Source organism: Nocardiopsis sp. NPDC055551, from assembly GCF_053619415.1.
The window spans coordinates 1-115,343 of sequence record NZ_JBSHJJ010000009.1 but is presented as its reverse complement, the minus strand read 5'-3'; the positions used below and the strand labels follow the sequence as shown (position 1 = coordinate 115,343).

Here is a 115,343-nt window from a genome sequence, read left to right as displayed (position 1 = left end):
CTTCGGTGTTCACGTTCGCCTACTCCTTCCGGTTCGTCTACCGCACCTTCTTCGGTGCTTCCCGAAGCGAAGAGGGAACCAGGGAGGCCACGGCCGGTGAGGCCCGGATCGGCTTTTGGACCCCCGCCATCATCGCCGCGTTCGGCGGCGTGCTGCTGGGTCTGACCGTCCCGGTCCTGGACCCACTGGTCAACACGGTGGCGGCCGACACCACACACACGGTGGTCGACACCCACCTGGTGCTGTGGCACGGCTTCAACGCCGCACTGTTCATGTCGATGGCGGCGGTCGGCCTGGGCGCCTTGGTGGCCTGGAGGTCCCGTGCCGGTGACGCCATGGCCGGACGCGACCTCGTTCCGTTCACCGGGGTAGGGATCTTCGAAGCCCTCTACGGTGGAATCATCCGCGCGGGAAGGCGAGTGGGCGATCTGACACGGTCCGACTCCCCCGCCTTCCACCTGGGCACACCGATGATCGTCATCATCGGGCTGACCTGCGTGATTTCCGTGGTGGGCCTGGAGCTCCCCCCGGTGGCCGGGCAGACCGCGCTCGGTCTCGACTGGTTGTTGGTGGGCCTGATGGCCGTCGCCGTCGGCTCCGCCGTCGTCACCCGGTCCCGAATGGCGGGCCTGGCGCTGGTGGGTGTCGCCGGTTTCACCACCGCCCTGTGGCTGTTCTTCCTCGGCGCCTTCGACGTCGCCCTCACCCAGTTGCTGGTGGAGATCCTGACGGTGGTCGTGGCGGTCCTGGTCCTGCGCCGGCTGCCCCGTCGCTTCCACTCGGTGAAGCGTCGCCGAACCGTACTGACCGCGGCCATCGCGATCGGCGCCGGCCTGTGCGCCGGAGTGGCCGCCTTCGCGCTCACCGGACGCCGTGAACTGTCCCCGGCCGCCGATTACTTCCTCGGCAACGCGCCCGAGGACACCGGCGGCACGAACGTGGTCAACACCATCCTCGTGGACTACCGGGCCCTGGACACCCTCGGCGAACTCACCGTCCTGGGTGTGGCCGGGCTGGTCATCATCGCGGTGCTGCGCTCCAGCGACCTGCTGCCCACCCACGGCTCGCGTCAAATCATCGTCGGCGCGACCAACGCGGCCTACGATCCGGCCGACAACACGGTGCTCATGCGCACTGTCGGTAGATTCCTCATGCCGTTGTTGGTCCTGTGGTCCCTTTACCTGCTGTTCCGTGGCCACAACGAACCGGGCGGTGGTTTCATCGCCGGTCTGGTCGGTGGCGCCGGGTTCGCCCTCGCCTACCTGGCCGCACCCAGCGACCGGGACGCGCGCATCCGTCTGGCCTATCCCGCGATCATCGGGGTCGGTGTCCTGGTCGCGGCGCTCTCGGGTGTCCTGGGCTTCGTGGACGGTTCCTTCCTCAAGCCACTGCACGCGGACATCCCGCTGGCCTGGGGCGGTCACTTCCACTTCACGACGGCGTTCGTCTTCGACATCGGTGTCTACCTGGCCGTCGTGGGGGTTCTGCTCACCGCCCTCAACGAACTCGGCCTGGAGCGGGGGTCCGACACGAGCGAGAGTCAGGAAGACCCTCCGACATCACAGGAGGGCGAGAAGCCGGTGAACGACACGAACGGCGCCTCCACCATGGACGGCGCCACCACCGGAGGTAAGCGATGACCCTCGCCATCACCATAGCCATCATGGTCGCCGGCGGTGTCTACCTGATGCTTCAGCGCGGCATGGTGCGCATCGTCCTCGGCCTGATCCTGGTCGGGCACGCGGTCAACCTGCTGATCATGTCGGCGGGCGGGGTGTTCCGCAGGGACCTGCCCCTGTTGCAGTTCGGCACCGCCCTCACGGCGGCCGACCCACTCCCCCAGGCGTTCGTGTTGACCGCGATCGTCATCGCCTTCTCCATCGCGATCTACATGCTCACCCTCGCCGCCTCCGGTAGCGACGACGACACGGAGGGGAACTCATGATCCCTGTGTTGCTTCCCCTCTTCGTAGCGGTCCCGCTGATCGGGGCGGGACTGCTCATCGTGGTACGCGGTCCGCTCTGGTTGCGTCGCGTCCTGCTGCTGGCTCCGAGCACCGCGGGAACGCTGGGCGGCGGTGGGCTGATCTGGCTCACCCGAGACGGCACGGTGTTCGCGCACAACGTGGGTCTGTGGCAGGACGGGATCGCCATCCCGTTCGTCGCCGACGTGTTCAGCGCACTGATGTTGTGGACGACGTCCTTGCTGGCGCTGGTGTGCTCCATGTTCGCGGTGGCCACCGGGGACGACCGGCAGTCCTTCTTCTCCCCGCTGGTGCTGGTGCTCACCGCCGGCGTGTCCGGCGCACTGCTCACCGGCGACATCTTCAACATGTTCGTGTTCATCGAGGTCATGTTGCTGCCCTCGTACGGGCTGTTGGCGATGCTGGGGGCCTTGGGCAGGCTGAAGGCCGGACGCATCTACGTCACCGTCAACCTATTGACGTCCACGATTTTCCTGGCCGGCGTGGCCCTGGTCTACGCCGTCGCCGGAACCGTACACCTGGGCGAGCTCGCCGGAGCGGCCAAGGAGTCGCCGTTGGTGGCGGTCGGCATGGGTGTGGTCATCCTCGCACTGGCGATCAAGGCCGCGGTCGTCCCCGTGCACGGCTGGTTGGCCCGTACCTATCCGGCGGCCTCCCCCGCGATCACGGCCCTGTTCTCCGGGCTGCACACAAAGGTCGCCATCTACGCGATCTACCGTCTGTACGCGGTGGTCTTCGACGGCGACTCCCGGTTCCTGTGGATCGGGGTGGTGGCCTTCACCCTCACCATGGTCATCGGTGTCATGGGAGCGGTCGGTGAGAACACCACCCGCTCCATCCTGGTCTTCCACATGATCAGTCAGATCGGGTACATCCTGCTGGGCGTGGCCCTGTTCACCGAGCTGGGCCTGATGGCGGGCATCTTCTACCTGATCCACCACATGATCGTGAAGGCGTCCCTGTTCCTGTCCACGGGGGCCATCGAGCACACTCACGGAACCGGCGCGTTGGACCGACTCGGCGGCGTCGCCAGACGCCAACCCCTCATCGGATTGGTGTTCATGGGAGCGGCCTTGTCCTTGGCGGGCCTCCCACCGTTCTCGGGGTTCGTCGCCAAGCTTTCCCTGATCCTGGCCGCCGTCGAGGATCAGCAGTGGACCGTGACGGCCGTGATGATCGCGGTCAGCCTCATCACGTTGATGTCCATGCTCAAGATCTGGGGTGGTGTGTTCTGGGGCAAGGAACCCTCCTCCTCGGAGGAAGACGTTCCGATGACCGCCGGGGCCAACGGGGGTTCCGTCCAGACGGTGACGAGGCCGAAGATCCGAATGACACTGATCCTTCCCGGCCTGGTGCTGACCGCGACCACCCTGTGTATCGGACTCGGCGCCGAGTTCCTGCTCGACCTGAGCGCGCAGGCCGCCGCGAACCTCTTGGACACGTCCACCTACGTCGAGGCGGTGCTGGGACGATGAACCACCTGAAGTGGGCGCTTCGGCTGCTCTGGTTCCCTTTCTACGCCGGGGGTGAGATCACCAAGACCTCCTTCCAGGTCATGTGGGACATCGTCACTCCTGGCAGTGCGTCGACACCCGCCTTCGTGGAGGTCCCGATCCGTGGCCGAACCGACTTCGAGGTGACGATGTTGGCCAATCTGATCTCCCTGACCCCGGGCACCGTCACGGTGGCCGTACGACACGAACCCTCCACCCTGTGGGTGCACGGGTTGTACGTGCAGGACCGCGAGTCCTTCCGCGAGGACATCCGTGCCATGGAGGACAGAATCCTCGCGGTCACCCGACCGCCCCGGTCCGCGGAATCGATCACCGCCGAGGGAGGAACCCGCTGATGCACGTCATCGACATCGGTCTGGCCGCGATCGTGGTGGCGATGGTCATCGCCACCTACCGCATTCTCACCGGTCCCTCCGCGGCCGACCGTGGCGCCGCCACCGACGTCATCTTCTTCGGGTTCGTCGGTCTGGTGGCCATGTTGGGCTTTCGCCTGGACACCGCACTGGTCGTGGACATCGTGCTGGTCTGCTCACTGGTCGGGTTCTTGGCCGCACTCTCCATGGCCCGACTGATCACCGGAGGCAAGCGATGAACGTGCTGTACCCGCTCGGAGTCGTCTGCATGATCGCGGGAGCCGTGGTGTTCCTGGTCGGTGCGGTCGGCCTGCTCCGACTCCGGGACTTCTACGCGCGGCTGAGCGGTGTCACCATCGCCGGGGCCCTGGGCACGGCGCTCCTGCTGCTCGGGCTCCTCTTGCACTACCCGACCGTGGAGAACACCATCAAGATCGGCCTCGCCCTGTTGATCCAGCTGTCGACCGCAGCGGTGGGCGGCAACGCCATCGCGCGTGCCGGCTACCTGACCGGGGTGGCACCGGTTGAGGACACGAAGTTCGACGACCTGTCCACAGCGACCACCGAAGGCCGAGACGAGGGCGCACCCTAGCCGGTCTCGGCAACACCGGAGCGAGCGGGTCCCGTCCTTGAGGGGAAGGCGGGGCCCGGCCGTATGAGCGCACGCAGACCCCCCGGCCAACAACGCCTTCACCCGATCCGATACCAGGGTTTTCGATGCGTTACAACACATCGGATCTTTCGGCCCCCCGCACAAACCGTGTGCTAGGTTGATCGAAGTTGCAGTAGTGACCCCGCATAAAGCTCCATCTTTTTCGGGCGCTCACCGCGGTGACGGGAAAATCGTCAAATCGCGGTTTTCTTCATGCTCCCGAACGAGAGGCACAATCTATGGCCACCGGTACCGTCAAGTGGTTCAACGGCGAAAAGGGCTTCGGCTTCATCGAGCAGGACGGCGGCGGCCCCGACGTCTTCGCCCACTACTCCGCCATCCAGGCCAACGGCTACCGCGAGCTCGCGGAAGGCCAGGCCGTCCAGTTCGACGTCACCCAGGGTGCCAAGGGCCTGCAGGCCGACAACATCACCCTGGTCTGAGAGAGCTGAGGCTCTTTCCATAGCAGGGGCCCGCCCTCAGGGCGCTGGGCCTCTGCCTTTCTTCTTTTCGGACCGGTTTTCTCGCCGTCGCGTCTCGACCGGCACCGGCCATCAACCACGCCCCGGATTCTCCGTGTGGGCAGTGGATCTCGCAGTATTATCCCGGCGCCGCCGGTGCTCAGCGTCGAGGTCGCAGCGACCTCCACGCCCGGCACGGGTCGTCGGTGGAAGGTTTACCTTGAACCACACGTCCCGTACCAACACCCGACGCCCCCGTCCCTCCGGGGAGTACGGCCGCAGGCGCCCTCGTAGCTCCTTCGGTGGCGGCCCCCGTCAGGGCGGCAACCGAGAAGGCGGCCGAGGCCGTTTCGACGGCGGACGCTCCTCCGGTGAGTTCGCCCTCCCCACCACGGTCACTCCCGGGCTCGACCCGGTAGAGGCCTTCCAGGACCTGGACATGCCCGACCCGCTGAAGTCGATGCTGACGCGCCAGGGCCTGACCACTCCGTCGGCGATCCAGGCGGCCACCCTGCCGAACTCGCTGGCGGGCCGCGACGTCTTGGGCCGCAGCCAGACCGGGTCGGGCAAGACGCTGGCCTTCGGGCTGTCCCTGCTCGCCCGTCTCGACGGTCGCAAGGCCGAGTCGCGGCACCCCCTCGCGGTGGTGCTCGCCCCGACCCGTGAGCTCGCCCAGCAGGTCACCGACTCGCTCACCCCGTACGCCCGTTCGGTGCGGGTGCGCATGGCCACCGTGGTGGGCGGCATGCCCATCCACCGCCAGGCGCGCTCCCTGCACCAGGGCGTGGAACTCGTCGTCGCCACCCCGGGTCGTCTGCGCGACCTGATGGAGCGCGGCGACTGCGTCTTGGACCAGGTGGAGGCCACCGTCCTGGACGAGGCCGACCAGATGACCGACATGGGCTTCATGCCGCAGGTCACCGCGATCCTCGAAGAGGCCCCCGCCGGCGGTCAGTGCCTGCTGTTCTCGGCGACCCTGGACCGCAACGTGGACCGTCTGGTCCGCCGCTTCCTCAACGACCCGGTGGTGCACTCGGTCGACCCCTCCGAGGGCACCGTCACCACGATGGAGCACCACCTCCTGCACGTGTCCCCCGCGGACAAGCAGGCCACGGCGACCCGCATCGCCGCCCGTGACGGACGGGTCATCATGTTCCTGGACACCAAGCACGCCGTGGACCGGATGGCCCAGTACCTGCTGGACAACGGCGTCCGGGCCGCGCCCCTGCACGGCGGCCGTTCCCAGCCCCAGCGCACCCGCACCCTCAAGCAGTTCAAGGAGGGCACGGTCACCGCGCTGATCGCCACCAACGTCGCCGCGCGCGGCATCCACGTGGACGACCTCGACCTGGTGGTCAACGTGGACCCGCCCACCGACCACAAGGACTACCTGCACCGTGGCGGCCGTACCGCCCGTGCCGGCGAGTCCGGCAACGTGGTCACCCTGGTGCTGCCGAGCCAGCGTCGCGGCATGGCCCGCATGATGTACCAGGCGCGTGTCGACGCCCAGGTCTCGCAGGTGCACCCCGAGGACCCGGAGCTCGCCCGCATCACCGGTGCCCGTGAGCCCTCCGGTGAGCCGGTGACCCTGCCCCGTGGCCGCGAGGACAACCCTCGTCGTGGCCCGCGCGGTGGGGGCTACGGCGGCGGTGGCTACAACGGTGGGCGCAACCGTCGCCCGCGTCGCCCCTCGGCGAGCCGCGGCCGGGACTGACGTACCGGCCCGCGTACGCGAACACATGAGGACCCCGTCCCGTCCAGGTCACCCGACCCGGACGGGGCGGGGTTCTTCGTCATGGTCCCTTCCCGGTCGGGAGCGTAGGCGCTAGCCTGCCCTGGACGTCGTCATCCGCTCATCGGATGCCTCAACCCGCACCCCCAGCGAGGCTCCATGCACTCCAGCACCACCGCCCGCACCGGAGCCCAGGGCGCGCTGGTCCTCGCAGCCCTCTTCCTCGTCGCCGCCTGTCTGCGCCCGGCCCTGACCTCGGTCGGTTCGGTCCTGGGGCAGATCGGCGACACCACGGGGTTGTCCGGCTCCGCGTTGGGGCTGTTGGGAGCGCTTCCGCTCCTCGGCTTCGCCGTCGTCTCACCCTTGGTCCACGGGCCGGCGTCCCGCTGGGGCGTGGACCGGGTGGTGCTGGTGGCGATGGTGGTGCTGTGCGCGGGGATCGTCCTGCGTTCCCTGCCGCCGCTGCCCGCCCTGTGGATCGGCACCGCGTTGATCGGCGCCTCGGTGGCGGTCGGCAACGTGCTGGTACCCGCCATCATCCGGCGGGACCAACCCTCCCGGATCTCCCTGTTGACCGGGGTCAACACCTCCGTGATGAACGCGTCGGCCGCCCTGGCCGCCGGCCTCGCCGTGCCGTTGTCGCTGCTGTTGGGGAGCTGGCGACCGGCGCTGGGCCTGTGGGCGGGCCTGGCGGCGGTGGCCGTCCTGGTGTGGGCGGTGCGGATGCGCCGGGTACCCGGGCCCGAAGTGGTCGGGGCCGTCGGCACCACCCACGGGGAAGCCGAACGGTCGGTGTGGACCTCCGCCAAGGCCTGGCAGGTCACCGTCTTCATGGGGTTGCAGTCCACCACCTACTTCACCCTCATGAACTGGCTGCCCACCGTGGAGGCCTCTCGGGGCGTCGCTCCCACCACTGCCGGCTGGCACCTGTTCGGCTTCCAACTGGCGGGCATCGTGGCGGGCCTGGCCATCACCACGCTGATGGGGCGTCGGGCCGAGCAGCGTCCGGCCTGCCTGGTGGTGAGCGTGGCCATGGTGGTGGCCATGGCCGGACTGGTGTGGGCGCCCGGGTGGGGGCTGCTGTGGGTCCTGCTGGCGGGGGCGAGCACGGGTGGCGCTATCGTGGTGGCGCTGGCGCTCATCGCGCTCCGTGGAGGCACGCACGGAAGGACCATCCGCCTGTCCGGGATGGCGCAGTCCATGGGCTACCTGTTGGCCGCCGGCGGCCCCGTGGCCGCGGGCACGCTCGGACAGGCCATGGGCGTATGGGAACCGGTGCTGTTGCTGGTGGGCGCCCTCGCACTGGCGCAGGTGGGCGTTTCCCTGTTGGCCGGTCGCCCCGAGCGAAGCCCTCGGGCACGGGAACACACCGACCGCTGAGGGCACGGAGAGCCGAGGGCATGGGGAAGGGCGCCCCCGCCGGTCCCCGTCGAACGGTGACGGTACCGGTGGGGGCGCCCCTGGGAGTGCCGGGTGGTGTCCGGGAGAGGAGGAAACACCACCCGGGGAAGGACCGCCCGCTCTCTGCTTCGAACGATCCGTGGTCGACGGCTACAGCGAGATGCCCAGTGCCCAGGTCATCAGGCCGTACATGGTGCCGAGGATGAGGAACAGGGCCACGAGGTTGAGCCAGACGCCGCCCTTGATCATCTCGCCGATCTTGACGTAGCCCGAACCGAAGGCGATCGCGTTCGGCGGGGTCGCCACCGGGAGCATGAAGGCCATGGTGGCGGCGAGCGCGACCGGGACCACCAGGGCGAGGACGTCGATGTCCATACCCATGGCCACGCCGCCCATGATCGGCAGGAACGTCGCCGCCGTCGCGGTGTTACTGGTGAGCTCGGTGAGGAACAGGACCAGCGCGCTGACCGCCAGGATCAGCACCCAGGTGGGCACCCCGGACAGGAAGGAGACCTGGGCTCCGACCCAGGCGCTCAACCCGGAGTCGGTGAACTGGGCGGAGATCGCCAGCCCGCCACCGAAGAGGAGCAGCACGCCCCAGGGCAGCTTGACCGCCGTCTCCCAGTCCATCAGCGGGGTCTTGCGGTCCACGGGGATCAGGAAGAGCAGGACCGCGACGGTCATCGCGACGCCCGCGTCCGTGACGTTACCGAGCCAGGGAGCCACGGCGGCGACCGGACCCAGGTCGGCGATCATCGGGACGAAGATCCAGGACAGGGCCGCGAAGGCGAACACCGCCAGGACGAGCTTCTCACCACGGGACATGGCGCCCATCTTGGTGAGTTCCTCGCGGATCATCTCCTGGGCTCCCTCGACCTTCTTCACCCCCGGCTTGAAGAGGCGGGTCAGGACGAACCAGGCGATCAGCATGAAGACCGCGGCCAGTGGCACACCGGCCATCATCCACTGGCCGAAGCCGATGTTGATGTCGTGAGCGTCGGCGAGGTAGCCGACCATCAGGACGTTGGGCGGGGTGCCGATCAGGGTGGCGACCGAGCCGATGGACGAGGAGTAGGCGATACCCAGCATCAGGGCGGTGGCGAAGTTCGCGTCCGTACGTCCACCACGGAACTGGGCGATCAGTGCGATGACGGAGAGGCCGACCGGAAGCATCATCACGGCGGTGGCGGTGTTGGACACCCACATGGTGATGAAACCGGTGGCGATCATGAAGCCGCCGACCAGGCCGACCGTGTTGGAGCCGACCTTGGAGACGATCGTCAGGGCGATGCGCTTGTGCAGGTTCCACTTCTGCATCGCCAGGGCCAGCATGAAGCCGCCCATGAACAGGAAGATCGTGTCGGAGCCGTACGCGGAGGCCACGTCCCCGACCTCCGCGCCCTCCACCATCAGCGGGAAGAGCACCAAGGGCAGCAGGGAGGTCACCGGGATCGGCAGGGCCTCGGTGGCCCACCAGATGGCGATCCAGACGGTGACTGCGGCGACGACCGAACCGTTGACGGACATGACCTCTTCGGTCTCGCCGTCACCCAGCGGCAGTGGCATCTCCGGCATCACGAGGAAAACCAGGAGACCGAGCAGGGGACCGAGAACGAGTCCGATGACACGACCGCGGGTCATCCCCTGCGAGGATTTCTCCTCGGGTTTGACCGGCGTTGTGTCGGGGGTATCGACGCCCTTCTGGGTCGCCATGGGTTCCTCCTCCATTGAGCGCCGGATGTGTACGGCACCCTTCTTCGGAGGGCTGCTCGCGGGTTGCCGCGAGTTTGCCTCCGGGTTACGTCTTGACTCAATAGATAGTCAGTTCACAAAGGGGTGTGTGCAACGCAACTCACTATTTCTTTGGATTCCTCTGACATTGGGCGACGTTGGGTATAAACCGTGGGACACGGAGTGAGGTGGGGTGACCCCCTGACCCCACACTCGACCCCGTCTAAGCTGCGGGTATGCGATCGTCCGGACCGACCAGACGGGCCGCCCTGTTGGGCGGTCTCGGTGCCCTCTCCATCGCGGCCGTGAGCGGCTGCGCGAGCGACCCCGCACCGGAACTCGGTCGGATCGTCGTCGCGACCGGCCCCCCTGGAGCCGTCTACCGCGAGATCGGCGCCGCCCTCGCGCGACTGTTGGACGAACACCTGCCCGACCAAGAGCTCGTCACCGTCGAGACGGGCGCCTCCCACGACAACCTGCGCATGTTGGCCGAGGACGAGGCCCACCTCGGCCTCGCCAACCTCGACTCGGTGCTCGCCACCGACATCACCACGGAAGGATCCGCGATCAGCGCGGTGGGCAGGCTCTTCGACAGCTTCGTCCACCTGGCCGTGCGCGAGGACTCCCCCGTGCGGTCGCTCTCCGACATCGAGGGGATGCGGGTCTCCCTGGGCACCGTCAACTCCGGCACCGAGTTCACCGCCGCGCAGATCCTGGAGGTCACCGGGGTGCGGCCCGAGGAGGTACGACTCGACCAGGCCGAATCCGCCGCGGCCCTCGACGCCGGGGACATCGACGCGATGTTCTCCCTGACGGGACTCCCCACCCCCGCGATCGCCGACCTCGCCGAGGAACGAGCCCTGCGGCTGGTCGATCTGGCCGACACCGCCGACGCGATGGTCGGCGTGTACCCGGAGTCGTACTTTTCCGCGACCATCCCCGCCACCACCTACAGCGGCATCCCCGCCTGCCCCACCATGTCCATCCCCAACCTGCTGCTGTGCCGCCGGGACCTGCCGGACGAACTCGTTCGACGGATCACCGAAACCGTGTACACCGGCGCCGCACGCCTGGCCGAACAGCGCCCGGAAGCCGCACAGATCAACGTGCGCACCGGGATCTCCACCGGCATCGTGCCCCTGCACCCCGGGGCCGAGCAGTGGTACCGGGAGAACAAGCCCGCGTAGTACCGGGCCCCACCTCAGGGCCGGGGAGGCTCATCGTCATCGGATTCCTTCGGGGGGTCGGCCGGTGGCAGGACGATGACCACCCCGAGCCCATGGCGCCCGTCCTCGGCCAGTCCGTCACCCAGGACGAGCCGTCCACCGGACTCCCGAACCAGGTCGGCGACGATCGCCAGCCCCAACCCCGTCCCCTCGATGTTCTGGTGGCTGGGAGAGCGCCAGAACCGGCCGAGGGCGGCCTCACGCTCCTCCTCCGGCAACCCCGTGCCGTTGTCGAACACCCCGATCCGTACCTCCTCGCCGTCGTCGGCACGGATCTCGATCCGGTCGCCGCCGGAGAGCCGCATGGCGTTGCTGAACAGCTCGTCGAGGATGCTGCCCAGGCCGCCCGCAGGAGCCTGCGCCCACACCTGTTCGGGCAGGTCGGTGACGACCTCGATCCCGCGCGACTCCCCCAGGGCGCGCCACCTGGGGACCCGGGTCTCGACCAGGGCCGTCAACTCCACCGCCTCGCTGCCGGTGACGCTCTCCAACCGGGTGGCGGCCAGCAGCGAATTGAGCATCCGATGCATCATCGTGGTCTCGTCGATCGCCACGGCGTGCGCCTCCGCCGCGTCCTCCCCCTTCAGGTAGGGCGCCAGGTTCTCCACCGACAACCGCAGACTCGCCAGAGGGTTGCGCAGCTGGTGGGAGGCCTCCGAGACGAACGCGCGCTGCCGTTCCAGGGCCCGACGCACCACGTCGACCATGGTGTTGAAGGAATCGGTGAGCCTGCGCAGCTCGGGTGGGCCGCGTTCGGCGTCCACGTGCACGTCCAGGTCGCCCGCGGTCACCGCGGTGGTGGCCTCGTCCAGCCGATGGACGGGTTGCAGCACCCACCAGGACAGCGGCAACGAGGCCGCCACCAACAGGGCCAGCGGAATCAGGCTGAGCAGGGTCATCCACCCCCACGCGGTGAGGATGTCGGCACCCAGGCCATCGGTGGAGGAGACCAGCACCACGGCACCGGCGACCTCGCTGTCACGACCGATCGGTTCGGCCACCACCAGCGGATCGGAACTCCACGGCCATACCGTGGTCGGTGGCTCCGGACGTTCTCCGGCCAGGGCCGCGGTGATCCCCGCCCCCATGTCCACGTCCGCGACCAGGGCTCGCATCCGCTCACGGTCTCCGGACCCGGTCACGACCTCCCCGTCGGGGGCGACCACGACCGTCGGGATCCCGTAGAGCTGCTCGTATCGGGACATCTCCTGGGCCAGGGCGTTGTCCCGGTCGGTCTCCAGCGCGGTGCGCGCGAGCGCCGCGAAACGACCGGCGTCCCCCAGCCGGTCGACGTACACCTCCTGGGTCTGCTGTTGGGCGATCACCGCACCCAGAGGCGCGACAACGGCTCCGACCAGTACGAACGCCACCGGCAACAGGATCGTCAGCAGACGCCTGAGCATGGGTCAGCCCCCGTCGAGCACGTAGCCGACCCCGCGCACCGTACGGATGTGCACGGCGTCCCCCACCTTGTTTCGCAACGAAGCGATGTGGGTGTCCAGGGTTCGAGAGGAGGCCTCCCAAGCTGCGCCCCACACCTGGTCCAGGATCTGGTCCCGGGCCACCACGTTCGGCGCACGGGCGACCAGCAGGCGTAGGAGATCGAACTCCTTACGCGTCAGTTGCAGGGGTTCGCCGCCGAGTTCGGCCTCCCTGGAGTCGACATCGATGACCAGGTCACCGACCCGCAGCGGCGGGTTCTCGGGCTCGGGTTCGGCCCGCGCCGACCGGGTGCGTCGTAGTACCGCGTCGATGCGCGCGAGGAGTTCGGCCACCCCGAAGGGTTTCACCACGTAGTCGTCGGCCCCGGCTCGCAGGCCCCGCACCCGGTCACGTTCCTCGCTGCGCGCGGTCACCGCGATGATCGCGGTCTGGGGGCGCCGGCGCAGGCGGCGCAGGAGGTCGATCCCGTCGGCGTCGGGAAGTCCGAGGTCGAGCAGGACGACGTCCGCGGCCGGCGCCGTGAGCGCCCGCTCCGCGGTGGCCACCCGTTGGACGTCGAAGGAGGCGGAGCGCAGCGCGGTCACCAGCCCGCGTGCCACCCGGTCATCGTCCTCGACCACGAGAATACGCATGGCTAGCCATAGTAGGCAGTGTTCACGACGGGCGGCCCCACTCCACGCCCTCACCCCCACCGAGGTTCCCGCAGCGGGATGTACGGAGCGGCCTCCCGCACCCTCCGCCCGACACCGGGAACCTCGTATCCCGGCCCCCGAAACCACTCCGCGGTCTGCTCCAAAGAAGCATCGACTCTCCACCCACCGATCAGCGGGGTACCGCACGAGGCTAGAAGAGAAAGCCCTTCGGGAGAATGGATCCGAGGAAACAACAACGGCCGCCCAGCATCGTTGGTGGGCGGCCGTGTCGAAAGGAGGATCAGGCGGCGTGCACCGCGGACCTGTCCTCCGAGCGGACACGGCGGCGACCCCACGGCATCACGCTGTCGACGGCGAAGCGGCCACCGGCGAAGCCCAGGGCCAGCGCGGCGGCGGCCATGACGAGAGGCAATTCGAAGCCGCCGACCAGCGGGTCTCCGACGTGGGCGAAGAAGTAGGCGCCGCCCATCATGAGGGCGAGCAGCACCCCGGCGACGGGCAGGGCGAACCCGACGATGAGCGCCACCCCGGCGCCGACCTCGATGCCCACGCCCAGCAGGGCGGCGAACTGCGGGAAGGGGATGCCCATCGCCTCGAAACCGCCGGCGGTGCCCTGGAGGTCGGTGGCCTTGGGCAGCCCGTGGGCGATGAAGACGACACCGACGACGACGCGAGCGATCAGGGCGGTCAGGTCGCTGATCATGGTTTTGGGTGTCTGTTCGGTCATGGTGCGTTCCTGTTCTGTGAGCGGGTGTCCCGGTGGTCGGGGTCGGCGTCCGGTTCCAACACTTGAGACCACAACCTTTTTCCGGGAAACAACAGGATAATGCGTATCCGCTCGCGTACATAGCGTGCCGGGCGGAGAAGTTACGATCCCCACACGACCGCCCTGCTCAGGATGGATAACAGAATCCGGCTCAGTTCCGGACTCCAGGCCCCTTCGGGTCCGGGTACCGCGGCTGCTCGTCGTGGGGGTCCAACGAACCCAACATCGCCTCGGAGATCTCGCGCAGCTGTCCGACCTGCTCCCGGGTGAGCGTGTCGAACACCAGGCGTCGCACCTCTTGGACGTGCCCGGCGGCCGCCTCGCGCAGCGTCTCCATCCCCTTGTCGGTGAGTTCGACGAGGGTCGTGCGCCGGTCCCCCGGACGCTTGAAGCGGCGGATCATCTCCTCCGCCTCCAGGCGCGCCGCCGCATGCGACAACCTGCTGGGCGAGGAGCGCAGCAGGCGGGCCAGACGCGTCATCGTCAGTTCCCGCTTCGGGGCCTCGGAGAGCATCGCCAGGATCTGGTAGTAGGCGTGCGGCATCCCGGAATCATGCCTGAGCTGACGATCCAGGGCCCCGTCCAGCAGGTGCACGGCCATGAGGAAGATGCGCCAGGTCCGCTGCTCGTCATCATCGAGCCACCGTGTCTCGGTCATCGGACCCGAACCCTCCGAACCACTCGAACACTCGATCACGTCGCCGGCCGCCGACCGAGCCCACTGGTCTGGTCCGAATCGAGGCGATCCCCATCGTCCCGGCACATGGGGGGACGCTCCTCTCGACCTCGGATCCGCGGCCGCTCACACCCCGCCGACCTATGGTTTCGGGGCTTTCCGCAACGCTACTACGCCGTAACGTACGCCGGCCCGAGCACGCGCGAACCCGTCCCGCTCGTACGGGAACCAGTGACCGGTACAGGTGCCTCGGCCCGCCGACGGCCGCGCACTCTCGGGTTTCGGCACAAGTCCGCCGAGTGGCCGATTCGCCCCCGATCGGATGGGCGTCTTCCCAGCGCACAAAGCCATCAAACACACGAAAAGGTCTACCGACCTCGGCCCGGTTCTGCGAGACTCCCCAACATGACGGGCACACACAACCCTGCCGACGCGAGGACCGTGGAGGATCTGCTCCGCATCGACGGACGGATCAAGTACGTGCACTTCTGGGGCCATGAGCCATCACCGGATGGGCTCACGGCCACCTGCCTCTCCCAATGGTGGCCGGCCGACTTCACCGTCGACGGCGTCACCTACCGCACCGCCGAGCACTTCATGATGGCCGAGAAGGCGCGACTCTTCGGTGACACCGAGGCCGCCGAACGGATCGTCGCCGCCGAACACCCCAAGCGGGCCAAGGAGATCGGACGCGAGGTCGGGGACTTCGACGAGGAGACCTGGGAGCGCGAACGCTTCGGGATCGTCGTCCGAGGCAACCTCGCCAAGTTCGGTCAGAACGAGGACCTGCTGGAGTATCTCCTGGGCACGAAGGAACGGGTCCTGGTCGAGGCCAGCCCCCGCGACCGCGTGTGGGGGATCGGGATGGGACGGGAGAACGAGAACGCCGAACGTCCCAAGTACTGGCGCGGACGCAACCTGCTGGGCTTCGCGCTGATGGAGACCCGTGCCCGACTGACCGCCGAACAAGCCGCCTGACCCATCGCCATTCGCCCACGCGGGGCCCGGAGGGACCACCTCCGGGCCCGTTTCGTCCCTTAGGCCCCATCCCGATCGGCTGTTCTCCCCGATTTCACCCCGGGTCCGGCCGATCACCCTCCTCGGCCCTGTCCACCGGCGTAGAGTCCGCACACGCGAACATCACGGTGCCCCGGCACCACGGCGTGTCGACCGTCCCCGGGCCACCGTCCTCGCCTCGTCCAGGACCACACCCAGGGGATTCCCATGGCCTATTACCGAATCCAACTCAACGACGGCACCAGTCACACCCTCCAGGCGGTACGCATGCGAACCGACGCCGGCAGCTTCTACTTGGAGGAGCGCGAGGCGGGCGACTGGCGCGAGGTCTTCAGCAACCCCATCACCGAGGTCGAGCGCGTCCAGCGCCGGTTCACCGAGAACGACGGCACCTGGACCTGGCTCCAGGAACGGCTGCCCGCCCCCGTGGGCGGCGTGCGCGCCTGGTGATCCCACGGCGGCCCGGTACCGAATCAGCGCACCTTGAAGGCGAGACGGTGCGCGATGGCGCGACTGGAGGAGCCCACCGCCAGGTGATAGACCCCCTCCGGGGTGCGCCGTGCGTGCTCGACGGGGTCCCAGATCGCGAGGGCGCGCGGTGGGACGTCGAGGTCGACCGTGACGGTCCGGCCCGGCGCGACGCGCACCGAGGCGAAGGCCGCCAGGGAACGTAGAGGGCGCGGGATTCCGGCCTCGGTGGGCGGTTCCAGGTAGACCTGCACGACGTGGTGTCCGGGACGCCGACCCGTGTTGGTGAGGGTGACGGTGACCGTGGGCGCATCGGTGACCAGGCCGTCGTTACCCGGGGTGGTCCCCGGCGTGGACAGTGCCGCGTCGTCGATCCGCCAGGTGGTGTAGCCCAGACCGAACCCGAACGGGCGGTGCGGTTCGATCCCGTCCCGGTCGTAGGCGCGGTGACCGACGAAGACCCCCTCGGCGTAGTCGTGGATCCCGTCGACGGGACGGGTGTCCAGGATGGGCACGTCGTCGTGGTCGCGCGGCAGGGTCCAGGGCAGCCGGCCGGTGGGTTCGGCACGGCCGGTGAGGGTGTCGGCGAGGGCGTGGCCGTACTCCTGGCCCCCGAACCAGGACCACAGGACGGCGGGCACCTGGTCGAGCCAGGGCAGGAGGACGGGCGCGCCGGCGTTGACCACCACCACGGTGTTCGGGTTGGCGGCGTAGACCCGTCGGACGAGTTCGTCCTGGCCGCCCGGCAGGTCGAGGGTGGGGCGGTCGTAGCCCTCGGACTCGACCTCGTCGTTGGTGCCGACCACGACGATGGCGACGTCGGCCGTTTCCGCGACGCGGACGGCCTCCTGAATCTCCTCCTCCACGGTGGGGCCGGGCGACGCGTGGCGAACCTGGACGATGACACCACGGCCGAACCCGCCGAAGTCCCCGACCTCCATGTCGACGTCGATCGACACGGTGCGGGGCTCGGACCCTTCGGGGACCTCGATCTCCACCCTGGGCCCATCGGGGTGGGCGTGCCGCGATTGGAGGATGTCGTCGACGGAGGCGCGTCGGTCGCTCTCGGAGACGGTCTCGTCGTCGACGCGGATGGTGTGCGCGCCCACGGCCGCGACCTCGATCCGGTGGGTCCCGGGCTCGGCGAGGGTGAGGGTGGCGAGGAACCCGGCCCGTTCCGCGCTCTCCTGAACGTGGATGTGGAATGCGCCGCCCGGCACCTCGGGGGCGTCGATGGCCTCGCCGTGTCCGTCGTAGAGGGTGAGGTCGGCCTCGGTCAGGTGTTCGGTGGCGACGATCGGAAGGAGACGTCGGGGATCGCCGCCGCGGACGAGAGTGACCTCGACGTGTTCGGGCAGCACCTCCCGTAGCCCTTCCGCCGGGTCGACCAGGTACCCGGTGTTGACGTGGGCGCTACCGCCGCCCTGGGTGTGTGCGTCCACGGCGTTGGGCCCGATGAGGGCCACCGTCCGCACGGAGTCCGGCAGGGGAAGGACGTCGCCCTCGTTACGGAGCAGGACGTGGCCGCGTGAGCCGACCTCCCGCAGGATGACGCGTTCGTCCTCGCCCGGCCACGGCCGAGGTGGTGTCCCGATCGAGTCTGCCGACCCGTTCGGCCAGGCGGAGCAGTCGGACCACCTTGTCGTCGACGACGGACTCCTCGACCTCACCGGCACGGACCGCGTCCACCAGCGCTCGGCCCCAGGGGCCGTCGGGGCCCGGCATGACGATGTCGAGTCCGGCGTCGGCGGAGCGGGCGCCGCTCCGAGTGGCGGCCCAGTCGCTGAACACGACGCCGTCGAATCCGAGCTCGTCCTTGAGGAGGTCGGTGAGCAACCGGCGGTGCTCGGTCATGGTGGACGATTCGACCTCGTCGTCGACGCCGTTGTAGGCGGCCATGACGGTCCAGGCGCCGGCGGTGATCGCGGCTTCGAAGGGTGGAAGGTAGACCTCGCGAAGGGTCCGCTCGTCGATGCGGGAAACGTAACCGGTGCGTTCTTGTTCGGTCTCGTTGCCGATGAAGTGCTTGGGACAGGTGCCCACGCCCTGCCCCTGGACGGCGCGGACGAAGGCCGCGCCGAGTTCGGCGGTCAGGTGGGGGTCTTCGGAGAGACATTCGAAGTGGCGTCCACCCGCCGGGGATCGTTGCAGGTTGAGCACCGGGGCCAGGATCACGTCGACGTCCTTGCGGCGGGCCTCGGCGGCGAAGAAGCGGCCCACGCGTTCCATGAGTTCGGTGTCCCAGGCCGCGGCGACCGCCGTGGGACCGGGCAGGCTCGCGGAGTGCTCGTCCTGGGTCACCTCGGTCCCGCGTACCCCGGCGGGACCGTCGGAGACGGTGATCGGGAGCAGGCCGATCTCGGCGGCGGCGTGCAGGACCCAGCCGGTCCGGCCGGTGAGCAGGCGCGCCTTGTCCTCCAGGGACAGGCGGCCCACGCGCTGGTGAAGGTCTGCGGTCATGAGCCCCTAGCCCCCTGATCCACGTCTCGTAAAGCGAGACATTACTTACTTAATGTTCATTCAGCAAGAGGGGCGGGGAACATCGATAGCGTGGACGGGATCGGGCCCCCGAACCCCCCGGCCATCGGCCCGAAGTACCCCCGCGGTACGAGGAAGTGGAGAGCGGACCATGAGCGAGACGACCCCCACCGGCACGCCTTCGCCCGGGGGCGATCCGCCCTCACCGGTCCCGCGCAAACGGGTCAATCGTCGCGAGCGGATCCTGCGCACCGCGGCCGAGGTATTCGCCGCGCAGGGGTTCAACAACACGTCGCTGGCCGACATCGCGGCGACCCTCGACATCACCCCCGCGGGGGTCCTGCACCATTTCGGCTCCAAGACCGAACTGCTCACCGCGGTGCTGGAGCTGCGCGACACCAACGACCCCGCGCCCTCCGGCGCGGGCATGCTGGACCACCTGGTCACCACCGCCGAGCGCAACGCCGCGCGCCCCGGCACGACCCGGCTCTACGCGGTGCTCTCCGCCGAGAGCGCCACCGCCCGACATCCCGCCCAGGACTGGTTCCGAGACCGGTACACCGTACTGCGTCGGGAGGTGGAGGAGGCGGTCCTGGACCGGATCGGCCCGGAGCACCGCGAGATGGCGAACACCCCCGGACCCGATGGTCACACCCCCGCCCACTCCGCGGCCACCGCGATCCTGGCCGCGATGGACGGCCTTCAGGTGCAGTGGTTGCTGGACCCGGAGTCGGTGGACATGGCCACGGTCACCGAGCTGGTGATCGATGCCCTGGTCGCCCGGTTGCGCACGACGGAGGGCGGGGGGCCTTCGGGGCCCGTCCAGACCTGAACGCACTCGACGGCCTCGCGAGCGGGCAGACGAAGGGGCGCCCGCGGTGCCGTGCACCGCGAACGCCCCTCGTGGTCCTGTCCCGCCCCTGGGGCGGTGATGACCGCGCTTCCTACAGGTCCTCACCGTGGACGGAACCCGGGGTCCCGTCGGTGGTCATCTGTGCCTCGTCGGTCTCGCTGCCCTCAAGCCACTCGTCCCAGGACTTCTGCCAGTAACCCCAGCCGTTGTCCCACTCGAACTCACGGTCGGTGCCGGTGGTGTCGAGGATGTCGCCCATCAGGGTGTTCTCGTAGAACCACACCGCGTCGTCCATGCGCAGGTTGGTGCAGCCGTTGGAGGTGTTGGCCGAACCGATCGCGCCATTGCTGGACATCTCGTGCACGAACTCGCCGCTGTTGGAGGTGCGGACCGCGTAGTTCACGTCCACGCGGTAGGAACCCGGGGAGTCCTCGGGGATGCCCACGGTGCTGGAGTCCATGGTGATGGTGTCGTAGCGCTCCATGAGCACGTGCACGCCGGTGGTCGTGGTGTCGAACCGACGGTTGGCCGCACCGTTGCTCACGTCGATGGTGCGCTCGTGCTCGCCATCGATCTCGATCTTCATCTCGTGGTCGGGCACGTGCATCGTGGCGATGAGCTCGCGGCCGATCTCGAAGTCGATCTGGTAGTCACGCACACCGTAGACACCCTCGGAGGCCTCGACCCCGGACAGGTTCAGGTCGACGGTGACGTTCTGGTGCGGCTCCCAGTACTCCTCGGGCCGGAAGACCGCCATCTGGTCGGTCACCCAGTTCCAGGCGCCGGCGATCTCCTGCTCGGCGACCACGTTCATGGAGTTCTCGACCTGGCCCTTGTTGCTGACCGGCATGTCGAAGTTGATCACGACGGGCATGCCGACACCGACGGTGTCGCCGGAGCTCGGGAAGTTGGAGGCCAACTCCAGGCGCTGCCCGGCGACCGCCTCCAGGGTGCTGAACTCGCTGGTGGCCTCGGTCTCCTCACCGGCCTCGTTCTCCGCGGTCGCGGTGACCACGATCTCCGAGCCCGGACGCAGGTTCCAGTCACTGATCCACTCGGTGCCGTCCTCGTTGAGGGTGCCGGTCATCTCGTACAGCTCGGCCTCGTCGTCCTCACCCTCGGCCTCGCCGCCGTCGGGGACGGCCGCTTCGCTGACCACGGTCTGGTCGATCTGGACGTCACTGATGGTTCCGTGCTCGGCGGTGACCCGGACCGGGGTGTTGGGTGCGATCTCCTCGCCGCCCTCTTCCGGGGTGATGCTCAGCTCGGCCGGTTCCGCGTCCGCGGCGGGGTCGGAGTTACTCTGCGTCTCGGCGTCGCCTGAACTGCACGCGGTCGCGACGAGCGCGAGCGCCACGAGTCCGATGCCGAACCGGCGCTTCACCGCCGACTGGGTCTTGCCCGTCACGTCTGGACCTCCATAGAACATCTCGATAACCGGCCTACGTAGTAGGACGCTCCGATCCGGAAAAGGTTCTGAACTCCCGCGTATCGGTATGGAGCGGTTATCTGATGGTGTCCGACCCACCTCGTCCGGAATCGCCGAGAATACACCCAGGGGGTACGTGGCCGGTCCGCCAGGGGGTGGGTTTCCGGCCGATCCGAATCACGCCCACCTTGTCCCCCCATCATGCACCGCGTAGAATCTTGTTCATTCGCCCAGGTTCTTTGGCGAACGAAAACTGAGCATTCGAGCAGGTTTCCCCTGGGAGGCCGAAGGACACGAAGGAGCCGTGCCATGCCGTGGATGTGGTTGGCCGGAGCGATCGTCCTGGAGGTGATCGCGACCACCTCACTGAAGTTCTCCGAGGGATTCACCCGTCTGTTCCCCTCCATCGTCGTGGTCATCGGCTACGGCGGCGCGTTCTACGCGCTCTCCCAAGCGCTCGCCAGAGGCCTGCCGCTCGGTGTCGCCTACGGGGCCTGGGCCGCCATCGGGGTCGCCCTGGTCGCCATCATCGGAGCGGTCCTGCTGGGAGAATCCCTCACCTGGACGCAGATCGGCGGCATCGCCCTGGTCATGGCCGGGGTCATGGCCCTGGAGATGGGCGGACGGCATTGAACACGTGCGCACCGACCGGCCATCGAACGGGAGGAACACCATGAGTACCGCGAAGACCACCGAGGACCCGGACAACATCAGCGACGGCCGCCGCCGCAAGGGCGAACAGCGACGCCGGCTCCTACTGGACGCCACCATGGCGGTCATCGCCCGGGAGGGTGTCACCGCGGTCAGCCAGCGTCGTGTGGCGACCGAGGCAGCGGTCCCGCCCAGCACCGTCACCTACTACTACGCGACCATCGACGACCTCCTCGTCGACACGCTCACCCGGGCCAACGACGCCTACGTGGCGGTGGCGGAGGCCCTCCCCGACGACCCGGACGGCGCGCTGCGCGGGTTCGCGGCGCTCATCGCCGAGGGCACCGGGCACGACCGAGCCCACGCTCTGGCGGAGATGGAACTGTTCCTCATCGCCGCCCGACGCCCCAGCCTGCGGGATCAGGTCACGCGTTGGCACGACGCGGTGGACGCCTTCCTCTCCCCCTACCTGCCGGACCCCGAGGCCCGCGCCGGGGTGGCCGCCGCCTGCGACGGCTATTTCCTGCGCTGCTGTGTCCTGGAACCACCGCCCTCGGCGGACCAGGTGTACCGGTCCCTGCGCCGTCTGATCGACCAGGCCGGCTGACCGTTCACTCCGCTTGGCGGACCAGGCCACCCGACCGACCTCGAACGGTCGGCGCCGGTCCCCCTCAACCCCGTTCGCCCTTCGACCCGTCCCGGACCATGTCCACCAGCAATCGCAGGACGAACATCACGGTGGCCGCCAGCAGGACCCACGCCAACAGGTTGAGCGCTTGGGTGTGCGTGGCCAGGTCCGACCAGGCCACCCCGGGCTGTTCGGTCACGTTGAACAGTCCCACCGACATGAACCCGGTGACCACCGCCAGGACGGTCATGACCGCGCGGCGGACCACCGAGCGCAGGAGTCTTCGGTCCTGCGGGTGGGCGAAGAGCCGCGCCTGCACCGTGAACCGGCCCTTGTGGAGCTGGTCGGTGATCCGGTCGAGCCGACGTGGCAGTCGGCGCAGGGTCGGCAGCAGGGCCAACAGCTCTCCGGTCGCCAGCTCTCGCAGGTTTCCGCCGTCCAACCGCTCCGACATCCGCGCCCCCGCGTACCGCTTGGCCTCGGACACCGTGTCGAACCCCGGGGCGAGGAACATCAACGTTCCCTCCAGGGTGGCCAGCGCCCGGAACACCGCCGCCAGTTCGGCCGGCAGGACCAGCCCGAACCGGGTGACCAGCATGAGCAGCTCGGTGAACATCCGCATACTGGCCGTGGCCCCACCATGCAGGTAGCGCGCCATGAACCGACCGAGCGACCGGCGCAGCCGCTCCGGGTCGATCTCCCCCGGATCGTCCACCACGTCCAAAAGCGTGTCGGTGAGCAGGACCGCGTCACCCCGGTCGATGGCCAGCAGCATCATCTGCAACGCCTCACGGGTCCGGGCGTCCAATCGGCCCACCGACCCGTAGTCGAGCAGACCCACCCCTCCGTCGTCGAGCAGCAGGATGTTGCCCGGGTGCGGGTCGGCGTGGAAGATCCCGCCGACGAGCACCTGCTCCAGCAAGCAGTCCAGCAGGGTCTTGGCGATCTCCTCCCCACGCCGCTCCGGCAGCTCGGTCCCGCCGATCTGGTGCCCGTGCAGTCGTTCCATCACCAGCACCCGACGGCTGGTGTAGGCCTCGTGGACCCGCGGGATGCGCACCGGCGAGTCGACGGACGCCTCCGCGACGGCGGCGATGTTGGCCGCCTCCACCTCGAAGTCCAACTCCTCCAGAAGGGCGTCGGCGAACCTCTCGGCGAGGCCGCGCACCCCGATCGCGGGCCCCCACTCGGTGTGCTCGTCCACCCGCTTGGCGAGGCGTCTGATGATGTCGAGGTCGCGTCGGACCACCGGACCGATTCCCGGTCGTTGCACCTTGACCACGACCTCCTCACCACCGAGCAGCCGCGCCGGATGCGCCTGGGCGATGGACGCGGCGGCCAGGGGTTCGGGGGTGAAGTCGGCGAACACCTCGTCGACCCCGCGTCCCAGTTCGGCGGCCACGCAGTCGCGGATGTCGTCGTAGGGGACCCGGGCCACCTCACTGTGCAGTCGGCCCAGTTCCTCGACGAACACCGGTGGCAGCAGGTCGCGGCGGGTGGCCAACACCTGGCCGAGCTTGACGAACACCACCCCCGCCTCTTCCATGGACCGGGCCAGGGAGCGGGCGAGCCTGCGCTGTACCGAGGTGTCGTCCACCCCCTCCCGTCGACCTATGACGTATCCGCCCAGGCCGTGCCGGACCAGGATCCACAGGATCCCGCGGTACCGGCCCAGTCTTCCGAACAGGTCGGTGGTCTCGCGGAGCAGGGCGACCGGACGGACCCCGGTACCTCGCGGCATGAGGAGTTCGAGGGCGACGAACGCGAGCATCGAGCCCACCGCCATCGCGAACAACATCAACGCCAAGAAGCCCGGTTGGTCCATCCGGGCCGGCTCCGCGGTGTTCAACGCGTCGAAGGAGCCGTAGTGGGCCAGGACCGCACCCACCGATCCGATCGGTGCGCCGAACATCGCGGCCAGCGCCAGACGTGGCAGGTTGAAGGGCACGTCCATGAGCCGGCTGGCGAGTTTGCCCAGGCCCAACAGGACCAGGATCATCACGACCAGGGAGAAGACCTGACCGATGATCATGCCCAGCACAGATGTGACGGTCAGCGATTCCACACGGAAGGCCCTTCTACGGCACGGCGCGGCGGGGAGCCGCGCTGTGGGAGGAACGGGGTGGCGGGAGAACCCCGCCGTGTTCAACATTGCCGGCTTCGGCCGACCCGCGACAGCCCACGTCCTCGGACTGTGGACAACCCCATCGAACCGCGCCGACCTCCTCGAACACGGACGAGGGCCCGCCGATCCCTCGACAGGCCCTCGTCACCGCCCGTGCCACGCCCTTTCAGGACGACGGCATCGGCGCTATCGGTCTCAGCAGGTCAGCTCCCAGGAGCATTCCAGCTCCCCGCTCACCGCGGGCTCACTGCGCAGGGACACGGTCCCCTCCGGCGCCTGGTTGCCCAGGTACTCGGCGAGCCGGACCACGATGGCGTCCTGCACGTGCAGGGGCGCCGCACCGGCGTGGTCGTTGTTGACGACGCTGAAGTGGACCTCCGAGCCGTCCGGCCCCTGTACGTAGCCGGACAGGGCGCTCACCCCGGACATGGTGCCGGTCTTGGCCTGCGCGACGCCGTCGGCCGCCGTGCCGTCCATGCGCGAGGCCAGGGTGCCGCCGACGAACGGGTCGCTGTCGCCGGCCACCGGCAGGGAGTCGTGCCAGACCTCGTACCAGGGGGCGTCCTGCACCCGGGTCAGCAGGTCGATCATGCTGTTCGCGGTGATCCGGTCGGTCCGGGAGAGCCCCGAACCGTCGTTGAGGACCAGGTCGGAGGTGTCCACACCGAGTTCCTGGAGAGCCTCCTCCACCCCGGCCAGGCCGGCTTCCCACGAGCCCTCGCCCGCGGTCTCCTGGCCGACGCTCTTGACCAGCATCTCCGTGTGACCGTTGTTGCTGAACTTCATCAGCGGAACGAGGATCTCCTCCAAGGTCATGGAGGTGTTCTCGGCGACGGCATGGGGCTCCGCCCAGTCCTCGGGGACCTCGCCCTGAGCGATGTCCCCCTCGACCTCGACCCCGTTCTCCTCCAGGGCCCGGGCGAACACGTGCCCGGCCATCCCGGCGGGCTCGTCGACCGTGCGCAGCTGTACCGACGGCTCGGCGTCGGCGGGCAGGCTCCCGGTCACCTCGATGGTGTTGGTGCCGACCGGACGGTCGACCACCAGGGTGTTCTCGCCCTCGGCCGGTCCGGTGACGGCCTGGTTGTCGACCTCCACGTGGCCCTCGGCGGCGCCGGGGTCCACGCTCACCGCCTCACCGTCGTCGGTGGCGGTGACGGTCACCTCCGTCACTCCGGTGTCGTAGCGGTCTCCGTGGGCCACGGTGAGCGCCGAGATCTGCGCGGAGTAGGCGTAGGGCTCGTCCTCGGGCCACCAGTCGTCCACCAGGCGCTGATCGTCGAACCAGGTGTCGTCGGCGTACACCTCGCCCACCGAGGTGATCCCGGCGGCGGCCACGTCCGCGGCCATGGCGTCGATGTCGTCCGCGCTCAGCGTCGGGTCGCCGCCGCCGACCAGGTACAGCCCGGGCACCTCTCCTGCGGCGGTGTCGTCCTCGACGACGGCCCGCGTGGTGAAGGTGTGGTCGGGGCCGAGCGTCTGCAGGGCCGCCGCCGTGGCGAAGTTCTTCATGTTGGAGGCGGGCAGCAGCGAGGTGTCACCGTGCGCCGAGTAGAGCTCCTCGCCGCTGTCGGCGTCGGTGACCACCACACCGGAGGTCGCGCCCTCCAGCGCGGGGTCCTCCAGGATCGCGTCGATGTCGGACCGCAGCTCGTCCGCCCGCTCATCGGGATCCGCGGTGTCGGCCAGCGCCGGTGTGGTCGCCAACGCGAGGGAGAGGGTGAGAAGGGTGGCGGCCGACCACCCTCCGTGTCGTCGGAACGGCGTGGGCCGTCGGGGGGTGGCGGGAGTCAAGGATTCTCCTTCGGGGGAAACCGGTCAGAGACAACGTGAACGTCGAAACTAGCGGAGCCCCGCACCCGAAACCAGGCACTTTCGTCATCTCGCGTGTCGTCGAAGGTGGTGAAGGAACCCGGAACGAGGAACCGGCGCCGCGGAGGGGACATTCTCCACGGCGCCGGTCAGATCCCATCGCTACCGACGGCGCACCGCCGGACCACCTCAGATGAGCTCCACCACCTGGGAGTAGTGGCAGGCGTCCCGGTGTCCGCTGCCGCGGTCCAGCAGCTCCGGCGGTTCCTCGACGCACTTGGTCCGTTCGGCGTCGGAGAGTTCGTTCGCGAACTTCGGGCACCGGGTGCGGAAACGGCACCCCGAGGGCGGGTTCGCCGGGCTCGGGATGTCGCCCGTGACCATGATCCGTTCCCTGGTCCGCTCCTTGATCGGGTCGGGCAGCGGGATCGCGGAGATCAACGCCTGGGTGTACGGGTGCGAGGGAGAGCTGAACAGCTGCTCCGTCGTGGCCGTCTCCACCATCTTGCCGAGGTACATCACGGCCACCCGGTCGGCGATGTGCTTGACCACCGACAGGTCGTGCGAGACGAACAGGTACGACAGCCCCAGCTCGTCCTGGAGGTCCTCCAGCAGGTTGATCACACCCGCCTGGATGGACACGTCCAGGGCCGAGACCGGCTCGTCCAGGACCAGCACCCGGGGGTTGAGCGACAGGGCTCGGGCCACGCCGATGCGCTGTCGCTGGCCACCCGAGAACTCGTGCGGGTACCGCGAACCGTGCTCGGGGTTGAGCCCCACCAGCTCCAGGAGCTCCTTGACCCGCTTGCGCGCGTCGCGGTGTCCGTCCCCGTGGATGCGCATGGGTTCGCCGATGATGTCCGAGACCGTCATGCGCGGGTCCAGGGACGCGAAGGGGTCCTGGAAGACCAATTGCAGGTCCTTGCGGAGTGGACGCATCCGGCGGTCGGAGAGCCCTTGCAGGGGTTGCCCCATGTACGTCACCTCGCCCGAGGTGAGCCGGATGAGGTTGAGCAGCAACCGCGCCGTGGTGGACTTGCCACAGCCCGACTCCCCCACCAGCGCGAGCGTCTCCTTCTCCCGCAGGTCCAGCGAGATACCCGAGACCGCCTGCACCTCTCCGACCTTGCGGCGCAGGATGCCCTTGGAGCGGATCGGGAAGTGCTTGACCAGGTCGGTGGCGCTGAGCAGCACCTCTGGTTCCACGGGGTTCCCCGGTTCGGCTTCGTCCCCGCTCTCCTGCGAGTCCTCGTCACCGGGCCGGAACAGGTCGGCCGCCCCCACTCCCACCAGTTCGTCGCTGAAGTGGCAGGCCGCCGTGTGGACGGCGGGGTCGCCCGTCTCGGAGGGCTCCCGGCCGGTGTCACCGTTGGTGAGCAGCAGCCGCGGCTCTTCCTGGTGGCACCGTTCGCGCGCCATCGGGCAGCGCGGCGCGAACCCGCAGCCCGGGGGCAGATCCCGCAGGGAGGGCGGGCTTCCGAGGATGGGTGTGAGCCGGTCGGAGCGGTCACCGTCCAGTCGGGGCAGCGAGCCGAGCAGCCCCAACGCGTAGGGCATGCGCGGCCGGTAGAAGACCTCCTCCACCGGACCCATCTCCACGATGCGGCCCGCGTACATCACCCCGACCCGGTCGACCTGACCGGCGACGACACCGAGGTCGTGGGTGATGAGCACCAGGGCGGCGCCGGTCTCCCGACGGGCCCGCTGGAGCGCGTCCAGGACCTGCGCCTGGACGGTCACGTCGAGCGCCGTGGTGGGTTCGTCGGCGATGATCACGTCCGGCTCGTTGGCCATGGCGATCGCGATGACCACGCGCTGGCGCATACCGCCGGAGAGCTCGTGCGGGTACTGCCTGAGCCGCTGCTCGGGCGACGGGATGCCCACGATCTCCAGCAGTTCCAGCGCCCGCTCCATGGCGGTCTGCTTGCTCACCTTCCGGTGCGCGAGCACCGCCTCGGCGATCTGGTAGCCGATCGTGTAGACGGGGTTGAGCGAGGTCAGCGGGTCCTGGAAGATCATCGCGATCTTCTTCCCGCGGACCTTGCTGATCGCCTTGTCGTTGAGCCCGATGACCTCCTGGCCGAGGACCCTGGCGGAACCCTCCACCTGTGCGTTCTTGGGCAGCAGGCCCATGATCGCCATGGAGGTCACGGACTTGCCCGACCCCGACTCCCCCACGATGCCCAGGGCCTCGCCCCGGCGCAGCACGTAGGAGACCTCGCGGACCGCGGGAAGCGGGCCGTCGTCGGAGGGGAAGGTGACGCTCAGATCGGATACCTCTAGCACCACGTCGTCACCGGTCTCGGCGGTGGCGTGTTCTTCGTTCATGTACTCAGTCGTCATCGCCGCACCCTGGTCTGTCGTGGGTCGAGGGCGTCCCGGAGGCCGTCACCGATGAAGTTGATCGTCAGACAGATCAGCACCAGCAGCACACCCGGCGGATAGAACAGCCAGGGACGCGTGGTCACCGCCGTGCGCGCGCTGCCGATCATCTGGCCGAGCGAGATGTCCGGGAGCTGGATGCCGAGCCCCAGGAAGGACATGCCCGCCTCGGCGAGGATCGCCACGGCCACCAACAGGGTGGCGGCGACGATGATCGGTCCGGCCGCGTTGGGCAACAGGTGCCGGACGATGATCCACGGCGCGGAGGCCCCCGATGCCCGGGCCGCCTCCACGAACTCCTGTTCCCGAAGGGACAGGACGACGCCGCGGACCACACGCGCGATGGTCGCCCACGAGAAGATCGCGATGATCAGGGCGATGGCGGACCAGGAGGCCCCCGCACCGGTGTTGCCCGCGATCGCCGCGGCCGCGACCAGCAGCGGGACGATGAGGAAGATGTCGACGATCCGCATCATCAACGCGTCGACACGACCACCGTAGTACCCCGCCGTGGCGCCCCACATGGAGCCGACGACGGTGGAGACCAGCGAGACGGTGAAGGCGACCTTCAGGGTCTGCTGGGCCCCGCGCATGAGCTGGGCGAGGACGTCGTTTCCGGCGGCCGAGCTTCCCAGGGGGTGTTCGCCGCCCGGCGGCAGGTTGCTGGGGATCTCCTTGTAGACGGTGTGGTCCCACACCCAGAAGAAGGGCCCCACGAACGCGAACAGGATGATCAGGATCAACATGACCAGGCTGATCATCGCGGGACGGTGCCGCGTGAACCGGATCAGGATCGTCTGCAGCTGGGTCCGGTCGGCACTGTCCTTCTTCTTCGCCCCCTTGCGGGCGCTCCCGAACATGCCGTTCTCACTCATAGCGGATCCTTGGGTCGAGCACGGCGTACAGGAGGTCGGCCACGAGGTTGGCCACGATCACGATGACGCCGCTGAGAAGCAGCCAGCCCATCAGCGCGTAGGAATCGTTGTTGTCGACCGCCGTGATGAAGAAGTCGCCGAGACCGCGCCATTGGAAGACCACCTCGGTCAGGATGGCCCCGTCGATCACGCCCGCGACGCTGATGGCGACGACGGTCGTCAGCGGGATCAACGCGGTACGCAGGGCGTGGCGTCGGATGACCACGTGATGGCGCAACCCCTTGGCCCGGGCCAGACGCACGTAGTCGCTGTTCATCACCTCCAACATGGAGGTGCGTTGGTAGCGACTCCACGAGGCGAAGCTGATCAGCATGAGCACGAGTGTCGGCAATGCCATGTGGGCGAAGGCGTTGAGGAATTGGTCTCCCAACGGTTCGCCCTGGGCTCGGAAGCGTCCGTCACCGATGGTGGCGAAGACCTGTTCATCCACCAACTGGTTGAACTTGACCCCGGCCGCCTGCATGATGCCCGCGAGCCAGAAGGTCGGCATCGCCAAGGCCAGGAAGCCGACGAAGGTGAGCGTGTAGTCGAGTTTGGAGTACTGGCGCAGAGCGCTGATGACACCGGTGATGATCGCCAGGCCCAACGCGAAGACCATGGCGGCGCCCACCAGGCGCAGGGTGGTCCATAGACGTTCGGCGATGGCGGGGCCGATCTCGTACTGCGGCCCCTGGGTGGACGGGCCGAACTCACCTTGGAGCAGGCCGATGTCGCCGTTGCCACCGATTCCGGTCATCCACAGCCAGTACCGCTCAGGCATGGAGCGGTCCAGGTAGAGGCGCGCCTCCGCCTGCTGGATGACTTCCTCCGTGGGCGGTGGCTGTTGCATCCGGATGTCGGCCAGGGGGTCACCGGAGACGTCGATCATCACGAAGGTGAGGATGGATGCGAGGACCAGGACGGGTATCGCACCCAGAACGCGTCGCATCGTGTAAACGAGCATGGAAGTGATCCTTCAGGGATGGGCGAGGATCGGCCCGGCCCCGGGAGGGTGTCCCGGAGCCGGGCCTGGGCACTCGGTCCGCCCTAGTCGGCGATGGTCCATTCACCGACGTTGTGGGTGGAGCGGTAGCTGGACTGGAGGTTGTCCTCGACTCCCGCGAGCCGGTCACTGTTCACGAAGGAGTAGTTCGGCTCGTGCATGATCGGGAGGACGTAGGCCTCCGGGACCAGGATCTCCATGGCCTCGTTCAGGTGACCGGCGGCGGTGTCGAGGTCGGGGGCGTTGGCCGCCTCGTCGACCAACTCGTCGACTTCCTCGTTGTCGAAGCCACCGAAGTTGCTGTCACTGTCGCTGCGCCAGTACTGGGCACCCGACGTCACGAAGTACGGCGTGCCCTGCCAACCGAACTGCATGATGTCGTAGTCGTTCTCGGCGAGCGTGCCGCCCAGGTCGTCGGTCACCTCGATGTTGGCGGTGACGCCGATCTCGGCCAGTTGCGCCTGGATGAGCTGGAGCGAGGTGTTGCGCACGACGGAGTCGGTGCTGCGCAGACGGAAGGGACCGACCTCCTCACCGTCGAGGGTGAGGGTGTCGCCGACCTCGTAGCCGGCCTCCTCAAGGATCTCGGTGGCGGCGTCGATGTCGCCGGTGCCCTGCGTCTCGCCCTCGTAGTGGTCGACGAAGTAGGGGCTGTCGTTGCCGAAGATGTGGTTGTTCTTCAGCTGGTACTCGGGGTAGCCGGCTTCGTAGTTGCGCGAGGCGATCTCGTCACGGTCGATGGCGGTGAAGATGGCGCGTCGCAGCTCGACGTCCTGGAGGAACTCGTTGTTGAGGTTGATGTCCACGTGCTCCCAGGACGCGCCCTCACCGATCGAGGTCTTGGCGTTGGGCAGATCCTGAAGCTGGGTGTAGACGTCCTCGTTGTAGGAGAAGGGGTTTCCGCCGTGGATCTCATCGTTGCTGAAGGCGTTGACGAAGGTGCCCTCGTCGGTGTTGAACATGAAGGTGACGCGGTCCAGGCCGGGCTCGTCGCCGAACCATTCGGGGTTCGGTTCCTTGACGACCTCGTTCTCCAGGTCTCCCTCGACGATCTGGAACGGGCCGCCGGACCACTCGGGGCGCTCGGCGTGCAGCCAGGCGAAGAACTCGCCCAACTGGTCCGGATCGTCGACGTCCCAGCCGTTCTCCTCGGCCAGGTGGGAGGGGAGGAAACCACCGGCGACGCTGTGCGAGTCGAACAGGCCCATCCACTCGGCGTTGGCCTGGCCCTCCTTCAGAGTGACCGTGGCGGTCTTGCCGTCGACCTCGATGGCCTCGACCTGGTCGGGGTTGGTGCTGGAACGGGAGTCACAACCGTTGCAGTGCCCCTCCTCCGGCCCGGCGGACATCATCCAGGTGACCCGCAGGTCCTCGCCGGTCATCGGCTCGCCGTCGCTCCACACGGCGTCGTCGGCGAGCGTGAAGCTGAACTCGAAGGGTCCCTCGTCGGGGTCGTCGTTGATCAGGGTGGGCTCTTCGGCGAGGACGTCCATGTCGTACTCGTAGGTCTCGGCGTCGGCCAGCCACCCGCCGGTGCTCGGAAGGATGCCGGAGAGCATCTGGATGACGTAGACGCTGCCACCGGCCGCGCTGATGGACTGCCATGCGCCGGGAAGGGTCTCGATGACCCAGGTGGCTTCCCTGACGCCATCGTCCTCCTCTCCGCCACCGCTACAACCACTGGCCACCAACATTGCTGACGACGCCGCCGCGGCGAGCGCCAGCGTCTTTCGACGCTTGAACATAGTCACACCCTTGATCACTGAAGCGACAGGACACGGGGGAGATGCCCCAAGGGCACGCCCCGACAAAACTAGGCGATTAGTCGATCAGAAGACCATTTAGCGAAAAATCTGTATAGCCCCAATGCCGGATTCGTGACCCATCCGCAACCGGTTCGCGCCCATCGGACCAAGCCCTGGTCATGTTTTCTCAATACCCCGACAACGCACCGTGTCACTTCACATCTCCGCAGGCCAGAGGACCCACGGGAAAACCCGCCAATCACCGGGGATTCGGACGACCGACTAAAGGTTTGCGGTTAATCGGTTAGCTCGAACAGCCTCGACACATAAGTCAACAATGTTTAACTACGGCGAGGACCCGAATCACTACCAAGAGAGAAGTGGACACAGAGAACCATTCACCTCAAGTCGCACCAAAATAGGACAGTTCACCGAGGCGATTTCTATCCTAGAAAACATAGGATGAACCAATCATCGACTCTTGTATCCGCACGACACTCGAAAATGGACACGAATATGTCCTGAACCCCGCCACCTAAATGTCCGAAACCGAGGACCCCTCGCACACGAAGCGGATAAGGTTCCGTGTGACGACCTCCGTCATCCTCAGCGCCCCGCCCAGCGAGAGAGGCATCCGCCGTGTCCGAATCGGTCCGCCTGGTCTGCCCTGTAGGTCGTAAGTACGTAGAGACGTGGGCCGGTTACGTTCTGGTGATCCTGGGCTTGATCACGGCACTGATCGGCTCCGGCCACTGGGCCGGCGTCACCCTCGGGGTCCTGCTCGTACTCGGCGGCGCGGCCTGCGCCGTCCACGGCCACCTGATCAGGAAGCCCGTGCTGGAGATCTCCAAGGACGAGTTCCGCTACGAGCGCGGGTCCTACGTCGTGAGCGTCCCCTTCGAGGAGATCGGCTCCTACCACCTGCTGCCCGGGCGCATCCGTTCCCTGGGCCTGTACGACACCACCGGGCGAGCCAAGCGCTTCCCGTCCCTGTCCGGTCGCCGCACCGCGCGCAGCCACCTGCCGTTGACCGGGATGATCCAGCCCGCCAGGGTCGAGGCCTTCATGGCCGTCGCCGGCATCCCGCCCCGCAAGCGCTCCCTGACCTCCTGACCGGGGCACCATACCGGCCCCGCCTCGGACCGAGCCGCACCGTTCCACCCCGAGGATCAGTCAGACATTCCTCTCTATTCATCACACACACCGCGACGGACATACCGCCACAAGGCCTGTTCCTTTACGCTCAAAGTGTGAAGCAGTCCAGAATCACCGCCATCCTGACCGTAGCGGGGATGCTCGCGGCCATGTGGGTGTTCGAGATCGTCGACACCGTCCCCGGCATGCGGCTCGACCAAGAGTTCGGGCTGCGTGCCTGGGACACGAGCGCCCCCTGGACGATATTGACCGCCCCGTTCATGCACGCCAACTTCCCCCACCTGATCGGTAACTCGCTGCCGTTCCTGGTGTTGGGGTCCCTGGTCGCCTTCAGCGGCCAAGGCCGCTTCCTGCTCACCACCCTGATCGTGGCCGTGGTGAGCGGTGTGGGCGTGTGGCTGTTCTCCGTCCCGGGCGTCCCCACGGTGGGCGCCAGCGGACTCGTGTTCGGCTACTTCGGCTACACCGTCCTACGCGGCATCATCGAGCGCAAGACCGTCGACATCGTCATCATGATCTGCGTGGTCATCTTCTACGGGACCATGATCTGGGGGGTTCTGCCCCAACACCCCGGCGTCTCGTGGCAAGCGCACCTGTTCGGTTTCATCGGTGGGCTACTCGCCGCCTACATGTTGCCCAAGCGTGAGGCCGATCGTCGGATCAGCCCCGGCGGCGGTGCGCAGGGCGGCTACTACGCCCCCTGAACCGCGGGACCGGAGCAACGCGAACGAACACACGGCGGGGGCCGTCCTCCCAGATGGGATGACGGCCCCCGCTTCTCGTGCTCCCCCTCGGCGCGAGGGGTCGCCACCCGTTCGTGCGCACGGTCACATGGGTCAGAACTCCAGGCCCTGCGCCGCTTCACCCATGGTGCGCTCCAGGAACATGGGGTTCTTCGACAGCCACTCGCGGGCCCCCGCGGTGGCGTCCTCCACGCCGGGGGCCACCGTGAGCACCTCCAGTTCCGCCAGTTCGTCGTCGTTCATGGTCCAGTTCTGGATCCACTCGGTCAGTTCCGGGTAGTCCTCGCCGAAGCCGTCTCGACCAACGGAGTGGATGTTCTCGGCCTCGCCCATCAACCCCTGCGGGTCCTCAAGGTCCTTGAGGCCGTACTGGGCGTAGGCCGGGTGCGGACGCCACAGCGTCACGACGATGGGTTCCCGCACCTCGTACGCCTCACCCAACTCGGCCATCATCGAGGCACCCGACGACGTCTCCAGCTCGAAATCCTCGTCGAGCAGGTAGCCGGGCATCGCCTGGTCCCGGGTGACCCTGGTCAGACCCGCGTCCGGTTCGATACCGACGATCTTCCCGCCCAGGGCGTCGGAATGTCGAGGCAGGTCGTCGATCGAGACCAGGTCCTCCATGTACTCGGGAACCGTCAGGGTGAGGGAGGCGTTGTCGTACCAGGAACCCAGGGTCTCGACCCGACCCCTGTGCTCGTCCATGTACTCGTGGTGCGTGACCGGGAGCCACATGTCCAGGTACAGGTCGAGATCGCCGGCGGCCACCCCCTCGAAGGCGGACGTCAGATCGGTCTCGGTGACCGTGACGTCGTAGCCCTTCTCCTCCAGGATCACCTCCCACAGGTGGGTGACCGCGATCGCCTCCTCCCAGCCGATCAGCGCGATCTCGACGTCCTTGAGGTCCTCGCCACCCTCTTCGGCCGCGCATCCGGTCAGCAGGAGTGCCCCGCCCATCCCGCCCGCGACCAGACTCTTCAGGCCCTTGTGGCTGTACATCCTTGGGGTCTCCCGCCCTCGAAGTCCTTCTGTGCGCCCGCACGCCGTGGAGGGTCGACCATCGACGCGGGCTCTGTGACGACACACGGAAACGGCCGTCCCCAGCATGGGAACGACCGTCTCAAATGTACTTGAACCACCAGTTTACGTGTGAGAACGACCGCTGAAACTCCGGCCCGCCGTGGTCGGTTCCGTGACCGGCCACGGATCATCGCCACGGCTCCGGAGAACCCCGTTCACGACGAAGGGCCGCCCCACCGGTGGCTCGGGTCCTGGCGGTGGAACGGCCCCCATGAGCGTGTACCCGTCGAACGGGTCCGCGTGGAGGTCCTTAGAACTCCAGGCCCTCGGCGTCCTCGCCCAGGGTGCGCTCCAGGAACTCGGGGTTCTCCGACAGCCAGACGCGAGCGCCCTCCTGCGGCTCGTCCTCGTACTCGTCGAGCGTGAGAACCTCCAGCGTGGACAGCTCGTCGTCGTCCATCGTCCAGCCCTCGATCCAGCCGGCGACCTCCGAGAAGTCCTCTCCGAAGCCCTCGCGACCGATGGCGTGGATGGACTCCGCCTCGCCCATCAGGCCCTCGGGGTCCTCAAGGTCCTTGAGGTCGTGCTCGGCGTAGGCCGGGTGCGGACGCCACAGCGTCACGACGATGGGCTCCTCCTCGGCGATCGCGGAGTCCAGCTCGGCGAGCATGGCCGCGCCCGAGGAGGTCACGAGCTCGAACTCGTCGTCCAGGCCGTAGCCGGGCATCGCGCTGTTCTGCGTGGTGTCGGTCAGGCCGGCGCCCGGGTCGATACCGACGATGCGGTTGTCCAACTCGTCCGCGTGGTCGAGCAGGTCCGGGATGCTGTTCACGTCCTCCATGTACGTGGGAACCGTGAGGGTCAGGATGGCGTTGTCGTACCAGGAACCGAGGTCCTCGATCTGGTCGCCGTAGTCGTTCCAGTACTGCTCGTGCGTGGCCGGGAGCCAGGTGTCCAGGTACAGGTCCACGTCGCCGTTGGCAACGCCCTGGAAGGCCGGAGCGACGTCGACGTCGGTGACCTCGACGTTGTAGCCCTTCTCCTGCAGGATGACCTCCCACATGGCGGTGGTGGCGATGGCCTCCTCCCAGGCGATCAGCGCGATGCTGATGTCCTGACCGCCCTCTTCGGAGTCCGAACCACCGGTCAGGTCCTCGCCGCCGTTCCCACAGGCGGACAGCAGGAGCACTCCGCTCATACCGGCGGCGGCCAGACCCGTCATGCGCTTACGGCTGTACATCTTCGGGATTCCCTTCCCTAGTGACTTGCGTGGACCGGCCGATGTCAGGAAGCGACACGGGCCTGCGGGCTGTTCTTGGTGACGGCGGCGGTGAGGCGGTCCAGGAAGATCGCCAGGATCACCACGGCGATACCGGCCTCGAAACCGAGCGCACCGTCGTTACGGGTGATGCCCTGGTAGACCTGGCTGCCCAGACCACCGGCACCGACCATGCCGGCGATGACGACCATGGAAAGGCCCAGCATGATGACCTGGTTGACACCGGCCATGATCGTGGGCAGGGCGAGGGGAAGCTGGATACCGGTGAGGATCTTGCTCCGGGGAGCACCGAAGGCCTCACCCGCCTCCACGAGTTCCTTGTCGATGCCGCGGATGCCGAGTTCGGTCAGGCGTACGCCGGGCGGCATCGCGAACACGATGGTCGCGACCACACCGGGTACGGCGCCGATCGAGAAGAAGAAGATCGCCGGGATCAGGTAGACGAACGCGGGCAGCGTCTGCATCAGGTCCAGGATCGGCTTGACGATCTTGCTGAGCGTGTCGTTGTAGGCGGCCAGGATGCCGATCGGAATCGCGATGACCACGGCCACGAGACTGGCCACCAGGACCAGACCGAGCGTGTCCATGGCGTTGGTCCACTGTCCGACGGAGGCCACGATGGTCAGGGCGATCAGCGCGAACAGCCCCATGCGCCAACCGGCCACCGAGAGCGCGAGCAGGCTCAGCAGCAGGATCATCATCAGCGCCATCGGCCGGGTGACGAACATCGGCAGCAACAGCCAGCCGAGCAGCACCACGAGCAACCAGCCGCCGGCGACGACCCCGGCGCGGAACCGGGTCCGCTTCTCGACGAGTCCCAGCGCGGTGACCGCGATCAGGAACACGAGGGAGACCACGAAGTAGGGCTCCACGACCGTGTCGAACAGGTTCATCGCCCAGATGAAGAGCCCCGGGACGGCGTTGACGATGGCCGTCACGACACCGAACAGTGCTTCGAGGACGTACAGCAACGAGACGCCGATGACGATGCCGAGCAGCGGAAGCCGACGCCAACGCACCAACGGCGCGGCGATGATCACCGCGGCGATGAAGGCCAGCTGCCCGGCCGCGGGTTCGACGAAGAACCCGGACAGGACGGCGACCGCCCAGCGGATGAACTCACCGCTCAGGTCGAAGAACCAACCGAAGTTGGCCTTCAACCAGCTGTTGAACGCCTCGAACCCCTCACCGAGAGGCAGGGAGGGCGGAAAGTCGACGGGTGTCACTTGCTCTTCTCCCCGCTCGCGTTGGTGTTGAGCGAGGCGAGCACGGACTCACGGGTAACCATGCCGAGCACCTCACCCTGGTCGGAGACCACACGCAGACGGTCCGAGGTCGACACACTTGAGAACAGGTCGGCGACGGCGGTGTCGGCGTCGACCTGAGGAACGGAGTCGTCCTTGGCCACGGAGGCGTCGATGACCGCGGACGCGGTGAGCACCCGGGAGCGGTCGACGTCCTCGATGAAACGTTCCACGTAGTCGTTGGCCGGGGAGTTGAGGATCTCGGCGGCTTCCCCGATCTGGGCGACACGACCGTCCCGGAGCACGCAGATCCGGTCACCAAGGCGCATGGCCTCGTTGAGGTCGTGCGTGATGAAGATGATCGTCTTGCCCAGGCTCGCCTGGAGCTCGATGAGCTGCGTCTGCATGTCGCGGCGGATCAGCGGGTCCAGCGCGCTGAACGCCTCGTCCATGAGGATGATGTCGGTGTCGGCGGCGAGGGCGCGGGCCAGGCCCACGCGCTGCTGCATGCCACCGGAGAGCTGCTGCGGGAGCTTGTCCTCCCATCCCTCCAGCCCGACCAGGGCGAGGGTCTCCTTGGCCTTCTCGAAGCGCTCGGCGCGCGGGATTCCGCGCAGCTCAAGGCCGTAGGCCGCGTTCTCCAGCACGGTGCGGTGCGGGAGCAGGGCGAAGTGTTGGAAGACCATGCTGATCTTCTCGCCCCGAAGCTTGAGCAGGTCCTTCTGGTTGAGGGCGGTGATGTTCACGCCGTCGACCTCGACCGACCCCGCGGTCGGGTCGAGGAGGCCGTTGAGCATCCGGATCAGCGTCGACTTACCCGAGCCGGACAGGCCCATGACGACGAAGATCTCGCCCGGTTGGACCTCGAAGGACACGTCGATGACGGCGGCGGTCACGTCGAGGTCGGCGATGGTGTCACGGTGGCTACCGTCGGACAGCCGTTCGACGGCTGCCTTCGATTGCTTACCGAACACCTTGTACAGGTGGTCTGCGCGTACTGCTGGCACGGTCTCCTCACGGGGCTGTCCCTGTCGCGAAGGCTCGCCGAGGATGTCGGTCCTCACCGCGAACCTGCGGTTTCCACAGGTGAGTGGTCCGCGCAGAGCCCCCCGTGCGCGCCCGTCAAAGGGCGAAACCATCACCTGGTCACGTCGGGGCGCCACCTTACCGAGATGTGAACGCACAGTTCAGGCGGCATGTCACTACCAGATAACATGTTTAACCGCCATAAAACACGTCCGCCGACCTGTAGCGCCGGATGCAGATCCCACAGGGCGCCCGAATGTGATCTATACCACTGCACATTTTAGGGCGACAAGGGTCACAGTTCCATGTCAGGCACATGAAACAACGGAACGTGTCAAAACATGACCGTACCGTAAGGACGATTTGAGGCTTCGAAGCGACCCCTCGCTTTAACGCTCCTCCTCCACGACCCGGGTCCGAACGAAGTTCTGGTGCGAACGCGACGGAGTCGGGCCGCGTTGTCCCTGGTAGCGCGAGCCGTAGGCGGCCGAACCGTACGGGCGCTCCGACGGTGAGGTCAGTTGGAACATGCACAGCTGCCCGATCTTCATGCCGGGGTAGAGCTTGATCGGCAGCGTCGCCACGTTGGACAACTCCAAGGTCACGTGACCGGAGAACCCCGGATCGATGAACCCGGCGGTCGAATGCGTGAGCAGACCGAGCCGACCGAGAGAGCTCTTGCCCTCCAACCGGCTCGCGACGTCGTCCGGCAGGGTCACGATCTCGTAGGTCGAAGCCAGCACGAACTCGCCGGGATGCAGGATGAAGGCCTCTTCCCCGTCGGTCTCCACCAACCGGGTCAGGTCCGGTTGTTCCACCGACGGGTCGATGTGGGGGTACTTGTGGTTCTCGAAGACCCGGAAGAAGCGGTCCAGACGCACGTCGATGCTGGACGGCTGCACGAGAGAGGGGTCGAAGGGATCGATCCGGACCCGCCCGGACTCGATCTGCTTGTTGAGGTCACGATCGGAGAGCAACACGGTGTCGAACCTACCGGTCGAACCCACCGCCTGCGAGAACAGCCCTACGGTCCTCCCGTGAGGGCGTCATCACCACGCCGACTTGCCGAACCGACCCGGAGTTGGGCTAGGATAACCACCGTTGGCAGCCGCAACCGGCGCGCTCACGCGGATGTAGTTCAATGGTAGAACTTCAGCTTCCCAAGCTGATAACGCGGGTTCGATTCCCGTCATCCGCTCCATACGTACAAACGGCCAGGTCAAACCGATCCCCCGGTGACCTGGCCTTCCGCTTTCCCAGGGCACTCGGCGCAGACCCATGGGACCGTCTCGTTCCGGCCCCTCCCCGTAGTCGACGGCCACGTCCCCCAAACGAGGACGGCGCCCTCGACGCGGAGGAGGATGAACTCCTCTCCGGCACGCATGAGGCGTTGGAACCGTCTCCAGGTCGACCGAGAAGGCGGCGTCTCACGGCGCCGGGGCCACGGGCCTCGAAGTCCTCGTGTTCCGTCCAGGTCTCTTCGCGAATCCGACCGGTGTCCACGTGCGACGCCTCACCGGGCCTGGCGGTGGGTCACCCGCGCCGCGCGGCGCGGGTCGGCCACGCCGGCACCCAGAGCCAGGCCGCACACCAGGAGCGCGGGCAGCAACAGGCCCGTGCCGACGCCCGCCTGCTCTGCGAGGGCACCGATCACGGGCGCCCCCACCAGAGGACCCAGGTAACCGATCGCCGCCACCGTCCCCAGGTTCCTTCCGACCCGGTGGGGGTCGATCTCCGACGCGGCGCTGAAGAGCTGCGGCACCGTGCACGACAGGCCCAGACCGACAAGGGCGAACCCCACCGGCAGGGCCCAGACCCAGGGCACGAGCAGGGCGATGAAGAACCCGCAGACCACGACCAGGGCACTGGACCTCAACAGTTTCACGCGGCCCAGCACCCGGGCCAGGCGGTCCCCGAACAGGCGCCCGATGGTCATGGTGATCGTGAACGTGGCGAAGACCGAGGCCGCGAACGCCCCGGAGGCGTTCACGCTCTCCTGCGCGTAGAGCGCGCTCCAGTCCTGAACGGCGCTCTCGGTGAGCATGGCCGTCAGGACCATCGCTCCCAGGAGGAGCAGATGTGGTGAGAGCACGGGCCGTCGGCCGGTCTCACGGTCTCGGCTCGGTTTCTCCACCGGCGGAGGCGCGAACCGCAACAGGGCTCCCATCGGGAGCAACGCGGCCAGGGCCAGGAGCACCCCCACCATCTGGAACGCGGCGAGCGGGCTGACGCCCGCGTAGGCGGTGACGAATCCGCACAGCGCCCCGAAGCACGACCCCAGTGAGACGAAGGCGTGGCAGGAGGACATCATCGAACGCCCCAGGGGCCTCTGGAGCAGGGCGGCGTGGGTGTTGACGCTGATGTTGAGCAAGGAGTGGGCGACGCCCAACACGAACAGGGCGATGGCCAACCGGACGGGACCCTCGGCCATGCCCGGCAGCATCAGGCAGAGGGGCGCGACCACCCCGGCCGGGACGATGACGAACCGGGGGGCGCACCGATCGAGCAGGGCTCCGCCCGTGCGCGCCGTGAGCACCGCCCCCAGGCCCATGCACAGGAGGGCGAGGCCCAGTTGGTCGGCGCCGACGCCGGCCTGTTCCTTGACCGCCGGGATGCGGGACGCCCACACCGGCAGCAATGCTCCGGTCAGGAAGAAATATCCGAGCAGGGCGGAACGGGCATACAGGAACTTCCTCTCATCGGTAGTGGCACCAGAGTTACTTTGTTCGGTGTCGGGACTCACGGACACTCTCCACGCTCTGTGGGCTGATGAAATAGATCTACGCCGACAGATTCAATACGCGGGCGACAGCGGGGTTGAAGCGGCCAGAAGATTGTTTTCGTGCGCCTGTCAGTCGACCCACGGTCGGTTGAAGAAGAGAGACTACAGCCCACCTCGACGGCAGAAAAGCAGCTCAGAGAGGCTGTCGCTCGACCCACCGCAGACCCCTGACCTCAATCTTCACCCGGAAAGAGACCAATGGACGATTTGCCCGAAAAACCCTCATTCATCGCCAGGTGAGAGTATTACACAAAAGACCTCACATGGACGACCAGGGAGAATTCTTATCCTTTCAACCGAGAACACAAGTAACATAAACGGACACAAGGAAGGCGAGTCGAGAATATTTCCCACATTTACACGGGGAGATTCGTTGGTTATTTTCATCGAGGACCGGAGAACGCCGTCGAAAGAGATGGTGAAGAACACGCCGATCCGGGCCCACCTGGAACTCCAAGTGGGACAGGGCCCTCGAACACACCATCCTCGACCTTCAACCCCCCGACGCCACGGGAACGCCCGCCACCACGGTCGACCGCCTCTTCGTCGAGGCGTCATCGGTCGAGGGGCTCACCGGACCCATCATGCGAAACGGCCGGTTCCGGACACGACATGTCTTACCGACCCAAGCTCACTTACCATCGACGAGCCGATTCCGTTGTGCGGTGAAGCCCGTCCACCGCAGGTCGACCCACGGTGGTACGCCCTTGTCCCGGGCCTCATGAGATCCGAGATCAGCCCCTCCCAGAACGGTTAGAAGTTGATAGAAGGACCGACCGAGCTCGAAGGACCGATACCCCCTGAAGCCGTGGAGCTTTATCGTTTGACCATCGAGGATCCTTCATGGACACCGGAACAGGCTCGGGAGCTTCTGGGGCTGGACGAGGACCGGCTCCTCGAACTCATCGACCTGTTGATCGGTTACCGACTGTTGCGTCCTTCCCAAGACTCCCGCTATCGGTACCAGGCCAGTGGGCCGGAGTCCGCGGCGGTCGAACTGCTGGAGGCGGACCGCAGACGTCTGCAAGACGAACAGATCCGGATGGACCGTGTCCGCGACGAGCTCCTCTCCCTCCAAGCCACCTACTTCAGTGCTCGTCAGTCCCGCCGCAACTCCGAGGCGTTCGATGTGGTGGAGGACGTCGACCTGGTCCGTCTGATCCTGTCCAACGAGGCACAAAGGGCCGAGAAGGAGTTGTGCATCGCTCACTCCGGCGGAGGCATGAGCGAGAAGGGTCTCTCGCGCAGCATCTCCTTGGACCGCCTCATGTTGGAACGTGGGGTGGTGATGCGCTCGGTCCTCCAACACGCGACCCGACACCACGCGCCCACCAGGCACTACGTCAACGAGGTCAGCAAACTGGGTGCGCAGGTCCGTACCATTCCGGTGGTCCCACGACGGATGATCGTCTTCGACCGCCGGGTGGCCTTCATCCCCATGGAGGGGGGCGAGGTCACCCAGGGCGCGGTGCTGTTGCGCGAACCATCCGTGGTGGACAACCTCTGCTCCTTCTTCGACCTCATGTGGCAGAACGGGCGTTCATTCCCCGTGGACACGTTGAACGAACAGCCCGCGGCCAAGGAGGAGATCCGCGAAGCCATCCTGGAGGGCTTGGTCACGGGGGCCAAGGACGAGATGGTCTCCCGAAAACTGGGCATCTCCGTTCGCAGCTGTCGGCGCCACATCGCCGAGATCATGACCGAACTGAAGGCGGAGAGCCGGTTTCAGGCCGGTGTCCTGGCCCACAAACGTGGGCTGGTCAACTGACCGGCCCACGCCGTTGGTCCCGGTCGGGGCCACCTCACTCGGTGACGGTGCCCGCCCCGGCCTTGCTTCGTTGCGGACGTACCCCGATCTCCCCTCTGCCCATCATCGCGGCGATCTCGGCCCGGGAGGCCACTTCCAGCTTCCCGAAGATACGACCGAGATGGGTCTCCACGGTCTTGTGGCTCATCTCCAGCCGTCGAGCGATCTGCCGGTTGGTGTGTCCCTCGCTGACCAGACCGGCGATCTCGAACTCACGTCGGCTGAGCTTGTGCCGGCTCTCCTCGACGAGTGGCGGGGCGCCCTCGAAACGCTCGATCTCGGCCCTCAGGGTCGGCACCAAGGCCGCGAGGGCGCCCGCACCGGTGCGTTCGGCGGACAGGGCCAACCGTTCCATGTGCCTGCCCGCCGAACCGGCGTCGCCCAGGGCCAGGAGGGCGCGAGCCGCCGCGGCGTGCGCCCGACCCATTTCGAACGAGCAGGTCAACGAGGACCCCCCGGCGACTATGGCGTCCAGTGCGTGGGCCAGGGCTTCGCTGGGACGCCGAGCCGCCGCGCTCAGCGCCAGATCGGCCAGGCAACGACTCTGCGCGGTTCCCAGGGCCTCCGCCGCGGTCGTAGCCCGCGCGGCCCAACTCAGGGCCTCGTCGTGATCGCCTCGGGCGGCCTCCGCCCGACAAAGCGACTCGGCGACGGCGGGACGCTCCCAGACCGGAAGCTCGGAGAGATGATCGCCGGCGCCGTCCAACAGGGCATGGACCGCCTCCGAGACGTCGCCCGCGAGCAGATGCGCCCCACCTTGGGAGATACGTGCCCGCCGCCACCAGGGGCTGTCCGGGGACACCGCGTTAATGGCGTTCTGGGCGTCCGCGAGTGCGGCGAGGACCGCGCCTTCGACGAGCCACACCTGCGCGCGGGCGTTCAAGGCCATGGCGATCAGGTCCGCCGCGCCCATCAGTTCGGCGAGTCGGACCGCCTCTTCGACCCGGGCCAGGGCCTCCACGACCCGGCCTTGGCGCAGTTGGCAGAGTCCGAGACCGACGAGCATCGGTACCACGGCCGGGGGACACCCGCCGCGCCGGACGATGGACAGGCCACGCGTGAAGTGGCGGATCGCGACATCGCACGTGTCCAGGTGGGCCTCCACCCAGGCGAGGTGGGTCAGTGCTTCGGGGCGGCGGGCGAGCTGACCGTCGGATCGCCGTTCGATCATTTTGGCGGCCTCGACGGCGCTGTGCCGCGCGACCTCGGTGTCTCCACGTGACAGACGGGTCGTGGCGTGGATCCCTAGGACGACCGCCTGGGCCACCGGGTCCTCACTGCCCATGACGGACAGAACCGCGCCATCGGACCAGTCCCATCCGGTGTCCCACAGGGACGTGGCCGCCAGTGCGGTACGCAACCGGTGCGCGTCGTGAACGCCCCTTCCGGCGATACCCGTGTGCAGGAGGGCACGAGCCTGGGTGTAGTGGCCATCGATCTGCGCCAGCCAGGCCCTGAGCTCGATCACCTCCCCGGTCTCCGGTGTGCGCGGATCGGTGTGGTCCAGGAGCGAATCGACCTCGGCCATGAGCGTGCGACCCCGGTCGATTCGTCCACTGGACACGCACACCCGGGCCAGACCGAGCATGATCTCCAGCCTTGAGCGCGGATCGTCCTCCCCCATGTGGGCGAGAACGCTCTCGTACCAGCGAACGGCCTTGACCGGGTCGGACACCTCGACGGCCTTGGCCGCTTCGATCAGTAGGGCACGGGCATCGTCCCCATCCTCCGACCGACACAGGTGATCCGCGTAGTCGGTGACCGGACGACCCTCCTCACGGAGCGTGTGCGCGGCCCGTCGATGCGCGGCGAGCCTGGTCGTGAGGGGGGCCGCGTGGTAGGCGGCCCAGCGCAGCACCTGGTGACGGTAGACGAATCCACGCCGTCCGGCGTTGGCGCGGAGTACGTCGGCGCCCACCAGCGCACCCACCGCCGTGAGCGTCTCGGCGATGTCGAGGTCGGCGACCCTGGCGAGGCGTTCGGGTGGGAAATGCCCATCGAACACCGACGCGGCGTACGCGACCGCTCGGATCGGCCCGGGCAGTGCTTCGATCTCCATGCTCAAGGGCGCCAGGGCATCAGGATCGGGGACGATGTCGGAGCCGTCCACGCAGTCGCTCCCCCCGCACAGGGCGATCAGGGCCCTCAGGTACCGGGGGTTGCCCCCGCTCTTCTCATGAATGGTGGAACGGTGGCGGACACACACCTCCTCGGCGGTGATCGACAGGCTCTCCTCCCTGTCGAGGGGCCCGACCTGGAGCCGCACGTGCCGCCATCGGCCTTGTGAACCACCGATGGCGGCGAGCAGCCGGGTCGAGCACTGGCGTGGACGATGCGCCACCACCAAGGACAACCGCCGGGCCGGCGGATGGTGCAGGATCCGAATGATCTCCGTTTCCATCTCCGGCGAGGCCAGGTGGGCGTCGTCCACCACGAGGACCAGGCCGAGACCCCCGTCCACCTCCTGGCGCGCGACCCCGGGGAGACCGGCGGGCAGAGGGGCGAACGTTCCGCACCCCTGGGTGTCGGCGGTGCCCGCGACGACGGTGTTCCGGTCTCCATCGACGCCGGCCAGGGCTTCCGTCAACAGCCGGGTCTTGCCGATACCGGGTTCACCGACGACCTCGATGAGCCGTGGTGGTCCGTCCACGGAGTCCAATTCCCGGCAAAGGGACATGAGCTCCCTGGTTCGACCGGTGAACGTCTGATGGCCGAGCTCGGTCTGGATTCTCATCTTGTCTACCCCTCAAGGGTCGGGTGGTCACTCCGGTTTCGGGCCGCGGTCGTGTGGAGGGGCCCGCGGAACCTAGGCGTCTCCCATGGCCAGGCGCAGGCTCAGGGGTCGCATGTCGGTCCAGGTCCGGTTGATGTGTGCCAGGCACTCCTCCTTGGTGCCGGTGGTGCCCTCGTGCCGCCATCCGTGCGGGAGCTTCCGGGACTCGGGCCAGACGGAGTACTGTTCCTCGTCGTTGACCACGACGCTGTAGCGGATGTTGTTCTCCGAGGTGTCCTGCATGGGTCTTCTCCTGATCGTCGGGTTGGATTCGTGCTCTTCTGACATGGATCCGGTCTGGAGGGCCAGGCCCCGGACGTTCCCGCCGGGTCCTCGGAACCGGTTCAGGAAGGGGCCGTCAGCTCGGCGATGGCGTCGAGGAGGGCGTCCCTGACGGCGGGGTCGAGTACGTGGCCGCGGCTTCCGACGGGGCGGGTGGCTTGAAGGGCGGTGTGCGTCAACTCGGCACAGCGTTGAATCTGCGCGGTCTCGAAACCCCGCATGGTCAGACTGGTCAACGAGAGGGACAGGCCGTGGTGTTCGTCGTCGCGCTCGGCGCTATGGAACCTGCTGCCGGTGGCCTCGATCCCGACCTCGGCCAGGGCCGACTCGGCCATGGTGCCGCTCAGGCCCGAACCGTCCAGGTCGATGAGGACCATGTGGGTGTCGGTACCTCCGGTCACCGGACGGTACCCGTACAGGCTGAGTTCATCGGCGAGGGTGCGGGCGTTGTCGATGGTGCGCTCGGCGACCTCGCGCCACCACGGGGTCACGGCGGCCGCCAGGGTGTGCGCCTGCGCGGCGAGAAAGGTGTCCACCCGGCCCTGGGAGTTCCGATGGCTCACCCGCCTCAGACGCTGTGCGATGCCACGCCCCCGGTATTCGGTGTTCGCGTCGCGTCCGCACAGGATCAGCCCCCCGGGCGGCCCGCCGAGCTGGCCGTGGGTACCGGCGATCACGATGTGGGCGTCGTTGATCGGGTTGGGCAGGAGACCCGCGGAGATGATTCCGGTGATCCCGGTGATGTCGGCGATGAGCAAACTGTCGGCTTCGTCGGCGACGCGCCGTAGCAGGGCGAAGTCGGTGCTGCGCAGTCGGTTGACGGCGTCATAGATGATCGCCGTGGGTCGGTGGTGCCGCACGGCCTCGATGAAACCGGCCCGGTCGAGGTCCCCGTCCGGCGGGATGTCGAGGTCCACCCGCTGGTGGAAGCCCGGGAACGTGGGTCCCAGAGGATCGATCCCGGTGGTGTGGATACGCAGCACCACGTCCTCGGGTTCGAGCAGGGCCAGGCAGACGAGTTGGAGGGCGTCGGCGGGCGAGGTGGGACGGACGTCGGCGTACTCGGCGCCGAACAGGTGCTGGGCTCGGTCGATCGTCATGTCCTCCAAGGCGCTCGGGGAACGGTCGAAGCGCACGGGCAGGTGATCGGACATGAGCGCGCGGACGGCGGGCGGAACGTACCCGTCGGAGAGCGACATCGTCAGGGTCCCGGCCCTGCGGGAGCTCTCCTGGGACACGAGGTCGCGGAGCCCCCCGTCCCAGAGAAAGTCCTGGGGAGCGACGATGGAAGAGGAGCCGCTCATTGTCCCGAGATATGGGATCGAAAAACCAGGGGTGGTCATATCTATAGTGGCCTTCCAGCGAATGGTGATGAATGCAGGATCCCTGCCCGGGATTCCGTTCGCCCTCGATGCGTTGAAGAATCGCAGAGAGCATTATTCTTTCTGAGAATCGGAGTGCCCGACACCGCGGGTCCGGTCAACGCCACTCCGGCTGCGGAAGTCTTCTTCGGACGAGACCATTCCCCGGCACCGACCGGGCGAGCTCGCTCCTGACCTGGCCAAAGGGCTTTGCGAAGCCTAAAGCCTAGTTCGGCCAGTCCGTCCCGCCATCGGTGGAGTTCGGCCAGTCCGTCCCGCCATCGGCCACCTGCGCCCCGGAGTTCGGCCAGTCCGTGCCCCCCGCGACCACCGAAACCTCGAAGGACTCGGCGCCGAGAGCGGGGACCGCAGCCAAAGCGAGACCGAACGAGAAACCGAAGGCAATAGCAATTTTCTTCATGGTGGACCCTCTCGATGAAAGCTTATGTTTTGCCGAACTCCCGGGTTTTCGCTAACTCCTTGCCCGGCACTTCATAGTCTTCACGAGAAGGCCACTCCAGACCAGATTTCACCGGGTTCATGAAGTTGCATGACAACAATCTCCCCGCCGCGCTCCCTCTCTGAGCAGGGAGGACTCCATCGGGCCGCGCCCCTCGCGTCCTTGGAGGAACGCGGAAGGGCCCGACGATGGCCGGGCCCTTCCTTGAAGTCCTCCTGCCGGAGGCGGGGATCAGGGGGTCGAGGACACGAGCTCCTCACCGACCCCGGCCCGTACCGGGAAACGCCGGCAGAGCTCGGCCACCTCGGCCCGCACCCCCTCGCGCACCGCTTCGGACAGGACGAACTCGTCATCCCCGGTGCTCCGCAGCGAACGCCACACACGATCGACCAGCGTCGCGCATTCGACCATGGCTTCGGATCCCATCCCACGCAGGGCCAGCGAGTTCGTGCCGAACCGGACCCCGCCCGAGATCCGGGCCGGGTAGCCGTCACCAGGGATCTTGTTGCGGTTGACGATGATCCCGCAGGATTCGAGGGATCGCTCGGCGTTGGCCCCGGTCAGCCCGGAGCCTCCCGTGTCCACCAGGACCATGTGGTTGTCGGTGCCGCCGGTCTGCACGCGCCAACCCAGTTCGGCCAGCGCGGACGCCAAGGCGCGGGCGTCGTCGAGGACGCGCTCCGCCAACCGGTGGAAGCCCGCCGATCCCACGATCCCCAGCGCCCGGGCCTTCGCGGCGATCCCGTTGACCCGAGGTGTTCCCTGGAAGTACGGGAAGACCCCCTGCTGGATCACGGAGGAGAGCCTGCGACCGCCCGGCCCGGGGGTGTCGGCGTCCGCGCCCATGAGGATGAGCCCACCGCGAGGTCCGTACAACTGTTTGTAGGTGCTGGTCGTGGTGAAGTGCGCGGCGTCGATCGGGCTGGGGTGCAGCCCGGCCGCGACCAACCCGGCGATGTGCGAGATGTCGGCGAGCAGGTAGGCGCCCACCTCGTCGGCGATCTCACGGAACCGGGCGAAGTCGATCTCGCGTGGATAGGAGCTGGCTCCGCACACGATCAGACGTGGCCGGTGCCTTCGAGCGAGTTCGGCGATCTCGCCATGGTCGAGCCTTCCGTCGGGGCCCACACCGTAGGAGACCGGGCGGAAGTAGCGTCCGGAGAAGGACACCGGTGCCCCGTGCGTCAGATGGCCGCCCGCGCTGAGCTCCATCCCCATGATCGTGTCCCCGGGATCCAGCAGGGAGGTCATCACCACCTGGTTGGCGGTGCTGCCCGAATGTGGTTGGACGTTGGCGTATCGAGCGCCGAACACGTCCTTGGCCCTGTCCACGGCGAGCCGCTCGATCTCGTCCACCACCACGCAGCCCGCGTGGTACCGCCGTCCGGGGTAACCCTCGGTGGTGACGTTGCCGACCGCGCTTCCCTCGCAGGCGAGCACCGAGCTGTCCGCCGCGCTGGCCGAGGCCACCATGGCCAGTGTCTCCTCCTGACGAATCTGGTCCCGTTCGAGCATCGAGAAGAGCGCCGGGTCCTGCGAGCTCAGCCGCCGCAGACCATCCGTCGCGGTGGCGGCCAGCGGTCCGTCGACCATCACATCACCGTTCATCGGACACCACCGGTCTCCTCCGCCAGCATGGCCATGACCTCTTCCTCGCTCATCTGACCGACGTCGAGCGTCAACTGCGCCGCCGCGTCGACGTCGACCCCCTGCTCACGCCCCAGGTCTCGCACGACCGTGGCCTGCCGTTCGACGGTCCTCGCGTCGAACACGGCACGCAGCGGAAGATCGATCCCGAAGACCTCCCCGGCCAGAACGGCGATGCGAGTGGCGGCCATCGAATACCCGCCGAGTTCGAAGAAGGAGTCGTGGACACCGACTCGATCGACGTCCAGGACCGACTCCCACAGTTCGACCAGGACGCTCTCCACCGGGGTGCGCGGGCCGGTGTACGCGTTGTCCAGGTTCGGCCGGGCACTCCCGGGCTCGGGGAGCGCGGCCCGATCGACCTTCCCATTGGGCGACAGCGGCAGCCGTCGCAGTTCGACGAAGGACGAGGGCACCATGTACTCGGGCAGGGTGGCGCCGATGTGCTCCCGCAAGGAAGCGATCGATGGCTCGATCCCCTCCTCAGGTACGTGGTAGGCGACCAACCGGGTCCGGCCGCCGTCTTCGCGCGCGACCACCACTCCCTCGGCCACCCCGGGGTGTGTCAGCAGGGCGGCCGTGACCTCACCCGGTTCCACGCGAAGACCACGGATCTTGGTCTGGTGATCGATACGGCCGATGAGTTCGAGGACCCCGTCGGAGCGATAGCGCACCAGGTCGCCCGTCCGATATAGGCGAGCCCCCGCGGGCACGTTGCCGTAACACCCGGCGAAGGGGTGTGGGACGAAGCGCTCCGCGGTCAGTCCGGGGCGATCCAGGTAACCGCGGGTCAACCCGACCCCGCCCAGGTACAGCTCACCGGGTATCCCGATCGGGGCGGGCCGGCCGTACTCGTCGAGCACGAGGACCTGTTGGTTCTCCATGGCGACGCCGTACGGGATGGCGGACCACTCCGGGTCCACGGTGACCACCTCGTGGATCGTGGAGTGGATGGACGCCTCGGTGGCGCCGCCCATCACCACGACTCGCGCACCTGGAGCGCACGAGCGCAACCGTTCAGGCAGGCCGAGCCCGACCCAGTCTCCCCCCAGGTACGCCAGACGTATGGAGGAAGCGCTCCCGGCGCCGCGCTCGTCGACCTCCTCGACGAACGTCTCCAGCAGCGCGGGGGCGGAGTTCCACACGGTGACCCGGTGCTCCCGGACCAGATCGGCCCAGTGCCGGGGGTCCTGGGCCCGGTGCGCTTCGGGTAGGACGACGGTCCCGCCCGCGGCGAGCATCCCCAACATGTCGTAGACGGACATGTCGAAACTGGCCGAGGACAGCGCCAACAACGTGTCCGTGGTTCCCACCCCGCCCACTCGGTTGAGGTCGAGGATGTTGTTGACCACGCCCCGGTGGGGGACCGCGATGCCCTTGGGTCGCCCGGTGGAACCAGACGTGTAGATGACGTAGGCGAGGTTGTCGGTCCGGACCCGATCGTGCTCCCGATCCGTCCTACGCGGAACCTCGACCGTCGGTAGGTCCGCGACCCCGATGACCCGGGCGGCCCCGGTGTGCTCTGGCAACCGCTCGGCCAAACCGTCCTCGGTGAGCAGTACCCGGGGACGCGCGTCCTCGATCATGAAGGCCAGGCGATCCGACGGGTATTCCGGATCCAGCGGGAGGTGGCCCCCGCCCGCCTTGAGGATGCCGAGGAAGACCGGCAACCGCACCGGCGCGGCGGCGCTCAGGAAGGAGCCGACCAGCACCTCCGGTCCCACCCCGAGGTGGGTCAGGCCGGAGGCGATCCGCTCCGCCCAGGCGTCCAGCTCGGCGTAGGTCGACGATCCGCCCGGGTACACGAGAGCGGTGGCGTTCGGGGTGAGCCGGGCCCTCTCCTCGAACAGCTCGTGCAGACAGCGATCCTGGATGTCCGAACCTGTGGAGTTCCACGTCGAGACCGCGGTCTCGACCTCGTTCGGGGAGAGCAGGGGAAGGTCGGAGAGTCTCCGTTCCGGCTTCTCCACCGCTGCGGCCAACAGCCTCTCGAACTGGGCCCATAGCCGTGCGATGGTGCCCTCGTCGAACATGTCGGTGCTGTACTCGAAGAAGCCCTCGTAGCGGTCTCCCGCGTCCCACATCTGCAGGTCCAGATCGACCTGGGTGGCGTTCCGGGGCACGTGCACCGCCGAGATCTCCAGGTTCCCCACCGCGGGGTTGGGCATCGGCGCGTTCTGCATGACGAACATGACCTGGGTCAGCGGCTGATGGCTGAGGTCCCGGTGGGGCGCGATCTCTTCGACCAGGCGGTCGAAGGGAAGATCCTGGTGTTCGAAACCCGCCAGCACGGTCCGGCGCACACGACCCACGAGCTCGGAGAAGGCGGGGTCGCCCTCCAGGGAGGTCCGGAAGAGCACGATGTTGATGAAGCAGCCGATGAGGTCCTCGGTCTCGGCGGTACGCGTGGCGACCCCGGTGCTCACCACCACGTCGCGGGTGCGCGCCCACAGACCGATCGCCGCCTGGAACGCCGCCAGGATGGTCATGTACGGGGTCGCCCCGAGTTCACCGCTCAGCTCACGGACGCGTCTGGACACCTCCGGGGACAGGCTCAAGGGCAGCATGTTCCCGTGGAAGCTCTGCGCCGGGGGACGGGGGCGGTCCGCGGGCAACTCCAAGACCGGCGGCGCGCCCCCGAGCTCACCTCGCCAGAAGCTCAGGAAGTCGCCGATCACCTCCTCGGTGAGGTTCTCACGCTGCCAGGCCGTGTAGTCCACGTACTGCACCGGGAGCTCGGGACCGCGTGGCGAACGCCCGCTGAGGAAGGCCGGGTACCCCTCGGCGATCTCCCGAACGAAGATGCCGCACGACCACATGTCCGAGACCAGGTGGTGCATGGTGACCGCGAGCACGTGTTCCTCTGGGGCCAGACGCAACAGGGTGATCCGAACGAGGCCCTCGTCGATCGCGAAAGGCGTGCGGGCGTCGGCCCCCAACCGCGCGGCGAGCAGCTCCTCGGACCCGGCCTCGGGGGTACCGGTGAGGTCCTCCTCGTGAACGTCCAGCGGGGACTCGGGCAGGACCACCTGCGCGGACTCGCCGTCGATGGTGGTGAACACCGTACGCAACGACTCGTGCCGACCCATGACATGCCCGATCGAGGCGAGCAGTGCCTCCCGATCCATCGGTCCCCGCAGTCGCAGGGCGAACGGGACGTGGTAGGCGGCCGTCCCCGGGAAGAGCTGCTCGATGATCATCAGCCGTTGCTGAGCGAACGTCACGGGGAACGCCAGGGGTTCCTCGGTGCTCTGCATGGTCCTCTCCTCCTGGTGACTCATGAGTCCATTCCTGTCTGGTCGCTCCGCGAGGCGCGGAGCCTGCGCAATACGTCGGCGCGGCCCGTTCCCGAGACTCCGGCGAAACCGCGCCGGTCCACCCGGGTGACGACCGGTGCCGGTGCCGTCGCGGTCGACTCGTCCACCAGGGCGGCGACCCCTCGCAGGGTCGGCCGCTCGAACAGACGGTGTAGTTGCAGCCGCACCCCGAAGACGTCCCGCACGCGCAGGACGAGCCTGGACAGCAGGAGCGAGTGGGCCCCCAACTCGAACCAGTTGTCGTCGCGTCCCAGCCGGGCGCCTCCGAGCAGTTCGACGACGATCCGGTGCAGCTCCCGTTCGGTGTCGGTGGCGGGAGCCTCCGAGGAGGCCACCGCCGTGACCTCCGGTTCGGGCAGCTTCCTTCGGTCGATCTTGTTGCTGGAGTTCAGGGGCAGCTCGGAGAGCCACACGAAGTGCGTGGGCACCATGTAGACGGGAAGTCGCTCGCTCAGGGCCTCACGCAGCGCGCGATCGGCGGACTGGCGGTCGAAGGCGGCCGTACCCACACGGTTTCGGGCCTCGACGTAGGCCACCAGCGTGGACACCGACGCGGTCTGGTGGACCACCACCGCGGAACGGCGCACGGTCGGGTGTCGGTCGAGCGCGCTCTCGATCTCGCCGAGTTCGATCCGATGACCGTTGAACTTGACCTGTTGGTCCGCCCGCCCCAGGAATTCCAGGCGCCCATCGGCGCCGAAGCGCGCCAGGTCACCGGTCCGATACATTCGAGCACCGGGGGTCCCCCCATGCGGATCGGGCACGAACCTGTCGGCGGTCAGTCCGGGGCGACCCAGGTAGCCGCGGGCGACCCCCGCGCCACCGATCACGACCTCGCCGATGACCCCCGCCGGTACCGGTTCCATCTCGGGGCCGAGGACGTAGAGGCTGGTCTCACCGAGCGGAGCGCCGATCGGTACGGGTCCTCGCCCGGTCTCGTCGATCCTTGCCGCCGCCGACCACACCGTGGTCTCGGTGGGCCCATAGAGGTTCCACAGCCGTTTTCCCCGGCCGATGAGCCGGTCGGCGAGAGCCTCCGACAGCGCTTCTCCCCCACTGGAGACGACCAGGTCGGGATGGCCCTCCCAGTGCGCGTCGCCCAGGAGCTGCCAAGTGGCGGGTGTGGCCATGGCGAAGGCGAACGCACCACTGTCCAGACGGGCGCGGAGCTGGGCACCGTCGGTCTTGACCGATGTGTCGGCGATGTGCACGACGCCCCCGGTGACCAGGGGCAGGAACACCTCCATGACGGAGATGTCGAAGGAGAAGCTGGCCAGTGCCAGGACACGGTCTCCGCGGCCGGGCGTGTGGGGCACGGCCATCGCGTCCATGAGGTGGGCCATGGCACGATGCGGGATCTGGACCCCCTTGGGGCGACCGGTCGATCCCGAGGTGTAGATGACGTAGGCGGTGTTGTCCGGGGTCAGTCGGCAGGGGGGCGGCCCCGGCGGCTGCTCTTCCAGGGTGCGTGCCAGGGTGTCCAGGGCCACGATCTCGACACCCTCGGCCGGAGAGGACTCGGGCGTGGTCGCGGTGACGACCGCTCGGGCCCCGGAGTCGGTGAGCATGAACTCGACCCGCTCCGCGGGCAGTTCGGAGTCGATGGGCAGGTAGGTGCCGCCCGCCTTGAGGACGGCGAGCATGGCCACGACCGCGTCCACCGACCTCGGCAGGTACAGTCCGACGACCTGTTCGGGGCCCACGCCCCGACCGACCAGATAGGTGGCCAGCCGGTCGGACCGATCGTCCAGTTCCGCGTAGCCGAGCGTGGGCACGTCCACGATGGTCGCGGGGTCGACCGGCTCGTCGATCGGCAGGTCTCGGGAGTCGAAGGCGATCGCGGGAGCGTCCGGATCGGCCGCGGCCCGTTCGGCGAACCGCTGGAAGACGTAGTCGTCCGGGCGATGGGCGAACCCGGTACCGGTCAATCGGTCGAGGACGCGGGCACGCTCGGTCTCGTCGAGCAGGGGCAGTTCCCCCACTCGCTGCTCGGGATCGGCCCCCGCTCCGGCGAGAAGTGTGCTCAGGTGCCGCACCATGCCCTCGACGGCCTCCGGGGTGAACAGGGCGGTGTCGTACTGGAGCAGTCCGCCCAATCCCTCCTCGGACTCGGCGAACGTCACCGAGAGGTCCAAGATCCCGTGCGGTGGGTCGAGCGGGAGGGGCCGCAGGTCGAGCCCGCCCAGCTCCAAACGGCCGTCCCGGTCACCGAGGATGAGCGAACTCATCCCTTGCGGCTGAGCACCGATCGGGCGCTGGAACGTGAAGAGGCTCTGCACGAGGGGCTGGCGCCCGAGGTTGCGATCCACCCTCAACCGCTCGACGAGCAGGGGCAGGGGGACGTCCTGGTGGAGTGCGGCCCGAACGCCACGGTCGACGGCACGCGTGTGGTCGGCGAAACTCAGGTCCGGTGCGATCCGGCCGCGCATCACCGCGGTGTTCACCAGGTTGCCGACGATCCCGGCCGTCTCGGCCCGCCCACGTCCGTGGACCGGGGTACCGACCAGGACATCGTCCCGCCCGGAGTAACGGGACAGGAACACCTGGTAGGCGCCGAGCAGGACCGAATAGAGGGTGGTCCCGGTCTTCGCCGCGCATTCCTTGAGGCTTCTGGTCAGCTCAGGGTCGAGTCGGAACCGGACGGTGCCGGAACGGAAGCCCTGCTCGGCGGGGCGGGGGTGGCTGGTGGGCAGTTCGAGTTCGGTGGGTGCGCCTTGGAGCTCCTCCTTCCAGAAGTCGATGAGCCGGGCACCATCGTCCTCCAACCGTGCGCTCTCGTGGCGAACCGGACGCAGGTGGCTGGGCGCGGGCCCCCAGTCGGGGAGCGGGCCCCCGGTCGTGATGGCGCGGTAGAGGCGGCCCAGTTCGTCGAGCATCACCTCCATCGACCAGAGGTCGGACACCAGGTGGTGCAGCATGAACACCAGCCTGTCGTGGTCCGGACCCAGGAGCAGGCAGACCCGGACCAACGGACCGGAGGCCACGTCGAAGGGAGCGTAGGCGAGCCGTCGGGCCTCCGCTTCGATCCGGTCACGGTCCAGGTCGCGCACGTCGCTTTCGGTGAACTCGGGTTCGAGTTCCGCGTGCACCCTCTGGACGGGCTCGCCGTCGACCACGGGGAAGGAGGTGCGCAGGGCGGTATGACGTTCCGACAGCAGGGCCAGGGCCCGGCGCATCGCGGACGCGTCCACCCGTCCGGAGACCTCGGCCGCCATGCCGATGTTGTGCGCCGAACTGGCCGGCGCGAACTGGTGCAGGAACCACATCGCTCGCTGATTGTGCGAGAGGGGGTGGTCGGTGGGTCCGTCGGTCATCACCTCCTCCGGGGGGACACGCGAAGCGGTCGAGGCCTGGAGCACGAGTTCGTCGATGGTGAGGGCGAGTACGTCCTCCGGATCCAGGTCCACCTGCAGCTGGGTCTCCACGCGGTGTCGGAGTCGGACGGTGTCCAGGGAGTCCATGCCCAGCTCCACCAGGGGGCGGTCCAGAGGGATCCGCGTCGCGGACACGTCGAGCACCGCCGCGATCGACTCGCGCAGGAAGACGGCGAGGCCATCGGCGTCGCCGTCGGACTCCTCGCCCTCGGGGAGGAGCCGTTCCCCTTCCTGGGAACGCAGTTCGGCGAGCACCGTCAACGTGCCCTCGTGCAGGGCCTTGCGACAGGCGCGCCGGGCGATCTTGCCACTGGTGGTACGCGGGATGGTCAGCGAGCGGACGAGGACCACGGAGTCCACGCGCACCTCATGCTCCTCGACGACCGCGGCACGGACGCTCCGGGTCACCTCGTCCAGGTCCACGTCCTGGCCGCTCCGGACCTCCTGCACGACGACGACCCGCTCCCGGCCGTCCTCCTCGTCCAGGGCGAAGGCCGCGCCACCGTTGGGCTGAAGCGCGGGCGAAGAGCGTTGGGCGGTGAGTTCGATGTCCTGCGGATAGTGGTTGCGTCCGCGGACGATGATCAAGTCCTTGCTGCGTCCGGTGACGTACAGCTGGCCGTCCCGAAGGAAACCCAGGTCTCCGGTGCGAAGGAAGGGAACCGTGGGTTCGTCGGCCAGGGTGAGCCCGAAGGGGTCGTCCTCGGTGTCGGGACGGTTCCAGTAGCCCTGGGCGACACTGGCCCCGTGGACCCAGATCTCCCCGACCTCGCCCTCGGGCAACGAGGTTCGTGTGGCCGGTTCGACGACCTCGACCCGATGCGCGGCGGGGACCGCGCCGCCGGCCACCACGTCGGAGGCGGCCCCGCCCCCGGCCCCTTCCATGGGCGGGGCCGAGACCCGGATACCGGAACCGTGGGGTCCGGCCGTGACCATGAGGGACGCTTCGGCCAGGCCGTAGCAGGGCAGGAGCGAGGAGGATCGGAACCCGGAGACGGCGAACTTGTCGGCGAAGGCCCGCATCGTGTCCTCGCGTACGGGCTCGGCGCCGTTGAAGGCCACCTCCCAACTGCTGAGGTCGAGCCGGGCGGCCTGCTCGTCGGTGACCTTCTCCACGCACAGGTCGTAGGCGAAGTTGGGGGCTCCGCTGACCACGGCCCTGTCTTCGCTGATGGCTTCGAGCCAGCGGTAGGGGTCGCGGATGAAGGTGACGGGTGACATCAGGGCCATGGTGCCGCCACGTCGCACGGTGCCCATGACCGAACCGATGAGTCCCATGTCGTGGTAGACGGGAAGCCAGGAGACACCGCGCATGTCGTCCCGCAGACCGAACGCCTCCTGGATCAGCGCGGTGTTCGCCAGCAGGTTGCCGTGGGTGAGCGCCACGCCTCTGGGGGTGGCGGTCGAGCCCGAGGTGTACTGGAGGAACGCCAGAGATCCCGTATCGAGTGCGGGGGCGTCCCAGCCCGTGGCTGCCGCGTCCGGCACGTCATCCGTCGCGACCAGGCGAAGCTTCTCCAGCCCGGGGACGAGACCGATGCGGCCGTCCATCCGATCGCGTCCGGCCGCCGTGGTCAGCGCGAACTCCGCACCGCTGTCCTGGACCATGCCCACCACGCGTGCGAGCGAACGCGGATTGCGGGTGGGCGGGTAGGCGGGGACCGCGACGACCCCCGCGTACAGGCAGCCGAAGAAGGCGGTGACGAACTCCAGACCAGGCGGGTAGAACAAGAGCGCGGAACGTCCGCCCAGGCCAAGGCCGAGCAGGTGCGTTCCGATCGCCCTGGCCCTCAGGTCGAGCTCCGCGTAGTCGATCCGGTCGGGCGTGGCACCCGCCTGCTCCGGACGGAAATTGAACGCGGTCCGGTCCGGCCTGTCCCCCGCGGCACCGGACAGCACGTCACGCCATGTCCTGGGCGCCCCCGTTGCGAAGTCGGTCATGCCTCACCCTTCGTTCGTCGGATCCCGGTCGTATGCGCCCCGGAACCAACCGGTCGCGACCTTTCCCCACAGTCCTCCTCGTGGCGCCGCACCGAAATCAGGGGTTTCCCGGACTCCACGGCGGCGCGGAAGCGGTGCGAACGTCCGAGGGTGCCGCTCCATGCCCGGCGTACCGAGCCGAATCCCTTCGTAGGAGGTCCTCGATGACGGCCCTTGATCCCATATCGACCACCGAATCCGGGAAGGGGGCGGCGCCGGCACGGGACTTCCGTCTTCTCTGGGGAGGCGACTTCTTCTCCCAGTTGGGTTCACAGACGACCCTGTTCCTGCTGCCCCTGCTGGCGATCTCCCTCTTGGACGCCTCCGGATTCCAGGTGGGTCTGCTCCAGGCCCTGTACATGGCACCGTTCGTGGTGCTTCCCCTGTTGGCGGGCCTGCTGCTGGAGCACCGGGCCCTCCGACCCGTGCTGATCGTGGTGGACCTGCTCAGGGCCTCGGTCGTGCTGACGATCGCCGCCTTGGCGCTGAGCGGTCAGATGACGCTCCCCCACCTCCTGGTCGCGGCACTGATCGGAGGTTGCCTGACGGTGGTCTACGACATCGCGTTGGTGTCCTACGTGCCACGCCTGGTCTCCTCCGGGTTCCTCGACACCGCGCACAGTCGGATGTCGGCGAACATCGCCGTGGGCGGCACCGCCGGACCGGGTGTGGGTGGCTGGACCGCGTCACTGCTGGGTCCCGCCTCGGCGATGGGGGCGAGCGGGCTGGCGTACCTGGGTTCGGCCCTGACCCTCTTCTTCGTCCGTCACCGGGAACGGGTCCCCACTCGTGCGGGCGACCGCGATCCACGTGCCGAACTGGCCGACGGCGTACGCGCCGTGTTCTCCAACCCCCCGGTCAGGGCCGTGTCGATCCACGCGGCGATCTACAACGCCGGAATTCCGCTGGTCACCGTGGGCGGCCTGATGTACCTGGTCGACGGGATGGGGATGAGCAGTGGTCTGTACGGCACCCTGATGCTGGTGGGAGGTCTCGGCGCGGTCACCGGCGCCCTGAGCGTCCCCCTGCTCATCAGGCGAATCGGATACGGCCCGAGCATGCTGACCGTGCTGCTGTTCTCCACCTTCCCCTATTTCCTTCTTCCCGCCTTCGGAGGGGTGGACGCGCTCGGCTTCTCCGCGGCGGGCGCGGCGTTCTTCATCGGCTCCGGTGGTGCCGCGGCCGGCAGCGTGGTTGCGACGACCATCCGGCAGAGGCTCACCCTCCCGGACCTTCGTACGCGGATGAACGCCACTTACCGTCTGGTGAGTTTCGGCGCGATTCCGATCGGTGCCCTGGGCGCCGGGTCCCTGGCCGACCTGATCGGCGCCCGCGAGACGTTGTGGCTCGCACCCGTCATCCTGCTGGTCTCCTGCCTGCCCGTGCTGCTGGGGCCGGTGCGACGACTGCGCGACGTCCCGGACCGAGCGGAACAAGGAGCACCGACGGTCTGAGTGGTCCGAGTGGCCTGAATGGCCTGAGTGGACCGAGCGACACGTGGCGGGACCGTACGGTGTCATCCGTACGGTCCCGCCACCGTCTCACGTCATCGCCGAGGTGAGCTGCCGGACGGTGTGCTCTCCGAGCACCATTTCCACCGGTAGTTCGACGCCCTTCTCCCGAGCCCGCATGACGATCCGTACCGCACGCATGGAGTCGCCGCCCAGAGCGTAGAACTCCTCGTCGACACTGACGATCTTCGTGCCGAACTCCTCGCTCCACAGGCTCAGGATCAGGTGCTCGGTCGGATTCGACGGCAGGGACCCCGCGCCGTCCAGCGCCCCGGCCGCGGGTTCGCCCTCCTCCACCGGGGTCGCCACGGCGACCTCGGAATCCCTGTCCGCCAAGGGGCAGGGAAGCTCGGACAGCCGAGCGTCGGGGTCGGTGCCCCAGGCACGCAGGACCGCCTGGATCGATTTGCTGAACAGCTCGGCGGTCTCCTGACGGAACCAATCGGCGCGCAGACCGATCGTTCCGCTCAGCGTGTCGTCGTTCTCCACCAGGTCGACCGTGGCGTCGAAGATCGCGCTGCCCTGGGACAGGTGGACCGGCTCGGCGGTCACCCCGGGAAGATCGACCCGCGCCGCGAGAGGTGTGTTGTCGACCGCGAGCATGACCTGCGCCAACGGGGGCCGTCCGGTCCGGCGTTCCGGTTTGAGTTCGTTGACCAGGACCTCGAAGGGGACATCGGCGTGGCCATAGGCACCGAAGCTGCTGTCACGCACACGTTCCAACAAGGTGAGCAGTGTGGGGTCCCCCGACAGGTCGACGCGCACCGGGAGGGTGTTGACGAAGAAGCCGACCAGGCTCTCCAGTTCCGGCTCGCCGCGCCCGGCCACCGGCAGGGCGAGCACGACGTCGTCCTGACCACTCCAACGGGCGAGGACGGCGGTGTAGGCGGCCATCACCACCATGGTGGGGGTGACGCCGGCCGGAGCGAGTCCGCGCAGATGTCGAACCGTGACCGGCGCGACGCGCAGTGGGGCGGTGACCGAAGCGTGCGGGGGCCGGCCGGTGCCCTCCGTGCCGGTGGGCAGGGCGAGCGGGCGGACGCCCTTCAGACGATCACGCCAGTAGCGGATCTGGTCGTCGAGCGAACCGCCCTCGACCTGCTCGCGCTGCCACAACGCGTAGTCCGCGTACTGCACGGGAACCTCCGCGAGTTCCCTCCCCCCGCCCTCGACCGCGGACGCGTACAGGGTCGCGATCTCGGCGAGCATCACCCCCAGGGACCATCCATCGGTGACGGTGTGGTGGGCGATGACGACGAGGACGTGATGCTCCTCGGACACCCGCAACAGGTGTCCGCGGAGCAGGGGGCCCTCGGCCAGGTCGAAGGGTTCCGCGGTCAGCTCCTCGATCCGCGCCAGGAGCGCCTCCTCGGAGTCGGCCAGGGGTTCGGTCACGAGGGTGACCGGCCGTGCTTCCCGCACGACCTGCATGACCCCTCCATCCCGCAGTCGTAGAACGGTGCGCAGCACCTCGTGCCGTTCCACCAGACCGGAGAGCGCTCCGGCCAACGCCGGTGCGTCGAGTCGTCCCCTCAGACGCAGGGCCATGGGCACGTTGTACAGCGGCATGTCCGGGGTGACCTGTTCCAGCAGCCACAGCCGTTCCTGTCCGTACGATGCCGGGAGGACGTAGAGGTCCTCCCCCGTCTTCGTGGTCATGTCGCGTCTCCATCGTCGAGAGTTGTCTTGGTGTCCGTACCGGCCCCGACCCGGTATCCGGTGCGGTCGACCCTGCGCAGCGACGGTCCCTTCGTCACGGTGCGGCGTCCGACGCGTTGGATCTCCGCGGCCATCGCGCCGACCGTCGGCATGGTGAACAGGCTCTCCATCGGCAGTTCGGTGCCCAGTTCCACTCGGATCCGGTGCGCGAGTTTGACCGCCAGGAGGGAGTTGCCCCCGAGATCGAAGAAGTCGTCCCCGACTCCGATTCCGTCCGTGTCCAGGATCTCCGCCCACAACCGGGCCAGGGCGCGCTCGCCGGGTGTGGCGGGGGCCGTCGCCCCCCGGTCCCCACAGGGTCGGTCGGGTGTGGGGAGTCGTCGACGGTCGAGCTTTCCGTTGGGGCTGAGCGGCCATTCGTCGACCCGGGTGAACGAGACGGGGACCATGTGCGACGGAAGACGTCCGCGCAGGGCCTTTTGCAGGTTCGGCACGCGTTCCTCCGTGTTCTCGACCGATTCGTCGGCCAGGAGCACGTAGGCGACCAGTACGGGGCCGGTCGAGCCATCGGTGCGCACGTCGGCGACCGCCGACTCGACGCCCTCCAACTCGGTCAGGGCGACCTCGATCTCCCCCAACTCCACGCGCATGCCCCGCAACTTGACCTGGCCGTCCATTCGGCCCAGGTACTCCACCGTCCCGTCCGATCGCCACCGGGCCAGGTCTCCGGTGCGATAGAGACGGGCACCGGGACCGCCGAACGGGTCCGGTACGAACCGCTCGGCGGTGAGCCCGGGGCGTTCCCAATAGCCACGGCAGACCTGGACGCCGCCGATCATCAGCTCCCCGGGCGCACCGATCGGGACGGGCGCCATGTCCTCGTCCACGACACGGATGGTGCAACCGTCGATCGGACGACCGATGGGGACACGGTGCCCGTAGCCGTCGCGACAGTCGAACCAGGTGACGTCGATGGCGGCCTCGGTGGGCCCATAGAGGTTGAAGACGGGTACTTCCGGCAGGCGTCGCTCGACCTCCCGGACCAGCCGGGAGGGCAGTTCCTCCCCGCTGCACACGATCCGGCGCAACCGTCGACAGCCCTCCAACGAGGGGGCCGTGAGGAACAGGTCGAGCATGGAGGGCACGAAGTGGATCGTGGATACGTCCGCCCGGTCCACCAGTTCGGACAGGTATCCGGGATCCGCGTGGCCGCCGGGTCGAGCGAGTACGCACCGCGCTCCGGTGATCAGCGGCCAGAACAGTTCCCACACCGAGACGTCGAACCCGATCGGGGTCTTCTGAAGGACTCCCTCGCCGATCTCCAACCCGTAGGTCCTCTGCATCCACAGCAACCGGTTGACCACGGCACGGTGTTCGTTCATCGCCCCCTTCGGGCGCCCGGTGGAGCCGGAGGTGTGGATGACGTAGGCCAGGGACCGGTCACTGACACGGAGCCGAAGTGGTGCCGCGGACCACTCGGCGATCTCTGCCGCGTCCCGGTCGGGACAGATCAGGCGAGCGGACGAATCGACCACCGCGGCGACGTCGGGAGGAACCTCGGTCGCGTCGGCGATGACCACCTTGGCCCGTGTGTCCTCCAGCATCATCCGGAGTCGTTCGGGCGGGTACTTCGTGTCCAGGGGGAGATAGGCGCCGCCCGCCTTGAGAGCGGCGAGCAGGCCGACGAGCAGATCCGGGCCGCGCGGCAGTCCGACGCCGACGACCGTGTCCGGACCCACCCCTTCGGCGCGCAGCATTCGCGCGAGCCGGTTGGAGCGCCGATCCAGCTCTCGGTAGGTCAGGGTGACGCCCTCGTACTGGAGGGCGATCGCGTCGGGGTGGGCGGCGACCCGATCCTCGAACAGTTCGTGCAGGGTGGTGGATCCGGTGCCGGGCACCGGCTCCTCCGTGCCGCCGAACACGTCCAGGAGTTCCGTGTGGACGTCGTCCGCCACCAATCCGAGCCGGGACACCGGCACATCCGGGTCCGCGTCGGTGAGCACCAGGCGCAGGGAGTCCGCCAGGCTCCGGGCGGTCGCCTCGTCGTACAGCTCGGCGCTGTACTCCAAACGGACCTCCCATCCCCCCTCCGACAGGGGTTCGAGATTGACCTCCAGGTCGAACTTGGCGGTGCCGGTGTCCAGGGCGACCAGGTCGAAGCCGAGGCCGCGCACCACCGGTTCCGGACGAGGCTCCTCGTCCACCTGGAACAGGTGGCGGACCAGGGCCGTACGGCCTCCGGGGTCCCGCTCGGCCCGCACGGCGTCGACGATCCGATCGAAGGGGACGTCCGCGTTGGAGTGGGCGTCGAGCATGCCGTCGTGGATCCGTGCCACCAGGGCACCGAACGTCGGGTCGTCGGACAGGTCGACGCGTACCGGAAGGGTGTTGACGAAGAAGCCGATCAGCCGGTTCACCTCGGGGCGTCGGCGTCCCGCCACCGGCACCGCGACGACCAGGTCGTCCTGACGCGACCAGCGGGAAAGGACCGTGGCGAACGCGGCGAACCCCACCGCGAACGGTGTCGTGCGGTGTTCCTCGACGAGCCGATCGATCGCGGTGTGGGCGGGGAGGGTCAGGACGATCGACCCCCCGGAGAAGTCCGGTGTCCCCGGCCGTGCCCGGTCCGTCGGGACCTCCGTCAGGGGTGCTCCCGCCAGCCGGTCCCGCCAATGGTCGAGCTGGCGCGTGACCGCCGGCGCGTCCTCGCGCTCGTTCTGCCACACGGCGTAGTCGGCGTACTGGATGTCCAGGGGCGGTTCGGTGACGGCGCCTCCTGCCCCGTAGGCGGCCACCAGTTCCGACACGAGGATCTCCAGCGACCAGCCGTCGGAGACCATGTGGTGGAGCGAGACCACGAGTAGGTGTTCTCGGGGCGTGACCCTCAGCAGGTGGAAGCGGGCGACGGGACCACGCTCCAGGTCGAAGGGCTCGGCCGCGATCACCCGAGCCCGGTCGAACGGGTCGCCGTCCACGTCGGAGATCGAGAGGTCGACCTCCGAGGGGGGAAGGACCCGTTGGACGGGTTCACCATCGGCGGCCTGTTCGAAGACCGAACGAAGGACCTCGTGACGCGTGACGATCCCGGTCAGGGCCGTACGCAACGCGGTGACGTCGAGTTCGCCGCGCAGCCGCGCTCCCGCGCTGACGTTGTACAGCGCGGTTCCCGGCCGCAACCGGTCCAAGAACCACAGCCTGCGCTGGCCGGGTGAGAGCCGTGCGGGACCCTCCGCCCCGGAACGAGGCGGAATTCGGTCATCTCGTCCGATACCGCGTCTGCGGCGCAGTTCCCGTAGCAGTGCCCCACGCTCGTCGGTCAGCCATTCGGTGCCCATGTTCGCCTCTTCCTCGTACTCCGGTCCTCATCGGTGGTCGCTCAGCAGGGTGGACAGGCAGTCCGTGCCGAAGCGCAGGGCGTCGACGGGGATCCGCTCGTTGGCCTGGTGCAGCATCCCCCGGTGCGGAGCACCCGCGGGCAGGCGCATGGGCAACCATCCGTAGCAGCGGATGCCCAGCTGGGCGAAGAGCCTGTTGTCGGTGGACGCCGGCGTGATCATGGGCAGGGGTACCGCCCCCGGATCGGCCTTCTCCAGGATCTCGACCATGGAGTCGTAGAAGCCGCCGAACTCGGGCTCGCGGATCCGACCGGGATCGACCCGGGCCCCCTCCAGGAGGAGTTCGAACTCGATGTCCGGACCGGCCAGGGCACGGACCTCGGCCTCGAAGTCCGCCACGGTGAAGTCTCCTGGCAGGATGCGGCCGTCCATGTCGACGCTGACACTTTCAGGCATCATGTTGATCTTGTCCGGGGTGTGCACCACGGTCGGGTTGACCGTGTGACGGAGCACCGAGTCCAGGTAGCGGGCCTGTTCGTCGGGGAGGCCGGTGGGCAGCCGGTCGAGGGCGTCGTCCTCCCTCAGCCCGCGTACGGCCTCACCCGTCGGTCCGGGCAACCGCCGGGACAGTTCGGCGAGCATCCGGTCCGCCGCGACCCCCTTGTGACGCGGGAGGCGCGCTCCGGTGAGTGCGGTGAGCAGGCCGGCCAGACGCCTCATCGGGGTCTTCGCGGGCATCATCCGTGAACCGTGCCCCCCGGGGCCGCGCAGGGTGGCGCGTAGCCAACAGGCGCGTTTCTCCGCCACGACGATGGGGTGGAAGCGCACACCGTCCAACTCGATGTCGGCACCCGCCTCCTCCCCGATGGCGTAGCGCACGCCGTCGAACAGTTCCGCGTGGTTTCGGACCAGGTGACGGGCGCCGACCCCACTTCCGTTCTCCTCGTCGGCGACGACGGCGAGCAGGACGTCCCCGGCGGGTCGTTCCCCACGCTCGCGCATGCGCAGGAGGGAGGACAGCATCATCGCGAGGCCGCCCTTCATGTCGATGGCCCCTCGCCCCCACACCTCACCGTCGACGAGACGTCCTTCGAAGGGCGGGTACAGCCAGTCCTGGCCGGTGACGGGGACGACGTCGGAGTGGGCGTGCAGGAGTAGAGGGGGCGCTTCCCCCCTGCCCTTGAAGCGAGCGACCACGTTGGCCCGTTCAGGGGTGACCCCGATGACCTTGACGTCGATCTCCTCGTCGCCGCCCAACAGATCGGTGACGTAGGCGGCGCACGCTCCCTCGTCGCCGGGCGGATTGGTGGTGTCGATCCTGATCAGGTCCTGGAGCAGGGATACCGGATCGGTGGTTCCCATTGTCGACATCGTCATCCCTTTCCAAGGTCGTCGACGAAGCTGGAGTGAAGCAGCCGGGCGGCCTCCCGACGGAGCCCGGTGGCGGTGCCGAAACGCTGCGCGTCCACCGCCGCCCGGCGGTAGAAGAACGACGCGTCACACCGCTCCGTCATACCGAGGGCACCGTGCAGGTGTACGGCCTCCGCGGACACGACGCGGGCGAGGTCACCGGCGAGGAAGGCGGCTTGGGCCGCGTGAAGGCGAATGTCGTCCGCTCCGGAGTCGGCGGCTCGCGCGGTACGACGGACCAGGGCCGCCAAGGCGGCGTTCTCGGCGCTGAGCCCCGCGAGCCGGTAGGCGGGGGCCTGCATCCTGGCGAGGGGAGCGCCGAAGGCCCGGCGCTCCTTCAAATGGGCGACGGTGAGATCGAGGGCTCCACGGCACAGGCCCGACAGGTAGGCCGCGTGCCTGATCCTGGCCCGGGCCAGGACCTTCGCGTAGTCGGTACCGACCTCGATCAGGCCGTTCGGGGCGAGGACGGCCCGTTCGAAGGTGACCTCGTACAGGTCGCCGCGGCCGAGGTCGTCCTGACGGCGGACCCGGACACCCGGCTGTGCGGTGGGGACCAGGCAGGAGTACGTATCTCCCCCGACCGTGCCCACGGCCAGCAGCAGGTCCGTGTCCGCCGCGAAGGCGACGAACCGGCGCGTGCCGGTCACCGTCCCGTCGTGTGCGTCGACCGTCAGGGGGCCGACGGTCCCGGGCTCGTCCACGCCTCGCTCCCGAACGGCCAGGGACATGGTGCTCCGTCCCTCGGCGACGGAGTCGAGGAGTTCGTCGTGGCGTCCATCGAGGGCCAGGAGGTCGGCGACCGCCAGGGTGTCGGGAAGGGCGCTCTGGTACAGGCCGGGTCCGGTGAGTTCGGCCACCTCGACGGTGGTCTCCAGGGCCTTTTCGGACCCGCCCAGGCGTACCGGCAGGGACGCTCGCAGCACACCCATGTCGGTGAGGGTCGCCCACACACCGGCTCGGGCCTCCACGTCGTCCCCGTTCAGGACCGCGGACCCGCCACTGCCCCTGGGTCGATCACCGACCCTGCGCAGGACCGGGTTCAGGTCTTCGTGGAAGAGCTCGGCGCACGCCGCGCGCACCTCGGCCGGGGTGGTCCCCGCGGAGGTCGACTCGGACGTGGCGGTTTCGATCGTCATCTCAGAGCATCCCCAGACCGTTGGTCGCGATCAGGTAGAGCATGACCTCGGAGGTACCGGAGGCCAGCCGTTGCGCGGGTGCCATGCGGTAGTCGGCCTCGAACCGCGAGGTGCTCCCCGCCCGTTCGTCCCAGCGGGTCAGTTGCGAGTCGACTCCGTCGACCTCCGACCCCGTATCGAGGATCGGTCGGAACTGCTCGCTCGCGTACCACTTGCTCATCGCGGACGCCACCGGGTCCGGGGCACCGAGATCGAGGTTGTGGACCATCTCCCACGCCAGGGCGTGGGAGGCACGCAGTCGCGCGTCCAATTCCGCGAACCGGACCGCGAACACGGGATCATCGAGTCGGCCCGCGCGCGCCGCCCGCTCCATCACCAGGTCCAGCAGGCGTCGGGCCTTGCCGTGGAAGTCGATCCCGGTGCGTTCCAGCTGGAGCAGCTCGTTCATCAGCCGCCATCCGTCGTCCAACCGTCCGACGACGTCCTCCGGCCCCAGCCGCACGCCGTCGATGACGACGAGGCCGAAGCACTCGTCGGCCATGCTCGGCACCGGCTCGACGTGGACGCCCGGTGAGCGCAACGGCAGCAGGAACAGGGTGATCCCGTGCATGGCCACCGGACCTTCGCTGGTCCGCGCGGCGCACAAGGCGATCTCGCCGTACTGGGACTTCATGTTGTAGACCTTGGAGCCGTGCAACCGCCACCCGTCCCCGTCCGGCTCGGCACGAGTGGACAGCCCGGACAGGTCCGAGCCACAGCCTGGCTCGGTGAACAGAACGGTCGCGACCCGTTCGCCCGCGGCCAGGGCCGGGAGGTGCTCCCGCTTCTGCTCCGGGCTTCCCTCCGCCAGCAGGAACATGCCGACGAGGTCCACACCGAGGACGTGCACGTCGTCGGGGACACCGGCGAGCGTCATCTCCTCCGTGACGATGGCGGACTCCACCGGACCGAGGCCGAGACCGCCGTACTCGACCGGCCAACCGGGGGCCAGCAGGCCCCTGCGCCCCAACGTCCGGTAGATCTCCAGCAGAACCGGTTCCTCTCCCGGGGGACGGGCGGCCAGCTCGGCGAGCTCCGCGGCCACCTCCGGTCCCGTGAGCAGGGAACGCACCTCCTCACGGAAGGCCCGCTGCCGGGTGCTGAGCCCGGGGATGGGCTCCATCGGTGTGCGCACCGTCATGGGGTGCTCCCTTCCGCCTCGTTCAACAAGGCGAGCAGGTCGTCGTCGGAGGTCCCCGCCAGCTCGTCGGACTCGATGAGCTCGGCGAGGGCGGAGATGCTGGAGTTCACGAAGAGATCCCTCAGCTCCAGCCGCACTCCGAAGGCCGATTCGATCCGCGAGGCCAGTTCGGTGACCTTGAGCGAGTTCCCACCGACCTCGAAGAACCCGTCGTGGACGTCGACCTCGTCCTGGTCGCCCCGGTCCAGGAGGTCCTCCCAGATCCGCGCGAGCCCCCACTGGGTGTCGGTCGAGGGAGGCGTCGGCGTCCGCCGCACCACACTTTCCTCGGGGGCCGGCAAAAGGCCACGATCGATCTTGCCGCTGGCGCCACGCGGGATCTCGGGCAGCACGATCATGACCGCTGGGACCAGGGAGGAGGGAAGGTGTTCGGCGGCCGTCCGTCGTACCCCGTCGAGATCGGGTCCCCCCGCTTCCGCGTCGAGGGGGGTGAGGTAGGCGACCAGTCGGGCGTCGGCGCCCGAACCATGGCGTACCACCACGGCCTCGTCCACCTCGGGGTGGGCGGTGAGGGATCGCTCGACCTCACCGGGTTCGACTCGGAGGCCGCGGATCTTGATCTGGTCGTCCACGCGGCCGAGGAAGCGCAGGTCACCGTTGGAGTCCCAGTGGACCAGGTCACCGGTACGGTAGGCGCGAGCTCCGGGAGGGCCGTAGGGGTCGGGGACGAAACGTTCCGCGGTGGCGTCGGGACGGTTCACGTATCCGCGTGCCACACCGGCTCCGGCGACGTAGAGCTCCCCTGGGACGCCTTCGGGTACGGGCGCTCCGAAGCGGTCCAGGACGTAGACGCGGTAGCCGCGCAAGGGCCCGCCGATGGGCGGCATGGCGGTGTGTTCCTCGTCGGGGCACGCGTAGTCCGTGCAGGCGACCGTCGCCTCGGTGGGGCCGTAACCGTTGTGGAACTCCCGGTCCGGGGTGCGCCATCGATTGACCAGCTCGGCGGGGAAGGCCTCCAACCCCACGAACAGCGCGCGCAGGTCGGGGAGGTCGTCCGGGTCGAGCATCCCGAGGACGGCCGGCGGCAGATCCGTCACCGTCACGCGTTCGGAGCGCATCAGTGCGGTGAGCGAGGTCGGGTCGAGCAGGACCTCGCGTGGCGCGTGGACGAGGGTGGCTCCGCTGCCCAGGGCGGCGAAGAAGTCGAACAGGCTGACGTCGAAGGCCGGATTGGCGAACTGGAGCACCCGGTCTCCCCGGCCGAGGTCGAACCGCTCGATGATGGCCTCGGTGAAGTTCGTGATGGCGGACTGCTCCACCTGAACCCCCTTGGGGCGGCCGGTGGATCCGGAGGTGAAGATCAGGTAGGCGAGGTTGCGTCCCGTCACGGTGACCGGCGGGGGGCCGACGGGCGCCGTGGGCCGGTCCTCGTCGGAGACGGTGACGGCCCGCACGTGCTCGGGCAGGAGGTCGGCCAGGTCCGCCGAGGTGACCACCACTTCGCATCCCGCGTCGGCGATGATGGCCTCCCTGCGTTGGGCCGGGTGGTCGGGATCCATCGGCATGAAGGCGGCCCCGGCCTTTCCCACGCCCAGGTAGGCGGTGGGGATGTCCGGGCCTCGTTCCAGCAGGACGCCGACGACGTCCTCGGGCCCGATTCCTTGTTCCCGAAGCCTCCAGGCGAGATGGTTGGCCCGGCCCTCCAGTTCTCCGTAGGTGGTGTCGGAACCCTCGAAACGCAGGGCGACGTCGTCGGGCCGCTCTGCCGCCCTGGCCTCGAACAGCCGGTGGAGGAGCCGCCGTTCGCCCGGCGTCCCCCCGTCACTCCACCGCCCCGTCACCTCGGCCAGTTCGGTCGCGGTGAGCACACCGGTCTCGCTGAGCCGCAGCCCGGGGTCGACCACCACGGTGTTCAGTACCTGTTCGTAGTGATCGAACAGGCGAGCGACGCGTTCGGAGTCGAACAGCTCCGTGGAGAACTCCGCCCACAGCCGTAGTCCCTCGGGCAGTTCCGTCAGTTGGACGGCCAGGTCGAACCGGGCCGTCCCCGAATCGATCGGGAAGGCCTCGACCCGCAGGTCCTCGATCTCCGCGGACTCGATCGCCGCGTGTTGCAGGGTGAAGGAGGTCTGGAAAAGCGGATTGCGGTCGGGGTCGCGTTCCGGGCTCAGCTCCTCGACCACCTTCCCGAAGGGCAGGTCTTCGTGGAAGTGGGCGCCCATCACGGTGTCCCTCGTGCGGGACAGGAGCTCACGGAAGGTCGGGTCACCGGCGGTGGAGGTGCGCAGCACCAGGGTGTTGGAGAAGAAGCCCACCAGGGACTCGACCTCCGGGCGACCACGTCCCGACCACACGGACCCGACCACGATGTCGTCCTGTTGGGTGTACTTGGACATCAGCACGTTGAAGGCGGCCAGGACCACCGTCATCAGGGTGACCCGCTCGGCCCGGGCCAGCCGGTTCAGGTCGTCCCGTAGGCGTGCGGGAAGGACTCGGTCCAGGGTCGTCCCCGCGTGTGTGGGGACCCCGGGCCGGGGTCGATCCGTGGGCAGGTCGAGGATCGGCAGGTCGGTCAACCGATCACGCCAGTACGCCAGCTGCTCGTCGGCACGCTCCCCGGTCATCCTGCCGCGCTGCCAGACGGCGTAGTCGGCGTACTGCACAGCGAGCTCGGGCAGTCCGGCCGCTCCGCCACCACGCTCCGAGCGGTACAGCTCCACCAGTTCCCGAATGATGATCGCGGTCGACCAACCGTCGGTCGCGATGTGGTGCAGGGAGAGGAGGAGGACGTGGACGTCTTCGGCCTGACGCAACAGGTACGCCCTCAGGACCGGACCGTTCCTCAGGTCGAAGGGGGCGGCGGCCAGTTCCGAGACGTGTTCCCGGATCTGTTCGTCGCCGCCGGGGGCGTCGATGACCTGGAGCGGGACTTCGGCCGCCGGAGCGATCTCCTGGAAGGGGACTCCGTCCCTGACGGGGTATCGGGTGCGGAGGACCTCGTGACGGGCGACAAGGGCGGTCAGGGCCCTCTGCAGGGCCGAGCCGTCGAGCTCGCCGCGCAGACGCAGGGAGACCGGGGAGTTGTACACCGACCTCCCGGGGGCCCACTGGTCCAGGAACCACAGACGTTGCTGGGTGAAGGAGGTGGGCAGGGCACGTTCCCGGGGAACCGCCGTGATGGCCTCCCCGGTACCCAGGCCCGAGGAGCGCTGGCTTTCGCGGAGCGCCATGAGCCTCCGGCGGGTGTCGGCCAGACTGCCTCCACCCGCCTTGTCGGCCGTGGCGTGCCCGGTTGACGGTGGTGTGGTCATCGATGACTCCCAACAGGTCGGGCCACCCGAACACGAGTTCCCCGTCCGACCAGCGCGGCGGACACGGGCGAGTCGACCCGCCCGTCCGCGATGACGGCGGAGTCGACCCCGTCGAGCAGGGCGCTCCGGGCCGCGCGCAGTTTGACGGACATCCCCCCGACCGCGGCCTCGTCGACACCCCCCTGGGGCTTGAGGGTGACCTCGGATCGCAGTGACGATTCGTCGGTGTGGTCCGCCAGCAGTCCCGGGGCGGCCGTGAGCAGGACCAGACGGGTGGGCAGACCCGCCGCGGCGAGCGCGCCGGCGATGGCGGCGGCGGTACGGTCGGCGTCGACGTTGACCGGGCGGTGGTCCTCCCCGAGCGCGGGCGGAGAGATCACTGGAACCCGCCCCTCCCCCAGTAGCGACAGGACGAGCGCCGGGTCCACGAGGGTGATCCGGCCGCTGTGGTCGTCACGGACGACTCGGGTGCGGCCGTCCACGACCACCCGGTGGGACTTCGGCCGCCGGGCCCGGATCAGACCACAGTCCATGCCGCTCAGCCCCACCGCGGGCACGCCCTCGCGGGACAGACTTGACACCAACTCCGGTTTGAACTCGCCCAGGAGGGCGTACTGGAGCACCTCCAGGGTCGCCGGGTCGGTGTAACGGCTGGACGTACCACCGGGGGTGGTGAGCCTGCGTTGGCGCACCCCCAGCCGTCGTGCGAGGTCGTCGAGGTCGGCGGCGCCTCCGTGCACCAGGACCACACGCCGCCCCTCGGCGACCAGGCGCCCCAGGTCTCGGCAGAGCCCCTCCCGGTCGAGGGAGTGGTCTCCGCCGACCTTGACCACGAGTACGTGATCGGACATCGAATCCTCCTCAGATCGGATGGAGCCCGGGAAATCCGAGCCCGGTCCGTTCGTCCCAGCCCATCCGGATGTTCAAGCTCTGCACCGCGTTGCCCGCGCCGCCCTTGACCAGGTTGTCCAGGGCGCCCACGAGCGTGAGGTTCCCGGTGCCCGGCTCCAGGGCGAACCCGACGTCGCAGTAGTTCGATCCCAAGAGGATCTTGGGTTCCGGGAGTCGGTAGTTGCCACGCTTCTGGGCGACCACGCGGACGAACGGCTCGTCCTTGTAGCGGGCCCGGTAGGCGGCTCGGATCTCTCGTTCGGTCACGTCCGGGTTCGTGGTGGCCCGGATCACGACCTGAACGCCGCGTACCGCGTCGATCCCGGTCGCGGACATCCTCGGCACGGCCCCGGTGGCCTGGGCGATCTCCGCCTCGTGGCGGTGACCCGCCGGAGCGAAGAGCCGCAGGACCCCACTGCGTTCGGCGTGCAGGTTCATCTCACCGGCGGAGGCCCCCGAACCGCTGGATCCCACCCGGCCGTCCACATAGACCTCAGGAGCCACCAGTCCGGCCGTGGTGAGGGGTTCCAGCGCGAGGATCGAGGCGGTGGCCATGCAGCCGGGCACACCGACCAGGTCCGCTCGGGTCAGCCGGTCCCTGTCCAACTCGGGAAGTCCGCGCACGGCGGTCCCGAGCAGTTCCGGGGCGAAGTGCTCACCGTAGTGACGGCGATACGTCTCCTGGTCGGCCAAACGCAGGTCGGCGCTGAGGTCGAAGACGATCTTGCCCTTGGTCGACTCCGCGGCCCGTGCCACGGGATCGGAGGCCCCCGAACCCGTGAAGAACAAGGCGTCACAGTCGGGCAGGCGGTCGGGGGAGCTGTAGACCAGATCGGTCAGGCCCCGCAGGTTGGGATGGGTGAGGTCGACCCTGCGGTCCGCGAGACGCGTCGACGTCACCGCGACGATCTCGACCTCCGGATGACCGAGGAGGAGCCGCAGCAGTTCCCCGCCGATGTAACCGGCCCCACCCACGATTCCGACGCTGATCATCGGCTCCCCCTTCGCCGTACCTTCGAGGTGGTTCTCACTCGCCCCAGTCCTCTTCGGGCTCGGGCGCGACGGCGATGGTCAGCGGGTCGAGGGAGACGACCTCCAGTTCACCGGCGCATTCACCGCACTCGATGATCTCGTTGCGTTCGATCGTGTCGACGACGGTGACATCGGCGACGCATTCCGGACAGGACTTAACAGCCATTCTTCGCTCTTTCTTCCGAATCGCGGTTCAACACATAACGGCGGATGATCGTCTACCGAAGAAAACGCGATCGTCCAACAGAAGCTTGAACAATCCGCAGACACCGGACCGACATAGCGCCTTTCTGTGATCCCAAGGTTTCCGCAAAACGCACGTCGGGGTCAGTAAGGGATCTCCCCCACACGGGGGCGGGCCCGGGTTTCACGACGGGACGGGCACGCGTTCCATGAGGGCCACGGCCCCCGAATACGCCTCCATCACGCGCTCGGCGCGGGCGCGCACACCTTCACCGTCCACGTCTGTTCGGGCGTTGGCCACGGCGATGCGCAAGGCCGACCACTCGTGGGCGACTCCGTCCACGGTGCGGGCCAGCTCCCTCAGTCGGGGGACACCGAACGTCTTGCCCGCACGAGCGAGGAACTCGGCGTGCAGACCGGTGACCGCGAGCAGTGGGCCGATGACGATGAACGCCTCGTCCGAGCCGCCGCCGGCCGGTTCGGAACCACCACGGAAGCGGTCCAGGAACGCACGCAGTCCGCTCAGCCCGCTGGTGGCGGAGGTACTCGGTTCGAGCAACCCTCGAACGTTGGCATCGATCACCCGTCCGACGAACTCCGGGGTGAACTCGGGTTGTTCCGCCTCGACGGTCAGCTCCAGCCACCGATTGCCGATCGGATTGGAGGTGAAGAACTTGTCCCGTTCGTGTACCACGGGGTTCCCTGAATCACGCGCGGCCGTGAACGCCGCCAAGGGGATCGGCCCCTGGTAGGCGGGCGGCGTGGGGTCTGCCACCAGCACCTCACCACGTTCGTCGTCGAAGCCGTGGACCGCGAGAAGGTGGTTGGTGTGCACGTCCTGGTAGGCGGGCCGGAACGGCAGGTGGAAGTTGTCGGCGGCCACGGCGACGATCTCACCCGCGACCAGGCGTCGACGAACCTGGAGCCATCCCTGTTCGGAGTCGGTCGGATGGTGCCAACGGGAGGTGACCCCGTGGAACGGGGCCAGGCATGCGAACAGGTCGTCGGACGCTCCGGGCAGGTAGTACTCCTCACGGCGCACGTCGCCCGGGTAGTGGAAACCCCAGGCCGCCCCGAGCGCCTCGATCGGGTCCAGGCCGTGGTGGTCCAACAGGACCCCGGCGGTGTTGTGCAGGCAGTGGGTGAGGTCGTGTCGCCAGTACCGGACGGGGGTCAGTTCGACGCGCACGACGTCTCCTTCTCGGGCTCTTGGACGAGGGTGAGGGCGAAGACGTGCATCGCCGGGTTGTCGGGAAGACGCAGCGCGCGGAGCCGACCGGGCACGGACACCGGAGAGCGCTGTTGCCAGATGGACGGGGCGTGCGGAGCGTGGGTGTGCCTGGGATAGCGCAGGGCGAGGGTACGGAAGGCGAGGGGTTCGCCGAAGCGGGCGTCCGTCTCCGGCCAGAAGTCGGACATGCGCAGGTGCTCGGCCCTCTCGGCGCCGTCGGCGTAGAGGAGACCGATGTGGTCCTCGGTCCTGCGCTCCGCGGCGCCCAAGAGGTAGATCCAGTCGTAGTCGCCGGGAGGCACCTCGACGACCTGTCCCCGACAGCGCACGTTGTCTCCGCCCACCACCGCCCTGGCGGGGAACGCGAAGGGCACACCGGCGACCTCGGACTCCGTGCCCGGAGCGGGGAGCTCCTCGGCCGGAAAGGTGTTGCCCCAGATGTTGAAGCCGTATTCCCCCACGGTTCCAGGGGGCTGGATTCCCCGATTATTACAATGCTGCGAAATGTCGATCACTGAGGTTTTCATTTTCCCTATCCCCTCTATATTCGAGGCATGGACAAAACGATGGAGACAATCAGCGCACCGGTGGTCTCGGAAATACGTGACCTGACCGGAACACTCGCGCGGCGGGTGACCGAACTGACCCGTGCCGCCTATCGGGCCGGTGACCTGGTCCCCGGTCTGCCCGTGGCGGACGGGGCGGTCGCCGGTCCGGAGGAGTTGCACGAGGACCTCGCCGGAGGAGCACACCTGTGGGTCGCCGCCGTGGACGGGAGTCCGGTCGGAGCGGTGCGGGCGGTACGGACCGATGACGGCGCCTGGGAGGTTCGCCGCTTGGCCGTGGCCCCCTGGCACCGCCGGGGTGGCACCGCCAGGCTGCTGCTACGCCGCCTGGAGGAGTCCGCCTTCACCGCCGGAGCCGACCGGGTCGTGCTCGACGCCGTCGTGGAACGCGGCAACCCGGCCTTCTACGCCCGGGTGGGCTACACCGCCGTTCGCCATTTCGGAGCCGAGGACAAGCCCCTCTCCGAGGTGCGCATGGAGCGAGGGCCCGGATCCCCGGAGCGCGGTCGCTGTTCCGTTCCGCACACACCGGGAACGGCGGTGCTGTGGTGGTCGGTGCCACGAGGCTCCCTCTGCTCGGTGGTCCCGGTCCAGGAGGTCCCCGGCCCCGAGGCCGCGCCCACCGCCCCCTTCGGGCGAGAGGACGCGACGTTCGTGGGGGTGGACCTGTCCCCGGAACCCGAGGCGAGCGGCCGACGACCGATACTCGACGCGCTGTCCGTCGATGCCGCGTACCAGGACGGTGACGCCTTGACCTTCGACGCACCCGTCCACGAACTCAGCGCCTACCGTCGGCCCCGGCTGTCGCACCCCGATGTACTGGCCTGGTGGCGCAGCCCCTCGGTACGGCTCGCACGGCACACCTGACACCCGTGGTCCCGCTCAACGCCGGACCATGGCCAACGCCTCCCTCTCGATGCGTTCGGGACTGATCCCGGCGTACGTCAGAAGGTCGCGTTCGTCGGCCACGAAGTCCAGGTAGGCGTCGGGGAACCCCACCCGCCGTACGGGACACGGGTGCTCGGTGGAGACCACCTCGCAGACCGCGGCACCCAGCCCACCGATCTCCAGGTGGTCCTCCACCGTGACGATCCCGCGTGTCTCCCGGGCCGCCTCGATCAGGGCCTCCCGATCGATGGGCTTGATGGTGTGCATGTTCAGCACCCGGGTGGAGACGCCACGGGCCTCCAAGGCGTGCGCCGCTTCGACGGCCATGTGGACCGGGTGGGGTCCGGCGGCCACGATGGTCACGTCGCCGCCGTCCCGCAACACACGGGCTCGGCCCAGGGCGAACTCGGCGGAGGCATCTCCGATGACCGGGGTCGCCGCTCGCCCCAGCCGCAGGAACAAGGGCCCCTCCAGGTCCGTCGTGGCGAGTACGGCCCGTTCCGTCTCGGCCGCGTCACAGGGGACGACGACCGTCATGTTCGGCAGGGTCCGCGCGATCGCGATGTCGTCCAGTGCGTGGTGAGTGGGCCCGTAGTGTCCTGAGGAGGCACCACCGTGGGTGACCACCACGCGCACCGGAAGGTCGTTGCCCGCCACGTCGACCTTGAAGGCCTCACAGGCACGGGCGGTGGCGAAACCGGACAGGGTGTTGGCGTAGGGCAGCAGGCCGCCCGCCGCCAACCCCGCGGACACACCCATGAGGTTCATCTCGGCGATGCCGACGTTGACGTACTGTTCCGGCAACCGTTCGGCGAACCCGCTTTCCAGTCCCCCCATGTCCGTGTCCAGACAGAACACCCGGGGGTCGCGTTCCGCCAGTTCGACGAGTGTGCGTCGGTACACCTCGCGGGCCGGGACGGCGTAGTGATCCGCCCAGTCGACGTCCTCTCGCCGGGTCGGAGGGGCCAGGGTGTCCGCGGTCCGTTCGGTCATCACGTCCTCGACTTTCCGAGACCGAACAGCGCACGCTTGTGCAGCCGTTCCGTCAGCTGCACGGAGTGACTCTTCTTCTTGTTCTCGAACATGGGGACTCCTCGGCCCTTGATCGTCTCGGCCAGCAAGACCATCGGGCGGCCGGTCGACGTGCGTGGTCCGGTCAGGTGCTCGTGGAGCGCCTCCATGTCGTGACCGTCCACTTGGACGACGTCCCAGCCGAAGCTGCTCCACCTTTCGGCCAAGGGTTCGAGCCCCACGCAATCCTCGGTCGAACCGGTGATCTGGAGACCGTTGCGGTCCACGATGGCGACCAGGTTGTCCAGGCCCTGGTGGGCCGCGAACATCACCGCCTCCCAGATCGAGCCCTCTTGGAGCTCTCCGTCGCCGAGGAGGGCGAAGGCCCGACTTCGGCCACCGGTACGGCGTGCCGCCAACGCCGCGCCGGCCGCCAGGGAGAGTCCGTGTCCCAACGATCCGGTGGGGAACTCGACCCCGGGAAGACGCCGGAGCGGGTGGCCGGCGAGGCGGCTGCCATAAGCGCCGTAGGTGCCGAGTTCCTCTTCGGGGAGGAAGCCGAACTCCACGAGGACCGCGTACAGGGCGGCGCTCGCGTGGCCCTTGCTGAGTACGAACCTGTCGCGGTCCGGCCACTCGGGTTCGTCGGGCCGCACTCTGAGCACGTCCCGGTAGAGAACAGTGAGGATGTCCGCGCAGGACAGACTTCCACCGATGTGGGCACCGTTGGGGGTGGCGCCCATGTCCAGGACGCGTCGGCGTACCCGGTACGCCACGTCCTCACGAGAGGTCGTCTCACCCATGGGACACCTCCGCCGTTTCCGTGACCTTGTGCCAGGGTGGCCGGTAGTCCAGGTCCCCGTAATGAGCGACCACGCGGTCCAGGTGGCCCCAGACCTTCTCGAAGGCGTCCGCGCACAGACTCAGCACCGGCTCGGATTCCGGGTTGAGGTGCCAACGCTGGAGGGTGAGCGTCTCCTCGATGACCCCCAGACTCACCGGAAAGTCCTCGATCCGGCGACCGTAGGAGGCGAAGAGCGGCTGTCCCGGCAGCGGGACCACCTGGTACGGCTGTAGCGGCACCCCCTCGGCTCCCAGTGCCCGACGCAGGATCTCGCGGAAGACCCCGGGGGCGAGGTCCGGACGGCCCGCGGCGATCGGATCGAAGCGTAGGCGCAGGATGTGCCAGGCGTGGGTGCGTCCTTCGGGCACACGCGGTACGACCACTCCCGGCAGTTCGGCGAGCCGGTCGAGAAATCCACGTACGACCTTGTCCCTACGCTCGGTATCGGTGTCGAGACGCCGTAGTTGGCAGGAGGTGAACGCCGCTTGGACCGCGCTGAGCTTCTCGTTCCCCGCCATGACCCGGGAGAGGTAATCGCGCTCCTCCCCGGCTCGCAGATCCTCACCGAACTGACGGTGCAGCACCACGCGCTCGTACAATCGCTCGTCGTCGGTGGTGACCAGACCGCCCTCCCCACAGGTGGGCAGGTTCTTCACGACGTTGAGGCTGGTCGCGTTGACGTCACCGATCGAACCGGCGCGCCTGTCCCCGTAGAGGGCCCCCTGTGCCTGGGCGGCGTCCTCCAGGAGGTAGAGGCCGTACTTGTCGGCGAGGGCGCGCAGAGCGGTCATGTCGCATGGCAGACCGTGCAGGTGCACTGCGATGATCGCCCGGGTACGCGAGGTGATCGCGGCCTCGGCCGCGACCGGATCGATCGTGTAGTCGACGGGATCGACGTCGACGAACACCGGTACCAGCCCACGTTGGGCGACCGGCACGGCCGTCCCGACGAAGGTCAGGGCCGGGACCAGGACCTCTCCCCCGGCCTCGATGTCCAAGGCGGCGAGGGAGAGTTCGAGCGCGGCCGTACCGTTGGCGACCGCGGCGCAGTGTCGGGTGCCGACATAGTCGGCCCACTCGGACTCCAGCGCCGACACCGCGCCCCGGCCGGCGTCATTGGAGGTGTACGGTCCACGGGCGAGGACGTCCGCGACGGCGTTCTGCTCCTCGTCGGTGACCACGGGCCAGCCGATGCGGGCTCGTGTGGTCGCCGCTCGACGGACCGTCCTACGACCGCCGAGGATCGCGGGTCGCTCACTCATGTTCCATCCCTTCCATGCGTCGTGTGGCGGGGATCGGCTCCAGCGACAGCACCTTGACACCCGGGTTTCGGGGCAGGCGCAGGCCCACGAGGGTCTCCCGTCTGGGTACGGCGATGCGGGCCCGTACGATCCCGACCGCCGTCATGTGCAGGTATTCGGGTTCGACCCCGTCCTCGTAGTACAGCCAGACGGTCTCCACCCCGATGGTGTCGACGTCCAACGTCACCCGGATCCAGTCGTAGGAGGCCGCGGGCAGGTCGACACCGCGTCCATCACAAGGGATCGGCACGGCCGGCACCCCGGCCGCACCCTGGCGGACGCTCACGGCTCCTCCCATAGGTCCAGGCTCCGCAGGGTGTAGTCGACGTAGGCGCCGACCAGGTCGCTCCCGAGGATCTCGATGGCCCCGTGGAACTCCGGCGTGTGGTTGACCTCGTTGACGTACATCCTGCCGCTCCGGTCCTCGATGACGTCCACGCCCAGAACGCCTTCACCGATCGCGTCCGCCGTCCTCTTCAGTAGCTTCACCAGGTCGTCGGTGAGCGGGCACGGCTCGGCCCGGCCTCCCCGCGCGGTGTTGGTCCGCCAGTGGTCGTGCACCTTGTAGATGGCCCCGATCACCTCACCACCGAACACGTACGCCTTGATGTCGCGGCCCGGTTTGTCGACATATTGCTGGACGAAGGTGATCTGGTGTTGAGGTCCGTTGAACGCCGCGCGGTGTTCCAACACCGACTCGGCCTGTTCGTGGTCACGGATGCGCGCCGCGAGGCGCCCCCAGGATCCGGTCAACGGCTTGACCACGGCCGGGTAACCGAACCGGTCGAGTTCCGCCAACGCCGCGTCCGGTACGAGGCCGACCAGCGCGGGGATGGTGGGGAGCCCGCCCTTGCGCAGGGCCAGGGTGGTCAGGAGCTTGTCCCCGCACAGGTCGATCACGCTTGCACTGTTCATGACGGGGATTCCGGCGTGTTCGAGCATGCGACTCGCGTAGGAGTTGCGAACGTGGGAGATCTCCCGGCTCAGCGCGGCTCGGTAGGGAACGGTCAGTGGGCGATCGGTTTCGAGGTCGAAGGTCAGCGAACGCGTGTCCACCTGCTCGAACTCGATGTCACGTCGGCGCAGCTCCTTGAGGAGCAGGCGTTCTTCGAGTCGGACCCTCGACGTGAGTACCGCCAAGGGTCGTCGATCCGTGGTCATGTGATGTGACCTCCTTTTTTGTCATGATCATCACTCACCGTGACGAGGGGACGCTCCATCGCCTCCGACATCCGGAGCAGGGCACCGGTGAGGACGTCGATGGAGGCGAGGTAGTCGGTGAGGTCCACGTGCTCGTCATCGGTGTGACACAGCTTTGAGTCCCCGGGCCCGTAGGCCGCGGTGGGGACCGGCCATTGCGCACCGACCACGTTCCAGTCCGAGGTGCCCAGCTTGAGTTTGACCACCGGTTTCTCACCCCGAGACCGGATCTGCGCGCTCAGGGCCTTGGCCACGGGGTTACCCCGTGAGGTGCGCACCGCCGGAACGAACTCCAGGACGTCGACTTCGTCCTCACCGGCGATCTCGTCGAGCATGGTGATGAAGGCGGCCGGGGCGAAGGTCGTCGGGACACGACAGGAGATTTCGGCCTCGGCGGTCTCCAGGTCTCCCGTCAGGCGGACGAGTGAGGGCTGGAGACAGTCGAACAGTGGCGAGTTGCGTCGTTTGTCCACTCGTTCGCGCACCAGCGACCAGAACGCGCTCGCCGCCTCCACCGCGGTCTCCTGGCCGGAGCTGGTGTGCGCGGCGGGCCGGACGAACCGGACACGGAACCGGAACACACCCTTGTAACCGATGCCCACGGCGTTGGTACCACTGGGTTCGCCGATGATCAGGGCTCCGGGGGTGGGCCGCCCCAGCAGGTGACGGGCTCCCGGTGAGTCCGCCTCCTCGCCCACCGCACCGATGACGGTCACGCATATGGGCGTCTCCGCACGCGAGATCCGGTCCGCCGCGCAGATCATGGCGGCCAGTGGTCCCTTCGCGTCGACGGTGCCGCGCCCGTAGAGGACGTTCCCCTCCCGACGGATCGGCACCTCTCCCGGCACGGTGTCGATGTGACCGAGCATGAGGACCTCGAACGCGGTGGGATCCCCGACCGATCCGTGGACGTTGCCCACCTCGTCGACGTGGACCCGGAAACCCAGGTCCTTCATGTACCGGGCGGTGAAGGAGACGGCCTCGTGTTCGTTCCCCGAGGTGGAGGGGGTCTCGACCAGGGCGCGCAGGAGGTCCACCTCGGGGCCGGCGACGGTCATCAGGAGACCTCCGGGCCCGCGGGGTTGAAGTCGACCAGCAACATGTCCCGAACACCGGCGATGTCGCCGACCGCGTTGATCGGGGATACCTCGTGGGTCACCCGGCCGTCATCGACGAACACGGCGTCCAGGGGGTCGGTCATGGTGAGGACGACCGGCTCACCGCTTTCCGGGTAGACCGTGGAGATACCGCCCGAACAGGCCTCCCGACGCAGCATGTGCATGCCCACGTACATGTGGCCGTCACGGTGGCGGCCCTCCGGGGTGGGGTTGCCCTCGGCTCCGGGCCGGGCCACGATCCGCACCACGTGCAGGCCGACCTCCCAGTCGGTCACCCCGGACAGGCTGGTGGCCATCCGCGCGTCCCATCCGACCAGGGCGCGCATTCCGGCGTGCAGCAGTACCTCGTTCCCGATCGGGGCGAAGCTGCGGTTCTTGCCCTCCCACAACGGGATGACGTCTTGTCGGAAGTCGGTGTGCTCAAGGGGCCGGAACGAGAGCTCGCCGTCCTCCACCCGCACCCGGAGCCGTCCGTACCGACGCTGCCGGTAGGTGCCGCCGTCGGCCAGCTCCCGGTCCAAGGGCAGGTCGCTCCAGGCCGAGCGGAATCCGTCGCTGGCGGCGTCGACCTGGTGTTCCAGGACGTCGGACCGCCGCACGTGGACGTATCCGTCCGTACGAACCCGCTCTACGCACCGTTCCATGATCGGAGCGAGCGAACGGTGGGGGGTCGCTGTGGTGACACTCATGGACATCTCCTCGTGGTCGTGTGGATCCACATCTCACACGTGACGCGGAAGACGCGGTCTCCCGTCACGCCGCCGGAATCTCCGACAGGTTCACGGTGGCACGGAGGGCTCCGACATTCCTGTCGGTCATTACCCCGACGATCACACCGCCGCGCCGGTCAGGGCGCCTTCGTGGTCAGTACCGCGCGGACGTCTCCCACGAGGTGGTCGACCACCTCGCCGACCCTCCCCTGGAAGTAGAAGTGCCCTCCCTGGAACACGCGCGGTTCCGGTCCGCCCGGGAACTCGCGGTGACTCCATTCACGCAGCACGCCCGGTTCGGCGACGGCGTCCTCGGACCCACCGAACACGGACACCGGGACACCCGCGGGCCAGGGTGCGCCCTCGTCCGGGGCCCACGTGTCGACCAAGTGGAAGTCGGCACGGATCACCGGCTCGTACAGCTCCCAGAGTCGGATGTCCTCAAGGAGCTCACGGGGTGTCCCACCGAGCTCCGCGACACGGCTCCGTAGTTCGGAGGTGGGCAGCGTGTGGGCGGGAATCCGTTCCTCGGCCACGTCCGCGCACCAGGCGGACAGCCCCGCCCAGACGGGAAGGGGATCCCCTCGAAGGGCCAGCGTCCGCACCAGTTCGTGGATGACGAGGGCGCCCATGCTGTGGCCGAAGAAGGCCGTCGGCCGATCCATGAGCGGAACGATCGCCGACCGGACGTGGTCGACGAGCTCCCACACCTCCGTCAGCGCGGAGTGACCCGCGAGCCTGCCCCGGCCGGGCGCCTCCAACAGGCACACCTCCCAGTCATCGGGGAGATGTGGCAGCCACTCCCGGTAGAGCAGGTGCGAGCCACCGGCGTGGTGCATCAGGAACAGGCGTAGCTCCGGATCGGGTACCGGGCGCGGGACGAACACCGCGGTGGGTGCCGACGAAGGCATGGTCATCGGAGTTCCTCGGGATCGTGGGTGGCCGGGCCCCATCGTCGTGTCGGCCCCCGCTCGGAGGAGCCCGGCCGAGAGGGGGCTGGGAACGGGACCGTGAACGGATGTGGCGCCGATACCGGATTTCGTCGGGAGCGGCACCACACCACGTGGGCCGAGGTCAGGCGAGCTTCTCCAGGAAGCCGCGGATCTCGCCGTCCAACTGTTCGAACGAATCCGCGGCGAACAGCACCGGCTGATGCTCGGTGATGTCGTAGGGCTGGTCGAGCATGCCCTGGATGGAGAAGCCCTGGAGCGGTGTGGTGGCCAACCCCTCCAGCTCTCCCACCGAGGAGAGCAGGGCGGCACCATAGGCACGCGTACCTCCGGCCTCGCGGATCACGCCGACCTCCATCGTGAACCAGAAGACCTTGCTGAGGGCATCGAGACCGGACTCGGAGCGCACCCGCCGCGCGGTCTCACCGAAGCACCGGTAGAGGTCGGCGAAGCCGGTGTCGGCGAGCATGACCGCATGGCCGACCAACTCGTGGATGAGGTCGGGTTCGGGTGTGTAGTAGGGAGTGTGGCTCGCGCGTAGGTACTGGGTGCTGTGGAAGCGCTGGTCGGCGAACGCCTCATAGAACTGCCGGGCCGGCACCAGGTCACCCGCGGGCAGCAGGCCGAATCCGGTGGCCGAGCTGATCTCCTCGGACAGTTCGGGGAGGGAGGGAACGCGACCCAGGCCCAGGTCGACGCGTTGGGCCGCGGCGAGGTATCGGGCACACGCGGTGGAGCGGTGCACGCTCTTGAGCTTGCCCACGACCTCCTCCCAGAGGAGGTTCTCCTCTTCGGTGTAGTCGATTCGGGGCAGCGGGTCACCGACGACGTGACCGGAGATCAGGTCCTGGATCTCCTTCTTTCGAACCTGGAAGCGTTCCTGTGCCAAGGCATCGGCCGAGATCGTGTCCAGCTGAATGGACATGGGGGACTCCTTGTTCGGCGTGGTGAGGGATGAGGAGGGTCAGGCGATGACGAGCTTGCGGTCCCGCAGGGCCCTGTAGGCCGGACGGTGGTGGTCGCTGAACGCGGCCAGCATGGGATTGTTGTCCACCGTGTCCGCGTACTCGGTGACGGTCCCGTGGATGCCGGAACTCTCGCTGGCACCGACGTGCCAGCGTTTGGACCGCTCCCATTCGGGACGGCCGCCGGGCTCCCACTCCAGTGCGGCGGGGTCGTAGGCGATCCCCACTTCCCGGCAGTAGGCGGACAGGGTGCGGGCGGGAGCACGGACGAGATCTTCGGAGTCGATGACGATCGCCCGACCACCCGCGTCGATCACGGCCTCGTACAGTTCGTGGAGCTGGATCAGCCCGATGTCGCCCTCCCCCATCTCCGGTCGGAGGGCGAAGTAGGAGGCCGCGATCTGGTCGGGACTACGAACGAGGAAGGTGTGCACGACCTCCCGTAGGAAGTCGGCGTCCTCCAGGACCTCCTGGTAACGATGGTCCGTGGTGTCCTTGAGGAACACCGGTCGACGCTTGGAGAGATCCCGGATCGCCCCTACGAGAGCGCGGTGGGTGTGGACCTCCCGGCCCTCGACGGTGGTGGCGCCGAAGTCCATGATGTTGCAGAACGGCTCGTGCAGTCCGATGTGGTCCCCACGCTCGACCATGGCCCGAAAGAAGACGGTCGACCGCGCCCGTGGAGCGCTCCAGAGCGCCAGCGTCCGGGGGGACGGGTTCTGTTTGTTCTCCATACCCACGACCTTCGCGTTCCGTTGTGGGCGCCTGTAGTCGGGGGATTCCCCGACCGGGTCAGACTTCGCTGGTGACGGCCGCGATACCGCGTCCGAAACCACCCGCGGACCAGGTCACCGTGGCCGGTTTCGGGTCGCCCAGGGCGTCCCGTGGCACGTCGGCGGTGTATGCGAGCAGCCGCAGCGGTAGATCTTCCTCGCCACGCACGACCAACGTCAGGTCCACGCCGTCACCTGGGGCGACGAAGTGGAACCCCCAGTCCCATCCCGTGTGGGTGTCCGGCCGGTTCACGGCGGTGGAGAGGGCGACTCCGTCGACGGCGACCCGCTCCAGTCGGTCGGGGCCGGTCGTGGAGTACAGGGACAGTACGGTGGTGCGCTCTCCCCCCGCGGTCAGGCGCACGCGCACCTCGCGCAGGTCGTCGTCGAGTTCGTGGGAGTCGACGACCTCGGCCCGGGGGATCGGCAGACCGACCACGGGCGCCGGACCGCTTCTGTATCCCTCTGGCAGGTACAAGGCCGGAAAGGTGTCCTCGACGTCCTGCGGTTCCCCCACGACGTATTGGTCGAGCCAGGGCGAGCCCGCGGCGTTGGGGCTCAACCAGACCGCCCGTCCCGTGTCGTCGTCGTAGACGTAGTGCAGGTTGTACTGGGCGGGATGCTTTTCGTCCACACCGTCCACGACGAAGCCCACCGCGATCACGACCACCGCGGCCGTGGCCACCGCCCCCGTCACGACCTTCGACGGTCGTCTCCCGCGACACCGACCGAGTTGGGGCATCAGCGGAAGCAACGCCAGGACCAACACCACCAACACCACCGGGGCCAGGGCGAGTCCGACGGTGGGGAACAACAGGGCCACGACGGGCGGGAAGAGGACCATCGAGACCAGGGCTCCCGCGGCCAGGGCGAAGGACCGCGGGGGCGAGCCCTCCTCGGTCCGCGCCGCCAGGGCGAGCCCCGCCGCCCCGGCCATCGCCGGCCAGGTGAACAGGTATGCGGCCTCGGGCGCCGCCACCGTGAGGATCACGGTGAGCGCACAGAACCAGACCAGGGCCCCCGCCAACAGGGCCGGGTCCCCACGCCGCCGTCGAACCCGGCCCGCCCACACCCCACATGTCACGAGGGTGAGCAGGACCAGCCCCACCAGGACCGGGGCCGGCCGATAGGTGTCCCCGAACGGGAAGTTCTCGAAGTGCGGTCGCACGGCAACGCCCGACCACCACGCCATCACCCCCAGTCCTGCCGCCACCGCCAACGGAACCGTGTACCCGGCGGCGGTTCGCAGGACCTCCGCCAGGCTCAGCAGTCCTGCCCGGCGCGTGAACCACAGGGCGGCGACCGTGCCGACGACCGCGAGGGCGCCGAGTACGTACGCCAGGGCGATCGGGTAGTGCACGAGGACACCGAACACGGTCAGGTACGTGATGTCCCCACCCTCCTCCAGGGCCGGATCCCGTTCCGTCAGCGCGGCCGTGGTGGCCAGCGCCGTGTCCCCCATGTCCTGAAGACTGCGCGCGTCCAATGACCCCAGGTCGTCGAGAGGGGTGTCGTAGCGCGCGGATCCTCCGAGGATGACGAAGTTCATCCCCGTGTACCCGGCTTCCGAGAAGACCGTGAAGTCGGTGTTGTTGGGCAGTACACGGTAGACGCCGTCGGAGAAGGAACCGGCGAAGGGCGTGGATTCGGCCAGCGCGGGAACGAACGCCCCGGCCCGGTCCCCGGCCTCGAACATGAGCGCCGGCCCCTTCGTGCCGCGCGCCTCCATGTTGAGGACCACCGTCCGGTCCGGATCACCCGCGACCTCGGGGTCGAGGGTGAAGGCCCGGGCGCCCAACTGGCCCGATTCCTCGGCGTCGGTGAAGAGGAACTCCACGTCGTTGTACGGCGCGGGCCCCTCGGTGAGTGCTCGGGCGACTTCCAAGAGAATGGCCACGCCCATGCCATTGTCGGTGGCTCCCGGGCCGATGGGCACGGAATCATAGTGGGCGACCAGGAGGACCCGCCCCCCGTCTCCCGTGCCGGGGAGGACGGCGTGCACGTTGGCGACGTTGCCCACGACGTGTGGTGTGAACGTCAGGTCCCGCTCCACCGTCGCCGTCAGGACCTCGGGTTCCAGGCCCAGATCCTCCAACTCACCGGTCAGGTAGGCCCTGGTATCGGCGGCCGCCGGCGTTCCGGAGGGACGCGGGCGCTCAGCGATCCGCTCGATGTGTTCGCTCGCCCGATCCGCCGAGAACTCCTCGGAACTCGCGGTGGCCGGGAGCGGATCGGGTGGTAGTAGGGGGATCAGGCTGAGGAGACCGACCGCGAACACCGATGACAGCACCAGTGCCGGTCTCCATGGGAGGGGGTCCCGGGCGCTCACCCCTGTTCTCCGGGCGAGGGTGACAGCACGAGCCGGATCTCCGTGTTCCGGTAGTCCGCGGCCTCGAAGGCGGCGGCCATCGGCCTGTTGGCCAGGTCCGTGGCGGCCGAGATGTGCGCCGCTTCGGCCTCCGTGACGAGGATGCGGGTCGTCTCCGCGAGCATGTCCCGGACGTGGCCGTTGCCCCGTTGTTCGGGCACGACCCCGATGTAACCGATGGTCGGACCGTAGGGGTTGCGGGTGGGGACGATCAGCCCGACCAGCTCTCCCTCGGGGGTGTGCGCGAGACGCCACCACTCGCGCTTTCCCGGAAAGCCACGGTAGAGCTCCAAGTCCTCACGGGCCTGCCGCTCTGGACTCATGACGAGGAGTTCCTGCCGGGTGTCGAAGTCGAGACTGTCCACCGCCACCCTCCGGAAGACCTCGGCGAAGACCTCGTCGTCGGGTTCGGGGGTATAGACGAGCCTCCCCTCCGGATCGGCCACCTCGATGTCCGGGGTCCATTCGAAGCGCAGGCGCTCGTTCTCCATGTTCAACCCGGCCCGGGTCGCGGCCGCGTGACGCCATTCGAGGGCGCTCACCACGTCGGGACGCTCACGCCAGCCGACCGGAAGCTTGAGGTGGTAGTCGGGGAGGTCCTGGGCTCCCGAGTCGCGGAAGGCCCGATGACCGGCATCCAGGAGTTCGGCCGCGAGCGCGACCGGGTCCTCCACGTCGTCGGCCGTGGAGAGGCAGTTGAGGGCGAGCGGGTACTTCCCGTCCGAGAACCCCCACCACAGGGCGCGGGCCAGCACTCGACCATCGCGTTCGGCGATCCAGGTCCACTCGGGACGGTAATGGGCGCCCTCCGCCTCCAACTCGTACTGGTCGCGGGTGACCTTGCTGATGGGTTCGGTGACCTCATAGGCGAAGGCGTGGGTCATCTCGTCATCGGTGACGGGACGGAATCGTGTACTCACTGGTGGACTCCTCGATCCTGTTCTGCTTGAAACCGCGGCCCCGTCCCGGACAAGAGCCGGTCCAGCACTTCGGCCAGCCGGTCGCTCTCGGGGGGCCGCATCATGCCGTAGTGGTCACCCGGTACGGTGCGGTGCGACACGCGCCCTCGAACGTGGGCGCCCCAGAGTGCCCTGGCCTCGGCACCGGGCACCCCGTCGGCCGCGGTGATGAGGTGGAGGTCGCCGTCGTAGGTGGGGGGCGAGCCGCCCGCGCCCGCGGTCATCAGGGCGAGGCCGATCCGCAGTCGCCGTAGCGCTCCCTCGCGCTCGCCCTCCTGAACGCATCCGGAGGCGACCAGGGCGTTCAGGGCCAGGCTCAGGCGCGTGTCCTCGTCATGTCCACGCAGCTCATCAGGGTCCAGACCCGGAGGATGCTTCTCCAGGGTCAGCGCGAAGCTGTCGGTGAGGTAGGCCAAGAGCGCGGACCCGTCGATGGTCGAATCCTCAGGAGGCAGGCTGTCGAGCAGGACCAACCCGTCCACCCGGATCCCCTCGGTGCGCAGGGCGCAGGCCAGGGCGTGCGCGAGGACCCCTCCGGCGGACCAGCCGACCAGATGACATGGGCCGGCACCGACGAGATCACGCACCGCGGCGACGTGGACGTCGACGATCTCCCGCAGGGAGTTCGCCACGGCGTCGCCCCGTTCTATCCCGGGTGCCTGAAGACCGTGGACCGCGGGCCCGGCCGCGAGCACGTCGACGAGCCGGAGGTAGGGCAGCACCGTGCCGTTGACCGCGTGGACGAAGATGATCGGTGTCCCGTCGGAGCCCTTCCTCATGGGGACGACGGTTCGCGTCGCCGACCTCCCGGGTTCGGGGCGACGGACCGAGGGCACCGTCCCGGAACGGCGGCGCTCCCTCAGTAGTCGTAGGAACTCCTCGCGTTGTCGGGGATCGAGTCTTTCCAGACGCCGCTCGATCTCTCCGTCTTCGACCATGATCGTCTCTTCTTCCCGATGCGCGTACGTCCACCATCGGCCGACGTTCCGCACAGTCTTTCGACGTGCGCGCCGCCACGGGAGTAGGGGAAAACCCCGATGCCGCACCTGCCCTCCCCTGCGCGAGAATGCTCTTCCGGACGATGGACCACATCAGGCGCACTCACCCTCGGTATGGAGCGACACTATGAGCGACGCATCAGCGGAACCCGAATCCTGGGCCGTTCCTCCCAGGGTGTTGATCGCCGGTCTCGTGGGGGTTCTGGCCCGGGTCACCGGTGTCTCCGAGGTACGTGTCGACCTGCTCCCCGCCAAGGACGAGGTCGCGGACGAGCCATTGATCGTGCGAGTGCGCACCGATGACGATCCGACCTTCGGTGAACTCCTCGAACGGGCCGCGTTCCATACGGACGGGTTCTGGAAGAAGGCGGCGATCACGGAGAACGCGTACCCGATTCGGTTCGAGACGGACCTCGCGCCGGACGACGAACAGGATGGGGACGCACTGGCCCGGATCGAGCCACTGCCCGGACCGGACGACGGGTACGAATTCCTGGTCCGGTGTCGGCCGGGGAAACTCGGCGACGTGTGGGGCGATCGGCGTTCCGGCCGGCTCACCCGCTTCGTGGCGGCGGGTCTGGCAGCGCCGGGCACACGCTGGAGTGAGCTGCCGATCCTTTCCGCCGGCGAGTACAAGCGGTCCGTGTCCGGATGGAACGACACCGCCGTCGACTACTCGGACGTCACCGGTAAATGCCTGCACGAGTTGTTCGAGTATTGGGTCGCGAAGGCACCGAACACCCCCGCCGCCAGGTTCGGCGACGACGAACTGAGCTACGCGGAGCTGAACACGCGCGCCAACCGGTTGGCCTTCCACCTGCGTCGTCTGGGGGTGGGCCGTGAACACGTCGTCGGAATGCTGCTTCCGCGCGGCCTCGAACTACCCAGAACGATCATGGGAATCCTCAAGTCGGGCGGGGCGTACCTTCCCTTGGACCCGAACCATCCCGCCGAGAGAATCGCCGGGATCATCCGCGACAGCGCGTGTTCGGTGGTGGTGACCACCATGGCATTGGCGGAGTCGCTTCCGGACGAGGTGCTGCCGCTGTGCGTGGACTCCCCCGCCGTCGAGCGAACCCTCCGTGCGGCGCCCGCTGACGACCCGAAGGTCGAGGTCACGCCGAAGAACCTGGCCTACGTGCTGTATACCTCGGGGTCCTCTGGTCTGCCCAAGGGGGTTCTGGTCCAGCATGACTCGGTGGTGAACATGGTGGAATGCAACCGCCGGTCCTATGGCGTCGGTCCGGGCGACAGGGTCCTGCAGTACTCCAACCCGTGCTTCGACGTGAGCGTGGTCGACTTCTTCGCCGGTCTGTGCAATGGCGCGACGCTGGTCCTGGCGCCGAGGAGTGTCCTGTTGGATCCTCAGGCACTCGTGGAGTTGATGCGTCTGGAGAAGGTGACCTTCCTGGAGATCACCACGGCGGTGGCCCGGCTGCTGGACGTCGATGACCTGCCCCACCTTCGCATGATCAACGTCGGAGGTGAGGCCCTCACCGGGGACGTGGTGTCCGCCTTGCAGAACGGATACCGAACCGTCTACAACAAGTACGGGCCCACGGAGACCACCGTGTTCACGGTCGCCTACCTGTGCGTCAACGGTTCGCAGGAGAGGCGGACGCCGATCGGGTCCCCGGTGGCCAATCACCGGGCGTACGTGATGGACGCCCATCACAACCCGATGCCGGTGGGCGTGCCCGGGGAGTTGATGATCGGCGGGGCCGGCGTCACCCGGGGTTACCTGGGCCACCCCGGTCTCACCGCCGAGCGGTTCGTCCCCGATCCGTGGTCACCGGACGGTGGTCGTCTCTACCGGACCGGTGACTGTGCGCGCTGGTCCCCCGAGGGGGAACTGGAGTTCCTGGGGCGCATGGATGACCAGATCAAGGTCAACGGGCTGCGCATCGAGCCGGGTGAGGTGGAGACGGCGCTGTCCTCCCACGAGGCGGTGAGGGCCGTCGTGGTGGACGTGGACACCGCCACGGGCGGTCAGTCCCTGGTCGCCTACATCCAGTACGCCGAGGGACGGGCGGCCATCGACCTGGGCGACGTGCGCCGCCACCTGGCCGACGTCTTGCCGTCGGCCCTCATCCCGTCCCGGCTGGTGACGGTGGAGGAAATGCCACTGAACCGGAACGGGAAGATCGACCGTCGACACCTGCTCCGCACCGACGGATCCTAGGTCCGCCCTCCCGGGCCACGGGCTCCGAGGGGCGGCCTCGGTCGGGCGGCGCGGAGGACCGCCGGATGCGGGACGTGCGTTCGCGGGACCCGTCCTCCCGACCCCCTGATCACGGCCGAACATCCATCACCTCCCAACGCTCGCCGGTAGGGGGGGTACGCGGGCCCGACGTTCGTCGAAACGACGCGGCACCCCTGCCGGTGCCGGCGCCGGGAGTGCGGTCGCCTTGTGCGGCGGCGGCGGGCTCTGAGAGATTGTCCAGCGTGCGAGTCGCGATGCTGGGTCCCTTCGAGGTGCGAGACGACCGGGGCCGACGCCTGTCCGTGGTGGGCGGACGTGCCACCTCACTACTCGCCCGACTGGCGTTGTCCCCCGGACGAACCGTCCCGGTGGACACTCTCCTCGACGACCTATGGGACGGGACTCCGCCCGACGGAGGCGTGCACACCCTGCGGCGTCTGGTCTCGCGAACCCGCCGCAGCCTGCACGAACACGGCCTGGAGATCGGCCCCGACGCGCATTCGGGCGGCTACCGTCTGGACCTGACCTCCGAGGAGGTCGACCTCCACGCGTTCACCGGGCTGTGCGCGGAGGGCACCCGCCTGCTCGAACACTCGCCTGAGCGGGCGGCGTCCGTCCTGGACCAGGCCCTGGGCCTGTGGCGCGGTACCGCCCTGGGCGGTGTGGACGCGGACTTCGCCCGCCAGAACGCCCTGCGGCTGGAGGAACTGCGGCTGAGCGCGGTCGAGGACCGTGCCGACGCCGCCCTCCGGTTGGGTGAGGCTCCCACCGTCCTGCCGGAGCTGCGCTCCCTGTGCGCCGACCACCCCCTCCGTGAACGCTGCCACGGCCTGCTGGTGAAGGCTCTGCACGCCACCGGCCGGGGCGGGGAGGCGCTCGTCGTCTACGAGGAGCTGCGCTCGGCCCTGTCCCGTGAACTGGGCACCGACCCCTCCGCCTGGCTGCGCGAACTGCACCAGGAGCTGCTGCGGGACCGCGCCTCCGTACGCCCCAGGGAATGGGTGAACCCCTACCTCACCCGGTTCTTCGGTCGGAGCGACGAGCTCTTCACCATAGGATCCGCCTTCGACAGAACCCGGCTGGTGACCCTGATCGGCCCGGGCGGGGTCGGTAAGACGCGGCTCGCCGCCGAGTACTGCTCCTCCCAGGGCTCGGAAACGCGTGTGCGCTTCGTGGAACTGGCCCCCCTGCGCGAGGACGACGGCCTGATCGAGACGCTCGCCGGCGTCCTGGGCGGCTCGGCGGCCGTTCCCCCCGGACCGGACCGGTTCACCCGGGTCGTCTCCGCGTTGTCGACGGCGCCCACGCTGCTGGTCCTGGACAACTGCGAACACCTGGTGGAAGGCGTGGCGAACCTGGCCGAAAGGCTGCTCTCCCACTGCCCGGACCTGCTCATGCTGACGACCAGCCGCGAGCCCCTCGCCGTCGGCGGAGAAGCCCTCGTTCGGGTGGAGGCCCTGGACACCGAGGGTTCGGAGGCCATGGAGATGTTCGCCGAGCTGGCCGCCCTGGCCCGGCCCGGCTTCACGGTGAACGAGGACAACGCCGAGGCGGTGTCCGAGATCTGTCATCGTCTGGACGGGCTACCGCTGGCCATCGAACTGGCCGCGGCCCGGATCCGCTCGATGACGGTCCACCAGATCTCCCGGCACCTGGACGAACGCTTCCAACTGCTCGCGGGTGCCCGCCGGGCCAACAACGCCCGACACCGCACCCTGCGCGCGGTGCTCGACTGGACCTGGGACCTGCTCACCGAGGAAGAACGCCTGGTGTCGCGCCGACTGTCGATCCTGCCCGGCGGCTCCACGGTCTCCGCCGCCGAGGCCGTGTGCGAGGGTCTCGCCCGCGCCGAGGTCCCCTACCTCCTGGCCTCCCTGGTCGACCGGTCCCTCGTCCAGGTCACGGAGTCACCCGGGTCCGGGGTGCGGCACCGTCTCATGGAGACACCCCGTGTGTACCTGGAGGAGCGCTTGCGCGAGAGCGGCGAGGAGCGGCGGACACGCGACGCGGCCGCGCGATACTTCACCGACCTGGCGGAGGACGCCTCCCGGCGGCTGATCGGCCCGGACCAGGGACAGGCGTTGGAGCTACTCGACGAGGAGCACGGCAATCTCGTGGAGAGCATGCGCCACCTGGTACGTCATGGGGAAACGGGGCCCGCGGCCAGGATCGCGCTGGCGCTGTGCTGGTACTGGGTGGTGCGCGGCCGCTACGAGGAGGCCGCCCGCCGACTGGACGAACTGTCCGACTCCGCGGACGAGCTCCCCTCCACCGCCCGAGCGGTGTTCCCCGCGGTGCGCGCCATCCTGCCCGTCCCCGGACCGGGCGTGCCCCCGCCCCGTGAGTCCGGCCTCGCGCTGACCCCCGAGGCCCTGGCGGAGTATCCCCCGCTCGCGATGATCGCCCCGAAGCACCGGCTCATGACCGGGGACCACGCGGGCGTACGCGCGGACGCCGAGGCGTCCCGCGACCACGCGCACCCCTGGGTGCGTGCGGCGGGTCTGGCCACCGCCGCCCTCGCCGCCGAGGGCGATGGGGACGCCGCCCTCGCCGAGCGGCTCACCGCTTCGGCGGCGGAGTCCTTCGGCGACCTGGGCGACCTGTGGACGACCGTGCAGCTCACCGCAGCGCTCGCCGGTTACCGGTCCGCGCGCGGAGAGAACGACGGGGCCGTCAGCGACCTGCGTCGGGCCCTCGTCCTGGAGCGTTCCTTGGGCTCCTTGGCCCCGCCCGTATCACTCCTGCTCCAACTCGGCGGGGAACTGGTGCGTGCGGAGCGGTTCGACGAGGCCGAGCGTGTGCTGCGCGGAGTGTGGGACGACCCCGAACCCGTCGCCATCGAACATCGGATCCTGTGCGTGCTCGGCCTGGTGGAGCCCGCCCTCGCCCGAGGACACCACGCGCACGCGCGTGAGTTGCTCGACCGGGCGCGGGAGTTGCTCGACGGCGCCCTGGTGGACGTCGACTACCTGCGGGCCGAGCTGCTGTGTCGGGAGGTCTCCCTCGCCCTTGCCGAGGACGACCCGCCCCGGGCCCGCGCGGCATGGGCGCGCGCGGGGGCGTTCGCGGACTCCCTCGCCGGCACCGAGGCCAGGGCGCGCGTGACCGAACTGGAGGCCCGGGTCCTGCTGGCCGAAGGCGATCCGGCCGGAGCGGCCGACGCCCTGGATCGGGCGTCGCGTGCGCGGGGGCGCCCCGATCTGGGCAACCCCTACGTGCGTCGCCTCACCGAGGAGCTGCGCGAGCGGCTGGGCGCCGACGGTGTCGACCGGTCTCCGGGAACGGGACCTCACCCCCTGATGTAGGCCAGAACCGCCCGCACCCGGCGGTTGCTCCCCTCCTCGGTGAGACCGAGCTTGGTGAATATCGAGCCGATGTGCTTGCCCACGGTGGGGGTGGACAGGTCGAGGAGGTCACGGATCCTGGCGTTGTCGTGCCCCTCGGCCATGAGGGCGAGCACCTGTTTCTCACGGGGGCTCAGACTCTCCAGAGGGTCGTTCCCGGACCGCGTCCTGAGCAGGTGGGCGATCACTTCGGGGTCGAGGGCCACCCCGCCCCCGGCCACGCGTCTGAGCGCGTCGGAGAACTCGGCGACCTCACCGATGCGGTCCTTGAGCAGGTAGCCGATACCGTGGCTGTCCGCGAGCAGTTCGCTCGCGTATCCGTCCTCCACGTGCGCGGAGAGGACGAGGATGGGGAAACCCGGGATCTCGGCGCGGATCCGCGCGGCTATGTCGAGGCCCTCCCTGCGGTGGTCGGGCGGCAGACGCACGTCCAAGACGGCGACGTCCGGCCGTAGCTCCTCGAACATCGAGTGGAACTCGGCGGCGTCTCCGGCCGCGCCGACCACTTCGAACCCCTCCACCTCCAGGAGCAGGACGAGCCCCTGACGGAGCAACACGTCGTCCTCGGCGATCAGAACGCGCACGGCAGCCTCACCTCGATGACAGTCGGCCCGCCGGGCGGGCTCGTGACGCGGGTTCGGCCGTCGAAGGCCGCCACCCGATGGCGTATCCCGGACAGTCCGCTGCCCAGGTGCTCGTCGGCCCCGCCCTCACCGTCGTCGTCGACCGTCACGGTGAGGGTCGACGCGTCCTCCGCGAGGCGGACCCGGGCCCGGGAGGCACCGGAGTGTTTGGCGACGTTGGTGAGGGACTCGGTGACGACGAAGTAGGCCGCGGCCTCGACGGCCGCCGGGAGCCGGGGCAGTTCCCCGACCTCCATTTCGCAGGGCACCCCCGACCGGGAGGCCAAGGAGGAGACCGCGGCGGCCAGACCCTGGTCGGCGAGGATCGGCGGGTAGATGCTGCGGACCACGGCGCGCAGGTCCCGAAGGGCCTCCTCCGAGGCGTCCTTCGCGCGGGTCATCAGCTCCCGCGCCCGCTCGGGGTCCTTGGCCATCACACGCTCGATCAACCCCAGGTGCATGCGGACGGCGACGAGCCGGTTCTGGGTGCCGTCGTGCAGGTCCCGCTCGATCCGGCGCAGCTCCATGCCGTGCGCCTCCAAGGCCTCCTGGCGGAGAAGGTTGGCTTCGGCCAACCGGTCACGAAGCCGGCCGGCGCCCGCCCGCAGGAGGACACACCCCGCCAGGTGCGCGTGAGCCGAGGCCGCCCGAGGCACGAAATACCGGTTGAGGGCGAGATATGCCAGCCCGACCAACGGGGTGGTGAGCGCCGCCCCCCATGAGTCGACGGGATAACCGCCGGGGCTCACCGCCATTTCCGTCGGCAGTGCCCACCACCAGAACAGACAGGTGAAGGAGACCAGGACACCGATTCCGAGAATGATGGCGATGACGGCGCACGACAACCCGAGGAGCGCGTTGACGCACATCCAGCGAATCGCGTTCCACAGGTCCGGGCAGTGGAGGTTTTCGGTTACCTCGTCCCGCTGATCCGGGCCTTGCAGAAACTCCCTGGCCAGGGCGAGGTCCCGAGCGGCCCCGCGCACCAGGGGGGCCGCGACCCACCGGCGCAGACGGACACCGACATACACGACCACCAGCGCATGGGCCCCGATCAGGGCGCTGATCAGGAGCCACGAGCGTAATGCGCCCGCTCCCGCGCGCAGGCAGTAGAGGGTGCTATCCCACGCACCCTTGCGCGCGCCCTCCCGCAGTTCGACCGCGTATGACAAAAGGAAACTCCCGGACCGATAATCGGGAAATCAATTTCAGGCCCATGATAACATTCCGGCGTTGATATTCAGAGAGGACGAGATGTTTCGAACAAAGAGAAAAGGACATGGTACCGACCCGGGGAACAGAACTGATCCCGGTGCAACCCCGGCTCTTCGCATGCTTGACGTGCACAGAACATACGACACGGGGGCCGGAAAGGTGAGCGCTCTTCGTGGTATTTCCGTAGAACTTGCGAAAGGGAGCTTCACTGCGGTAATGGGCCCCTCCGGCTCCGGGAAAAGCACCTTCCTGCACTGCGCCGCGGGCCTCGACCGGCCCACCGAGGGCGAGGTGCTGTTGGGAGGAACCAGCCTGGTGGGGATGTCGCAGAACGCCCTCAGCCGTCTGCGACGCGAGCGCGTGGGGTTCGTGTTCCAGGCCTACAACCTGCTCTCCGCGCTGAGCGTGCAGGACAACATCACGATGCCGCTGCGACTTTCCGGGACACCCGTGGACCAGGAGTGGGCCGACCAGGTGGTACGCCGGGTGGGCATCCACGATCGGCTCCACCACCGCCCCAACGAGCTCTCCGGCGGGCAACAGCAACGTGTGGCCCTCGCCAGGGCGCTCATCGGCCGCCCCGACCTGATCCTGGCGGACGAGCCGACCGGCGCCCTGGACTCCCACACCGGCACGCAGGTGCTGGAACTGCTGCGCTCCACCGTCGACTCCCTGGGCCAGACCGTCCTCATGGTGACCCATGACCCCGTCGCCGCGTCCTATGCCCGGACCGTGCTCTTCCTCGCGGACGGTCTCATCGCCGACTCCCTCCACTCCCCCACCCCCGAGAGCGTGGCCGAGCGCATGAGCGGCCTGGGGAGCCGGTGATGCTGGACATCGCGTGGAAGACCCTGCGTGCCCGCAAGGGCTCCTTCGTGGGAGCCTTCATCGCCCTTTTCTGTGGATCCGCCCTGCTCGTGGCCTCCGGTGTGCTGGTCGAGTCGGGTCTGCGCGCCTCGGTGTCCCCTCACCGCTACGCCGCGGCGGACGCGGTGGTCGGGGGTCAGGAGAGGGTGGCCCTTCCCGACACGGACCTCGCCTTCCTGCCCCGACTCACCGAGCCCGTGCGTCTGCCCTCGGACCTGGTCGAGACCCTCGGCGACGTGGACGGGGTGGCGGCGGCGATCGGCGACCACCACCTGACGCCGGCCGTGCGCTCCCCGCAGGACGGCGTGGACCCGATCCCTGTGACCGGACACGACTGGGCCACCGCACCATTGGGCCCCTTCGAGGTCACGGAGGGCACGGAGCCCGTGCGGACCGACGAGGTCGCCCTGGAGACCACGCTGGCCGCCGAGCTCGGGGTGGACGTCGGTGACCCGGTGGAGGTCGTGCACGAGGCCGAACCCCGCTCCTACCGTGTGAGCGGCCTGGTCACCCATGCCTCCGGTGATGGAGGACGACAGGGCACCCTGTTCCTTTCCTCCGAGGAGACCCGGCACCTGGCCGCCGATCCCGAGGCCTACGACACGGTGGGCGTGCTCATGGAGCGGGGAGCCGACCCCGAAACGGTCGCCGCCGCCCTGGAGACGGCCGCCGATGACGTCGAAACGGTCGCCTACACCGGTGCCCTCACCCAGCAGGCGGAGTTCACCGACCTCGACCAGGCACGGGGGCTACTACTGCTCATCGCCACGTCCTTCGGTGGGTTGGCGGTGCTCATCGCGCTGTTCGTGGTCTCCGGCACGCTCGCTCTGTCGATCGACACCCGCAAACGCGAGTTCGCCGCCCTACGGGCCATAGGCGCCACTCCGACGCAGGTGCTGCGCATGGTGGGCGCGGAGGTCCTGCTGCTGTCCCTGGTCGCCGGTGTCCTGGGCTGCCTGCCCGGGTTCCTGATCGCGGAGACGATGCGCGAAGCGTTCGTGTCCCTCGGTGTGCTCCCGGCCGACCTGCCCCTGGTCCTGGGACCGCTCCCCGCCGTCGGCGCCGTCCTCGCGACCGTCCTGACCGCTCTGGTGGGCGGTATGGTCGCCGCCGCGCGGCCGGCCACGGCCGACCCCGTGGAGGCCCTGCGCGAATCGTCCGCCGCTCGGCGCGCGCCCGGTCGCTGGAGGATCACCGCCGGGCTGGTGTGCCTGGTGTTGGGAGCCGGCGCGGCGATGGCCCCCGTCGCACTGCGCAACGACGCCGGCGCGGCCGGGACGGGGAGCGCGACCCTGCTGCTGGTGATCGGTGTGGCGTTCAGCGGACCGTTCCTCCTCGTGCCCCTGGTGTCCCTGATCACTCGGCCACTGCGCGCGATGGGGGCCAGTGGTTTCCTGGCGGCGGAGAACAGCGCCGCGGAGACGGGACGGCTCTCCACGGTCCTGACCCCCCTGGTCCTGGCGATCGGGGTCACGGTGTCCATGGTGTACACGCAGACGGTGCTCTCGGCCGCGGTGACCGAACAGACCGAGGCCGGGGTGACGGCCGACGCCCTGGTGGTCGAACAGGGGTCGGGAGGAATGGGGGCAGGGGTCCTGGCGGAACTGGACGCCCTGCCCGAGACCGGTACCGTCGCGCCGTTGCACGAGACAGGGGTGTTCGTGCCCTATTCGGTGTTCGGCGACCCCGACGTGGCCACCTTCACCGCGTTGGGGGTCGCCCCCGGGTCGGTCGCGGACACGCTGGACCCGGGCGTCACGGAGGGGAGCCTGGACGACCTCACCACCGAAGCGGTGGCGCTGGAGACGTCGGGCGCCGCGCTGCTCGGGGCGTCCGTGGGCGATGAGGTGGAGGTGGTGCTGGGCGACGGGCGGGAACGAACCCTGCGTCTGGTCGCCACTTACGAACGCGGCCTGGGGCTGGCGGGGATGCTGCTGCCCCAAGAGGTCCTGGAGGGGCACACGGGTCCTCCCTCCCGTGCCTTGGTGAACGCCGCCGAGGGAACCTCGGACGATGAGTTGTCGGTGGCGCTGGCCGGTTTCGCCGAGGAGCACCCCACCCTGGACACGTCGGACCGGCGGGGATTCGCGGACGGGGCCAGGGCGGAGGCGGACCTGAGCGCCTGGGTGAACCTGGTCGGGCTGGGCGTGATCCTGGCCTACATCGCGATCGCGGTGGTGAACAGCCTGGTGATGTCCACCGCGGCCCGCTCACGCGAGTTCGCGCTCCTGATGCTGGTCGGGGCCACCCGCGGCCAGGTCCTCCGCGCCATGCGCGGCGAGGCCGCGGTGGCGGCCGTTCTGGCCACCCTGATCGGCACGGTGACGGCGCTCGTTCCACTGACCGTACTGAGCATGGCCTTCCTCGGTACCCCGGTCCCGCCGGGTTCGCCGCTCGTCTACGTCGGTGTGGTGGGCGGGGCCTGCGCGCTGGGTGTCCTCTCGGTCATGCTGCCGGTCCGGCTCGCCTTGCGGACACCACCGGTGGAGACCGTCAACGTGCGCGAATAGCCGTGGCGGGGGCCGTGCCTCCCGCTCCCGCCACGCCCACGGACACCGGTGTCCGCGCGATGTCCGCGCGATGTCCGCTCGGCTTGGAACGGTGGTCTCCAAGAACGAGGAGGCAAGCCATGACCACCTGTATCCGGGCCACCGGCCTGGTCAAGCGCTTCGGTGACACCACCGCCCTGGACGGAGTGGACCTGGAGGTCCCCACCGGGTCGATCCTGGGTGTCCTGGGCCCCAACGGCGCGGGCAAGACCACCATGGTCCGCATCCTGGCGACGCTGCTCAGGCCGGACGCGGGAACCGTGACCATCGCCGGATACGACGCCCTGCACGACCCGGTGGCCGTACGCGGGATCATCGGCCTGACCGGTCAGTACGCCTCGGTGGACGAGGAACTGACCGGGCGGGAGAACCTGGAGCTCATCGGACAGCTCCTGCGTCTGTCGACCCGGGAGTACCGCTCGCGTGCCGTCGAGTTGGTGGAGCGGTTCGACCTCACCGACGCCGGGGACCGACCGGTGCGCACCTACTCCGGGGGGATGCGGCGCCGTATCGACCTCGCCGCGAGTCTGGTGGGCCGCCCCCAGGTCCTCTACCTGGACGAGCCCACCACGGGGTTGGACCCCCGCAGCCGCAACGGGCTGTGGCGGACCGTCCGGGAACTGGCCGAGGACGGGACCACGATCCTGCTCACCACCCAGTACCTGGAGGAGGCCGACGAACTGGCCGACCGGGTCACCGTGATCGACCACGGCCGTGTGGTGGCCGAGGGCGAACCCCAGGAGCTCAAACGTCGGACCGGTTCCCAGACCCTGCACGTGCGCACCGTCGACCAGGCCGACACCGAGCGCGTGGTCGGCCTGCTGACCGAGCTCCTCGGGTTCGCGCCCTCCGTCCACGAGGACAACACGACGATCACCGCGCCCGCCGACGACACCGTCCTGTTGGCGGCCCTGGTCCGACGATTGGACCAAGAGGCGATCGCCACCGACGAGCTGGGAACACGACTGCCCAGCATGGACGACGCCTTCCTGTCCCTGACCGGTCGCAGCACCCACGCCCACGCCGAGGAGAGCACCGTATGACCGCCACCATCGCGCCCCGGACCACCGTCGTCCGAACCCGACCGGAGCGGATCGGCCTGTTACTCGGTCTCACCCACGGCCTCACTCTCGCCAAACGCAACCTGCGCTACGTGGTGCGAACGCCGGCCACCCTCATCGACACGGTCATCCAACCGGTGCTGTTCCTGCTGGTGTTCGTGTTCCTGTTCGGCGGAGCCATCTCGGGCACCTGGCAGGAGTACCTCCAAACCCTGGTGCCGGGCCTGATGGTGCAGATCACCATGTACGCGAGCATCGGTACGGGCATGGCCTTGAGCACGGACATCTCCAAGGGGGTGTTCGACCGTTTCCGCAGCCTGCCCATCGCGCGCTCGGCTCCGCTGGTCGGCGCGGTCCTGGGCGACGTCATCCGCTACGTGGTGGCCGTCGCCGTGCTCCTCGCCCTGGCCTTCGCACTGGGCTTTCGTGTGCAGACCGACCCCCTGTCCGCCCTCTTCGCGTTCGTGCTGGTCGTGGTGTTCGGGTTGACGCTGTGCTGGTTGTCGGTGCTGGTGGGGATGGTGGCGGCCAGCCCACAGGCCGTCCCGGGGATCGCGATGGCGGTCGTCCTGCCGCTGACCTTCGGCAGCAACATCTTCGCCGACCCGGAGACGATGCCCCGCTGGCTGGAGCTGTGGGTCGGCGTCAACCCGGTGACCTACTTCGTCGACACCGTGCGTGGGCTGATGGTCGGTGGTCCCGTGGCGCGGCCGCTGCTGGTGAGTCTGTTCGCGGTGGTCGTCGGGCACGCGGTGCTCCTGCCCCTGGCGCTCCGCGCCTATCTGCGAAGAGTCCGGTGACGTGGCTCCGACGTGTACCGGATGAACGGCCGAGTGGATGAAAGGTGTGACGGTATGTCGAGAATCCTGCTGGACGGACGCGGCACCGCCCGCGTCCGGGTCCGGGCCGAACTTCCAGTGTTGGCCGAGGCCGCCCAGGCCCTCGTGCCCCTCCTGGGGTCCACGCCTCCTCGGGGCGGGGCGGAGTGGGTGCGCCTGACCCGCTCCCACCTGGCCCACGCCCGCCTGACCCACGGTGCGTTGGCGGAGGCCCGCGCCCTGGTCGTGTCGGACCTGCCGAGCGCCACCGCGTGCGCCGAGACCTCCCCCACCGGTCTGCGACGGGTGCTGCGCACCCTGGAGACGGTGTCCGAAGCCGCGGTCGAGCCCTACCGGAGACAGATCGAGGCCCGAGGGCACCGGGCCGCCCGGCTCCTCGGCGACCGCATCGTCTCGCACGGCGTGGCCGTCGCGCTGGGTTCGCTGGGCTCCCGGTGCCGTTGGGAGGACGGCGGGCTGTTCGTGGACGACGGCATCGAACGCGAGTTCGTGGCGCGCGAGGACGGGCTCCTGCTGATGCCCTCGGTGTTCGTGGGTCCCGAACCGCGCGTGGCGCGATGGAGCGGTACCGAGGGTCCGCGCACCGTCGTCCTGTTTCCGGCACTCGGTCCGGGCGACTCCCTGGACTCGCTCCTGGAGCGGGGCCGCTCACGGGAGAGTCTGGAACGACTCATCGGGCGGACCCGGACCGCGGTCCTGGCCGCGTTGGTCGTGCCCGCCTCGACCGGTCGACTGGCCAAGGATCTGTACGTGTCGCCCACCTCCATCAGCGAGCACACGGCAGCGCTGCGTCGTGCCGGCCTGATCACGACCACCCGTGAGGGCAACCGTGCCCGTCACCTGGTCACCGCCTTCGGTCTGGCCCTACTGGAACACGCCGAGGCCCGGGAACGCTCCGTCGCGCTGGTGGAGTCGGCCTGAGTGGACGCCGACCCCGCCGGCGGTGAGGAACGGGGGTGACCGCCGATGCGGTCACCCCCGTTCGTGCGCGTTCCCGGCCCTCGGGCCGGCCGGATCAGCCCTCCAGGGCGGCCACGAGGCCGGCCGGGCGCATGTCGGTCCAGTTCTCCTCGACGTACTCCAGCGCGCTTGCTCGGGAGGTCGCCTCCAGGGCGATGTCCCATCCCTCGGGAATCTCCGCGAAGGAGGGCCACAGGGAGTGCTGGCCCTCGGCGTTGACCAGGACGAGGTACTGGGCGTCGTCGTTCTCGAACGGGTTGCTCATGGTGGGGTTCTTCCTCTCGTGGTGTTACCGGTCGTGGTGGTCGTGGTGTCCGCGTTCAACGCCGAAGGCGCGCGGTCCTCACTCGGTGCGGGTACGGGACGCCGCCGGTCGGGTGCGGCGCCGGGGCGCGGCCCGCAGTAGTTCGCCCAGGGCGTCGACGAACGCCTCCGCCAGGCGCTCGATGGTCGAACGCCGGTGTCGGTTGGTGGAGTAGGTCCAGGAGAACTCCATCCGATCCCCCGTGACCGCGCCGGTCACGTCGAGCAGGTTGGTGCGCTCCTCGTCCGGGGCGTGGTCGCACGCGGGCAGGGGCAGCGCGCGCCGGACCAGGCCCTCCTCCCCGGCGTCGCCGAACCGTCCCAGATAGTTGAAGGAGACGGGGACCTCGGGCTTCGAGCGCAAAGGCTCGGTCTCGGGCCCGTCGGCCAGGTGGCTCAGCGCGCCGAACCCGATACCGGCCGGGGCCGAGCGGTTGCCGCGTTTGACCGAGGCGACGGTCTCGGCCCAGCCTCCCTCCTCCGGGATGTCCAGCAGGGCGGGATGGATGGTGGTGAACCAGCCGACCGTTCGGGACAGGTCGACGTCCTCGAACAGGTCCTCGCGACCGTGCCCCTCCTTCTCGACGAGGATCCGGTGGGATCCGGTCCAGTCGGACAGGACCCGACCCAGCGCCGCCAACAGGACGTCGTCGATCCTGCTTCGGAAGGCACCGGGCCCCCAGGACAGGAGGGCCTCCGCGTCCTCTGGCGGAACGGCCACGGTGACCACGTCCTGGGAGGCCACGTCGTTGGCGCCCTCGGTGTGGTCCAGGGGCGGGTCCGGAACGTTCTCCACCATGTCCAGCCATGCGGGGAGATCGGCGTCGAACCCGCCCTCGCGCGTGTGGTCGGCCAACCGGCGCGCCCATTCGGGGAAGGTCGAGGTGCGCTCCCCCAGGTCCACCGGACGTGCCTTCGCCAGCTGGTCGTACGCGGTGGCCAGGTCCTCCAGGATCACCCGCCAGGAAACCCCGTCCACCACCAGGTGGTGCGCGGACAGCAGGATCCTGTGCCGGTCTCGCTCCCCGGTGTCCACGACCACGGCCTCGAACAGCGGACCTTCCGACATCCGGGAGGCGGGTCTCTCCCTCAGGGCCTCGGCGTGGACGGCCCGGTCGGTCTCCTCCTCGGTCATGGCCGAGGCGTCCAGGGCCCGCACCGCCAGGTCGTGGGCGTCCGCGTCCAGGTGCTGACGCCAGGCGCCGTCCACGCGCTCCGCCCGCAGGCGCAGCATGTCGTGTCGGGCCAGGACCCGCCTGGCCGCGTCGACCACCAGGGTGGTGTCGGTCCCCGGTGCCAGCTCGAAGTGCAAGGACATGTCGAAGTGCTCGGGGTGGCGGGGGTGGGTGTCCAGGAACCAGCGCTGGACGGGGGTCGGGGGCACCTCGCCGGTCAGCGGAGTGGTCTCGGCCCGACCTCGGGAGGGCTCCTTCGTCTGGCGCTCGTCGAGGGCCTCCCCCAGCGCGCCGAGGGTCTGGTGGAGGAAGACGTCCTTGGACGTGACCTCGCGTCCGGCCGCGCGCACCCGCGACACCATCTGGATGCTGAGGATGGAGTCACCGCCCAGTTCGAAGAAGTTGTCGTCGGCCCCCACCTTCTCCACTCCCAACAGGTCGCCCCAGACCTGGACCAGCAGCTCTTCGGTGGGGGTCCGGGGTGGCACGTAGCCGACCGTGACGAAGGCTCCGTCGTCCGGCTCCGGAAGCGCGTTCCGATCGGTCTTGCCGTTGGCGTTGAGCGGCAGGGCCTCCAGTACGACCACGGCGGTCGGGACCATGTAGTCGGGCAGGTGGCGGGCCGTCCCCTCCCGTACCTCGACGGCACCGATCGGCTCCGTTTCCGGGTCGGGCACGACGTAGGCGACCAGTCGCCGGAGACCGGGCCGGTCCTCACGTGCGACGACGGTCGCGGCCCGCACCCCTGGAAGGGCGGAGACCACGGACTCGACCTCGCCGAGTTCGATCCGAAACCCTCGGATCTTCACCTGGTCGTCGTTACGGCCCAGGAACTCCAACTCGTGGTCGGCGGTCCAGCGCACGATGTCGCCGGTCCGGTAGACACGACCCCCCGAACCGAAGGGGTCGGCGACGAACCGCTCGGCGGTGGCCCCCGGTGCCCCGTCGTATCCCGAGGCCAGGGAGTCACCCGACAGGTACAGCTCGCCGTACACCCCGGGCGGCACGGGACGCAGCCAGGGGTCCAGGACGCGGGCACGCGTTCCGGCGACCGGACGCCCGATGCGTGGGCGCTCACCCTCCCGCACGCGCCAGACGGTGCTGTTCACGGTGTTCTCGGTGGGGCCATAGAAGTTGTGGACCGCGCGCACCCCTGCCAAGGCCAGTCGCTCGTACAGCACGGTGTCCAAGGCCTCGGCGCCCACGCTCAGAACGCTCATGGGGTGACGTCCCCCGTCCAGGAGGCCGACGGCGACCAGCTGGTTCAGGTAGGAAGGGGTGGTGTCGAGGTAGTCCACACCGTGCCGGTCCAGGTAGGCGCACAGGGCCTCGGCGTCGACCCGCGTCTCCTCGTCCACGACGTGCAGGTGGTGTCCGTCGAGCAGCCAGACGAAGGGGTCCCATGAGGCATCGAACGTCCAGGCCGCCAGGTGGGCCGCGGTGAGGGTGCCACTGGTGGTGTCGCCGGTGTCCAGGACGGCGGTCCGGTAGGCGTGGACGGCGGCGAGCACGTTGGCGTGGCTCACGACCACACCCTTGGGTGTACCGGTGGAGCCGGACGTGTACATCACGTACGCGGGATGGGATCCGTGCAGGGCACGGACCCGATGGTCGTCGGTGAAGGGCACGGGGTGGTCGCCCCGGGGCAGGTCGTCGGTGACCAGGAGCGGCACCGCGCCGTCCACCAGGGCGCGCGCCTCCTCCTCGGCCCCGCGGGCCGTGAGCGCGTACACCACGCCGGCTCCGGAGACGACGGAGCGCGCCCGCGTGGCCGGGGCCTTGGGGTCCACCGGAACGTAGGCCGCACCCGCACGGAGTACGGCGAAGAGGACGGCCACGGCCTCGGCGGTACGGGGCAGCAACGTGGCGACCCTGTCGCCGGGGCCGATGCCCAGCCCGGCCAGATGGTGGGCCAGGACGTCGACGCGTTCGTCGAGTTCATGGAAGGTGAGGGTGGTGGACCCCGCGGTGAGGGCCGCCGCCTCGGGCCGCCTGCGCGCGAGACGGGTCAGGGCGTCGAGGGCGTGGGAGTCCCCGGCCTGTTCCACCCGTTCCGGGGAGGAGGCGTCACATCCGACGGAGAGCAGATCCGCCCGTTCCCCGGGCGGCAACATGCCCACCTCGCGCAGCGGGGCCCCTGGCGCCCGGGCGATCCCGTCCAACAGGACGCACAGGTGGGTGGCGATCCGTTCCATGGTGGCCGGGTCGAACAGGTCGGTGTCGTACTCGATCGAGCCGAGCAGACGGCCCTCGGACTCATGGAAGTCCACGCTGAGGTCGAACAGGGAGTGCTGTCGGCGCAGCGGGTGATCGGTCGCCTCCAAGTCACCGATGTTCCACTCCTGGGCGGGGGCGTTCTGGAGCGCCACGACCGCCTGGACCAGAGTGGGCCGGGAAGGGTCGCGCTCGGGCTCCACGGCGTCCACGACGGCGTCGAAGGGGACTCCGCCGTGCTCGAACGCGGTGAGCAGGGTCTCGCGCACGTCGGCCAGCAACTCGGATCCGGTCAGTGACTCGTCCACCCGGGTGCGCAGCGCGATCGTGTTCACGAAGAACCCGACCACGTCCTCCAGTTCGGTGTGCTCTCGGCCGGAGACGACCGTGCCGACGGTGACGTCCCCCTGACCGGTGTAGCGGGACAGCAGGACCTGAACGGCCCCGGACAGCACCATGAACAAGGTCAGGCCGCCGGTCACCTCCAGCTCACGAACCGCCGCGAGCGTGCCCGGATCCACCTCGAACCGGTGAGTCGCTCCATGGCCACGGCGGACGAGGGGGCGGGGGTGGTCCGTGGGCAGGTCCAGGGGCTCCACATCGGCCAGCGTGGTGCGCCAGTACTCAAGTTCGGCCCCGAACGCCTCGGACTCCATGTGGGCGTCCTGCCAGGCTGCGAAGTCCGCGTACTGGAGGCGGGCGTTCGGGAGTTCGGCGCGTACGGCCAGGTCGGCCGGGTCCACCAGGGTGGCGTCGAAGGCACCGCCGGGGTCGTCGACCCCGGCGGCGCGGGATTCCCGGACCGCCGCGTCGTAGAGGGCGCCGAGTTCCTTGGTGAGGACGGACAGCGACCAGGCGTCCACGACGATGTGGTGGACACCCAGGGCCAGCACGTGGTCCTCGGGTCCGAGGGTGATCAGCGACCAGCGCAGCAGCGGGCCCCTGGCGAGGTCGAACGGTCGTTGGACGAACTCCTCCAGGAAGGGGTCCAGCGAGCTCTGTCCGTCTCGTGCGGTGAGGTCGACCGTGGTCAGGTCCACTCGTGCGGAACCGGGGTCGTCGGCCGGGTGGACCACCTGGACGGGACGACCGTCGTGCTCCTCGAAGGTCGTGCGCAGGGACTCGTGCCGGTGGACGAGGGTGGCCAGGGCCGCCGCGAGTGCCCGGTCGTCCAGGGAACCGCGCAACCGTAGCGCGAACCCCGAGTTGTACTCGGAGCCACCCGGCTCGTAACGGTCCAGGAACCACAGTCGGCGTTGGGCCGCCGACAACGGCAGCGCGGCGTCCCGGGCGACCGGGACCAACGCGGGCGTGTCCTCCGCACCCCCGGCCGCCAGCATCGGGGCGAGTTCGGCGATGGTCGGGTGCTCGAAGACGGCTCGAACCGGCAGACGGGTGCCGAAGGCGTCGGCCGCGCGGGCGACCATGCGTACGGCGGTGACCGAGTCACCGCCGACCCGGAAGAAACCGTCGTGAACGCCCACCCGCTCCAGGCCGAGCAGATCGGTCCATAGGTCGGCCAGACGACGCTCGGCCTCCGTGGTGGGCTCGGTGTGGGCGGTGAGGTCCTGCGCGGCCCAGTCCACGGCGGGGAGTGCCCGACGATCGATCTTGCCGTTGGGGGTCAAAGGCACGCGCTCCAGCACGACGATGGCGGCGGGCACCATGTGAGCGGGCAGCGCCTCGGCGGCCAGAGCGGACAGATCGGCGGGCGCGGGGTCCGTGCCGTCCTCGGGGACGACGTAGGCGACGAGCCGGGTGCCCGTGCTCCCGCCGGTGGCGACCACGACCGCCTGTCCGACCCCCGTCAGCGCGGTCAAGGACGCCTCGACCTCGGCCGGCTCGACGCGGTGTCCGCGTACCTTGACCTGGTCGTCCACCCGTCCCAGGAACTCCAGGGAACCGTCGTGGCGACGACGGACCAGGTCGCCCGAACGGTACATGCGAGCGCCCGAAGGCCCGGAGGGATCGGCCACGAAGCGGGTGGCGGTCAGGCCGGGCCTGTTCAGGTAGCCGTGCGCGAGACCGTCGCCACCGATGTACAGCTCCCCCGGGACGCCCTCGCGCACCGGACGCAGCCAACGGTCGAGGATCTGGACACGGGTGCCGGCCACGGGTTCCCCGAGGGGCAGGGGACCGGTTCCGGACAGCGGCGTGCTCATGGTGGTGCAGACGGTGGATTCGGTGGGTCCGTAGGCGTTGTACATCCGGCGCCCGCGAGAGAAGGGCGCGACCAGCTCCGGCGGGCACGCCTCACCGGCGACGAGCAGGTGCTCGACCGGGCCGAGGTCCTCGGGGGACAGCGCGGGCAGCAGGGCCGGAGGCAGGGTGACGTGCGTGATGCCGTGGGTCCGCAATGCTTCGGGCAGACCCTCACCGAGCAGCCGTTCACGGGGCAGCAGCACGGAGACGGCGCCGTTGAGCAGGGCCACCAGGAGTTCGGCGACGGCGGCGTCGAAGCTCGGCGAGGCGAACTGCAGCATCCGGTCACCCGAGGTCACGTCCATGCGCTCGCCCTGGGTGGCGACCAGTGCCGCGATGCCCCGGTGCGGAACGAGGACCCCCTTGGGCCGGCCGGTGGATCCGGAGGTGTAGATGAGGTAGGCGGGGTCCTCGACGCCGAGGTCCTCACGCAGTGGTTCGCCCGCCCAAGTCGGCGAGGGACGCAGGACACGGACACCGTCCGGGAGACGTTCGGCGAACCCAGGGGTGGTCAGCACGGCGGCGGGGCGCGCGTCCTCGATCATGTGGGCCAGGCGCGCCGGTGGATAGTCCGGATCGAGCGGCATGTGGACCGCACCCGCGTAGACGACGGCGAGCAGCAGGAGGGCGTGGTCGGTGCCACGTTCGAGGCAGACCCCGACCCGATCACCGCGCCGCACGCCCTCGGAACGCAGGTACCCGGCGATCCGGGCGGCGCGATCGTCCAGTTCGGCGAAGGTCCAGGCGTTCCCGGCCCCTGTCACCGCGAGGGCGTCGGGCTGCAGCGCCACCCGTTCGGCCATGAGTTCGACGATCGTGCGCGGCCGGGGCCCCACCGGACCGGAGCACGCTCCGGGTCCGTCCAGGTCCACTGCTCGCAGGGGGCGATCGTCCTCGGCGTCCTCCAGGATCCGGACGAGGTCGCCCACGAAACGGGCCACCGACTCGGCGTCGAGGATGTCGGTGTTGAACTCGGCCGATCCCGCGAGCGCGTCCTTCTCGGCCCGGAACTCCAAGGTGAGGTCGAATACGGCGTGTTCTCGACGGACGGGGAAGGGCCGAACGTCCAGGGAGCCCAGTGACGCCGCGCCCCCACCGTCCGCGTTCTGGAACACGACGGCGGCCTGCACCAGCGGAGGCACGGAGGGATCACGGTCGTCGAGCACGGTGTCGACGACCGCTTCGAAGGGGACCTCGGCGTGGTCGAAGTCGGCCAGGACTCCGTCACGCGTGCGGAGCAGGTTCTCACCGAACGAGACCTCCTCGTCCACTCGTCCGCGCAGGGCGAGGGTGTTGACGAAGAACCCGTTGAGACCGTGCAGGCGACTGTTCTCCCGACCCGCGGTGACGGTGCCCAGGACGACGTCGTCCTCACCGGTCCAGCGCGCCATGGCCACCCGCGCGGCGGTGGTCAGCACCATGTAGAGGTTGGTGTTGTGGTCGCGTGCGACGCGTTCCAGGAGGTGGAGCGTCTCGGCGGGCAGCCGGAAGCGGTGACTGTCGCCGCGCATGCCGCGTACCGGGGGCCGGGGGCGGTCCAGGGGCACTCTGAGGGGTTCGACTCCGGCCAGACGGTCGCGCCAGTGGCCCAGCGAGGCCTCGTAGCGTTCGCCGCTGAGACGGTCGCGCTGCCAGGCGGCGTAGTCCACGTACTGGAACGGGAGCGGATCCAGTGTCGCCGCCGATTCGGCCGCTCCCCTCCCGGGCGAGCGCAGGGCCTCGGTGTAGAGACGGTCGAGCTCTCCTTGGAGGACACCGAGGGACCAACCGTCGGTGACGATGTGGTGGAGGACGACGAGTAGGACGTGCCGTGTGTCGTGGACGCGGAACAGGTGAGCGCGGATCAGTGGCCCCCGTTCCAGGTCGAAGGGCTCCGCGTAGTGGAGGGCGATGAGTTCGGCCGCCTCCTCCTCTCCCCCCGATGCGTCGGCCACGTGCAGGGGGAGTTCGGAGGGCTCTCCCACGATCTGACGACCCTCGCCGTCGATCTCCTGGAAGGTGGTGCGCAGTGACTCGTGCCGGTGACGCAGGGCGGTCAGGGAACGTTCCAACGCGGGAACGTCCAGCGGGCCGTCAAGGTCCAGGGCGAACCCCGAGTTGTAGTCGACCCGACCGGGTTCGATGCGGTCCAGGATCCACAGCCGCTGTTGGGCGAAGGAAAGGGGGGCCGGCACGGACCGGTCCACCGTCGGGAAGTCCCCGGTCCGTTTCCTACGCTCGCGAAGGCGGCGCAGCATCTCCTCGCGAAGGGGATCCTGGTTCGGTCCCCGGCCGGCGGTGTCGCCGGGGCGCTGTCCCCGGTCGTTGGCGTGGTTCATCGTGTGGTCCTCGAAGATCCGTGGAGCTGGTGGCTTTCGGTGGTGCCCACAGGGTCAGTCGACCATCTGGCTCATGAGAAGGTCCTCGACGGCCTGGGCGTAGCTCTGGAGGGTGGGGTGGTCGAACAGGGTTCTCGTGGGGACCTGGACGTCGAGCATGTCCCCGAGTTCACCGACGACCTGGATGCTGCGCACCGAGTCACCGCCGATGTCGAAGAAGTCGTCCTCGCGTCCGACCCGATCGAGTTTGAGGGCGTTGGCCCAGACCTCGGCGACGATCTCTTCCGTGAGGGTCATCGGAGGGGTGAAGCGCGCTTCGGAGGGTTCGGTGTGTTCGGGAGCGGGCAGGGCTCGGCGGTCCACCTTGCCGTTGGTGTTGAGCGGCAGTTCGGACAGGACGGTGAGGACGGAGGGGACCGAGTAGGCCGGTAGGGCGTGGCGGAGCGCTTCGGTCACCACCTCCGTGTCCAACCGTCCGGGACCGGTCTCGGTCAGGTACCCGACCAGGACCTTGGCCCCGGACGGTGCGGTGACCACGGAGGCCACCGCCTGTGCCACGCCCGGCACTCGGGTCAGGGCGTTCTCGACCTCGCCGAGCTCGATGCGAAAACCACGCAGCTTGATCTGACCGTCGGCGCGCCCCACGAACTCGATCTGTCCCCCGGTGGTCCAACGCACCAGGTCACCGGTGCGGTAGAGGCGACCGCCCGAACCGAAGGGGTCGGCGACGAAGCGTTCGGAGGTCAGTCCGGGACGTCCGTCATAGCCGCGTGCCACGCCCTCTCCCGCGATGTACAGCTCACCGACCGCACCGACCGGAACCGGACGCAGGGCGGTGTCCAGGACGTGGGTCCGGGTGCCGTCCATCGGACGGCCGATCGGGCAGTGCCCGGAACCCGCCCACTCGGCGCCGATCGGCACGCAGGTGGCGAACGTGGTGGTCTCGGTGGGGCCGTACACGTGGACGACCTCGGTTTCCGGGCAGACTTCCAGGACCCTGGAGAAGGAGGCGGGATCGGCCTTCTCGCCCCCGGTCCACACCTGACGCAGCCCCGCGAAGCACCCGGGATCCTGCCGGGCGAAGAGGTTGAACAGGGCCGTGGTGAGGAACACCGACCGGACCCCGTGGTCGGCGCGGGCCGCGCGGACCGCCTCGGCGGTGACCCCGCCCTCGGGCGCGACGACGACGGTGCCCCCGTGCAGCAACGGCACCCAGACCTCGTAGGTGGCGGCGTCGAAGGCGTGCGGCGAGTGGAAGAGCACCCGTTCGTGCGCGCCGGGCCATCTACTGTCCGCCGCCAGGGCCACGATGTTGCGGTGGTCCACGACCACGCCCTTGGGCACCCCGGTGGAGCCGGAGGTGAACATGACGTAGGCGGACGAGCGGGAGACCGGCCGCACGGGGACGGCCCGCGCTCCCCGCCCCGCGGGGGCGGTGGGCGACCCGGGCACCGACGGCGGAACGGTCACGGCGGCGAAACCATCGGGACCGTAGCGGTGGACGGTGACGTCGACGATCCCGGTGTAGAGGTCGAGCATCCCGGGATCGACCAGGGCCGCGCGCACCCCGCTGTCGGCGGCGAGCTCGACCACCCGAGCGGCGGGGACCGTGTCGTGCAGGGGCACGTAGGCGGCGCCCGCCTTGAGCACGGCCAGCATGGCGACGACGACCCTCGGGCTCCGGGGCAACGACAGGAACACCCGGGACTCGTGGGTGACACCGTGCGCGCGGAGGTGGTCCGCCAGGTGTTCGGCCTCGGCGTCCAGTTCGGCGTAGGTCCACTCCCGGCCCTCACCCACCACGGCGATGGCGTCCGGGTGGCGGTGCGCTCCCTCCTCGAACAGGTCCACCACCGTACGGTCGTCCGGTTCCGGGACGGCGCCGTCGGTGAAGGAGGCCGTGTCGGAGGCGTCGGCGCCCGCCAGCGCGGCCAGCGGCCGCTCCGGGTCCTGAACGAGCGAGGTGAGGATGCGCTCCAGGTCGGTGAGCAGGCGTTCGACCGTGTCCGGGTCGAAGTGCTCGGGCTCGTAGCCGATGAGGAGCCGGATCCGCTCGGTACCGTACGCGCTCAGGGCGAGCGGGTAGTTGGTGGCCTCGTTGGCGGTGACGTCGACGATCTCCAGGCCGTGTTCGGCGGCCGAGTCCTGGTCCACCGGGTAGTTCTCGAACACCACCAGGCTGTCGAAGAGCGGGGTGTCACCCGCAAGGGCGGCCTCCGCCTGGATGCGCGACAGCGACAGGTGGTCGTGCAGACGGGCGTCCGCCTGCACGCTCTGGAGTGCCCGCAGCCAGGTGAGGACCGTGGCGGCGGGATTCACCCGGATCCGGACCGGCAGGGTGTTGATGAAGATGCCCACCGCCGACTCGACGTCGGGCAGGTCGGCGGGCCGGCCGGAGGTGGTCGCGCCGAACACCACGTCCTCCTCACCCGAGTGCGCCGAAAGAAGCAGCGCCCAGGCCGCCTGGACCAGCGCGTTCACCGTCAGGCCGTGCTCACGCGCGAAGGCGTGGACGGCCCCGGAACGCTCCGCCGGGAGGTGGGTCTCGATCCGCACTCGGGAGCGGGCGGTGCGCACGTTCTGGGGCGCCCGGTCGTAGGGCAGGGGTGTGGGGGCCTCCAGCCCGGCCAGTACCCCACGCCAGTACTCCAACCCCTCCTGCTCGTCACGCCCGGCGATCCACTCCAGATGGTCACGGAAGGGCGGACGGGACGGGAGCGACCGACCACGATAGGCGGCGAACACGTCGGCCAACACCAGCGGCAGACTCCAACCGTCCAAAAGCAGGTGGTGGAAGGTCCACACCAACACCACACGGGTGTCACTCACCCTGGCCAGGGCCACCCTCGTCAACGGCGAGGTCGCCGGGTCCAACCCGCGCTCCTCGTCCGCACGCAGGAACTCGGCCCGGGCCCGATCCCGGCCCTCCTCGTCCAGACCACGCCAGTCCAACACCGTCACCGGTAGCGCTGCGGAGTAGCGGACCAACTGGACCGGGTTCGGCAGCCCTTCCCAGGCCGCGTGGGTACGCAGTACGGGGGTGGCGTCCACGACCTTCTGCCAGGCGCGGCCAAGGCGTTCGGGGTCGTCCACGCCCTCGACCTCCACGATGACCTGTTCGAGGTAGGAGGAACCCTCCCCCATCAGGCTGTGGAAGAGCATGCCCTGCTGCATCGGGGTCAGCGGGTACACGTCCTCGACCTCACGGCCGTCGCCCACCAGACGATCCACCGCGGCCTGATCCAGTTCGGCGAGCGGGAAGTCCGAAGGACTCGCCCCGCCCACGCCCTCACTCAGGCAGAACCGCACCAGATCCGTCAGAGTGTCCACCAGGTCCGAGGCCAGTGACCGGACGGTGGCCTCGTGGTGGAGGCGGTGGGAGTAGGCCAGGTCCAGGACCAGCCGTTCGTCCACCACACGGCCGACCACGTCCAGCAGATGCGGGCGCCGCTCCTCGGGGAGGTCGCCGCCGCCCAGGGTGAGGGCGGTGTGGAAACCGGTGGCGGTGTCGAAGCGGCCCAGATAGTTGAAGCTCACCTCCGGCTCCGACACCCCGGCCAGAACCTCACGCTGAGCGGGCGAGCCCAGAT

Annotated in this window: 82 protein-coding genes and 1 tRNA gene (1 of these 83 running past the window's edge); 28 read left to right on the top strand and 55 right to left on the bottom strand. The window is 68.8% G+C overall.

Annotated features, from left to right (window positions below; genetic code table 11):
- From ACWGSK_RS17405 to ACWGSK_RS17365, 9 genes are all read left to right on the top strand, one after another.
- Positions 1–1,640, top strand: partial view of a DUF4040 family protein gene (locus ACWGSK_RS17405; RefSeq protein ID WP_358509803.1) — the 3' portion only. Its footprint begins 1,246 nt before the window's first position; the window shows 1,640 of its 2,886 coding nt (coding positions 1,247–2,886); its start codon lies beyond the left edge, outside the window; its stop codon occupies positions 1,638–1,640.
- Positions 1,637–1,945: a sodium:proton antiporter gene (locus ACWGSK_RS17400; RefSeq protein WP_087098612.1), complete on the top strand. Its 309-nt coding sequence runs from the start codon at positions 1,637–1,639 to the stop codon at positions 1,943–1,945. Before ACWGSK_RS17405 ends, ACWGSK_RS17400 begins: the two co-directional genes overlap by 4 nt.
- Positions 1,942–3,459 (top strand): monovalent cation/H+ antiporter subunit D family protein, encoded by a 1,518-nt coding sequence (locus tag ACWGSK_RS17395; protein WP_358509805.1) that lies wholly within the window; start codon positions 1,942–1,944, stop codon positions 3,457–3,459. The genes ACWGSK_RS17400 and ACWGSK_RS17395 overlap by 4 nt, the downstream gene beginning before the upstream one ends.
- A complete protein-coding gene (locus ACWGSK_RS17390; RefSeq protein WP_358509807.1) occupies positions 3,456–3,833 on the top strand; it encodes a Na+/H+ antiporter subunit E in 378 nt (125 codons plus the stop codon). Before ACWGSK_RS17395 ends, ACWGSK_RS17390 begins: the two co-directional genes overlap by 4 nt.
- On the top strand, positions 3,833–4,090 hold the full coding sequence (locus ACWGSK_RS17385; RefSeq protein WP_358509809.1) for a monovalent cation/H+ antiporter complex subunit F: 258 nt from the start codon (positions 3,833–3,835) through the stop codon (positions 4,088–4,090). The genes ACWGSK_RS17390 and ACWGSK_RS17385 overlap by 1 nt, the downstream gene beginning before the upstream one ends.
- The gene (mnhG, locus tag ACWGSK_RS17380) at positions 4,087–4,443 is read left to right on the top strand and encodes a monovalent cation/H(+) antiporter subunit G (protein WP_452456248.1); all 357 of its coding nucleotides are present in this window, start codon (positions 4,087–4,089) and stop codon (positions 4,441–4,443) included. Before ACWGSK_RS17385 ends, mnhG begins: the two co-directional genes overlap by 4 nt.
- A 299-nt stretch (positions 4,444–4,742) precedes the next feature.
- Positions 4,743–4,946 carry a cold-shock protein gene (locus ACWGSK_RS17375; RefSeq protein ID WP_304073583.1) on the top strand — a complete coding sequence of 68 codons (204 nt, stop codon included), beginning with the start codon at positions 4,743–4,745 and terminating at the stop codon, positions 4,944–4,946.
- A gap of 238 nt (positions 4,947–5,184) precedes the next feature.
- Positions 5,185–6,678 (top strand): DEAD/DEAH box helicase, encoded by a 1,494-nt coding sequence (locus ACWGSK_RS17370; protein ID WP_358509814.1) that lies wholly within the window; start codon positions 5,185–5,187, stop codon positions 6,676–6,678.
- Positions 6,679–6,855: 177 nt separating this feature from the next.
- Positions 6,856–8,076 (top strand): MFS transporter, encoded by a 1,221-nt coding sequence (locus ACWGSK_RS17365; protein WP_452456247.1) that lies wholly within the window; start codon positions 6,856–6,858, stop codon positions 8,074–8,076.
- A gap of 171 nt (positions 8,077–8,247) precedes the next feature.
- On the opposite strand, the gene ACWGSK_RS17360 is transcribed toward ACWGSK_RS17365, so the two are convergent.
- A complete protein-coding gene (locus ACWGSK_RS17360) occupies positions 8,248–9,810 on the bottom strand; it encodes an SLC13 family permease (RefSeq protein ID WP_452456246.1) in 1,563 nt (520 codons plus the stop codon).
- A gap of 254 nt (positions 9,811–10,064) precedes the next feature.
- Here ACWGSK_RS17360 and ACWGSK_RS17355 point away from each other — a divergent pair, with 254 nt between their 5' ends.
- Complete coding sequence (locus ACWGSK_RS17355; protein ID WP_358509823.1) at positions 10,065–11,015, top strand: TAXI family TRAP transporter solute-binding subunit; 951 nt, start codon at positions 10,065–10,067, stop codon at positions 11,013–11,015.
- 14 nt (positions 11,016–11,029) lie between these two features.
- Here ACWGSK_RS17355 and ACWGSK_RS17350 read toward each other — a convergent pair whose 3' ends face one another.
- The 4 genes from ACWGSK_RS17350 to ACWGSK_RS17335 form a co-directional block, all read right to left on the bottom strand.
- Positions 11,030–12,457: an ATP-binding protein gene (locus tag ACWGSK_RS17350; protein ID WP_452456245.1), complete on the bottom strand. Its 1,428-nt coding sequence runs from the start codon at positions 12,455–12,457 to the stop codon at positions 11,030–11,032.
- A 3-nt stretch (positions 12,458–12,460) separates the two neighbouring features.
- The gene (locus ACWGSK_RS17345; protein WP_452456244.1) at positions 12,461–13,129 is read right to left on the bottom strand and encodes a response regulator transcription factor; all 669 of its coding nucleotides are present in this window, start codon (positions 13,127–13,129) and stop codon (positions 12,461–12,463) included.
- A 301-nt stretch (positions 13,130–13,430) separates the two neighbouring features.
- Complete coding sequence (locus ACWGSK_RS17340) at positions 13,431–13,877, bottom strand: DoxX family protein (protein ID WP_358509831.1); 447 nt, start codon at positions 13,875–13,877, stop codon at positions 13,431–13,433.
- Between the two features lie 190 nt (positions 13,878–14,067).
- Complete coding sequence (locus ACWGSK_RS17335; RefSeq protein ID WP_452456243.1) at positions 14,068–14,574, bottom strand: MarR family winged helix-turn-helix transcriptional regulator; 507 nt, start codon at positions 14,572–14,574, stop codon at positions 14,068–14,070.
- 423 nt (positions 14,575–14,997) lie between these two features.
- On the opposite strand from ACWGSK_RS17335, the gene ACWGSK_RS17330 reads away from it, so the two are divergent.
- Both ACWGSK_RS17330 and ACWGSK_RS17325 read left to right on the top strand, forming a co-directional pair.
- Positions 14,998–15,570, top strand: coding sequence for an NADAR family protein (locus ACWGSK_RS17330; protein ID WP_452456242.1), 573 nt, complete (start codon positions 14,998–15,000; stop codon positions 15,568–15,570).
- Between the two features lie 246 nt (positions 15,571–15,816).
- Positions 15,817–16,059, top strand: a complete 243-nt coding sequence (locus tag ACWGSK_RS17325; protein ID WP_452456241.1) for a hypothetical protein — start codon at positions 15,817–15,819, stop codon at positions 16,057–16,059.
- Between the two features lie 23 nt (positions 16,060–16,082).
- Here ACWGSK_RS17325 and ACWGSK_RS17320 read toward each other — a convergent pair whose 3' ends face one another.
- On the bottom strand, positions 16,083–17,552 hold the full coding sequence (locus ACWGSK_RS17320) for a glycoside hydrolase family 3 C-terminal domain-containing protein (protein WP_452456240.1): 1,470 nt from the start codon (positions 17,550–17,552) through the stop codon (positions 16,083–16,085).
- A gap of 31 nt (positions 17,553–17,583) precedes the next feature.
- Positions 17,584–18,537, bottom strand: coding sequence for a glycoside hydrolase family 3 protein (locus ACWGSK_RS17315; protein WP_452456239.1), 954 nt, complete (start codon positions 18,535–18,537; stop codon positions 17,584–17,586).
- A gap of 169 nt (positions 18,538–18,706) precedes the next feature.
- On the opposite strand from ACWGSK_RS17315, the gene ACWGSK_RS17310 reads away from it, so the two are divergent.
- On the top strand, positions 18,707–19,387 hold the full coding sequence (locus tag ACWGSK_RS17310) for a TetR/AcrR family transcriptional regulator (protein WP_358509846.1): 681 nt from the start codon (positions 18,707–18,709) through the stop codon (positions 19,385–19,387).
- A gap of 112 nt (positions 19,388–19,499) precedes the next feature.
- Here the strand turns inward: ACWGSK_RS17310 and ACWGSK_RS17305 are convergent, their stop codons facing one another.
- Positions 19,500–20,816 (bottom strand): L,D-transpeptidase, encoded by a 1,317-nt coding sequence (locus ACWGSK_RS17305; RefSeq protein WP_358509849.1) that lies wholly within the window; start codon positions 20,814–20,816, stop codon positions 19,500–19,502.
- 330 nt (positions 20,817–21,146) lie between these two features.
- Between ACWGSK_RS17305 and ACWGSK_RS17300 the strand changes: the two genes are divergently transcribed.
- A complete protein-coding gene (locus tag ACWGSK_RS17300) occupies positions 21,147–21,470 on the top strand; it encodes a DMT family transporter (protein ID WP_358509852.1) in 324 nt (107 codons plus the stop codon).
- Positions 21,471–21,510: 40 nt separating this feature from the next.
- Positions 21,511–22,095, top strand: a complete 585-nt coding sequence (locus tag ACWGSK_RS17295; RefSeq protein ID WP_358509855.1) for a TetR/AcrR family transcriptional regulator — start codon at positions 21,511–21,513, stop codon at positions 22,093–22,095.
- A gap of 64 nt (positions 22,096–22,159) precedes the next feature.
- On the opposite strand, the gene ACWGSK_RS17290 is transcribed toward ACWGSK_RS17295, so the two are convergent.
- From ACWGSK_RS17290 to ACWGSK_RS17265, 6 genes are all read right to left on the bottom strand, one after another.
- Positions 22,160–24,181: an ABC1 kinase family protein gene (locus ACWGSK_RS17290; RefSeq protein WP_452456238.1), complete on the bottom strand. Its 2,022-nt coding sequence runs from the start codon at positions 24,179–24,181 to the stop codon at positions 22,160–22,162.
- Positions 24,182–24,436: 255 nt separating this feature from the next.
- Entirely contained in the window at positions 24,437–26,035 is a 1,599-nt protein-coding gene (dacB, locus tag ACWGSK_RS17285) for a D-alanyl-D-alanine carboxypeptidase/D-alanyl-D-alanine endopeptidase (protein WP_452456237.1), read from the bottom strand.
- Between the two features lie 207 nt (positions 26,036–26,242).
- Positions 26,243–28,396: an ABC transporter ATP-binding protein gene (locus ACWGSK_RS17280; RefSeq protein ID WP_358509858.1), complete on the bottom strand. Its 2,154-nt coding sequence runs from the start codon at positions 28,394–28,396 to the stop codon at positions 26,243–26,245.
- On the bottom strand, positions 28,393–29,310 hold the full coding sequence (locus tag ACWGSK_RS17275) for an ABC transporter permease (RefSeq protein WP_358509861.1): 918 nt from the start codon (positions 29,308–29,310) through the stop codon (positions 28,393–28,395). Before ACWGSK_RS17275 ends, ACWGSK_RS17280 begins: the two co-directional genes overlap by 4 nt.
- Positions 29,303–30,313 (bottom strand): ABC transporter permease, encoded by a 1,011-nt coding sequence (locus ACWGSK_RS17270; RefSeq protein ID WP_358509864.1) that lies wholly within the window; start codon positions 30,311–30,313, stop codon positions 29,303–29,305. The genes ACWGSK_RS17275 and ACWGSK_RS17270 overlap by 8 nt, the downstream gene beginning before the upstream one ends.
- A gap of 83 nt (positions 30,314–30,396) precedes the next feature.
- Positions 30,397–32,097, bottom strand: a complete 1,701-nt coding sequence (locus tag ACWGSK_RS17265) for an ABC transporter family substrate-binding protein (RefSeq protein ID WP_358509867.1) — start codon at positions 32,095–32,097, stop codon at positions 30,397–30,399.
- Between the two features lie 639 nt (positions 32,098–32,736).
- Between ACWGSK_RS17265 and ACWGSK_RS17260 the strand changes: the two genes are divergently transcribed.
- Together ACWGSK_RS17260 and ACWGSK_RS17255 are read left to right on the top strand one after the other, a co-directional pair.
- The gene (locus ACWGSK_RS17260) at positions 32,737–33,210 is read left to right on the top strand and encodes a hypothetical protein (protein WP_358509870.1); all 474 of its coding nucleotides are present in this window, start codon (positions 32,737–32,739) and stop codon (positions 33,208–33,210) included.
- A 137-nt stretch (positions 33,211–33,347) separates the two neighbouring features.
- Positions 33,348–33,956 carry a rhomboid family intramembrane serine protease gene (locus tag ACWGSK_RS17255; protein ID WP_358509873.1) on the top strand — a complete coding sequence of 203 codons (609 nt, stop codon included), beginning with the start codon at positions 33,348–33,350 and terminating at the stop codon, positions 33,954–33,956.
- A 132-nt stretch (positions 33,957–34,088) separates the two neighbouring features.
- Here ACWGSK_RS17255 and ACWGSK_RS17250 read toward each other — a convergent pair whose 3' ends face one another.
- The 5 genes from ACWGSK_RS17250 to dcd all read right to left on the bottom strand — a co-directional run bounded on the left by ACWGSK_RS17250 (position 34,089) and on the right by dcd (position 39,544).
- A complete protein-coding gene (locus tag ACWGSK_RS17250) occupies positions 34,089–34,994 on the bottom strand; it encodes a glycine betaine ABC transporter substrate-binding protein (RefSeq protein WP_452456236.1) in 906 nt (301 codons plus the stop codon).
- Positions 34,995–35,325: 331 nt separating this feature from the next.
- On the bottom strand, positions 35,326–36,255 hold the full coding sequence (locus ACWGSK_RS17245) for a glycine betaine ABC transporter substrate-binding protein (protein WP_358509879.1): 930 nt from the start codon (positions 36,253–36,255) through the stop codon (positions 35,326–35,328).
- 44 nt (positions 36,256–36,299) lie between these two features.
- A complete protein-coding gene (locus tag ACWGSK_RS17240; RefSeq protein WP_358509882.1) occupies positions 36,300–37,520 on the bottom strand; it encodes an ABC transporter permease in 1,221 nt (406 codons plus the stop codon).
- A complete protein-coding gene (locus ACWGSK_RS17235) occupies positions 37,517–38,545 on the bottom strand; it encodes a quaternary amine ABC transporter ATP-binding protein (protein ID WP_358509885.1) in 1,029 nt (342 codons plus the stop codon). The genes ACWGSK_RS17240 and ACWGSK_RS17235 overlap by 4 nt, the downstream gene beginning before the upstream one ends.
- 408 nt (positions 38,546–38,953) lie before the next feature.
- Entirely contained in the window at positions 38,954–39,544 is a 591-nt protein-coding gene (gene dcd, locus ACWGSK_RS17230; RefSeq protein WP_358509888.1) for a dCTP deaminase, read from the bottom strand.
- Positions 39,545–39,691: 147 nt separating this feature from the next.
- Between dcd and ACWGSK_RS17225 the strand changes: the two genes are divergently transcribed.
- Positions 39,692–39,765: transfer RNA gene (locus tag ACWGSK_RS17225), tRNA-Gly, on the top strand.
- A 312-nt stretch (positions 39,766–40,077) separates the two neighbouring features.
- Here the strand turns inward: ACWGSK_RS17225 and ACWGSK_RS17220 are convergent.
- The gene (locus ACWGSK_RS17220; RefSeq protein ID WP_452456235.1) at positions 40,078–41,307 is read right to left on the bottom strand and encodes an MFS transporter; all 1,230 of its coding nucleotides are present in this window, start codon (positions 41,305–41,307) and stop codon (positions 40,078–40,080) included.
- 862 nt (positions 41,308–42,169) lie between these two features.
- Between ACWGSK_RS17220 and ACWGSK_RS17215 the strand changes: the two genes are divergently transcribed.
- Positions 42,170–43,114 carry a LuxR C-terminal-related transcriptional regulator gene (locus ACWGSK_RS17215; RefSeq protein WP_452456234.1) on the top strand — a complete coding sequence of 315 codons (945 nt, stop codon included), beginning with the start codon at positions 42,170–42,172 and terminating at the stop codon, positions 43,112–43,114.
- Between the two features lie 34 nt (positions 43,115–43,148).
- On the opposite strand, the gene ACWGSK_RS17210 is transcribed toward ACWGSK_RS17215, so the two are convergent.
- The 6 genes from ACWGSK_RS17210 to ACWGSK_RS17185 all read right to left on the bottom strand — a co-directional run bounded on the left by ACWGSK_RS17210 (position 43,149) and on the right by ACWGSK_RS17185 (position 58,308).
- Positions 43,149–45,887 (bottom strand): LuxR C-terminal-related transcriptional regulator, encoded by a 2,739-nt coding sequence (locus ACWGSK_RS17210; protein WP_452456233.1) that lies wholly within the window; start codon positions 45,885–45,887, stop codon positions 43,149–43,151.
- Between the two features lie 72 nt (positions 45,888–45,959).
- Positions 45,960–46,169, bottom strand: a complete 210-nt coding sequence (locus tag ACWGSK_RS17205) for an MbtH family protein (protein WP_358509898.1) — start codon at positions 46,167–46,169, stop codon at positions 45,960–45,962.
- Between the two features lie 101 nt (positions 46,170–46,270).
- Positions 46,271–47,512, bottom strand: coding sequence for a hypothetical protein (locus tag ACWGSK_RS17200; RefSeq protein ID WP_358509901.1), 1,242 nt, complete (start codon positions 47,510–47,512; stop codon positions 46,271–46,273).
- Between the two features lie 748 nt (positions 47,513–48,260).
- Entirely contained in the window at positions 48,261–49,637 is a 1,377-nt protein-coding gene (locus ACWGSK_RS17195; protein ID WP_358511835.1) for a serine hydroxymethyltransferase, read from the bottom strand.
- Positions 49,634–52,957 carry a non-ribosomal peptide synthetase gene (locus ACWGSK_RS17190; RefSeq protein ID WP_358511832.1) on the bottom strand — a complete coding sequence of 1,108 codons (3,324 nt, stop codon included), beginning with the start codon at positions 52,955–52,957 and terminating at the stop codon, positions 49,634–49,636. The genes ACWGSK_RS17195 and ACWGSK_RS17190 overlap by 4 nt, the downstream gene beginning before the upstream one ends.
- A complete protein-coding gene (locus ACWGSK_RS17185; protein WP_452456232.1) occupies positions 52,954–58,308 on the bottom strand; it encodes an amino acid adenylation domain-containing protein in 5,355 nt (1,784 codons plus the stop codon). The genes ACWGSK_RS17190 and ACWGSK_RS17185 overlap by 4 nt, the downstream gene beginning before the upstream one ends.
- 203 nt (positions 58,309–58,511) lie before the next feature.
- Between ACWGSK_RS17185 and ACWGSK_RS17180 the strand changes: the two genes are divergently transcribed.
- Positions 58,512–59,801, top strand: a complete 1,290-nt coding sequence (locus tag ACWGSK_RS17180) for an MFS transporter (RefSeq protein ID WP_358511826.1) — start codon at positions 58,512–58,514, stop codon at positions 59,799–59,801.
- Positions 59,802–59,888: 87 nt separating this feature from the next.
- On the opposite strand, the gene ACWGSK_RS17175 is transcribed toward ACWGSK_RS17180, so the two are convergent.
- The 11 genes from ACWGSK_RS17175 to ACWGSK_RS17125 form a co-directional block, all read right to left on the bottom strand.
- On the bottom strand, positions 59,889–61,517 hold the full coding sequence (locus tag ACWGSK_RS17175) for a condensation domain-containing protein (protein ID WP_358511823.1): 1,629 nt from the start codon (positions 61,515–61,517) through the stop codon (positions 59,889–59,891).
- The gene (locus ACWGSK_RS17170; RefSeq protein WP_452456231.1) at positions 61,514–64,852 is read right to left on the bottom strand and encodes a non-ribosomal peptide synthetase; all 3,339 of its coding nucleotides are present in this window, start codon (positions 64,850–64,852) and stop codon (positions 61,514–61,516) included. Before ACWGSK_RS17170 ends, ACWGSK_RS17175 begins: the two co-directional genes overlap by 4 nt.
- Positions 64,853–64,879: 27 nt before the next feature.
- The gene (locus tag ACWGSK_RS17165; protein WP_452456230.1) at positions 64,880–66,223 is read right to left on the bottom strand and encodes a M20/M25/M40 family metallo-hydrolase; all 1,344 of its coding nucleotides are present in this window, start codon (positions 66,221–66,223) and stop codon (positions 64,880–64,882) included.
- Between the two features lie 2 nt (positions 66,224–66,225).
- A complete protein-coding gene (locus tag ACWGSK_RS17160) occupies positions 66,226–67,401 on the bottom strand; it encodes an acyl-CoA dehydrogenase family protein (RefSeq protein ID WP_452456229.1) in 1,176 nt (391 codons plus the stop codon).
- A 1-nt stretch (position 67,402) separates the two neighbouring features.
- Positions 67,403–68,581 (bottom strand): acyl-CoA dehydrogenase family protein, encoded by a 1,179-nt coding sequence (locus ACWGSK_RS17155; RefSeq protein ID WP_452456228.1) that lies wholly within the window; start codon positions 68,579–68,581, stop codon positions 67,403–67,405.
- Entirely contained in the window at positions 68,578–71,892 is a 3,315-nt protein-coding gene (locus ACWGSK_RS17150) for a non-ribosomal peptide synthetase (RefSeq protein WP_452456227.1), read from the bottom strand. Before ACWGSK_RS17150 ends, ACWGSK_RS17155 begins: the two co-directional genes overlap by 4 nt.
- Positions 71,889–72,743: a [LysW]-aminoadipate kinase gene (locus tag ACWGSK_RS17145; RefSeq protein ID WP_452456226.1), complete on the bottom strand. Its 855-nt coding sequence runs from the start codon at positions 72,741–72,743 to the stop codon at positions 71,889–71,891. Before ACWGSK_RS17145 ends, ACWGSK_RS17150 begins: the two co-directional genes overlap by 4 nt.
- A gap of 10 nt (positions 72,744–72,753) precedes the next feature.
- Complete coding sequence (gene argC, locus ACWGSK_RS17140) at positions 72,754–73,776, bottom strand: N-acetyl-gamma-glutamyl-phosphate reductase (protein WP_358511803.1); 1,023 nt, start codon at positions 73,774–73,776, stop codon at positions 72,754–72,756.
- 34 nt (positions 73,777–73,810) lie between these two features.
- Positions 73,811–73,981 carry a lysine biosynthesis protein LysW gene (gene lysW, locus ACWGSK_RS17135; protein ID WP_358511800.1) on the bottom strand — a complete coding sequence of 57 codons (171 nt, stop codon included), beginning with the start codon at positions 73,979–73,981 and terminating at the stop codon, positions 73,811–73,813.
- A gap of 201 nt (positions 73,982–74,182) precedes the next feature.
- Complete coding sequence (locus tag ACWGSK_RS17130; RefSeq protein WP_358511797.1) at positions 74,183–75,187, bottom strand: BtrH N-terminal domain-containing protein; 1,005 nt, start codon at positions 75,185–75,187, stop codon at positions 74,183–74,185.
- On the bottom strand, positions 75,172–75,744 hold the full coding sequence (locus tag ACWGSK_RS17125; RefSeq protein WP_452456225.1) for a hypothetical protein: 573 nt from the start codon (positions 75,742–75,744) through the stop codon (positions 75,172–75,174). Before ACWGSK_RS17125 ends, ACWGSK_RS17130 begins: the two co-directional genes overlap by 16 nt.
- Positions 75,745–75,783: 39 nt before the next feature.
- Between ACWGSK_RS17125 and ACWGSK_RS17120 the strand changes: the two genes are divergently transcribed.
- Positions 75,784–76,662, top strand: a complete 879-nt coding sequence (locus tag ACWGSK_RS17120; protein ID WP_452456224.1) for a GNAT family N-acetyltransferase — start codon at positions 75,784–75,786, stop codon at positions 76,660–76,662.
- Positions 76,663–76,677: 15 nt separating this feature from the next.
- Here the strand turns inward: ACWGSK_RS17120 and ACWGSK_RS17115 are convergent, their stop codons facing one another.
- From ACWGSK_RS17115 to ACWGSK_RS17055, 13 genes are all read right to left on the bottom strand, one after another.
- On the bottom strand, positions 76,678–77,676 hold the full coding sequence (locus ACWGSK_RS17115; RefSeq protein WP_452456223.1) for a transketolase family protein: 999 nt from the start codon (positions 77,674–77,676) through the stop codon (positions 76,678–76,680).
- Positions 77,676–78,497 (bottom strand): transketolase, encoded by an 822-nt coding sequence (locus tag ACWGSK_RS17110; protein WP_358511785.1) that lies wholly within the window; start codon positions 78,495–78,497, stop codon positions 77,676–77,678. The genes ACWGSK_RS17115 and ACWGSK_RS17110 overlap by 1 nt, the downstream gene beginning before the upstream one ends.
- Positions 78,490–79,800, bottom strand: a complete 1,311-nt coding sequence (locus ACWGSK_RS17105; RefSeq protein ID WP_452456222.1) for a DegT/DnrJ/EryC1/StrS family aminotransferase — start codon at positions 79,798–79,800, stop codon at positions 78,490–78,492. Before ACWGSK_RS17105 ends, ACWGSK_RS17110 begins: the two co-directional genes overlap by 8 nt.
- Positions 79,793–80,125: a hypothetical protein gene (locus tag ACWGSK_RS17100; protein WP_358511780.1), complete on the bottom strand. Its 333-nt coding sequence runs from the start codon at positions 80,123–80,125 to the stop codon at positions 79,793–79,795. The genes ACWGSK_RS17105 and ACWGSK_RS17100 overlap by 8 nt, the downstream gene beginning before the upstream one ends.
- A complete protein-coding gene (gene lysX / locus ACWGSK_RS17095; RefSeq protein ID WP_358511777.1) occupies positions 80,122–81,000 on the bottom strand; it encodes a lysine biosynthesis protein LysX in 879 nt (292 codons plus the stop codon). Before lysX ends, ACWGSK_RS17100 begins: the two co-directional genes overlap by 4 nt.
- Complete coding sequence (locus tag ACWGSK_RS17090) at positions 80,997–82,097, bottom strand: M20/M25/M40 family metallo-hydrolase (protein ID WP_358511774.1); 1,101 nt, start codon at positions 82,095–82,097, stop codon at positions 80,997–80,999. The genes lysX and ACWGSK_RS17090 overlap by 4 nt, the downstream gene beginning before the upstream one ends.
- Positions 82,097–82,846: a 2OG-Fe dioxygenase family protein gene (locus ACWGSK_RS17085; protein WP_452456221.1), complete on the bottom strand. Its 750-nt coding sequence runs from the start codon at positions 82,844–82,846 to the stop codon at positions 82,097–82,099. Before ACWGSK_RS17085 ends, ACWGSK_RS17090 begins: the two co-directional genes overlap by 1 nt.
- Before the next feature lie 158 nt (positions 82,847–83,004).
- On the bottom strand, positions 83,005–83,784 hold the full coding sequence (locus ACWGSK_RS17080; RefSeq protein ID WP_452456220.1) for a thioesterase II family protein: 780 nt from the start codon (positions 83,782–83,784) through the stop codon (positions 83,005–83,007).
- A gap of 157 nt (positions 83,785–83,941) precedes the next feature.
- Positions 83,942–84,742: a phenylalanine 4-monooxygenase gene (locus ACWGSK_RS17075; protein ID WP_358511765.1), complete on the bottom strand. Its 801-nt coding sequence runs from the start codon at positions 84,740–84,742 to the stop codon at positions 83,942–83,944.
- Between the two features lie 39 nt (positions 84,743–84,781).
- A complete protein-coding gene (locus ACWGSK_RS17070; RefSeq protein WP_452456219.1) occupies positions 84,782–85,516 on the bottom strand; it encodes a sulfotransferase-like domain-containing protein in 735 nt (244 codons plus the stop codon).
- Between the two features lie 58 nt (positions 85,517–85,574).
- On the bottom strand, positions 85,575–87,845 hold the full coding sequence (locus tag ACWGSK_RS17065; protein WP_452456218.1) for a M20/M25/M40 family metallo-hydrolase: 2,271 nt from the start codon (positions 87,843–87,845) through the stop codon (positions 85,575–85,577).
- Positions 87,846–87,880: 35 nt separating this feature from the next.
- Positions 87,881–88,843 (bottom strand): GNAT family N-acetyltransferase, encoded by a 963-nt coding sequence (locus ACWGSK_RS17060; protein WP_452456217.1) that lies wholly within the window; start codon positions 88,841–88,843, stop codon positions 87,881–87,883.
- Complete coding sequence (locus ACWGSK_RS17055) at positions 88,840–89,820, bottom strand: thioesterase domain-containing protein (protein WP_358511753.1); 981 nt, start codon at positions 89,818–89,820, stop codon at positions 88,840–88,842. Before ACWGSK_RS17055 ends, ACWGSK_RS17060 begins: the two co-directional genes overlap by 4 nt.
- A 187-nt stretch (positions 89,821–90,007) precedes the next feature.
- Here ACWGSK_RS17055 and ACWGSK_RS17050 point away from each other — a divergent pair, with 187 nt between their 5' ends.
- Both ACWGSK_RS17050 and ACWGSK_RS17045 read left to right on the top strand, forming a co-directional pair.
- Complete coding sequence (locus ACWGSK_RS17050) at positions 90,008–92,062, top strand: non-ribosomal peptide synthetase (RefSeq protein ID WP_358511750.1); 2,055 nt, start codon at positions 90,008–90,010, stop codon at positions 92,060–92,062.
- A gap of 263 nt (positions 92,063–92,325) precedes the next feature.
- Positions 92,326–95,388 carry a BTAD domain-containing putative transcriptional regulator gene (locus tag ACWGSK_RS17045; protein WP_358511747.1) on the top strand — a complete coding sequence of 1,021 codons (3,063 nt, stop codon included), beginning with the start codon at positions 92,326–92,328 and terminating at the stop codon, positions 95,386–95,388.
- On the opposite strand, the gene ACWGSK_RS17040 is transcribed toward ACWGSK_RS17045, so the two are convergent.
- Complete coding sequence (locus ACWGSK_RS17040; protein WP_358511744.1) at positions 95,373–96,011, bottom strand: response regulator transcription factor; 639 nt, start codon at positions 96,009–96,011, stop codon at positions 95,373–95,375. The genes ACWGSK_RS17045 and ACWGSK_RS17040 overlap by 16 nt on opposite strands.
- Entirely contained in the window at positions 95,999–97,222 is a 1,224-nt protein-coding gene (locus ACWGSK_RS17035; RefSeq protein WP_358511741.1) for a sensor histidine kinase, read from the bottom strand. The genes ACWGSK_RS17040 and ACWGSK_RS17035 overlap by 13 nt, the downstream gene beginning before the upstream one ends.
- An 82-nt stretch (positions 97,223–97,304) precedes the next feature.
- Here ACWGSK_RS17035 and ACWGSK_RS17030 point away from each other — a divergent pair, with 82 nt between their 5' ends.
- The 5 genes from ACWGSK_RS17030 (at position 97,305) to ACWGSK_RS17010 (ending at position 103,502) form a co-directional block, all read left to right on the top strand.
- The gene (locus ACWGSK_RS17030) at positions 97,305–98,093 is read left to right on the top strand and encodes an ABC transporter ATP-binding protein (protein ID WP_452456216.1); all 789 of its coding nucleotides are present in this window, start codon (positions 97,305–97,307) and stop codon (positions 98,091–98,093) included.
- Complete coding sequence (locus ACWGSK_RS17025; RefSeq protein WP_452456215.1) at positions 98,093–100,642, top strand: ABC transporter permease; 2,550 nt, start codon at positions 98,093–98,095, stop codon at positions 100,640–100,642. Before ACWGSK_RS17030 ends, ACWGSK_RS17025 begins: the two co-directional genes overlap by 1 nt.
- Before the next feature lie 119 nt (positions 100,643–100,761).
- Positions 100,762–101,724: an ATP-binding cassette domain-containing protein gene (locus ACWGSK_RS17020; protein ID WP_358511732.1), complete on the top strand. Its 963-nt coding sequence runs from the start codon at positions 100,762–100,764 to the stop codon at positions 101,722–101,724.
- Positions 101,721–102,542, top strand: a complete 822-nt coding sequence (locus tag ACWGSK_RS17015; protein ID WP_452456214.1) for an ABC transporter permease — start codon at positions 101,721–101,723, stop codon at positions 102,540–102,542. The genes ACWGSK_RS17020 and ACWGSK_RS17015 overlap by 4 nt, the downstream gene beginning before the upstream one ends.
- Positions 102,543–102,596: 54 nt before the next feature.
- A complete protein-coding gene (locus ACWGSK_RS17010) occupies positions 102,597–103,502 on the top strand; it encodes a helix-turn-helix domain-containing protein (protein WP_358511726.1) in 906 nt (301 codons plus the stop codon).
- 94 nt (positions 103,503–103,596) lie between these two features.
- Here ACWGSK_RS17010 and ACWGSK_RS17005 read toward each other — a convergent pair whose 3' ends face one another.
- The 3 genes from ACWGSK_RS17005 to ACWGSK_RS16995 all read right to left on the bottom strand — a co-directional run.
- Positions 103,597–103,806, bottom strand: coding sequence for an MbtH family protein (locus ACWGSK_RS17005; protein ID WP_358511723.1), 210 nt, complete (start codon positions 103,804–103,806; stop codon positions 103,597–103,599).
- Between the two features lie 78 nt (positions 103,807–103,884).
- Positions 103,885–111,753 carry an amino acid adenylation domain-containing protein gene (locus tag ACWGSK_RS17000; protein ID WP_452456213.1) on the bottom strand — a complete coding sequence of 2,623 codons (7,869 nt, stop codon included), beginning with the start codon at positions 111,751–111,753 and terminating at the stop codon, positions 103,885–103,887.
- A 54-nt stretch (positions 111,754–111,807) separates the two neighbouring features.
- Positions 111,808–115,343: amino acid adenylation domain-containing protein (locus ACWGSK_RS16995; RefSeq protein WP_452456212.1), on the bottom strand; the 3,536-nt coding region annotated here is incomplete at its 5' end.

Coding starts and splice junctions, on each gene's coding strand:
- ACWGSK_RS17400 (WP_087098612.1), top strand. CDS start 1,637: ATGACCCTCGCCATCACCATAGCCATCATGGTCGCCGGCGGTGTCTAC.
- ACWGSK_RS17395 (WP_358509805.1), top strand. CDS start 1,942: ATGATCCCTGTGTTGCTTCCCCTCTTCGTAGCGGTCCCGCTGATCGGG.
- ACWGSK_RS17390 (WP_358509807.1), top strand. CDS start 3,456: ATGAACCACCTGAAGTGGGCGCTTCGGCTGCTCTGGTTCCCTTTCTAC.
- ACWGSK_RS17385 (WP_358509809.1), top strand. CDS start 3,833: ATGCACGTCATCGACATCGGTCTGGCCGCGATCGTGGTGGCGATGGTC.
- mnhG (WP_452456248.1), top strand. CDS start 4,087: ATGAACGTGCTGTACCCGCTCGGAGTCGTCTGCATGATCGCGGGAGCC.
- ACWGSK_RS17375 (WP_304073583.1), top strand. CDS start 4,743: ATGGCCACCGGTACCGTCAAGTGGTTCAACGGCGAAAAGGGCTTCGGC.
- ACWGSK_RS17365 (WP_452456247.1), top strand. CDS start 6,856: ATGCACTCCAGCACCACCGCCCGCACCGGAGCCCAGGGCGCGCTGGTC.
- ACWGSK_RS17360 (WP_452456246.1), bottom strand. CDS start 9,810: ATGGCGACCCAGAAGGGCGTCGATACCCCCGACACAACGCCGGTCAAA.
- ACWGSK_RS17355 (WP_358509823.1), top strand. CDS start 10,065: ATGCGATCGTCCGGACCGACCAGACGGGCCGCCCTGTTGGGCGGTCTC.
- ACWGSK_RS17350 (WP_452456245.1), bottom strand. CDS start 12,457: ATGCTCAGGCGTCTGCTGACGATCCTGTTGCCGGTGGCGTTCGTACTG.
- ACWGSK_RS17345 (WP_452456244.1), bottom strand. CDS start 13,129: ATGCGTATTCTCGTGGTCGAGGACGATGACCGGGTGGCACGCGGGCTG.
- ACWGSK_RS17340 (WP_358509831.1), bottom strand. CDS start 13,877: ATGACCGAACAGACACCCAAAACCATGATCAGCGACCTGACCGCCCTG.
- ACWGSK_RS17335 (WP_452456243.1), bottom strand. CDS start 14,574: ATGACCGAGACACGGTGGCTCGATGATGACGAGCAGCGGACCTGGCGC.
- ACWGSK_RS17330 (WP_452456242.1), top strand. CDS start 14,998: ATGACGGGCACACACAACCCTGCCGACGCGAGGACCGTGGAGGATCTG.
- ACWGSK_RS17325 (WP_452456241.1), top strand. CDS start 15,817: ATGGCCTATTACCGAATCCAACTCAACGACGGCACCAGTCACACCCTC.
- ACWGSK_RS17315 (WP_452456239.1), bottom strand. CDS start 18,537: ATGACCGCAGACCTTCACCAGCGCGTGGGCCGCCTGTCCCTGGAGGAC.
- ACWGSK_RS17310 (WP_358509846.1), top strand. CDS start 18,707: ATGAGCGAGACGACCCCCACCGGCACGCCTTCGCCCGGGGGCGATCCG.
- ACWGSK_RS17300 (WP_358509852.1), top strand. CDS start 21,147: ATGCCGTGGATGTGGTTGGCCGGAGCGATCGTCCTGGAGGTGATCGCG.
- ACWGSK_RS17295 (WP_358509855.1), top strand. CDS start 21,511: ATGAGTACCGCGAAGACCACCGAGGACCCGGACAACATCAGCGACGGC.
- ACWGSK_RS17280 (WP_358509858.1), bottom strand. CDS start 28,396: ATGACGACTGAGTACATGAACGAAGAACACGCCACCGCCGAGACCGGT.
- ACWGSK_RS17275 (WP_358509861.1), bottom strand. CDS start 29,310: ATGAGTGAGAACGGCATGTTCGGGAGCGCCCGCAAGGGGGCGAAGAAG.
- ACWGSK_RS17270 (WP_358509864.1), bottom strand. CDS start 30,313: ATGCTCGTTTACACGATGCGACGCGTTCTGGGTGCGATACCCGTCCTG.
- ACWGSK_RS17265 (WP_358509867.1), bottom strand. CDS start 32,097: ATGTTCAAGCGTCGAAAGACGCTGGCGCTCGCCGCGGCGGCGTCGTCA.
- ACWGSK_RS17250 (WP_452456236.1), bottom strand. CDS start 34,994: ATGTACAGCCACAAGGGCCTGAAGAGTCTGGTCGCGGGCGGGATGGGC.
- ACWGSK_RS17245 (WP_358509879.1), bottom strand. CDS start 36,255: ATGTACAGCCGTAAGCGCATGACGGGTCTGGCCGCCGCCGGTATGAGC.
- ACWGSK_RS17210 (WP_452456233.1), bottom strand. CDS start 45,887: ATGAGAATCCAGACCGAGCTCGGCCATCAGACGTTCACCGGTCGAACC.
- ACWGSK_RS17205 (WP_358509898.1), bottom strand. CDS start 46,169: ATGCAGGACACCTCGGAGAACAACATCCGCTACAGCGTCGTGGTCAAC.
- ACWGSK_RS17200 (WP_358509901.1), bottom strand. CDS start 47,512: ATGAGCGGCTCCTCTTCCATCGTCGCTCCCCAGGACTTTCTCTGGGAC.
- ACWGSK_RS17195 (WP_358511835.1), bottom strand. CDS start 49,637: ATGAACGGTGATGTGATGGTCGACGGACCGCTGGCCGCCACCGCGACG.
- ACWGSK_RS17190 (WP_358511832.1), bottom strand. CDS start 52,957: ATGAGTCACCAGGAGGAGAGGACCATGCAGAGCACCGAGGAACCCCTG.
- ACWGSK_RS17185 (WP_452456232.1), bottom strand. CDS start 58,308: ATGACCGACTTCGCAACGGGGGCGCCCAGGACATGGCGTGACGTGCTG.
- ACWGSK_RS17180 (WP_358511826.1), top strand. CDS start 58,512: ATGACGGCCCTTGATCCCATATCGACCACCGAATCCGGGAAGGGGGCG.
- ACWGSK_RS17175 (WP_358511823.1), bottom strand. CDS start 61,517: ATGACCACGAAGACGGGGGAGGACCTCTACGTCCTCCCGGCATCGTAC.
- ACWGSK_RS17170 (WP_452456231.1), bottom strand. CDS start 64,852: ATGGGCACCGAATGGCTGACCGACGAGCGTGGGGCACTGCTACGGGAA.
- ACWGSK_RS17165 (WP_452456230.1), bottom strand. CDS start 66,223: ATGTCGACAATGGGAACCACCGATCCGGTATCCCTGCTCCAGGACCTG.
- ACWGSK_RS17160 (WP_452456229.1), bottom strand. CDS start 67,401: ATGACGATCGAAACCGCCACGTCCGAGTCGACCTCCGCGGGGACCACC.
- ACWGSK_RS17155 (WP_452456228.1), bottom strand. CDS start 68,581: ATGACGGTGCGCACACCGATGGAGCCCATCCCCGGGCTCAGCACCCGG.
- ACWGSK_RS17150 (WP_452456227.1), bottom strand. CDS start 71,892: ATGACCACACCACCGTCAACCGGGCACGCCACGGCCGACAAGGCGGGT.
- ACWGSK_RS17145 (WP_452456226.1), bottom strand. CDS start 72,743: ATGTCCGATCACGTACTCGTGGTCAAGGTCGGCGGAGACCACTCCCTC.
- argC (WP_358511803.1), bottom strand. CDS start 73,776: ATGATCAGCGTCGGAATCGTGGGTGGGGCCGGTTACATCGGCGGGGAA.
- lysW (WP_358511800.1), bottom strand. CDS start 73,981: ATGGCTGTTAAGTCCTGTCCGGAATGCGTCGCCGATGTCACCGTCGTC.
- ACWGSK_RS17120 (WP_452456224.1), top strand. CDS start 75,784: ATGGACAAAACGATGGAGACAATCAGCGCACCGGTGGTCTCGGAAATA.
- ACWGSK_RS17115 (WP_452456223.1), bottom strand. CDS start 77,676: ATGACCGAACGGACCGCGGACACCCTGGCCCCTCCGACCCGGCGAGAG.
- ACWGSK_RS17110 (WP_358511785.1), bottom strand. CDS start 78,497: ATGGGTGAGACGACCTCTCGTGAGGACGTGGCGTACCGGGTACGCCGA.
- ACWGSK_RS17105 (WP_452456222.1), bottom strand. CDS start 79,800: ATGAGTGAGCGACCCGCGATCCTCGGCGGTCGTAGGACGGTCCGTCGA.
- lysX (WP_358511777.1), bottom strand. CDS start 81,000: ATGACCACGGATCGACGACCCTTGGCGGTACTCACGTCGAGGGTCCGA.
- ACWGSK_RS17090 (WP_358511774.1), bottom strand. CDS start 82,097: ATGACCGTCGCCGGCCCCGAGGTGGACCTCCTGCGCGCCCTGGTCGAG.
- ACWGSK_RS17085 (WP_452456221.1), bottom strand. CDS start 82,846: ATGAGTGTCACCACAGCGACCCCCCACCGTTCGCTCGCTCCGATCATG.
- ACWGSK_RS17080 (WP_452456220.1), bottom strand. CDS start 83,784: ATGACCATGCCTTCGTCGGCACCCACCGCGGTGTTCGTCCCGCGCCCG.
- ACWGSK_RS17075 (WP_358511765.1), bottom strand. CDS start 84,742: ATGTCCATTCAGCTGGACACGATCTCGGCCGATGCCTTGGCACAGGAA.
- ACWGSK_RS17070 (WP_452456219.1), bottom strand. CDS start 85,516: ATGGAGAACAAACAGAACCCGTCCCCCCGGACGCTGGCGCTCTGGAGC.
- ACWGSK_RS17055 (WP_358511753.1), bottom strand. CDS start 89,820: ATGGTCGAAGACGGAGAGATCGAGCGGCGTCTGGAAAGACTCGATCCC.
- ACWGSK_RS17050 (WP_358511750.1), top strand. CDS start 90,008: ATGAGCGACGCATCAGCGGAACCCGAATCCTGGGCCGTTCCTCCCAGG.
- ACWGSK_RS17030 (WP_452456216.1), top strand. CDS start 97,305: ATGTTTCGAACAAAGAGAAAAGGACATGGTACCGACCCGGGGAACAGA.
- ACWGSK_RS17025 (WP_452456215.1), top strand. CDS start 98,093: ATGCTGGACATCGCGTGGAAGACCCTGCGTGCCCGCAAGGGCTCCTTC.
- ACWGSK_RS17020 (WP_358511732.1), top strand. CDS start 100,762: ATGACCACCTGTATCCGGGCCACCGGCCTGGTCAAGCGCTTCGGTGAC.
- ACWGSK_RS17015 (WP_452456214.1), top strand. CDS start 101,721: ATGACCGCCACCATCGCGCCCCGGACCACCGTCGTCCGAACCCGACCG.
- ACWGSK_RS17010 (WP_358511726.1), top strand. CDS start 102,597: ATGTCGAGAATCCTGCTGGACGGACGCGGCACCGCCCGCGTCCGGGTC.
- ACWGSK_RS17005 (WP_358511723.1), bottom strand. CDS start 103,806: ATGAGCAACCCGTTCGAGAACGACGACGCCCAGTACCTCGTCCTGGTC.
- ACWGSK_RS17000 (WP_452456213.1), bottom strand. CDS start 111,753: ATGAACCACGCCAACGACCGGGGACAGCGCCCCGGCGACACCGCCGGC.